This is a genomic window from Alishewanella longhuensis (assembly GCF_014653435.1).
Taxonomy (GTDB): Bacteria; Pseudomonadota; Gammaproteobacteria; order Enterobacterales; family Alteromonadaceae; genus Alishewanella; species Alishewanella longhuensis.
On the sequence record NZ_BNAO01000005.1, the window covers coordinates 146,262 to 261,604 of the forward strand.

Annotated in this window: 104 protein-coding genes and 1 riboswitch (2 of these 105 cut by a window edge); of the genes, 55 read left to right on the plus strand and 49 right to left on the minus strand. The window is 47.3% G+C overall.

From position 1 onward, the window contains the following. On the minus strand, positions 1-1,293 hold the 5' end (the start) of the coding sequence (locus IE163_RS11610) for a putative bifunctional diguanylate cyclase/phosphodiesterase (protein WP_189433138.1). 1,410 nt of this gene lie to the left of the window's left edge; only the first 1,293 of its 2,703 coding nucleotides appear in the window; it begins with the start codon at positions 1,291-1,293; its stop codon lies off the left edge, out of view. Between the two features lie 358 nt (positions 1,294-1,651). Here IE163_RS11610 and IE163_RS11615 point away from each other — a divergent pair, with 358 nt between their 5' ends. The 3 genes from IE163_RS11615 (at position 1,652) to IE163_RS11625 (ending at position 7,390) form a co-directional block, all read left to right on the plus strand. Continuing rightward, a complete protein-coding gene (locus IE163_RS11615; protein ID WP_189433139.1) occupies positions 1,652-3,610 on the plus strand; it encodes an exoribonuclease II in 1,959 nt (652 codons plus the stop codon). A 118-nt stretch (positions 3,611-3,728) separates the two neighbouring features. Next, complete coding sequence (locus tag IE163_RS11620; RefSeq protein WP_189433140.1) at positions 3,729-4,919, plus strand: glycerophosphodiester phosphodiesterase family protein; 1,191 nt, start codon at positions 3,729-3,731, stop codon at positions 4,917-4,919. 134 nt (positions 4,920-5,053) lie between these two features. Further along, the gene (locus tag IE163_RS11625; RefSeq protein WP_189433141.1) at positions 5,054-7,390 is read left to right on the plus strand and encodes a TonB-dependent receptor; all 2,337 of its coding nucleotides are present in this window, start codon (positions 5,054-5,056) and stop codon (positions 7,388-7,390) included. Between the two features lie 92 nt (positions 7,391-7,482). Here IE163_RS11625 and IE163_RS11630 read toward each other — a convergent pair whose 3' ends face one another. Next, positions 7,483-9,039 carry a sensor domain-containing diguanylate cyclase gene (locus tag IE163_RS11630; protein ID WP_189433142.1) on the minus strand — a complete coding sequence of 519 codons (1,557 nt, stop codon included), beginning with the start codon at positions 9,037-9,039 and terminating at the stop codon, positions 7,483-7,485. A 280-nt stretch (positions 9,040-9,319) separates the two neighbouring features. Between IE163_RS11630 and IE163_RS11635 the strand changes: the two genes are divergently transcribed. Beyond that, complete coding sequence (locus tag IE163_RS11635; protein WP_189433143.1) at positions 9,320-9,976, plus strand: choice-of-anchor H family protein; 657 nt, start codon at positions 9,320-9,322, stop codon at positions 9,974-9,976. A gap of 194 nt (positions 9,977-10,170) precedes the next feature. On the opposite strand, the gene IE163_RS11640 is transcribed toward IE163_RS11635, so the two are convergent. From IE163_RS11640 to malQ, 12 genes are all read right to left on the minus strand, one after another. Further along, a complete protein-coding gene (locus IE163_RS11640; RefSeq protein ID WP_229833543.1) occupies positions 10,171-10,581 on the minus strand; it encodes a DCC1-like thiol-disulfide oxidoreductase family protein in 411 nt (136 codons plus the stop codon). Between the two features lie 3 nt (positions 10,582-10,584). Then, on the minus strand, positions 10,585-11,043 hold the full coding sequence (locus tag IE163_RS11645; RefSeq protein ID WP_189433144.1) for a hypothetical protein: 459 nt from the start codon (positions 11,041-11,043) through the stop codon (positions 10,585-10,587). A 548-nt stretch (positions 11,044-11,591) separates the two neighbouring features. Next, positions 11,592-11,891 carry a DUF1801 domain-containing protein gene (locus IE163_RS11650; RefSeq protein WP_229833544.1) on the minus strand — a complete coding sequence of 100 codons (300 nt, stop codon included), beginning with the start codon at positions 11,889-11,891 and terminating at the stop codon, positions 11,592-11,594. A gap of 178 nt (positions 11,892-12,069) precedes the next feature. Further along, the gene (locus IE163_RS11655; protein ID WP_189433145.1) at positions 12,070-12,807 is read right to left on the minus strand and encodes a hypothetical protein; all 738 of its coding nucleotides are present in this window, start codon (positions 12,805-12,807) and stop codon (positions 12,070-12,072) included. A 392-nt stretch (positions 12,808-13,199) separates the two neighbouring features. Continuing rightward, complete coding sequence (locus IE163_RS11660; protein ID WP_189433146.1) at positions 13,200-13,502, minus strand: type II toxin-antitoxin system RelE/ParE family toxin; 303 nt, start codon at positions 13,500-13,502, stop codon at positions 13,200-13,202. Continuing rightward, positions 13,490-13,747 (minus strand): type II toxin-antitoxin system Phd/YefM family antitoxin, encoded by a 258-nt coding sequence (locus tag IE163_RS11665; protein WP_189433147.1) that lies wholly within the window; start codon positions 13,745-13,747, stop codon positions 13,490-13,492. The genes IE163_RS11660 and IE163_RS11665 overlap by 13 nt, the downstream gene beginning before the upstream one ends. A 148-nt stretch (positions 13,748-13,895) precedes the next feature. Beyond that, positions 13,896-14,267 (minus strand): nuclear transport factor 2 family protein, encoded by a 372-nt coding sequence (locus tag IE163_RS11670; RefSeq protein WP_189433148.1) that lies wholly within the window; start codon positions 14,265-14,267, stop codon positions 13,896-13,898. Positions 14,268-14,571: 304 nt separating this feature from the next. Continuing rightward, positions 14,572-15,759 (minus strand): formate-dependent phosphoribosylglycinamide formyltransferase, encoded by a 1,188-nt coding sequence (gene purT / locus IE163_RS11675; protein ID WP_189433149.1) that lies wholly within the window; start codon positions 15,757-15,759, stop codon positions 14,572-14,574. Further along, entirely contained in the window at positions 15,756-17,285 is a 1,530-nt protein-coding gene (gene gnd, locus IE163_RS11680; RefSeq protein ID WP_189433150.1) for an NADP-dependent phosphogluconate dehydrogenase, read from the minus strand. Before gnd ends, purT begins: the two co-directional genes overlap by 4 nt. 219 nt (positions 17,286-17,504) lie before the next feature. Then, positions 17,505-19,553, minus strand: coding sequence for a glycogen debranching protein GlgX (glgX, locus tag IE163_RS11685; RefSeq protein ID WP_189433151.1), 2,049 nt, complete (start codon positions 19,551-19,553; stop codon positions 17,505-17,507). Positions 19,554-19,562: 9 nt separating this feature from the next. Further along, positions 19,563-21,752 carry a 1,4-alpha-glucan branching protein GlgB gene (gene glgB / locus IE163_RS11690; RefSeq protein WP_189433152.1) on the minus strand — a complete coding sequence of 730 codons (2,190 nt, stop codon included), beginning with the start codon at positions 21,750-21,752 and terminating at the stop codon, positions 19,563-19,565. A 35-nt stretch (positions 21,753-21,787) separates the two neighbouring features. Beyond that, entirely contained in the window at positions 21,788-23,998 is a 2,211-nt protein-coding gene (malQ, locus tag IE163_RS11695; RefSeq protein WP_189433153.1) for a 4-alpha-glucanotransferase, read from the minus strand. Between the two features lie 233 nt (positions 23,999-24,231). Between malQ and gap the strand changes: the two genes are divergently transcribed. Together gap and IE163_RS11705 are read left to right on the plus strand one after the other, a co-directional pair. After that, positions 24,232-25,239 carry a type I glyceraldehyde-3-phosphate dehydrogenase gene (gap, locus tag IE163_RS11700; protein WP_189433154.1) on the plus strand — a complete coding sequence of 336 codons (1,008 nt, stop codon included), beginning with the start codon at positions 24,232-24,234 and terminating at the stop codon, positions 25,237-25,239. Between the two features lie 118 nt (positions 25,240-25,357). After that, positions 25,358-26,239, plus strand: a complete 882-nt coding sequence (locus IE163_RS11705) for a D-hexose-6-phosphate mutarotase (RefSeq protein WP_189433155.1) — start codon at positions 25,358-25,360, stop codon at positions 26,237-26,239. 29 nt (positions 26,240-26,268) lie between these two features. On the opposite strand, the gene IE163_RS11710 is transcribed toward IE163_RS11705, so the two are convergent. Further along, a complete protein-coding gene (locus IE163_RS11710) occupies positions 26,269-26,700 on the minus strand; it encodes a hypothetical protein (protein WP_229833545.1) in 432 nt (143 codons plus the stop codon). A 291-nt stretch (positions 26,701-26,991) separates the two neighbouring features. On the opposite strand from IE163_RS11710, the gene ccoN reads away from it, so the two are divergent. From ccoN to ttcA, 11 genes are all read left to right on the plus strand, one after another. Then, positions 26,992-28,419: a cytochrome-c oxidase, cbb3-type subunit I gene (gene ccoN / locus IE163_RS11715; RefSeq protein WP_189433157.1), complete on the plus strand. Its 1,428-nt coding sequence runs from the start codon at positions 26,992-26,994 to the stop codon at positions 28,417-28,419. 11 nt (positions 28,420-28,430) lie between these two features. Next, positions 28,431-29,039 (plus strand): cytochrome-c oxidase, cbb3-type subunit II, encoded by a 609-nt coding sequence (gene ccoO / locus IE163_RS11720; RefSeq protein ID WP_189433158.1) that lies wholly within the window; start codon positions 28,431-28,433, stop codon positions 29,037-29,039. A 5-nt stretch (positions 29,040-29,044) separates the two neighbouring features. Continuing rightward, on the plus strand, positions 29,045-29,227 hold the full coding sequence (locus IE163_RS11725) for a cbb3-type cytochrome oxidase subunit 3 (protein ID WP_189433159.1): 183 nt from the start codon (positions 29,045-29,047) through the stop codon (positions 29,225-29,227). Further along, positions 29,220-30,194 carry a cytochrome-c oxidase, cbb3-type subunit III gene (ccoP, locus tag IE163_RS11730; RefSeq protein WP_189433160.1) on the plus strand — a complete coding sequence of 325 codons (975 nt, stop codon included), beginning with the start codon at positions 29,220-29,222 and terminating at the stop codon, positions 30,192-30,194. The genes IE163_RS11725 and ccoP overlap by 8 nt, the downstream gene beginning before the upstream one ends. Before the next feature lie 80 nt (positions 30,195-30,274). Then, a complete protein-coding gene (locus IE163_RS11735) occupies positions 30,275-30,760 on the plus strand; it encodes a FixH family protein (protein ID WP_189433161.1) in 486 nt (161 codons plus the stop codon). A 13-nt stretch (positions 30,761-30,773) separates the two neighbouring features. After that, positions 30,774-33,155 carry a heavy metal translocating P-type ATPase gene (locus IE163_RS11740; RefSeq protein WP_189433162.1) on the plus strand — a complete coding sequence of 794 codons (2,382 nt, stop codon included), beginning with the start codon at positions 30,774-30,776 and terminating at the stop codon, positions 33,153-33,155. Further along, positions 33,152-33,334: a cbb3-type cytochrome oxidase assembly protein CcoS gene (gene ccoS, locus IE163_RS11745; RefSeq protein ID WP_189433163.1), complete on the plus strand. Its 183-nt coding sequence runs from the start codon at positions 33,152-33,154 to the stop codon at positions 33,332-33,334. The genes IE163_RS11740 and ccoS overlap by 4 nt, the downstream gene beginning before the upstream one ends. Beyond that, a complete protein-coding gene (locus tag IE163_RS11750; protein WP_189433164.1) occupies positions 33,324-33,998 on the plus strand; it encodes a sulfite exporter TauE/SafE family protein in 675 nt (224 codons plus the stop codon). The genes ccoS and IE163_RS11750 overlap by 11 nt, the downstream gene beginning before the upstream one ends. A gap of 36 nt (positions 33,999-34,034) precedes the next feature. Continuing rightward, positions 34,035-34,739 carry a fumarate/nitrate reduction transcriptional regulator Fnr gene (gene fnr / locus IE163_RS11755; RefSeq protein ID WP_189433165.1) on the plus strand — a complete coding sequence of 235 codons (705 nt, stop codon included), beginning with the start codon at positions 34,035-34,037 and terminating at the stop codon, positions 34,737-34,739. A 102-nt stretch (positions 34,740-34,841) separates the two neighbouring features. Continuing rightward, a complete protein-coding gene (uspE, locus tag IE163_RS11760; RefSeq protein WP_189433166.1) occupies positions 34,842-35,774 on the plus strand; it encodes a universal stress protein UspE in 933 nt (310 codons plus the stop codon). Positions 35,775-35,842: 68 nt separating this feature from the next. Next, positions 35,843-36,760, plus strand: a complete 918-nt coding sequence (gene ttcA / locus IE163_RS11765; protein WP_189433167.1) for a tRNA 2-thiocytidine(32) synthetase TtcA — start codon at positions 35,843-35,845, stop codon at positions 36,758-36,760. A gap of 46 nt (positions 36,761-36,806) precedes the next feature. Here the strand turns inward: ttcA and IE163_RS11770 are convergent, their stop codons facing one another. Further along, the gene (locus IE163_RS11770) at positions 36,807-37,676 is read right to left on the minus strand and encodes a glucosaminidase domain-containing protein (RefSeq protein WP_189433168.1); all 870 of its coding nucleotides are present in this window, start codon (positions 37,674-37,676) and stop codon (positions 36,807-36,809) included. A gap of 217 nt (positions 37,677-37,893) precedes the next feature. Between IE163_RS11770 and IE163_RS11775 the strand changes: the two genes are divergently transcribed. Further along, a complete protein-coding gene (locus IE163_RS11775) occupies positions 37,894-39,108 on the plus strand; it encodes a pyridoxal phosphate-dependent aminotransferase (RefSeq protein ID WP_189433169.1) in 1,215 nt (404 codons plus the stop codon). Between the two features lie 84 nt (positions 39,109-39,192). Beyond that, positions 39,193-40,584, plus strand: a complete 1,392-nt coding sequence (locus tag IE163_RS11780; RefSeq protein ID WP_189433170.1) for an alanine/glycine:cation symporter family protein — start codon at positions 39,193-39,195, stop codon at positions 40,582-40,584. Between the two features lie 126 nt (positions 40,585-40,710). Here IE163_RS11780 and IE163_RS11785 read toward each other — a convergent pair whose 3' ends face one another. Then, positions 40,711-41,046: a YebG family protein gene (locus tag IE163_RS11785; protein WP_189433171.1), complete on the minus strand. Its 336-nt coding sequence runs from the start codon at positions 41,044-41,046 to the stop codon at positions 40,711-40,713. 139 nt (positions 41,047-41,185) lie between these two features. Here IE163_RS11785 and IE163_RS11790 point away from each other — a divergent pair, with 139 nt between their 5' ends. Together IE163_RS11790 and IE163_RS11795 are read left to right on the plus strand one after the other, a co-directional pair. Next, positions 41,186-42,466 (plus strand): anti-phage deoxyguanosine triphosphatase, encoded by a 1,281-nt coding sequence (locus IE163_RS11790; RefSeq protein ID WP_189433172.1) that lies wholly within the window; start codon positions 41,186-41,188, stop codon positions 42,464-42,466. A 34-nt stretch (positions 42,467-42,500) separates the two neighbouring features. Then, positions 42,501-43,541, plus strand: a complete 1,041-nt coding sequence (locus IE163_RS11795) for a patatin-like phospholipase family protein (protein WP_189433173.1) — start codon at positions 42,501-42,503, stop codon at positions 43,539-43,541. Positions 43,542-43,610: 69 nt separating this feature from the next. Here the strand turns inward: IE163_RS11795 and IE163_RS11800 are convergent, their stop codons facing one another. From IE163_RS11800 to IE163_RS11820, 5 genes are all read right to left on the minus strand, one after another. Further along, positions 43,611-44,504, minus strand: coding sequence for a cobalamin-binding protein (locus IE163_RS11800; RefSeq protein WP_229833546.1), 894 nt, complete (start codon positions 44,502-44,504; stop codon positions 43,611-43,613). A gap of 39 nt (positions 44,505-44,543) precedes the next feature. Beyond that, complete coding sequence (gene cobO, locus IE163_RS11805; protein ID WP_189433174.1) at positions 44,544-45,149, minus strand: cob(I)yrinic acid a,c-diamide adenosyltransferase; 606 nt, start codon at positions 45,147-45,149, stop codon at positions 44,544-44,546. 9 nt (positions 45,150-45,158) lie between these two features. Beyond that, positions 45,159-46,184 carry a FecCD family ABC transporter permease gene (locus IE163_RS11810; protein ID WP_189433175.1) on the minus strand — a complete coding sequence of 342 codons (1,026 nt, stop codon included), beginning with the start codon at positions 46,182-46,184 and terminating at the stop codon, positions 45,159-45,161. Next, positions 46,181-47,023: an ABC transporter ATP-binding protein gene (locus IE163_RS11815; RefSeq protein WP_189433176.1), complete on the minus strand. Its 843-nt coding sequence runs from the start codon at positions 47,021-47,023 to the stop codon at positions 46,181-46,183. The genes IE163_RS11810 and IE163_RS11815 overlap by 4 nt, the downstream gene beginning before the upstream one ends. 101 nt (positions 47,024-47,124) lie before the next feature. Further along, positions 47,125-47,308: riboswitch (cobalamin riboswitch) on the minus strand. Between the two features lie 45 nt (positions 47,309-47,353). Beyond that, on the minus strand, positions 47,354-49,171 hold the full coding sequence (locus IE163_RS11820) for a DUF4153 domain-containing protein (protein ID WP_189433177.1): 1,818 nt from the start codon (positions 49,169-49,171) through the stop codon (positions 47,354-47,356). A 191-nt stretch (positions 49,172-49,362) separates the two neighbouring features. Here IE163_RS11820 and IE163_RS11825 point away from each other — a divergent pair, with 191 nt between their 5' ends. Further along, positions 49,363-49,908: an NADPH-dependent FMN reductase gene (locus tag IE163_RS11825; protein WP_189433178.1), complete on the plus strand. Its 546-nt coding sequence runs from the start codon at positions 49,363-49,365 to the stop codon at positions 49,906-49,908. Between the two features lie 273 nt (positions 49,909-50,181). Further along, positions 50,182-50,922, plus strand: coding sequence for a transporter substrate-binding domain-containing protein (locus IE163_RS11830; RefSeq protein WP_189433179.1), 741 nt, complete (start codon positions 50,182-50,184; stop codon positions 50,920-50,922). Between the two features lie 84 nt (positions 50,923-51,006). Here the strand turns inward: IE163_RS11830 and IE163_RS11835 are convergent, their stop codons facing one another. Together IE163_RS11835 and IE163_RS11840 are read right to left on the minus strand one after the other, a co-directional pair. Next, on the minus strand, positions 51,007-53,025 hold the full coding sequence (locus IE163_RS11835) for a S9 family peptidase (RefSeq protein WP_189433180.1): 2,019 nt from the start codon (positions 53,023-53,025) through the stop codon (positions 51,007-51,009). 58 nt (positions 53,026-53,083) lie between these two features. After that, a complete protein-coding gene (locus tag IE163_RS11840) occupies positions 53,084-54,616 on the minus strand; it encodes a fumarate hydratase (RefSeq protein ID WP_189433181.1) in 1,533 nt (510 codons plus the stop codon). Between the two features lie 99 nt (positions 54,617-54,715). Here IE163_RS11840 and pabB point away from each other — a divergent pair, with 99 nt between their 5' ends. From pabB to IE163_RS11855, 3 genes are all read left to right on the plus strand, one after another. Then, on the plus strand, positions 54,716-56,110 hold the full coding sequence (gene pabB, locus IE163_RS11845) for an aminodeoxychorismate synthase component I (RefSeq protein WP_189433182.1): 1,395 nt from the start codon (positions 54,716-54,718) through the stop codon (positions 56,108-56,110). Positions 56,111-56,122: 12 nt separating this feature from the next. Continuing rightward, positions 56,123-56,692: a CoA pyrophosphatase gene (locus IE163_RS11850; protein ID WP_189433183.1), complete on the plus strand. Its 570-nt coding sequence runs from the start codon at positions 56,123-56,125 to the stop codon at positions 56,690-56,692. A gap of 379 nt (positions 56,693-57,071) precedes the next feature. Then, positions 57,072-58,451, plus strand: a complete 1,380-nt coding sequence (locus IE163_RS11855) for an L-serine ammonia-lyase (protein ID WP_189433260.1) — start codon at positions 57,072-57,074, stop codon at positions 58,449-58,451. A gap of 47 nt (positions 58,452-58,498) precedes the next feature. Here the strand turns inward: IE163_RS11855 and IE163_RS11860 are convergent, their stop codons facing one another. Genes IE163_RS11860 through IE163_RS11875 form a run of 4 tightly spaced genes read right to left on the minus strand, consistent with a single transcriptional unit; the run spans position 58,499 to position 64,791 of the window. Continuing rightward, positions 58,499-58,759 carry a putative signal transducing protein gene (locus tag IE163_RS11860; protein WP_189433184.1) on the minus strand — a complete coding sequence of 87 codons (261 nt, stop codon included), beginning with the start codon at positions 58,757-58,759 and terminating at the stop codon, positions 58,499-58,501. Between the two features lie 26 nt (positions 58,760-58,785). Further along, complete coding sequence (locus IE163_RS11865; RefSeq protein WP_189433185.1) at positions 58,786-60,408, minus strand: L-lactate permease; 1,623 nt, start codon at positions 60,406-60,408, stop codon at positions 58,786-58,788. A 7-nt stretch (positions 60,409-60,415) separates the two neighbouring features. After that, entirely contained in the window at positions 60,416-63,580 is a 3,165-nt protein-coding gene (locus IE163_RS11870; RefSeq protein WP_189433186.1) for an efflux RND transporter permease subunit, read from the minus strand. Positions 63,581-63,582: 2 nt separating this feature from the next. Continuing rightward, the gene (locus IE163_RS11875) at positions 63,583-64,791 is read right to left on the minus strand and encodes an efflux RND transporter periplasmic adaptor subunit (RefSeq protein WP_189433187.1); all 1,209 of its coding nucleotides are present in this window, start codon (positions 64,789-64,791) and stop codon (positions 63,583-63,585) included. A 397-nt stretch (positions 64,792-65,188) separates the two neighbouring features. Here IE163_RS11875 and IE163_RS11880 point away from each other — a divergent pair, with 397 nt between their 5' ends. Next, complete coding sequence (locus IE163_RS11880; protein WP_189433188.1) at positions 65,189-65,497, plus strand: isoamylase early set domain-containing protein; 309 nt, start codon at positions 65,189-65,191, stop codon at positions 65,495-65,497. A 37-nt stretch (positions 65,498-65,534) separates the two neighbouring features. On the opposite strand, the gene IE163_RS11885 is transcribed toward IE163_RS11880, so the two are convergent. Further along, complete coding sequence (locus IE163_RS11885) at positions 65,535-66,653, minus strand: beta-ketoacyl-ACP synthase III (protein ID WP_189433261.1); 1,119 nt, start codon at positions 66,651-66,653, stop codon at positions 65,535-65,537. Positions 66,654-66,893: 240 nt separating this feature from the next. Here IE163_RS11885 and tamA point away from each other — a divergent pair, with 240 nt between their 5' ends. Together tamA and tamB are read left to right on the plus strand one after the other, a co-directional pair. Further along, entirely contained in the window at positions 66,894-68,597 is a 1,704-nt protein-coding gene (gene tamA / locus IE163_RS11890; RefSeq protein WP_189433189.1) for an autotransporter assembly complex protein TamA, read from the plus strand. Positions 68,598-68,696: 99 nt separating this feature from the next. Further along, positions 68,697-72,533: an autotransporter assembly complex protein TamB gene (tamB, locus tag IE163_RS11895; RefSeq protein WP_189433190.1), complete on the plus strand. Its 3,837-nt coding sequence runs from the start codon at positions 68,697-68,699 to the stop codon at positions 72,531-72,533. A gap of 127 nt (positions 72,534-72,660) precedes the next feature. On the opposite strand, the gene IE163_RS11900 is transcribed toward tamB, so the two are convergent. Genes IE163_RS11900 through IE163_RS11910 form a run of 3 tightly spaced genes read right to left on the minus strand, consistent with a single transcriptional unit; the run spans position 72,661 to position 75,492 of the window. Further along, a complete protein-coding gene (locus IE163_RS11900) occupies positions 72,661-73,443 on the minus strand; it encodes a methyltransferase domain-containing protein (protein WP_189433191.1) in 783 nt (260 codons plus the stop codon). A gap of 35 nt (positions 73,444-73,478) precedes the next feature. Next, positions 73,479-74,237 (minus strand): Nif3-like dinuclear metal center hexameric protein, encoded by a 759-nt coding sequence (locus IE163_RS11905; protein ID WP_189433192.1) that lies wholly within the window; start codon positions 74,235-74,237, stop codon positions 73,479-73,481. Next, positions 74,230-75,492, minus strand: coding sequence for a glycosyltransferase (locus IE163_RS11910; protein ID WP_189433193.1), 1,263 nt, complete (start codon positions 75,490-75,492; stop codon positions 74,230-74,232). Before IE163_RS11910 ends, IE163_RS11905 begins: the two co-directional genes overlap by 8 nt. 294 nt (positions 75,493-75,786) lie before the next feature. On the opposite strand from IE163_RS11910, the gene IE163_RS11915 reads away from it, so the two are divergent. Beyond that, positions 75,787-76,293: a PRC-barrel domain-containing protein gene (locus tag IE163_RS11915; protein WP_229833547.1), complete on the plus strand. Its 507-nt coding sequence runs from the start codon at positions 75,787-75,789 to the stop codon at positions 76,291-76,293. A 278-nt stretch (positions 76,294-76,571) separates the two neighbouring features. Here IE163_RS11915 and IE163_RS11920 read toward each other — a convergent pair whose 3' ends face one another. Beyond that, the gene (locus tag IE163_RS11920; RefSeq protein ID WP_229833548.1) at positions 76,572-77,540 is read right to left on the minus strand and encodes a hypothetical protein; all 969 of its coding nucleotides are present in this window, start codon (positions 77,538-77,540) and stop codon (positions 76,572-76,574) included. A 40-nt stretch (positions 77,541-77,580) separates the two neighbouring features. Beyond that, the gene (locus IE163_RS11925) at positions 77,581-79,707 is read right to left on the minus strand and encodes a catalase (RefSeq protein ID WP_189433194.1); all 2,127 of its coding nucleotides are present in this window, start codon (positions 79,705-79,707) and stop codon (positions 77,581-77,583) included. Positions 79,708-80,013: 306 nt separating this feature from the next. On the opposite strand from IE163_RS11925, the gene IE163_RS11930 reads away from it, so the two are divergent. From IE163_RS11930 to IE163_RS11945, 4 genes are all read left to right on the plus strand, one after another. Next, entirely contained in the window at positions 80,014-80,208 is a 195-nt protein-coding gene (locus tag IE163_RS11930) for a hypothetical protein (protein ID WP_189433195.1), read from the plus strand. After that, positions 80,205-80,594: a PRC-barrel domain-containing protein gene (locus IE163_RS11935; protein ID WP_189433196.1), complete on the plus strand. Its 390-nt coding sequence runs from the start codon at positions 80,205-80,207 to the stop codon at positions 80,592-80,594. Before IE163_RS11930 ends, IE163_RS11935 begins: the two co-directional genes overlap by 4 nt. A gap of 446 nt (positions 80,595-81,040) precedes the next feature. Next, positions 81,041-81,304: a hypothetical protein gene (locus tag IE163_RS11940; RefSeq protein ID WP_189433197.1), complete on the plus strand. Its 264-nt coding sequence runs from the start codon at positions 81,041-81,043 to the stop codon at positions 81,302-81,304. Positions 81,305-81,422: 118 nt separating this feature from the next. Beyond that, complete coding sequence (locus tag IE163_RS11945; RefSeq protein WP_189433198.1) at positions 81,423-82,622, plus strand: hypothetical protein; 1,200 nt, start codon at positions 81,423-81,425, stop codon at positions 82,620-82,622. A 111-nt stretch (positions 82,623-82,733) separates the two neighbouring features. On the opposite strand, the gene trhA is transcribed toward IE163_RS11945, so the two are convergent. Then, positions 82,734-83,372, minus strand: coding sequence for a PAQR family membrane homeostasis protein TrhA (trhA, locus tag IE163_RS11950; RefSeq protein WP_189433199.1), 639 nt, complete (start codon positions 83,370-83,372; stop codon positions 82,734-82,736). A gap of 249 nt (positions 83,373-83,621) precedes the next feature. Between trhA and trxB the strand changes: the two genes are divergently transcribed. The 4 genes from trxB (at position 83,622) to infA (ending at position 86,352) form a co-directional block, all read left to right on the plus strand. Then, the gene (gene trxB / locus IE163_RS11955) at positions 83,622-84,578 is read left to right on the plus strand and encodes a thioredoxin-disulfide reductase (protein ID WP_189433200.1); all 957 of its coding nucleotides are present in this window, start codon (positions 83,622-83,624) and stop codon (positions 84,576-84,578) included. Positions 84,579-84,586: 8 nt separating this feature from the next. Further along, complete coding sequence (aat, locus tag IE163_RS11960) at positions 84,587-85,306, plus strand: leucyl/phenylalanyl-tRNA--protein transferase (RefSeq protein ID WP_189433201.1); 720 nt, start codon at positions 84,587-84,589, stop codon at positions 85,304-85,306. A 10-nt stretch (positions 85,307-85,316) separates the two neighbouring features. Continuing rightward, on the plus strand, positions 85,317-86,039 hold the full coding sequence (locus IE163_RS11965) for an arginyltransferase (protein WP_189433202.1): 723 nt from the start codon (positions 85,317-85,319) through the stop codon (positions 86,037-86,039). Positions 86,040-86,133: 94 nt separating this feature from the next. Further along, entirely contained in the window at positions 86,134-86,352 is a 219-nt protein-coding gene (gene infA, locus IE163_RS11970) for a translation initiation factor IF-1 (protein WP_008610216.1), read from the plus strand. Positions 86,353-86,437: 85 nt separating this feature from the next. On the opposite strand, the gene clpA is transcribed toward infA, so the two are convergent. Both clpA and clpS read right to left on the minus strand, forming a co-directional pair. Next, positions 86,438-88,702 (minus strand): ATP-dependent Clp protease ATP-binding subunit ClpA, encoded by a 2,265-nt coding sequence (clpA, locus tag IE163_RS11975; RefSeq protein WP_189433203.1) that lies wholly within the window; start codon positions 88,700-88,702, stop codon positions 86,438-86,440. A gap of 64 nt (positions 88,703-88,766) precedes the next feature. After that, positions 88,767-89,087, minus strand: a complete 321-nt coding sequence (gene clpS / locus IE163_RS11980) for an ATP-dependent Clp protease adapter ClpS (protein ID WP_189433204.1) — start codon at positions 89,085-89,087, stop codon at positions 88,767-88,769. 200 nt (positions 89,088-89,287) lie between these two features. Here clpS and cspD point away from each other — a divergent pair, with 200 nt between their 5' ends. Next, positions 89,288-89,500, plus strand: coding sequence for a cold shock domain-containing protein CspD (gene cspD, locus IE163_RS11985; RefSeq protein ID WP_019676583.1), 213 nt, complete (start codon positions 89,288-89,290; stop codon positions 89,498-89,500). Between the two features lie 127 nt (positions 89,501-89,627). Here the strand turns inward: cspD and IE163_RS11990 are convergent, their stop codons facing one another. Beyond that, the gene (locus tag IE163_RS11990) at positions 89,628-91,856 is read right to left on the minus strand and encodes an NADP-dependent isocitrate dehydrogenase (RefSeq protein ID WP_189433205.1); all 2,229 of its coding nucleotides are present in this window, start codon (positions 91,854-91,856) and stop codon (positions 89,628-89,630) included. Between the two features lie 224 nt (positions 91,857-92,080). On the opposite strand from IE163_RS11990, the gene IE163_RS11995 reads away from it, so the two are divergent. The 6 genes from IE163_RS11995 to IE163_RS12020 all read left to right on the plus strand — a co-directional run bounded on the left by IE163_RS11995 (position 92,081) and on the right by IE163_RS12020 (position 97,815). Beyond that, positions 92,081-92,716 carry a pseudouridine synthase gene (locus IE163_RS11995; protein WP_229833549.1) on the plus strand — a complete coding sequence of 212 codons (636 nt, stop codon included), beginning with the start codon at positions 92,081-92,083 and terminating at the stop codon, positions 92,714-92,716. Between the two features lie 51 nt (positions 92,717-92,767). Further along, positions 92,768-93,229 (plus strand): NUDIX domain-containing protein, encoded by a 462-nt coding sequence (locus IE163_RS12000; protein WP_189433206.1) that lies wholly within the window; start codon positions 92,768-92,770, stop codon positions 93,227-93,229. Between the two features lie 171 nt (positions 93,230-93,400). Continuing rightward, positions 93,401-94,504, plus strand: a complete 1,104-nt coding sequence (mnmA, locus tag IE163_RS12005; RefSeq protein ID WP_189433264.1) for a tRNA 2-thiouridine(34) synthase MnmA — start codon at positions 93,401-93,403, stop codon at positions 94,502-94,504. Next, complete coding sequence (gene hflD / locus IE163_RS12010) at positions 94,505-95,128, plus strand: high frequency lysogenization protein HflD (RefSeq protein ID WP_189433207.1); 624 nt, start codon at positions 94,505-94,507, stop codon at positions 95,126-95,128. It begins immediately after the preceding gene. 25 nt (positions 95,129-95,153) lie between these two features. Further along, a complete protein-coding gene (purB, locus tag IE163_RS12015; RefSeq protein ID WP_189433208.1) occupies positions 95,154-96,524 on the plus strand; it encodes an adenylosuccinate lyase in 1,371 nt (456 codons plus the stop codon). A gap of 136 nt (positions 96,525-96,660) precedes the next feature. Continuing rightward, complete coding sequence (locus tag IE163_RS12020; RefSeq protein WP_189433209.1) at positions 96,661-97,815, plus strand: ribosomal protein uL16 3-hydroxylase; 1,155 nt, start codon at positions 96,661-96,663, stop codon at positions 97,813-97,815. A gap of 146 nt (positions 97,816-97,961) precedes the next feature. On the opposite strand, the gene IE163_RS12025 is transcribed toward IE163_RS12020, so the two are convergent. After that, positions 97,962-98,387 carry a DUF4826 family protein gene (locus tag IE163_RS12025; RefSeq protein ID WP_189433210.1) on the minus strand — a complete coding sequence of 142 codons (426 nt, stop codon included), beginning with the start codon at positions 98,385-98,387 and terminating at the stop codon, positions 97,962-97,964. 246 nt (positions 98,388-98,633) lie between these two features. On the opposite strand from IE163_RS12025, the gene IE163_RS12030 reads away from it, so the two are divergent. Continuing rightward, complete coding sequence (locus IE163_RS12030; protein WP_189433211.1) at positions 98,634-99,680, plus strand: Leu/Phe/Val dehydrogenase; 1,047 nt, start codon at positions 98,634-98,636, stop codon at positions 99,678-99,680. 54 nt (positions 99,681-99,734) lie between these two features. Here the strand turns inward: IE163_RS12030 and IE163_RS12035 are convergent, their stop codons facing one another. From IE163_RS12035 to psrA, 4 genes are all read right to left on the minus strand, one after another. Further along, positions 99,735-99,977: a hypothetical protein gene (locus IE163_RS12035; RefSeq protein WP_189433212.1), complete on the minus strand. Its 243-nt coding sequence runs from the start codon at positions 99,975-99,977 to the stop codon at positions 99,735-99,737. A 46-nt stretch (positions 99,978-100,023) separates the two neighbouring features. Then, complete coding sequence (locus tag IE163_RS12040; RefSeq protein ID WP_189433213.1) at positions 100,024-100,518, minus strand: GNAT family N-acetyltransferase; 495 nt, start codon at positions 100,516-100,518, stop codon at positions 100,024-100,026. A gap of 208 nt (positions 100,519-100,726) precedes the next feature. Then, the gene (locus IE163_RS12045; RefSeq protein WP_189433214.1) at positions 100,727-103,042 is read right to left on the minus strand and encodes an acyl-CoA dehydrogenase; all 2,316 of its coding nucleotides are present in this window, start codon (positions 103,040-103,042) and stop codon (positions 100,727-100,729) included. Between the two features lie 18 nt (positions 103,043-103,060). Next, entirely contained in the window at positions 103,061-103,732 is a 672-nt protein-coding gene (psrA, locus tag IE163_RS12050) for a TetR family transcriptional repressor PsrA (protein WP_189433215.1), read from the minus strand. A 206-nt stretch (positions 103,733-103,938) separates the two neighbouring features. Here psrA and upp point away from each other — a divergent pair, with 206 nt between their 5' ends. The 5 genes from upp (at position 103,939) to IE163_RS12075 (ending at position 108,316) form a co-directional block, all read left to right on the plus strand. After that, a complete protein-coding gene (gene upp, locus IE163_RS12055; RefSeq protein ID WP_189433216.1) occupies positions 103,939-104,565 on the plus strand; it encodes a uracil phosphoribosyltransferase in 627 nt (208 codons plus the stop codon). Between the two features lie 237 nt (positions 104,566-104,802). Then, complete coding sequence (locus IE163_RS12060) at positions 104,803-105,246, plus strand: hypothetical protein (RefSeq protein WP_189433217.1); 444 nt, start codon at positions 104,803-104,805, stop codon at positions 105,244-105,246. 64 nt (positions 105,247-105,310) lie between these two features. After that, positions 105,311-106,198 carry an alpha/beta fold hydrolase gene (locus IE163_RS12065; protein ID WP_189433218.1) on the plus strand — a complete coding sequence of 296 codons (888 nt, stop codon included), beginning with the start codon at positions 105,311-105,313 and terminating at the stop codon, positions 106,196-106,198. A 55-nt stretch (positions 106,199-106,253) separates the two neighbouring features. Beyond that, complete coding sequence (locus IE163_RS12070) at positions 106,254-107,375, plus strand: META domain-containing protein (RefSeq protein ID WP_189433219.1); 1,122 nt, start codon at positions 106,254-106,256, stop codon at positions 107,373-107,375. Positions 107,376-107,491: 116 nt separating this feature from the next. Beyond that, complete coding sequence (locus IE163_RS12075) at positions 107,492-108,316, plus strand: hypothetical protein (RefSeq protein ID WP_189433220.1); 825 nt, start codon at positions 107,492-107,494, stop codon at positions 108,314-108,316. A 125-nt stretch (positions 108,317-108,441) separates the two neighbouring features. Here the strand turns inward: IE163_RS12075 and rplT are convergent, their stop codons facing one another. From rplT to IE163_RS12100, 5 genes are all read right to left on the minus strand, one after another. Continuing rightward, positions 108,442-108,798: a 50S ribosomal protein L20 gene (gene rplT / locus IE163_RS12080; RefSeq protein ID WP_008949437.1), complete on the minus strand. Its 357-nt coding sequence runs from the start codon at positions 108,796-108,798 to the stop codon at positions 108,442-108,444. Between the two features lie 17 nt (positions 108,799-108,815). Further along, positions 108,816-109,013, minus strand: a complete 198-nt coding sequence (rpmI, locus tag IE163_RS12085; protein ID WP_189433221.1) for a 50S ribosomal protein L35 — start codon at positions 109,011-109,013, stop codon at positions 108,816-108,818. 91 nt (positions 109,014-109,104) lie between these two features. Beyond that, positions 109,105-109,647 (minus strand): translation initiation factor IF-3, encoded by a 543-nt coding sequence (infC, locus tag IE163_RS12090; protein WP_189433265.1) that lies wholly within the window; start codon positions 109,645-109,647, stop codon positions 109,105-109,107. A gap of 37 nt (positions 109,648-109,684) precedes the next feature. Beyond that, positions 109,685-111,595: a threonine--tRNA ligase gene (gene thrS / locus IE163_RS12095; protein ID WP_189433222.1), complete on the minus strand. Its 1,911-nt coding sequence runs from the start codon at positions 111,593-111,595 to the stop codon at positions 109,685-109,687. 167 nt (positions 111,596-111,762) lie between these two features. After that, on the minus strand, positions 111,763-112,308 hold the full coding sequence (locus tag IE163_RS12100) for a DUF6436 domain-containing protein (protein ID WP_189433223.1): 546 nt from the start codon (positions 112,306-112,308) through the stop codon (positions 111,763-111,765). Between the two features lie 119 nt (positions 112,309-112,427). On the opposite strand from IE163_RS12100, the gene IE163_RS12105 reads away from it, so the two are divergent. From IE163_RS12105 to IE163_RS12115, 3 genes are read left to right on the plus strand one after another with little or no spacing between them, the layout of a single operon-like run. Next, a complete protein-coding gene (locus tag IE163_RS12105; RefSeq protein ID WP_189433224.1) occupies positions 112,428-113,288 on the plus strand; it encodes a fructosamine kinase family protein in 861 nt (286 codons plus the stop codon). 10 nt (positions 113,289-113,298) lie between these two features. Beyond that, positions 113,299-114,051: a pteridine reductase gene (locus tag IE163_RS12110; protein ID WP_189433225.1), complete on the plus strand. Its 753-nt coding sequence runs from the start codon at positions 113,299-113,301 to the stop codon at positions 114,049-114,051. A 57-nt stretch (positions 114,052-114,108) separates the two neighbouring features. After that, a complete protein-coding gene (locus IE163_RS12115; RefSeq protein ID WP_189433226.1) occupies positions 114,109-114,309 on the plus strand; it encodes a CPXCG motif-containing cysteine-rich protein in 201 nt (66 codons plus the stop codon). Here IE163_RS12115 and IE163_RS12120 read toward each other — a convergent pair. After that, positions 114,303-114,926 carry a riboflavin synthase subunit alpha gene (locus IE163_RS12120; RefSeq protein ID WP_189433227.1) on the minus strand — a complete coding sequence of 208 codons (624 nt, stop codon included), beginning with the start codon at positions 114,924-114,926 and terminating at the stop codon, positions 114,303-114,305. The genes IE163_RS12115 and IE163_RS12120 overlap by 7 nt on opposite strands. A 63-nt stretch (positions 114,927-114,989) precedes the next feature. On the opposite strand from IE163_RS12120, the gene IE163_RS12125 reads away from it, so the two are divergent. After that, positions 114,990-115,343, plus strand: partial view of an MATE family efflux transporter gene (locus IE163_RS12125; protein WP_189433228.1) — the 5' portion only. Its footprint extends 1,020 nt past the window's final position; 354 of the gene's 1,374 nt are visible here — the first part of the coding sequence; it begins with the start codon at positions 114,990-114,992; its stop codon lies off the right edge, out of view.

The following is a 115,343-nucleotide window of genomic DNA, read 5'->3' on the forward strand; positions in this document are numbered from 1 at the left end:
GACAAATACGTAAAATGATCTGCCATTCCACTGCTGAGCATTAGGCAAAACCTTAAAATGATAACGATAACGCTGAATTAATTCAGCTAAAGTAGCACGGTAATAAGAGTGTGCATCTGCCGATAGCAATACATCCGGTAAGGCTTCCAGGTAAATTTTCAGCTGAGCACCGTTGTGTGCATCTTCGGTAATTAACGCCTGTTGCAAATTAATCAAAATAAGCACAACTTGAGCGCTGGACTCGGGAAGGGGCACATAAAGCTTAAGCATCAAAAACGGCTGACTCGTATTAAGCGAGGCACCGTTAGTGGCTATATTAAACTCAGAGTCAGGTTGTTTTAACCAGTTTAATAACGCCGGGCTATTTAATAACCCCTGCTGGTAAAATAGCTCTGCGTTACCTGTGGTCAAGGCAGGCTTAAACGCCGTGTCATAAACAATGGCACCATGGATAAGATTATAGGCGTTAGTTAAATCAGTTAAATCTGCCGCCATAAACGCCAAACGCTGATGCAGCTCAACTCTTTGCCAGCGGGCATTGGCTCTACTAAATAAACTTTCTGAAAACTGTAACTGGGTCTCTACCTGATTAACCACGCGCTGCGTTTTCTGCTCGGCAATATGTGTTTCATACCGAATATCATACAGTGTCAGCGCAAACCAAACTCCGTAACCTGCCTGAAACATTACTATAGCGATAAAAGTGCTGCGGGTCAGCGCACCGTTGGCCGTAAGGGAAAAATGCTGGCGCAACCCCAGGGCAAGGCCACCCATTAATAACATCACTGGAATGAGCGATGAGCTAAAGGGGGTTTGTGCCGAGGTTGGTAATATCGGCAACCATAAACAGAGTTGCAGAAAAACGCCATAACCAAAGACTATTGCTGCCAAAATTTGCCAAAGATAGCGGCTTGCCTTACTGGATAAGGGTAATAATAACGCAGCGGCCGCCATCGTTAACAGCCCCACTAATACCGACAAGGGGATACCGCTTAACTCATGCTGGTTCGCCACTCCAGTGATACTAAGTTTTACCGCTAAAACAAACAGCAGTAATCCACTAGCCCACCTTAACTTATGCCACTGAAAAACCACAGCGGAGAAACCAATGCTTATCAGGGCACAAATTAGTACCAGTGTTAATGATAAGATTGGCAGCATCAATTTGCTTAAAAAAATCTGCTCGGCAATACCCAGCAGTGCCACAATAATAAAAAAGCCAGCTACTAGCAGATAAAATGCCAACGCTGCCGAACGGCTTATACTATCTTGGATTTTCCAAGTATCAGACACCCTTACACCTTATATTGGTTTGCGTTATCCAAGCGTTTTAGCGCAATACCTCTGCTAAAACCTATTTTTATGCACTGTTCGCTTTAAAAACCAGGTCCCGCTGCCAGCCTAAAACGAAAGTTCTTCGAGCCAGCTAACTATCGTCAGCATTATTAATCTACAGTTAACAAATCATTCTGCAAACTAATTTTTTAATAATCTCGCGATGTTACCTGTAGCAACAGCTGTTTCGCAATCGCAAATGCTGATTATTTGTATTTTATTATTCGCAACTGGTTAACCTGGATACTTTCACTTTGCTTGGCTTAAGCGCCCTAACCCCGTATAGTGACGCCGTGAATTTCTCAGGTACTAAGATATGCTGCAAAACAATCCTCTACTGGCGCAACTTAAACAGCAATTGCGCGAATCGCTACCCACTAAAGAAGGCGTGGTCCGAGCCACTGCCAAGAGCTTTGGCTTTCTCGAAATAAGCGATAAAGAAAGTATTTTTATTGCACCGCCGCAAATGAAAAAAGTGCTGCATGGCGATAAAATCAGCGCAGTAATCAATACCATTGACGATAAAAGTCAGGCCGAACCGCAAACGCTTTTAGAAGCAGCATTAAAGCAATTTGTGGGGCGGGTAAAACGTCATAAGAACAAGCTACAAGTCGTGCCCGATCATCCCCAGATGCGCGATGCGTTAAAAGCCGTTATGGCCGATGAGTTAGTCGATAAAGCCTTGCAGGATGGTGATTGGGTATTAGCCAGTTTAAGCCAGCACGCCTTACGTGATGAGCAATTTTTAGTGACTGTTACCGAGCTTATTGCCAAAGCAGACGATCCAGAAGCACCTTGGTGGGTGGTTTTAGCACGCCATAAACTGGCTAAGGCAGCGCCTGTAGCTGATAGTAGCTGGACGTTGCTTGATACGCAGACGCGTGGTGATCTTACTCAGCTACCGTTTTTTACCATTGACAGTGAAAGCACTCAGGATATGGACGATGCGATTAGCATTAGCAGTACGGCTACAGGCTGGCAGCTACTGGTGGCTGTGGCCGATCCTGATGCCTATATTGCCGCAGGCTCTGAGCTGGACAACCTAGCTAAAGCACGCGCCTTTACCACTTATTTACCAGGTCGCAATGTTCCCATGTTGCCACGCGATCTTGCCGATGAGCTTTGTTCATTGCACCCTGAGCAGCGACGCCCCGCACTTTGTGCCCAACTGACTATTGGTACCGACGGCAGCCTACAAGGCGAGGCTGAGTTCAGTTTGGCATGGATCTGCTCTAAAGCGCGCTTTAGCTACAATCAGGTATCTGACTTTCTGGAACAAAAGAGCGATTGGCAACCACCAAGCGAGCTAATGGCTAAACAGCTAACAGAACTTGCCGCTATGGCCAAAGCACGACAGAACTGGCGCCAGCAGCATGCCATAGTATTTCAGGATAAACCCGACTATCGCTTTGAGTTAGACAACGGCAAAGTGGTGGCCATCCACGCCGAATATCGCCGTATTGCCAATCAAATGGTAGAAGAGGCCATGATTGCTGCCAACCTGGCTTGTGGCCAATATTTAGCAAACCAGCTTGGCTTTGGACTGTTTAACACCCATAGTGGTTTTGACGTCAGCAAATTAAATGCATTGAATGAACTACTGGCCAAATTTACCAGCCCGGTAGTACCGGAGCAACTCAGTACCCTACAGGGCTACTGCCAACTGCGTCGTTGGCTGCAACAGCAACCGACAGCTTATCTGGAAATTCGTCTCAGACGCTTTCAATCTTATGCGGCAATCAGTATTAAGCCAGAAGCTCACTTCGGTATGGGTCTACCGCAGTATGCTACCTGGACCTCGCCCATCCGCAAATATGGGGATTTGGTTAACCAACGTTTAATTAAAGCTGTTTTAGCCCAGCAAACCCCTGAGCCATTGGCCGAGAGTTTAACGCAGCATCTCGCTGAGCAACGCAAAACCCAACGTAAAGCCGAACGAGATATTGCTGATTGGCTGTATGGTCATTATCTTGTCCAGTTCGCTGGCAGCGAGCAAACCTTTAGCGGCGAGATTATGGATATTAATCGCGCAGGCATGCGCGTCAGGCTGTTAGAAAATGGCGCTACCGGTTTTATCCCCATGAGTGTAATTAGCTCAGAGAGCCTGCCGCTTACCGCCAACTGGGAGGAAGGTCGCTGTTATCAGGCCGAAACCAGTGTCTATGAACTGGGTCAGCAGCTACAGGTGCAAATTGACAGCATTGATCCGGAAAATCAAAGTATTAGCTTAAAAATAGCCAGCATACCAAGTCCTTCGGAACATACACCGCTCTAGGCTAAATAACAGCCTATTATGCGAACAGTCACTACCTCTGTGATCGCTGAGGTAGTGACTATCACAAAATTGTCATCTACTCTCATTAAACTAAAATTTTTTGTTAATTGATGATCTCATGCTATTACCTACTTTGCTTTTATTAAGTTTACCCCATGTAGAATTAGGCCCAAGACCGGCTTATTTAACCGATCTGTTACCTGCAGGCGAGCTTAAAACCACATTAAGCCAATGTTTACAGCAACCGGCTAAGCGGCAAACGTTTTCTATTGGCCATCGCGGTGCACCTTTGCAATTTCCCGAGCACAGTCAAGCTTCTTATGTAGCTGCCATTCGTATGGGCGCTGGCATTCTCGAGTGTGATGTTACCTTTACTGCCGACAAGCAGTTGGTTTGCCGCCATGCTCAGTGCGATTTACACCAAACAACCGACATTTTATTACGTCCGGAATTAGCCAAAAAATGCACTACGCCTTTTAGCCCAGCGACAGCAGAGCAACCCGCAACAGCCAGTTGCTGTGCGTCAGACATTGCCCTTGCTGAGTACAAAACCCTTTGTGCCAAAATGGATGGTGTCGATGCCAGCGCCAGCAAGGTCGAAGATTATGTTAATGGCAGCCCCAGCTGGCGTACCACCTTGTATCAACAATGTAGCGCCCCGCTGAGTCATCAGGAAAGTATTGCGCTGTTTAAAGCTCATGGTGTAATGATGACACCTGAGCTAAAGGCCGCTGAGGTAGCCATGCCCTACCAAGGTAACTACAGCCAGGCACAGTATGCCCAGCAGATGATTGATGAATATAAAGCGGCTGGCGTTTCCCCGGCGCAAGTGTGGCCACAATCCTTTCAGCTGGAAGATATTCGCTACTGGCTAAAGCACGAACCTGAGTTTGCTAAACAGGCGGTATATCTGGATGGGCGCGTTGATGATCCCAATTACGATGCCACTAAACCCGAATTGTTAAGCCCCGGCTTTACGGAGTTAAAAGCCGAAGGATTAAATATTATCGCACCGCCACTTTGGGTACTTGTCACGGTTGAGAACGGCAAAGTAGTGCCTTCGGCCTACGCTAAGGCCGCCAAAGCCGCTGGTTTAGACATTATTACCTGGTCTTTAGAACGCTCTGGCGCGCTAGCCAACGGCGGTGGCTGGTACTATCAGTCTATTGCCAGCGTCACCAGCGACGACAGCATGACACTACAACTACTCGATGTCCTAGCACAACAAGTAGGCGTTATCGGCGTTTTCTCTGATTGGCCAGCCACCACCACCTTTTATGCTAACTGCATGTTACAACATAACAATTAAGGTTAAATATTCATTAAATAGCAATCATTTTGTAACTTCACTGCAATATAACAGCGGCACACTAGCGACCCATCATACTGGCCGTACCAGCATGATTAGGATAACTAAAATCACAAACGCTAGTGGAGAACTCTGTGCAAACTTTTAAAACCAACTTACTTACCTTAGCTGTACTTAGTGCTATCAGCATGCAGACCCATGCTGATACGCTTACCGACGCGGCCGCAGAAAAAGACGTCGAAGTCATTTCAGTATTAGGTAAGCGTGTTAGTTATGCCAACAACACCACCGACGAGAGTGCCAAGCTTGCCAAGGCACCTATTGGTAACGTAATGGATTTGATTGATAACCTGCCAGGTATCAACGTGGGTCAGGGCGATGCCTTTGGCGGTGACGATTACACCACCACCATCAGCATGCGGGGCTTTGTGATTGATCGCGCCGATCAGCAATTAGGTATTACTATTGATGGCGTACCAAATGGCGGTTCAGCCTATGCCGGTGGTAGCAAAGCTAACCGCTACCTGGATACCGAAAATACCCGCTTGGTCGAAGTTGGCCAAGGCAGTGCCGACATTGCTTCAGCTTCGCTAGATGCGCTGGGGGGGACCATTAACTTTGTCTCTGCTAACCCAGAAATGGCAGCTGGCGCCCGCTTTGCCTACACCAGCGGCAGCCATAACGCCCGCCGCTACTATGCACGCTATGATACCGGTGAAATTTTAGGGAATACCACCGCGTACTTTAGCATCTCCGATAGCTTTAATAATCGTTGGATGGGCACTGGCAGTAACGGCAACAGCGACCGCCTGCATGTTGAATTTAAAAGTGTTACCGAATTAGAGCAAGGTCGTATTACTGCCAGAGTGTCTTATGACGACGCCCATGAAGACAACTACCAACCGGTATCGCTGGCTCACTTTAAGCGCACGCCACGCTGGGATGGCTTAACTACAAACTGGACCGGTGATCCACAAATTGATCAGAACTTTGCCGAAGCCTGGTCAACGCTGCGGGAAAACACCTTAGTTTATGTTAAAACAGAATGGTATCTTTCAGACAACCTTGAGCTGAATGTTACTCCCTATCTGCATTTACAAAATGGTCGCGGTGATTGGTTGCCACCTTTTCAGGTTTATGCCACCGATGCCAATGGTAACCGTATTAACCGCGGTAATGGTACTAAACGCGTAAATTATACTCATGTTACCGACAACGGCACGCCAATCTTAGATGGTAATAACGACCAGGCAGGTGCTAGTCTAGTGTCTTCATATCGCCACACCCACTACGATAAAACCCGCTTTGGTACTACTGCCAATTTAAGCTGGGAGCTGGGCGATCACCGGTTACGCAGCGGTGTTTGGTTAGAATCACAAGAACGTAACCAAACCCGTGACTGGCATGATGTGATAGATCCACGCGTCTCTTATCAGTTTAACGAGCAGCCGTATTGGGTGCAATTTGATGACGACTATAAGCACGATGTCACTAAGTTTTATCTGCAAGATCAAATCACCTTGGGCGATGTGCAGTTAACGCTGGGTGTGCAAAAATACCTAGTAGAGCTTAGCCGCACCGACAACTTAAATGGCAAAGGCAAAGACACCCTGAAAAGTGACTCTGACTGGTTACCCAGTGCCGGTGTTGTTTACACCCTAAACAGCAAGGTGGAGCTGTTCGCCGGTTACTCGAAAAACTTTAAAGCCATCTCCGACAGTATCTTAGAAAACAAAAAGACCTCAGAGTTAGCTAATCTTAGCCCGGAAACAGCAACCAATATGGATTTAGGGATCCGCTATTTTGGTGAGCAGTTTAGCTTTTCAAGTGCAATCTATAATGTGAAATTTAACGATCGGGTAGTATTACTGCGCTACGCCACCTCTGCCGATGGCACGCCTAACTATCTGGCGGCCGGTGATGGTAACTTTGATAACGTTGGCGGGGTAAAAGCCAGTGGTTTTGAAACCAGTTTTGACTGGCGTTTACAGCAAAACCTCAACCTAACCGGTGCCATTACGCTAAACCGTGCGGAATATTCACAAGATGTGCTTACCAGTAAAACCACACCTGCCGGTCAGCCGGCCCTGGTTAAAGATTACCGCAAGGGTGATAAACTGGCTGGGATCCCAGAGAAAATGCTTTCTCTTGGCTTAAATTACCATAACGGCAATTATCGGGTTGGGTTAAGTGGCAAGTACGTCGCTAGCTACTTCGGCGCTGCCAAGCATACTTTTAACAGCGATGGCACTGAAGCATGGAACCGCGACGAGTTGCCTACTCATACCCTGTTAAATGCTTACCTGGGTTATGAAAAGTCGCTGGATAACAGTAGCTTCTTTAGCGGTTTAGATTTAGCTTTTGTCATCAACAACCTGACCGATAAAAACTACATTACTGGTGGTAGCGAAGGTGCCTACCTGATTGGTGCTGGCCGCACAGCGAGCTTTACCGTAAGCTTAAATTTCTAAGCTTTAACCAACACTGTTGTTTTATTAAAAAAGGCCTGTTATTGGCCTTTTTTACTTTATCCATTGTGTTATGAAAAAAAGCCATGCACTCTTTAGCTGCCATTCCTACGTTTATGCTGATACATGCGCTCGTCCGCCAAAATTCTCAACTCACTCAGTGTAACGACTTCACTTTTACAGGCAGAGCCATAACTGACACCAGCCTTTTCAAAACCGCTTTTTTGTAATGTATCTATCGCCTCAGAGATGAGGGGGCTAAGACTGTCTAACCGACCATCGCCATCGCAAACAATAGCAAATTCATCACCGCCAATCCGATGTAATATTCCCAGGGAACCAAGCTTTGCCGCTAATGTCCTGGCAAACATCTTTAACAACTCGTCACCCTTATGGTGTCCATAAGTATCATTATAAAGTTTCAGATTATCCATATCTAACATGGTCAAGCTGCCGCTTGCTGACAACTTTTGCAATTCAAGTTCCAAGGCATAACGATTAGGTAAACCGGTTAAGGCATCATGATGTGCGATTTGTAAGCTTTGCTTTAACAGCGCCAGGCTAGCCTCTTTTTCGCGATAGACCTCGGCAAATTGATACCCCAAGACCAGGCCGATAAGCAGCACCTCTACCGTTACCGCTAAGAGCCCAATATGCTCAACATAGACGGTGTAAATCCCGTCTAAATCTTTGCTGGAAATAGCAAAGGAACCTATGACAAAAAAAGCAACAATAGCAACCAGATAGAAATACGCTATTTTATAACCTTCAAAGGCGCGCACCAAGGCTGCTATCAGAGCGTAAAGCATCATCAATCCGACGCCATACCTGGCACACTCGATCACTAAATTATGCTGAAAAAGTGCCACTACAAACAGCAACATCAGTATCAGCAAACACAGCTTGGCCAGGTTATTTAACCTGGGGTGTGAACTGGCAGTGATCTGCAATAGATGTTTCGCAAATAACACATAGGCGCAGTTACTGAGTAAAATTGGTCCGCCAACAAAGTAAAACCAATGAATATTAAAAAGATCAGGGGTAACTAGCAGCGCTGTACCATTGTAAAGCAGATTCATCAGAATAAAAAAAGTGTAGGTAATTTCAGTAAGGCGTTTTCTAAGAAAAGCTAAAATACCGTAATACACGGCTAAACTTAACAACACCCCCATACTCACTAAAGTAAGAACATTCCCCCATTTTATCGCTTGGCGGTAATGGCTAAGTGTGTCCCAGTAGGGCTCAGGTTGCGCAATAAAATACGGTGATACTAATTCCGTAGTTAACTGATACTGGCCCGGTGGTAACTGAAACTCACGGCCATGGCGCATAAAAAAGGCATTTTTCGAGGTTGATTCAATCCCTCCTTCTGCTGTTAGCAACAGATTGCCGGCCATATCGGCAAGGTAATGATGGAAGTAACCTAACGCACTGGCATTTTTAAAATCAATAACTATGGTTTCACCAGGGTGCCTGATCTCAAATACGGCGTGATAAACAAAATGCCCGCCGGTTAATGATGGTGCCGGTATTGCATTTGTCGGTGGCTCAGGGAAATGCCAATCGGGATTAACTTTGTACCATTGCCCAACAAATTGCTGCTGAGCCGCACCGCTCAACGGTGTCAGCAAAAGCAGCAATAACAGGCTCACAACGCAATACTGCCAACACTTTGTGCAAAACTGCAACATTAGCACCATGTTCCGCACCTAAAAATAGATAAAGTTCATATCTGATTTGCTTAAGTTACATGCTACAGCAATCAGTACTCGTTGAAACTTATCACAATTCATATGCTAATGTAACAACCAAGCTGGTAAAACCAAAACGGCAGTGCTTAAACAAATACTCGCTGCGCCCTGTGATTCAGCATACATTCACGCCTTGCTCACTATATCTAGTGTTATTCACCTGTTGAAACAAGGTATCATCATGAAATTACTACTTCGCTCCCTGCTGTTATTTTCTATCTTTAGTGTAAGTGCTGAACAAGCTGTTATTACTACGCAAGAACAACGTGGTACCGAAGGCACAAGCCAGATGGAAAGCGCTGCCACGCTGGTTACCGCTCAAAGTTATAGTACCGATGTTTGGTTTCAAAGCCTGCAGTTGGAATTAAGTGGCGATAACAATAACAATGGTTTTTATCATCAGCTTTATTTGAAATTTGATGCTAACACCAATCGTTCCAGCCAGGCGGTTTGGGCCGAGTTTAGCTTGCAGCGCCCAGGCAGGCCAGAGCAACTGTTTTACATTAGCTCCATCTTCAGTTTGTATCGCCATAGCAGCAGCGACTGGCTGGCTATCGACACCACCCTAGAGGACAGCTTCGTTACTGGCTACTATGATCTTATTATTCGTTTGTATGATGCCAACAGTGGCTGGCTACTGGCAGAAATATCCGGCTACGACGAGCTCATACTGGCAGACTTACCGCTGGAAGATTATCAACGCGACAGACCTGCCATTGTTGTGGTAGAAAGCTATGGCGGCAGCCTGGGGATTTTTACTGTTATAGGGCTAGCCATGTTATTTTGGCGGCGCCAAAGCAAGGGAGCAATTCACATTAAAAATAGCCGCAAAGCATAACAGTACGTAGGACTCAGCTAACACTAGCTTTCTTAGCTTGCATAAATCACTGATTAGCCGGTCCCATGTTTCCATAAAAAGCTTGCTTACGAGGCAGTTTTACGCTCCTGGCAGAGCTCAACATAACCTGCATGCTTCCCGCCCATACTAAACTCAAGGATAAACGCCGCTTTGGTTAATGCTATTCTTCAACACTAAAACTTCGTGTTGTCCTTAATATTTAGATTATTAATCTTTGTTTTACGCAACACTTTAAGTAACAAAATACGAATAGCTCTTAAAATAGGATAGAGCAGCACAGAGACGTTCTTTGACTTAAATATCTGGTAATTTAAGCGATTAATTACGCCGGAACGACTGCTGATTAACGCCAACGCATGAACTGCATCAGCACCGTAATAAAGCTGCCGTCCCATTTTCAGTACCATGCCTTGGTCAATATCCAAACCTTTCGACGTAATTTCTTGCATTACTTCACTGCTTTCCCTCGCATCGATTAATTGTAAATCGCCAACAGTCCTCTGAACAGTCAGTATCTGACAGTATGCCCGGCAGGCCGGGCATTCGCCGTCGTATACCAATAGGAGGGGTTCGCGTGTCATCATGCATTATTTCGCGTCAACATAAACCGCTAATGCTTGTACATGCACAATATGACGAATTTCTTTAATACGGCCACCTTGCGTACCATCAAAAGTGTAGTGTTCATTTTCAATTGTTTCATTGTTTAAATTACTAAACACAATGGCATTTGCGCCAAGCTTTGCCGCTTCTATTTGCAATAATTTAACCACTTCGTCCATTCTACGCGGGTCATTCATCACCAAAGAGGGAACGCTAGATGCAGAAATTTTGGCAATCTCTGCGTAAGAAACAGGCGCAACACTATAAATAGAGACTTTATCACGGGTTAAAGGTACTTTAACGTCACCGGTAATAGTAGTATTAAAAACGGGCTGTTTTGATAAAGCACAACCAGTCAAAAGCAACGTTGCTGATACTAATAAGGTTGACGTTAATAGGGATGATATTAACGTTGACGAAAAAAAAGCAGCTCGTTTAGCCATAGTAAAATCTCCTACTGTTTTACCAAGTGTACATTCATTGTGCATTTTAATATAGCCCAGTCAAAACAAAATAACATCAAAAATAAAATAAATGTGAATTTAATGAAACTTGTCTTAACGCAAGGGTTCGCACTTTTGTTATTCAAGAAAGACTACCGCTTATCTTCAGCGATACCCATCTCAATTATGATATTCATAGCTTAGGACAAATCACTCTTAGTTAGAGGTCATAGCCCTCGTTCTTTTAGTGTGGCTATTAGAACAAGTAAGCCGTGTTTAAGCTCTCCATTAGTTGTTTTTCTTTTGCCTGCGTTGCTGAAAATTACCCAATAATAACTGCAATAAATCCACTTATTAGTCCTGACGAAACCGATGACCCCAATATTTACTCTTTAATTTCTAACGCCAAAATTTAGTCCGAAAGGCAGAGTAGCAGCTCGCTCAAGGTAACTATACCTGGATTAAGCGCGTCTTTACCATGCGCATGTGCGCGAACTTGTGAGCGTCGAAGACGTCGTAGACACCGCTTGTTCGGTGTTATCACCAGCTCAAGCGCCGAGTAATGGTAAATGCTTTACACGATGATACGTTAATACCAACAGTAGGCAATGACTAAGCAGTCCGATTTCAAAAGCATCTAAGGGAATAACAATGGCTCTTCTTCCCTCATACGCCAACTCACCCTGATAAATTTCCTTGAAGGTTTCGATCAAGCTATTCTGGCAGTGAAAATACACTTTTATAAATTTTGGATCGTTTGGCTTCCAGTCTATGCGAATGGTGCTTCCGCCCTTCAGCAGATAACTAGGTTCACCCCATCTCAGCGTTTTTTCAACCAAGCCCAACACATGTTCTTCTGCAACAATAGCGATTTGAGACTACCGAACTTCTTGGCAATTCATACGGCGTAGCGGCACGCTACTTAAAACAAACCCGCAGCAATGTCGAAAATAAAAACGATGTCACTTAATTAAGCAGCTCCAGACCTGGTAGCCAGTGCTTTTTGCTGACGATAAAATTTGATTGTCATATTTCAAATCTATTAAGCTCAAACTCGTAATCATCACCAACCTTAATGCGCTTTACCAAATTGGCTCTATCAGGCCGATATTTTCTCCAATCCCACTCTTCATCCAGGAGTACGATATTGGCAAGTCCAAATTTCTGCAAATCAGCCAGCGAGTAGTCATATCCAACGGTTTCTTTACCAAAAAAGTTCAGAAGGTAATCCCAGAAATTAGCTTTCGACTGGCCATAAGTTGTAAGTAGATTATCAACGCGGATATCTGCGTAAAAATCAGTTTCCTTTTTACGTATCAAACTGATGTAAGTGTTGAAAGTTTCACGCTGCTCTTGATCAACATGCCAATTAGATTGCCAGGCGCTACCATGCCATATCAGAATCGAGTCTTTTCTTAAGTATTTTGTATTAGCAGCTGGAAATACGTAATTTGCACAAGATGAGGCACAAACTCCCTCCACTTCAACATCCAACTTGTTATGCTTGACCCAACGCCCTAAATCGATTCCGGCGCCTATCTCACCGCCATTGGTGGAAATAACAAGACGACGCGGTTTGAATTCAGCATCGTTAAATAATGAGAAAATTGCGTTATTTGAAGCCTCAGTTATTCTGCCCTGATAAATGAGATTTCCGTTTTTGATACCAACATAAATTTCAGTATTTGGGCCACTGTCATCAGTATTTTTTAAACTAGTACAACCAACAACCAGAAAAATTAAAATTAAAATTAAATGCTTCATTAATCCTCCTTGAAATATAACCCGCGCCTATAGACAAGCAATTTATTGCGACTCCAGCGACTGACAGCCGCGATGCTTCAGGCGTACTGAACATTCTTAACAATACCTGTACGCCACAGCAAACATGATGACCCTAAACAAAACCCGAAAAACAATGTTTGAAGTTGTAATGACCATGCATCAGAAATAGCGCCAAATGGAGCGAACTTGTATGGCAGCAAACCAAAATAAACATTATCAAAAATATGTATTGCACCACCAACAAATAAACAAACACACCAGATGCCAAGGATGATTTTTACCACAGTCTAACTTCCATATTTCGTAACGCCCCGCGCATGCGCGCGAATTTGTGAGCGACGCAGGGGCCGTAGGCCCTGAATCACGGATTGTTAGCTGTTTTCAAGCATGAACGTTCGAAGCTCTCGCTCCTCTCGCATGACAAAGAGGATGAAAACCCGCTGCTCATCCTCACGATAAAAAATGCGACAGGGTGGAACCACTACCTCCCTGTATACCGAATCTGGGAGTTCGAGTGGGATCCGCCCGGATTTGGGGAAATTCTCCAAACGTTCTGTCTTATCGAAAACAGCTATCACGAGAGCGCTTGTAGCAGCAGGATTGTCCAAAGCGATATACTCCGCAATGGCATCCAGTTCTTGAAGGGCTGGTTCTGTCCAGATTACTTCAGCCATTTACTCATTTTCTCTCTGGCATCAGTTTGGCTATAGGTTCTTCCCTCCAGGACAGCACGCTCTCCACGAGAGAGCCCCTCAAGCAGCTCAAGCCGACGCTGCATGAATTCATAATCTTGCACATCAACAAGGTATGCCGATGGCTGACCATGCTCCGTAATCAATACAGGCTCTTTTGACAAGTGCAGCTCTGCCAGAATCTTTGTAGCTTGGCGTTTTAGATTCGTCACTAGCTCAACTTTCATAGGTTCACCCTGTTCTACATTTAAAGTGACACTATAGTATCACTTTGTAGATAAGGCAATCCAAGCTAACGCCCGCCACAAACGCGAGCAAATTGTTGCGAGTCGAGCCGCGTAGCGGCGTTTTGGTGGCGATTATTAGGGCAAAAACCTAGAACGGAGCGCATATTGTCCCTTGATGATAAACCATTTGCCACTGACCGCTACTATTCCGCTGCCAGATTGAGCACCTATGCGAATAAATTGGTAATGGTTGTTCAGCTTTTAACATCTTAGCTTTGTATAACAACTGTGCGCAGTCCAAGCCAAACATTCTTAGCTCATAATTACTTGCAGTTATTTCAGGCGGAACCTCAGTTGGTAAACGCGCCAATACATTTGCCTTACCAAATCGCGCTCCTGAAGCACCAATTTCAATAAAGTCATCAGAGATTAGCTGAGTGAGCTCACTCGAAGAACTTCGAACATCAGGCTGGAAAAGATGCTCCTCCAACTCGATTAATATTTCCATCAAGTTTTTCATTGATGCTCCATATGCCCTAACGCTTATTCGACGGAACTTTTCGTATTTAAAAACGGACTTTTTCGTAATTGTAAATTCACTTGTTGCTACATTAACTACAAATTTATCTGCAGACAATATCTTATAAAAATTAATCTGTAACAGGGCAAGACAAAAACGTAAACATCCGTTTAACAAGAGGCGAAGGGAGAGAATACAACTTCTGTGTAAATAAACAGCTAAAAGCAAAAACGGGGCTAGGCCCCGTTTTTGGATTCTACGCGCAGAAATCACTGCGCTTTTTTAGCTTATTATTTAGAAGGGGTTAGCTAAGGCTTACCTGTATTTTGCCTACCACCGCTAAGGCTTTTTCGGTAGCATCTTCTACGGTATCGGCCAACGCTAAGGCTACGCCCATGCGGCGTTCGCCTTGTACTTCGGGTTTGCCAAAAATTCTAAACTCGGTGTCAGGGTTAGCTAAAGCAGCGGCTAAACCGGCGTATTGAATATTTTGGCTGTGGCCTGGTACCAGCAATACCGCGGAAGCGGCGGCGCCGTATTGTTTAATTTGCGGAATTGGTAAGCCTAAAATAGCGCGGGCATGCAGCGCAAATTCGCTTAATTGTTGCGAGATTAAGGTTACCATGCCGGTGTCGTGTGGTCTGGGGGAGACTTCACTGAACCATACTTCGTCGCCTTTAATAAACAGCTCTACCCCAAATAGCCCTTTACCGCCAAGCGCAGTCACTACAGCTTTGGCATAGGCTTCGGCTTGCTGCTGTGCCTTGGCAGACATGGCTTGTGGCTGCCAGCTTTCGCGGTAATCGCCTTTTTCCTGGCGATGGCCAATAGGCGCACAATATTGAATACCGGACACCGAATTTACCGTCAGCAGCGTAATTTCGTAATCAAAGTCGATAAAGCCTTCTACGATAACGCGGCCTTTTCCGGCGCGACCACCTTCTTGCGCATAGGCCCAAGCGGCTTCTAAATCAGCATCGGCGCGCAGTACACTTTGCCCTTTACCTGAAGATGACATTATCGGTTTTACCACACAGGGGTAACCTATTGCGGCCACCGCCGCTAAAAAGCCGGCTTTATCGCCGGCAAACTGGTAAGGCGAGGTTTTTAATTGCAGCTCTTCGGCGGCTAAACGGCGAATGCCTTCGCGGTTCATCGTCAGGTTTACCGCTTTGGCGCTGGGTACCACATTAAAACCGGCGTCTTCCAGCTCAATCAGTACCGAGGTAGCGATAGCTTCTAACTCCGGCACAATCAGCGCGGGCTTTTCGGTAATCACTAACTGACGCAGCGCAGCATTATCCAGCATCGACATCACTACCGCTTTGTCGGCCACCTGCATGGCAGGGGCATTCGGGTAACGATCAACCGCAATAACTTCGCAGCCATAACGCTTTAATTCAATACATAATTCTTTGCCAAGCTCGCCTGCACCCAATAATAAAACCTTGGTGCTACTGGCAGTACCTGGAGTACCTATTACTGTACTCATTTAATTTTCACCATTGGCCGCTCTGGGTGGCTCCAATCAACGTGGAAGCTTTTGCCTTTGGCTTTGTCCGTACGCTCAAAGGTATGGGCGCCGAAAAAGTCACGTTGGCCTTGTAATAAGTTGGCCGGCAATACTGCGGTGCGATAGGCATCGTAGTAACTTAAGGCTGAACTTAAGGCCGCCACCGGAATACCTGCTAAGGAAGCGTTAGCCACGGCTTTACGCCAGTTTTGCTGATACACCGAAATTTGCTTGGAGAAGAAGGGATCGAGCAGCAGGTTTTCCAGCTCGTCGTTGCGCTCATACGCTTCGGTAATAGATTGTAAAAATACCGCACGAATAATACAGCCCGCGCGCCAAATCTTGGCAATTTCGGCAAAGTTTAACTGCCAGCCGTGTTCATCAGCAGCCGTTTTCATTAAATGAAAACCCTGCGCATACACGCAGATCTTGGCGCAGTACAACGCATCGTGCAACGATTGAATAATCTCGGCTTGCTCGTCATTGCTATACAGGTTTTGTGCCGGGCCAGCCAGCACTGTCGCGGCTTTTACCCGCTCCGATTTTAAAGCGGAGATAGAACGGGCATATACCGCTTCGGCAATAGTCGGTGCCGGGCTGCCAAGTTGCAGGCTGCTCACCGCAGTCCACAAGCCGGTGCCTTTTTGGCCGGCTTTATCCATAATGACATCAACCAGCGGTAAGCCAGTTTCGCTATCTTTAGTGGCCAGCACTTCGGCGCTAATGCCTATTAAGTAGCTATTTAACGGGCCTTCGTTCCAGCGCTTAAAAATCTCGGCAATAGCCGCAGCCGTCATACCCAGCACGTCACGCATTACCTGATACACTTCGCAAATAAGCTGCATATCGGCATATTCAATGCCGTTGTGTACCATCTTTACATAGTGCCCAGAACCACTTGGCCCAATGTAAGCCGCACAAGGTTCGCCCTCGGTAACCGGGTTACCCGGTTCAAAGCGCTCTATTGGCTTGCCGGTTGCCGGATCCACTTTCGCGGCAATGGCTTGCCACATGGGTTTAATGCGGGTCCAGGCATAAGGATCGCCGCTTGGCATCAGTGATGGGCCAAAGCGCGCCCCTACTTCACCGCCAGATACGGCAGTAGAGAAGAAAATAAACTTACCCTCGTAGCTTTTTTCCCGCGCCACGGTATCTGTCCACAGGCTGTTACCCGTGTCGACAATAATGTCATCGGCCTGAATACCGGCATCAATCAGCTTATGACAGACGTCATCAACGGCTTTACCAGCAGGGATTGAAAGAACGATAAGATGAGGAGCAGAAAGACGGGACAATAATTCGGTATAAGAGCTACAAGCGATAACCCGGGGGGCTTTGCTACCGCGCTCGGCTTCGTCTTGGGCTAACACCGTTTGCAGTTTCTGGTGGTCTAGGTCAAAAGCCGCTACCCGATAACCATTATCCGCCAGGTTCAGAATAAGGTTTTTGCCCATTACTCCGGCCCCGATAAAGCCTATATCACACAAAGGTGTGTTGTCTGTCATCTGACGATCCTTAAAGCGTTAAGAGAGTGCTATGCACGTTTTTGCCTAAATTGGCACAGCAGAGGTCGTAAAATGCTCGGCATTATATACCCAAACAGTTTTAAGATATAGATTTTAGCGGGAGATAAAAACCGTTAGGCCGAGGCAGTTGTGCGCACTTAAGAACGTATAAAACATGCACAACTGCTCAGTATATTAGGTATTTAGCAAGGTAGCCGCTTATTGCCAAACCGATAAACTATGCGCCGCTTGCAACCAATGATGCTGCGTTACGGGTTCAGCCGGGGTTAGGCCATCATTTAAGGCGGTATCAAATACCAACTGGCTAACTTTTGCAGGTAAGGTAATGGCTTGATTTTTCGCCGATCCATTTAATACACAAAACAACGACCGCCCTTGGCTGGTATTTTCAATCTCCAGCATGCAGCAGGCTAAATCGGCCTGATGCCAATGTTGCTCGGTCATCTCCCTGCCGTCGGTAAGGTACCAATGTACCTGATGCTTATCGCCATGCTTTTGATAACTGTCGTCCAGTAAACTTAGCTGCTGTAAACAGGCGAACTTTTGCCGCAGCGCCAGCATTTGCTGCACAAAGTGTAAAAACTTATGCGCCGGGCCATCTAATTGCCAGTTAATCCAGGATATCGGGTTATCCTGACAATAGGCATTGTTATTACCATGCTGGGTTTGGCTTAGTTCGTCGCCGCCGAGCCAATGGATCATGCCCTGGCTTAGCATTAAGGTGGCCACTAAATTACGTTTATGCTGATAACGGGCGGCTAAAATAGCCGGATCGGAGCTGGGGCCTTCTACCCCATGATTGCAACTTAAATTATGTCCATGACCATCGCGGTTTTCTTCGCCATTTAACCAATTGTGTTTTTGGTTATAGCTCACTAAATCATGCAAGGTAAAGCCATCGTGATAACTAAGATAATTTACACTGCAACTGGCGGGCTTGTGGTGTTTTTGAAAAATATCGCGCGAACCTAACAAGCGAGTGGCAAATTCTGGCAATACCCCTTGATCGCCACGCCAGAACGCGCGGAAAGTATCCCGGCTTTTATCGTTTAATTCAGACCAATGTGCTGGGAACTGCCCTAAGTGATAACCAAAAGGCCCAACATCCCAAGGCTCGGCAATAAGCTTGGCTTTAGAGATCACCGGATCTTGGGCAATAATTTGAAAAAACGCTGCATAGGGGTTAAACCTTTTATACTCGCGCCCCAAGGTCACGGCTAAGTCAAAGCGAAAACCATCTACCTGCATTTCCGTTAACCAATACCGCAATGCATCCAATACCATTTTCTGCATCATCGGGTGTGAGACATTTAAGGTATTGCCGCAGCCGGTAAAATTACAATAGTTTTGGTAATCCGTCATTTCACCGTGGCTGTGAAATAAGTAATACTGGCGGTTAGCCAAGCCTCGAAAACTGATCACGGGTCCGTCTTCACCCGCCTCTGCCGTATGATTAAATACCACATCTAAAATAACCTCCAGGCCATGTTGATGCAGGGTGCGAACCATGGTTTTAAATTCGGTTACGGCATCTTCGTACTGGTAGCGTGGCTCAGGCGCAAAAAAGCCAACTGGGTTATAGCCCCAGTAGTTGGTCAGTTTTAACCCACTTAGCCGTGGCTCAGCCATAAAGGCTGTAACCGGCAATAACTGTATTGTGGTAACACCCAGCGTTTTTAAATGGCTGATAATGGCTGGATGGCATAAGCCCAAATAGGTGCCGCGTAAATGCTCGGGTACCTTAGGGTGTTGCATGGTAAGCCCTTTTACATGGGCTTCGTAAATCACCGTTTTTTCACGAGGGGTATGCGGTTTTACGCTGTTTTGCCAGTCAAAGCAGTTTTGCTCTAACACCCCTTTGGCCAAAGCATAATGGCTGCGGTTAATGTATTGCCTTTCTTGCCAAATTTGCGGCCGGTTTAATTTACGGCAATAAGGGTCTAGTAATACCCGTTCTTTATCAAAGCAGAGCCCTGCATCGGGTACATTGGCACCATTGGCTTTAAGCGCATACAGCGAGCCGCTGTCAATACCACTTACTGTCAGATGCCAAATATCACCAGTACGACCAATAAAAGGCATTTCACCCAGCAATTCTTCAGTATCCGGCCGATATAAACAAAGTATCAATTCCGCAGCATCTGGCGCATAGACAGCAAAATTCCAGCTGCTTGGCGCAAGTGCGCTGGCTCCCAGCGGCGCCGGCTGACCAACAGACATTTTTAGTAAACCCATGCCCGGAGTCATAGTTATTCCTTATTGTTTCTTTCTAAGATATAAAGTAGCCAGTGGCGGTAAATCCACGACTAAGCTGAATTTTTGCCCCTGATAGGGATGCGCACTGCTTTGCAATACGCCCTGCTGTACCGGGAAGTTGCTGCCCCAATAGTGCACACTATCGGTATTTAAAATCACCTCATACTCAGTGTGCTCTGCAACGCCTAAATGAAAACGCGTTCTGGGCACGGGTGTAAAATTCGACACCACATAAATTCGCTCGCCATTGCTGTCTTCACGATAAAAGCTCAGCGTGCTATGGGTCGCATCTTCATGATCTAACCAGCCAAAACCCTCAGTGTCGTAGTCTAGCTGGTACAGCGCAGCACAACGCCGGTACGTCAGGTTTAAGTCACGAAACAGTTGCTGCATACCACGATGTTTTTCAAAGCTAAGCAGATGCCAGTCTAAACTCTGGGTGTGATTCCATTCAGCAACTTGTGCAAACTCGATGCCCATGAAATTCATTTTTTTGCCTGGGTGGGCAAACATAAAGGCTAAAAACGCCCGCATATTGGCGGCTTGCTGCCATTCGTCACCTGGCATTTTTTGCAGCAAGCTGCCCTTGCCGTGCACCACTTCATCGTGCGACAGCGGTAACACAAAGTTCTCGTTATAGGCATACACCATCGAAAAGGTGAGATCGCTGTGATGATACTGCCGGTACGCCGGGTCTTTACTGATATAGCGCAAACTATCATTCATCCAGCCCATATTCCATTTAAAGCCAAAGCCTAAACCTCCACTGTCGGTAGGCCGCGACACTTGCGGGAAAGAGGTCGATTCTTCAGCGATGGTCATGGCATGCGGGAACTTGCTATACACTTCGCGATTTAACCATTGGAACAAGCTGATAGCTTCATAATTGTGGTTACCGCCATCGACATTGGGCACCCACTCGCCGTCATTGCGCGAATAATCCCAGTACAACATAGACGCCACGGCATCTACCCGAATACCATCGATATGGAAATGTTCTAGCCAATAAAGCGCACTGGCAACTAGAAATTGCCTGACATAGTCTTTACCAAAATCATAAATGCAGGAGTTCCAGTCCGGATGCCAACCACGGCGTGGATCTTCATATTCATATAAATGACTACCATCAAAACGGGCCAAACCATGACCGTCCTCAGGAAAGTGTGCCGGCACCCAATCTAGGATCACACCAATACCGGCCTGATGGCAGGCATCAACAAAGGCTTTAAACTCATCAGGGTTGCCAAAGCGCGAGGTTGGCGCAAACAGGCCAAGCGGTTGATAGCCCCAAGAGCCATCAAACGGATGCTCCATTACCGGCATTAATTCAATATGGGTATACCCCATATCCAGCACGTAAGGAATAAGCTGAGCGGCCAATTCAGCATAACTTAATGGTTTATTATCTGCGGTACGCCGCCAGGAACCTGGATGCACTTCATAAACACTCATTGGTTGCTGATAGACATTGGTTTGTGGCCGTTGTTGCCAGGCACTGTCTTGCCATTGATAGCGGCTATGATCGTAAACTAAAGAAGCATGCGACGGGTATTGCTCGGCATAAAACGCCAGGGGATCGGCTTTATGAGGCAGTAAATGACCGTGCTGATCTTTAATTTCAAATTTGTAACGGACCCCAGCGGCTATCTCTGGCACCACCAGCACCCAGTGGCCGCACTGAGTACGCTCCATTGGATGACAGCGGCCATCCCAGCTATTCATATCCCCTACCAGACTAACGCTACTGGCATTGGGGGCATACACCGCAAAACGGGTGGCATTGAGTTTTTTACCTGCAAAATCCAGTGTAACCAGTTGCGCCCCTAATTGCCGGTATAAATTCTCTGGATGTGTTTGCACAAAGTGCACAGCGTAAAAAGCTTCTGCGGTAAATTGATAAGGATCGTACAAGGTATACTGATGCCTGCCCTGCGATACCTGGAGATAATAGGCGGATGCTTTACGCTTTTTTGCCAGTACTAACTGAAAGAGCCCCTCGCTATCGGCTACAGCTTGCATTAACCCTAAGCTTTTTTTGGTTTTTGCATCAAAGGCCTCTACGGCATTGGCATGCGGCAAATAGCAGCGCAGTAATAAACCTTGCGGCTTGTCGTCCTGGATATTGGCTTGCCAGCCCAATACATTAAAGGGGTTGGCGCAACGGGCCTCAGCTAAAAACGTAAAATGCATTACCTTGTCCTTCTATTTTTAAAATTCTGGTGGCTTTAGCCAGCGGTTCTTAGCTGGGTTAAGCTTTGTAATAAGGTTGTTATAGCCTCATTACAGGTCCATTGCTCTAATTCTGTACTTAGCTTACGCCGCCAGTTTGGATACTCATTACTGGTGCCTGGCACGTTAACCGGTTGCGTCATTTCTAACCAGTCTTCAATTTGTAGGCAAAGTAACTGTTGCGATCCAGCGGCTAAATGCTGCTGCATCGCATAATTTAAGGTTCGGTCCATTGCTAACTGGTCAACACTACGCGGATAATCTTGGGGCAAACGATTATGGCCATGTAGCGAGTCTAAAATACGCTGTTTATTGGCATGCCGCTGTTGATACAACTGTTGTAACACTGCTTCATCCTGATATAAACCTAATTGTTGGCCAAGTTTTAAATCTTCGCAGTGCCAAAAGCCGATAAGGGTTGGCAAGTCATGGGTACTTAGAGTTGCCATGGCTTGCTCGGGGTAATGGGCTGGCGAAATATAGCCGCCATCTGGCGCGGTTTCAAAAAAGAATACCCGGTAAGAATAAATTGCAAACTGCTGCAGTAATTCGCGGATCCCCTCTGGCACTGTGCCCAGATCTTCGCCAATAATCACCGCTTGCTGGCGCTGGCTCTCTAACGCCAAAATGCCCAGTAAATCCATAATGGGGTAATACACATAGGCACCACCACCTGCATTTGCCGCGCTTTTTGGTACCCACCACAAACGCAATAACGCCATAACATGATCAATACGCAGCGCCCCGGCGTGCTGCATATTGCTGCGAAACAATTCAATTAATGGCTGATAGGCTTGCTGATACAGCTGATAAGGCTTCATCGGTGGCAGGCCCCAGTTTTGGCCAGCTGGCCCAAGTGGATCGGGTGGCGCGCCAACACTGGCATCGCGGCAATACAGTTCAGGATTAGCCCAAATCTCTGTAGAGGCTTCGCTGACGCCCACCGCTAAATCGCGATATAAACCCAGCAACATGCCGCTATCTTTCGCCAGTTGCTGTGCCTCGGCTAATTGTTGCTGTGCTAAAAACTGCAAATAACAATAAAAGTCCAGCTCGCTGCTATTTTCTGCGGCAAACTGCTGCACCGCCTCGCTATCAATATCCCTATATTGCTCTGGCCAATTTGGCCAGCCCCAGTGCTGACTATCTTGCTGATATAAAAAACTGTGTAGCGCATCATAGAGCGCTAATTGCTGTAAACTTTCGCCACCTTGTTGTTTAAAGCTGCCAAAATCTTGTTGCTGTTGAGCACCAGCATTTTGCACAAACCATTGATAAAGCTGTTTAAGCACCGGCAGTTTTAAGCCCATTACTGCCGGATAATCAACCCAGTCAGCCGCACGTTGTGTTTGCAACCGCTGGGTAAAGTTTGCATCATTCACCTGCTGCTGTACTTCTTTGCACTGCAAATAGCCAGGTACTGCCGTCACGTCCAGATAAATAATGTTTAACCAGCGGCGGGATGACGGGCTATAGGGGCTGGCGCTGTCTGGCATAGCCGGATAAAGCGCATGAATAGGATTTAAACCAATAAAGTCGGCACCTTGCTTAGCTAAATAGCTAATCAGCATTTTTAAATCGGTAAAATCGCCAATGCCCCAGTTACGGGCAGAACGCAACGCATAAAGTTGAATAGCACTGCCCCACTGTTTTTGCTGCTTAAATGCCGTCGGTTGAAAACACTGGCCAGGGGTAATAATGAGCTGTTGTGTTACGCTAAGCTCGGTATCGGCCAGGGTAAAGGTTAATTGATGATAACCGGCGGGTAATGCCATTTCGAACTGATGCTGATACTGATGATACTCCTCGCCATCTAAAACAGTGACCTGGGTTAATTCACCCTCTACTGGCACTAGCTGCCAGTGCTGCTCTGTTGCCAGTGCGGTGCTTTGATCCCCACCCTGCTCTGTGTTCAGGCTTAAGGTAAAGCTCATGTTCGCCAGCGCTAATGGTACCTGAATATCTAATTGCCAGCTGTCAGCCTGCTCCTGCACCGAGACCGGCGCAATCAGTTGTTGCCAAAAATCTAATTGCCGCTCCAGTAATTCCTGGCGGGTAGCCGCCTCATCGTGCACCGGATAGCCCATAGCCGATAACAAAGCCAGTTGGTTAGCCTCGGTAACTTCTGTAGCATTACCCCAGGCATCATTAAACTGGGTTTCAATGCCATTAAAGGCGATAAGTTCCGAAAGTAGCGCGGCATCCATTGGAGTTCCTTAACAAAATAAGCTTATTATAGGGTCTATTCTAAGCGGCTGTTCGACCGATGTCATGGCTAATTTATGTCATAAAATTACAAAAATACCAACAAAACCGCTTTGAAGCTTGAAAATTATTCCGAATAATGTAATTTTACTACATACTTAATACCAGATATTCTTAGTGAATAAACTGATGAATACGTTTTCAAACAGTCTAGCACTTTAACAGCGGGGTTCTTATGTCTATTCGTGTTGCTATTAACGGTTTCGGCCGTATCGGTCGTAATGTTCTGCGCGCGCTCTATGAGAGCAGCAAAAACTACGACATTAAAGTGGTTGCCATTAATGATTTAGGTGATGCCTCAATCAACGCGCATTTGTTAAAGTATGATACAGCGCACGGCATTTTCTCGGCGAATGTAAGCAATGATGACAAAGCCATCTATGTAAACAATGACGAAATTCGCACTCTTAGCGTACGCAACCCGGCTGAATTACCCTGGGCGGAGTTAAAGATAGATGTGGTGTTGGAGTGTACTGGCTTATTTACCGATCGCAAAACGGCTGGCGCGCATTTAACTGCCGGCGCCAAAAAAGTGATTATCTCTGCGCCAGGTAAAGATGTTGATGCCACCGTAGTTTATGGTGTTAACCATAGTATTCTTACGCCAGAGATGAATATTATTTCTAACGCCTCTTGCACGACGAACTGTTTAGCGCCTATTGCTAAACCCTTATACGAAGCCTTAGGCATTGAATCAGGTTTAATGACCACTATTCACGCCTATACCAATGATCAACGTTTAAGCGATGTTTATCACACGGATTTACGTCGTGCTCGCGCGGCGGCGATGTCGATGATCCCAACCAAAACCGGTGCTGCAGCTGCCGTTGGTTTAGTGGTACCTGAGCTAAAAGGTAAATTTGATGGTTTAGCCGTACGGGTCCCTACGTTAAACGTATCGCTGGTTGATTTAACTTTTGTCGCTGGCCGTGAGACAACCGCTGAGGAAGTAAACGATATTATTCGTAAAGCCGCAGCGCAAAGCCCGATGAACCAGGTATTAGCTGTGAACGATCTGCCGCTAGTGTCGATAGACTTTAACCATAACCCGATGTCGTCTATTTTTGACGCCACTGAAACCCGCGTCTTGGGCCGTTTGGTAAAAGTGATGAGCTGGTACGATAATGAATGGGGCTTTAGTAACCGTATGCTCGACAACACCGTTGAGCTGATGAAGTTCTAATAGCACCCTAAACTAAGTGTGCTTAGTAGCAAACACCGCTTAGTCAGTATTTTAACAGCCAGCTCTCGCTGGCTGTGTTCGTTTTAGGTCGTTTTGCAAAAAATAACAGGAACTTGCCATGTCAAACGTTACTGCAATAACAGGCTTTGCCCACTTGCATGATTTACCCTGCTACCTGTTGTCATTTGGTGAGGCCAAAGTCGTGGTATCAAGCTACGGCGCTCAGGTGCTTTCCTATCAACCTAAACCTGACCAGGAACTGCTATGGTTATCACCACTAGCGGTGTGGCAGCAGCAACAACCCATTCGCGGTGGTGTACCGGTATGCTGGCCCTGGTTTGGCTCTGCCGATAGCAAGCTAAACCCACAACAACAGAGCTTGCCAAATCACGGCTTAGTGCGCACCCGCCACTGGACATTACAGCAAAGCAGAGTAACCGCAGATTACAGTGAACTGTGTTTAAGCGTTCAAGTAAAAGAGTTTCCCTATCAGGCAAAGAGTACGCCAACCAATAAAGCGGAGCCGACAAAAACCACCGAACTTCTTTTAAGCCTTCGCTTAACAGCAACTAGCCTGAGCATTAACTTAAGCTGTGAGCAATCGCTACTGCAACAAGCCGCCCTACATAGCTATTTTAAAGTCGACAATCTGGCACAAACCCAGGTAAACGGTATTGGCGAGCACTATCGTGATAAGGTATTGCAAAACCGCTTGGTTACCGCTGATCCAGACCTTCGCTTTAACAAAGAAATTGACCGCATTTACAGCCATGCAGCCGCAGAACTTGCCCTAAACAGTGCCTTACACCAAGTTGCCATTACACAGCAGGGGTTTGACAGCACTGTCGTATGGAACCCGGGCGAGGCGCGCAGTGCCACCATTGCCGATTTGGCCAAGGACAGTTATCAGCAGTTTGTTTGTGTTGAAAGCGCCCGCCTAGACTTAAGCAGCGAAGCGCCACTTTGCCTAACACAGTTTATCTCGTTACAGCAAAGCTAGCGCACGCGCCACGGTTTACCTAAACAGGTTTAACGCCAACTTGAGCTAAATTGCACGCTTTGCATTTCGCGGCGGCCATCAGCATAGTCTAACCAAAGATCCAGTTGCCATTGCATATCCGGATCCGAGCAGGCGCCTAAAAAAAACTCAGCAGTCCAAATTGCCGTTTCGCGCTCAGCTGTCACCTCAGCCTGACGCCACTGTAAAGGAATACGCCCCATATACATAGATACACCGCGCAGCTCACCATGCACCTTTACCAGTGCTGAGCGGGTTTCTATTGTCATGGTCAGCGGCGTTTCTACCGGGATCTGTGCCGGGCTTACCAACAAATGTAAGGTGGGTGTTTGCAGCAAAGTGGCTTGGCTGCTATCTTTTAACGGCGGCTGACAGCTAGCTAAGGTTAATAGCAGTAAGGATAAAAAGATTACTCGCACGCCCGGCTTACTATAAAAACACATCTAACAGCCATCATAATAATAGGAACTAAACTGCGAGTTTATCCTGAAACAACCCAAATAGACCAGCGCACTTATCAATTGTCTACAAATTAAGCATCGACTTTGTTCTACATCATAAAATGGGCGGCTTCGCCTATCTTTTATGGGGTAAAACTCGTATCATTCGGGCCAAATATAGTAGGCGCCATCAGGCACTAAGCTAGTTTTGCCGATAACGCGTACTTATAACAAGAAGGGCCACCAAGTTAGGTGGATTTTTAGTAACCAGCAAAAACTGCAGCGGAACTCAACATGAGCCAGACCAAACCGTTAAATGTTGAATACAACTATAGCGTTGTCCGCCTCTTTGCCATCACTACCGTATTATGGGGTATTGTTGGTATGGTGGTGGGTGTGTTAATTGCAGCCCAGTTATACTGGCCAGCGCTTAACTTTGATACTCCTTGGCTGACCTACAGCCGTCTCCGTCCTTTACATACCAACGCCGTTATTTTCGCCTTTGGTACCAGCGCTCTGTTCGCTACCTGTTATTACGTAGTGCAACGTACCTGTCAGGTACGGCTCTTTGCAGAAAAGCTGGCCATGTTTACCTTCTGGGGCTGGCAAGCTGTTATTGTTGCCGCCGCTATTACCTTACCTATGGGTTTAAGCCAGAGCAAAGAATACGCGGAGCTGGAGTGGCCCATTGATATTTTAATCACTGTGGTCTGGGTAAGTTTTGCTATTGTGTTCTTCGGTACCTTGGCTAAGCGTAAGACGAGTCATATCTATGTTGCTAACTGGTTCTATGGTGGTTTTATTATCACGGTAGCCGCGCTGCACATTGTAAACAGCATGGTGATTCCACTGCATTTAGGTAAGTCGTATTCTATTTATGCTGGTGCAGTAGATGCGATGGTGCAATGGTGGTACGGTCACAATGCGGTAGGTTTCCTGTTAACTGCAGGCTTCCTGGGCATGATGTACTACTTCGTTCCTAAACAATCTGGTCGTCCGGTTTACTCATACCGTTTATCTATCGTGCACTTTTGGGCACTGATTGCGTTATACATTTGGGCCGGCCCGCACCACTTACACTACACTGCCCTGCCTGACTGGACTCAGTCTTTAGGTATGGTGATGTCGGTTATTCTGTTCGTACCAAGCTGGGGCGGTATGATTAACGGTATTATGACGCTGTCTGGTGCCTGGCATAAGCTGAAAACCGATCCTATCTTACGCTTCTTAATTGTTTCGCTGTCGTTCTATGGCATGTCGACCTTCGAAGGGCCAATGATGGCTATCAAGTCAGTTAATGCCTTATCACACTACACTGACTGGACCGTAGGCCACGTGCACTCAGGTGCTTTAGGTTGGGTAGCCATGATTTCTATCGGTGCTATGTACCACCTGATCCCGGCGGTTTACAACAAAAACGGCATGTATAGCTTAAAACTGATCAACACCCACTTCTGGTTACACACTATTGGTGTCGTGCTGTATATCGTGGCCATGTGGATCAGCGGTATTATGCAGGGCATGATGTGGCGCGCAGTAAATACTGATGGCACCTTAACTTATAGCTTTGTACAAAGCTTAGAAGCCTCAATGCCATTCTACCTGATGCGCTTTATTGGTGGTGTATTCGTGGTAGCCGGTATGTTGATTATGGCCTACAACGTTTATAAAACTGTTAGTAGTAAGCACCCTGCGGCTGAGCCCGTAGCGGCAGCAGCGTAAGGAGACTGAAGATGCAAAAGAATCATCATGAAAAAGTCGAAAAAAGCGTTGGCTTACTGGGTATTCTGACGATTGTTGCAATCAGTTTTGGTACCTTAGTACAAATTACACCACTGATGTTTATGGATGAGACCACTCAACCTATCGATGGCCTGAAGCCTTATACGGCGCTGCAAATGGAAGGTCGTGACATCTTTATCCGTGAAGGTTGTACTAACTGCCACAGTCAGATGATCCGCCCTTTCCGTGCTGAGGTGGAGCGTTACGGCCACTACTCTGTCGCCGGTGAAAGTGTTTGGGAGCATCCATTCCTGTGGGGTTCTAAACGTACTGGCCCAGATTTAGCTCGTGTAGGTGAGCGTTACAGTGACGATTGGCACCATGCGCATTTAATGGACCCTCGGTCAGTAGTACCACAATCCAATATGCCAGCTTATCCATGGCTAGATAAGAATGTGCTGGACGGTAAATATACCGCCAGAAAGCTGGAAATATTCCGTGGCTTTGGTGTGCCTTATACCGACGAAGATATCGCCGGTGCTGCTGATGCAGTAAAAGGCAAAACTGAAATGGAAGCCCTGATTGCGTACCTGCAATCACTGGGCACAGCATTGAAGTAATGGCTATGGAATTTGCAACAGTTCACAGCATTTTGACGTTGATCCTGTTCGTATCCTTTGTTGCGTTCGTAATTTGGGCTTACAGCAAAAAACGTAAGCCTGATTTCGACGAAGCAGCCAACTTGGTATTTGACGACGAACCGGAATCAAAAAAACAACATTCTAAGCGGGAGTCAGAGCATGAGTAGCTTCTGGAATCTTTGGATTTGGGTACTAACCATACCGGTATTAGTTCTGTGTGTGGTCTTGTTACTGTGGAACCTGAAAAACTACGTGGGTGTACCTGAAGATGAGACCACGGATCACGAAGTTGATGGCTTAAAAGAACTGAATAATCCACTACCCAAATGGTGGACCTACATGTTCTTCGCCACGCTGATTTGGTCGGTATTTTATCTGGCAGCCTACCCAGGGCTGGGTAACTATAAAGGCTTTTTAGGCTGGACCAGCTCTAACCAGGGAATTAAATCACTGGAAGAATCGCGTCAAGCGGTAGAGCTAGCCCGTGCTGAAGGTCGTCATGTCGCACTGGATGTAGAAAATGCCAGAGCTGATGAGATTTACGGCCCGGTATTCCAGCAGTTTGCTAAGCGTGATGTGCTGGATCTAGCGTACGATACAGAAGCTCTGAAAATCGGTCAGCGCTTGTTCTTACAAAACTGCTCCTTGTGTCATGGTTCAGATGCCCGCGGTCAACGTGGCTTCCCGAACCTGACTGACAATGACTGGCTGTACGGTGGCACGCCTGAGAAGATTAAAGAAACCTTACTGTATGGCCGTAAAGCTGCGATGCCAGGTTGGGAAGCCGCTCTGGGCGACCAAGGTATCAAAGAAATGACAGCTTACGTTTTACAATTATCTGGCCGTGCCGTTAATGAGCAAGATGCCGCTGCCGGTCAAGCTAAGTTTGGTATGTGTGCCGCCTGTCACGGTGTAGATGGTCGCGGTAGCGTGGCCCATAATCTGCCCTTTGGTGCGCCTAACCTGACTAACAATATCTGGTTATACGGTGGCTCTTCTGCGGCAATTGAAGAAACATTGCGTCATGGTCGCTATGGTGTGATGCCAGCCTTTAAAGATACCCTGGGTGAAGACAAAGTTCATTTGTTAACTGCCTATGTTTATCGGTTAGCCAATCCGGAAGATCTTCGCTAACACCTGTGCTAACAAGCCTGTTAGCAATCTGGTAGAATCTAAGCCCCGTAAAGGGGCTTAGTTATATAAAGAGGTAACCTATGCAGCTAGATACGAAACCCTGGTATAAGTATGTTTGGCCCTGGGTGCTTATTGCCATCCCGGTAGCCACTGCGTTAAAAGCAGTTCATAGCGTGATCATTATGCAGCAACACAAACCTGAGATGGTCATCGATGATTACTATCAGGCAGGTAAAAGCATTAATTTGCAGTTAGCAAAATACCGCGAAGCCGCTTTACGCAATCTGGACGCCAGTATTTTAGTCGCTGGTAACAGAGCAGTGATCCGTTTTACCGAAAATGCCGTGCTGGGAGAGAGCATTCATTTAGATTTTTATCACCCTACCCTAGGCGAGCACGACTTTGCCGTTGATGCCGAGCGCAGTGGCGAATTACTTTATGTTGCTACCCTTCCCCTCACCCCAAATGGCCGTTGGCGCCTGACAGTGTCAGACGACACTCAGGAGTGGCGCTTGCGCGCTAATTTAACCTTGCCAGCTGAGCAAGAAATTAAACTGGGTTACTAATAAGGATCCGGCCTTGAGTGCAGTAAAGTGCTTCCATTGCCATGAGCCGGTGCTTACCGGTGACCGTTTCACCCTACAACTCGACAATCAGCAACAGCCTTTTTGCTGTGCTGGTTGTCAGGCTGTCGCCGAGACTATTTTTAGTAATGGCTTGCAAGATTATTATAAATTCCGCACCGAATCAGCGGCTAAAGTGGCCGCCATGCCAGAACAATTGTTGGCAGAGCTCGCCAGCTTTGACAACGCCGAGGTGCTGGCAGACATTAGCCGCCAGCACGACAATTTAACTGAAATCGAGCTATCCATTAGCGGGATGAGCTGTGCAGCTTGCGCCTGGCTAATTGAAAAACAGTTAAAGCAGCAACCGGCTATCGCCAGTGCGGCCATTAACGCCTCTACCCAGCGCGCTCTGCTGCGCTTTGATAGTAATCTGTTACCGCTTAGTCAGATTTTAAAAACCATTGCGGCGTTAGGCTATCAGGCCAGCCCCTTTGTCGCCGATCAGGAAGAGCAGGTTTTTAAAAATGAATTAAATCGCTACCTAAAGCGCTTAGCCGTATCGGGCATTCTCACCATGCAGGTGATGATGCTGGCGTTTGCACTCTATTTTGGTGAATACACCGGTATTGAAGCCTCACACGAGGGCTACCTGCGTTGGATCAGCATGTTACTAACGATACCCGTGGTGCTGTATGCCGCTAAACCCTTTGTGCTCAGTGCCTGGCGCAGCACCAAAGCGCGGCAGATGAATATGGATGTACCGGTTACGCTGGCGCTTTATTACACCTTTTTTGCCTCAAGCTATGCCACGATTTTTCATACCGGAGAAGTGTATTTTGAGTCGGTTTGTATGTTTACCTTTTTACTGCAGTTGGGTAAATTTTTTGAGTTCCGGGCCAGAGCACAAGCCAGAGAGGCCACCAGTAACCTGCTGAAAATTATGCCGGTAACGGCAACACAGATAACTGAACACGGACCTGAACCTACCTCTGCCAGACGCCTGCAAGCCGGAGATATTATTTTAGTCAAAGCCGGCGAAACCCTGGCAGCCGATGGCACTGTGCTGGAAGGAAATAGCTCGGTAGACGAATCTATGCTAACCGGCGAATACCGGCCTATCAGTAAAACCACGGGTGATGCGGTGCTGGCGGGCAGTATTAACCATGATGGCTTACTAAAGGTGCAGGTAACCAGCGTATTGGCGCATTCCCGCCTTGGCCAGATTATTCAGTTGCAGCAGCAAACCCTCAGCCAAAAGCCCCGGCTGGTAGAAAAAACCGACCAGCTAGCCAAATACTTTGTGGAGCGCTTATTAGTAATAGCCGTACTGACCTTTTTGTTATGGTATTTCTGGTGGAATCCCGATCGGGCATTTTGGGTTACGCTATCGGTGTTGGTTGCTACCTGCCCTTGCGCGCTCAGTTTGGCTACCCCTACCGCTATTACCTGTGCCCTGGCCCGCTTAAACCGGCAGGGGGTTCTGATAAAAAATGCGCAGGCCCTAGAAACCTTGCCCGACATCAGTCACATAGTGCTGGATAAAACCGGTACCCTGACCGAGGGCAAATTTAGTATCAGCCGGCTCAGCAGCTTTACTACGCAGTTTAGTGAGGCAGAGATACTTAACCTCATCGCAAACCTGGAACGTTATTCAGAGCACCCTATTGCCCGCGCTTTTGCACCACACTTTAGCCAGCAACTTGAGCTAACAGCGGTTGAAGTGACTATCGGTGCTGGCATAATGGGGTACTGGCAAGGGCAGCTATTGCGGGTTGGCAGTGCCGCTTTTTGCCAGGTCGCTACCAAGACTGATGCCATGGTGTATATCAGCTTGAATGGTGAAGCGCTGGCTGCAGTGCATTTAGAAGACAAACTGCGCGCTGAAGTACCGGCCCTGATCAGTCAGTTGCAGCAGCAAGGATACCAGCTGGGGATGCTTACTGGCGATAGCTCAGCCCAAGCCGAGCAACTAAGTAGCGAGCTTAATCTTAACTTTATGGTGAAAGGCTGTAGCCCAGAACAAAAAGTTGCAGAGATCCAACAGTTAATTGCTAAAGGTGCTAAGGTGCTGATGCTGGGAGACGGGATTAACGACAGCCCCAGCTTTAATGCGGCCCATATCTCGGTTGCAGTGCATTCGGGTACTGATTTGTCAAAAAACCAAGCCGATGTGGTGCTGTTACAACCCGATCTGCGCTTGGTGCAAAAATTGCTGGTTGGTGGCGCCACAACCGCCAAAATCATTAAACAAAACCTTGGTTGGTCCGTAGGGTACAATCTGGTTATTATCCCGTTGGCAGTGGCCGGCTTTGTTTCACCTTATATCGCGGTAATAGGTATGTCATTCAGCTCTTTGCTGGTGGTGTCCAACTCGCTAAGGTTACTAAAAAAATGAGTATCATTTATGTACTAATACCTATCGCTATTTTATTTGTGGCCATTGGTATTTGGATCTTTTTCTGGGCGGTTCGTTCTAAGCAATTTGAAGATTTAGAAAAAGAAGGCTTTAGTATTTTGTTTGATGAAGACAACAAAGCTAAAGCAGACGAGCAAAAAAAGCCTGATGATCGCTGATTATCCCGCGGCGCTGCTTATCGGTTTATTGGGCAGCAGCCACTGCTTAGTAATGTGCGGCGGCATTGTTGCCGCGCTGCAGTTTTCTATGCCCACTCAAAGCCGCTGGCAGAAATTACGGCTGCAGCTGTTACTTAGCCTCGGCCGTCTTAGCACCTATGCACTCTTTGGTGGCGTGGTAGGGTATTTTGGTGCTACCGCAATGGGATTGGCCGGCGCCTCTTTAGTTTGGTTAAGATTAGTCGCTGGTTTACTGCTTGTTGCCATGGCGCTCTATATCGCTCGCTTGTGGTTTGGCCTAACGCTGCTTGAGCGGCTGGGGCAAGGGCTCTGGTCTAAGGTTCAGCCCTATACTAAACGGTTACTGCCGCTAGATAGCGGCCTAAAAGCCTACAGTTATGGCTTATTATGGGGCTTTTTGCCCTGTGGTCTGGTTTACTCTACCCTAAGTTGGAGCCTGGCTAGTGGCAGCGCCTCTGCCGGCGCCTTGTTAATGTTAATGTTTGGTCTGGGTACCCTACCTGCTTTACTGGCGTTCGGCGCTGCGGCTAACGCCCTTACCCAACTCAAAAATCAATTGTGGGTTCGTTATACTGCAGCATCACTACTGGCTATTTACGGTATTTATACGATATGGCTTGCTTTGCAGAGGCTAGTTTTTTAAGCTAGTAAGCGATTTTAGGGATAATAGGATCTCCGCATGCAACGTTCCGCGATAAATTGTCAGGACTGTGGTTTTAGCCAGCTATGTCTGCCATTTTCACTTAGTGATCAGGAAATGAGTAAGCTGGATGATATTATTCAGCGTAAGCGCCCCTTGCATAAAGGCGATATTTTATTTGAAAGCGGTACGCCGTTAAAATCCTTGTATGCGATTCGCACCGGCTCTTTTAAAACCTTTACCTTAACCGAACAAGGTGAGCAACAAATTACCGGTTTTCACTTACCCGGCGATGTGATTGGCTTTGACGCCATTAATACCGAGCAGCATGCCAGCTATGCGGAAGCCCTGGAAACCGGCATGATTTGTGAGATCCCTTATAACAACCTGGAAACGCTGCTTGGGCAATTACCCAAACTGCGCCAGCAAATGATGCGTTTGATGAGTCAGGACATCCAGGCCGATCAACAAATGTTATTACTACTGAACCGGAAAACCGCAGAGCAGAAACTTGCTACGTTTTTAAGCCACTTAGCGTCACGTTATGCTAACAGGGGATTCTCGGCTAAAGCGTTTCGACTGAGTATGACACGCAGTGATATCGGTAATTATTTGGGCTTAACGGTAGAAACTATCAGTCGTTTGCTGAGCAAACTGCATAAAGACCAAGTAATTGATGTAGATGGCAAGCTGATTACTATTATAGACGCAGCCGCTTTAAGTAACCTGGCGGGTCAATGTTAAAACACACTTTTTATTGATTTACCACAATCGACAGTTTCCTATATCAGGCTATCTTGACTACACTAAATTTATATAGCCCGGCAACCTGATAAGGGAAACAAAATGTCATTATACAATAATGTATTAGTCGTACTTGATCCCACTTCTGATCATCAAAAAGCCTTAGATCGCGCGCTCGAACTAGCGCGTCGGCAAGGCTGCAAACTTACCGCTTTTCTCTCCGTCTATGAATTTTCTTATGAGATGACCACCATGCTCTCTGGCGACGAGCGCGAGTCAATGAAGCAGGCTGTGATTAAAGACCGGGAATTGTGGATAAACGACTTTCTGCAAGCGCCACGCGAGCAAGGTCTGCAACTTGATATTAAAGTGGTTTGGCATAACCGGCCTTTTGAAGCGGTGGTAAAAGCCGTACTGGAAGAGCATTACGATTTAGTGATTAAGGGCACACATGATCATGATGTATTAAAATCCATGATCTTTACCCCAACCGACTGGCACATCTTGCGCAAATGTCCCTGCCCGGTGTTATTGGTGAAAGAGCATGACTGGCCTGAACAAGGCAATATTATCGCTGCTGTCAATGCAGGCAGTGAGCAAGAGCATCACCTGTCGTTAAATCAGCGGGTAATTCATAAAGCGCAGCAAATGGCAAAACTGCTAAACGCCAAGGTACATTTAGTGAATGCTTACCCGGGTACACCAGTAAATATTGCGATTGAAATCCCAGAATTTAATCCGCAGGAATATAACAGTACCATGCAGCGCCATCATAAAGATGCGGTACTCGGTTTAGCCAAAGCGCACGACATTAACGCCGAACAATGTCATGTGCTGGAAGGTATGCCAGAAGATGTTATTCCAAAACTGGCGAAAAGATTAGATGCCGAAATGGTGATTATTGGCACCATTGGACGTACCGGATTATCTGCGGCCATTATCGGCAATACCGCTGAACATGTCATCGACCGGCTGGATTGTGACGTCCTGGCATTAAAACCAGCCAACTTTGTTTGTCCGCTGGAAAAAAGCTAGCTAACAGCCTTTGGTAAAACGGCTGCCTTGGGTATAATGGCGGCCTTTTTTCCATCAGGTAGTTGATAATGTCACACGCAGCTGAAGCAAAAGCGCAATATAATCTAAACAAACTGCACAAAAGACTGCGCAGAGGTGTTGGGCAGGCGATTGCCGACTTTGGCATGATCGAAGATGGCGATAAAATTATGGTCTGTTTATCTGGCGGGAAGGACTCTTATACCCTGCTGGATATTCTGCTTAATTTACAGCAATCTGCACCTATCAACTTTAGCATTATCGCCGTTAATCTCGATCAGAAGCAGCCTGGCTTCCCGGCCGAGGTGCTGCCTAACTATCTTAGCAGTATTGGGGTGGATTTTAAGATTGTTACTGAAAACACCTACTCTATCGTTAAAGATAAAATCCCTGAAGGCAAAACCACCTGCTCGCTCTGCTCACGCCTACGCCGCGGTATTTTATATCGCACAGCTAAAGAGCTAGGTGCCACTAAAATTGCCCTGGGGCATCACCGCGACGATATGTTAGAAACGCTGTTTTTAAATATGTTTTATGGCGGCAAAATGAAGTCGATGCCACCGAAGCTAATCAGCGACAATGGCGAGCATATCGTGATCCGGCCCTTGGCTTACTGCAAGGAAAAAGATATTGAGAAATACTCCGTCGCTAAAGGCTTTCCGATTATTCCTTGTAACCTGTGTGGCTCGCAAGACGGCTTGCAACGTCAGGTAGTAAAAGAGATGCTACAAGACTGGGATAAACGTTTTCCTGGCCGGATTGAAACCATGTTTCAGGCGATGCAAAATGTGGTGCCGTCGCACCTGGCAGATAAAAACCTGTTTGATTTCGCCGGTATCAGCAAAGAAAATGCCCTTAACCTGGAAGGCGATACCGCCTTTGATAAAGCGGCAGTGCCAAGTGTACCCGTTGGGCTGGAGATAGATGAAGACGACGCACTGGTAACGCAGGCCGTCGAGTTAGCCTGATTTTAGCAGCCTGCTCAGGCCGCAGCCTGAGCAGCAGTCGTTTAGATTAACCGTCTTCTAATAAGCGGCGGTTAAAACGAATCATTGCCGTAATTTCCGCAATATATTCGGTCCCCCGCTCCGAGTAAGCCATTAAACCATTCGCCAGATATTCTGCCTGTAACGGCCGGTTTTCTGCCCGTAGCTCGGCGCGAATTTGCCGCAGTGACTCATAGGTGTGAAAAGTATTTAAATTGTAGAAATAACTGCGAATAGCCAGGGCTGGGCTCTCAAAACGCGCCACTTCATGAAACTGATCTTCAGCCCGATTTAATGGCACCATGCCACAGCCTTCGCGAAAGCACCACTGCCCGAAAAAGTTATAGCCTTCAACTGCAAAACGGCTGGTGCCCCAGGCGGACTCATTCGCCGCCTGCATTAATACCAGGCTTTCGGGAATAACATCGACCCGCAACAGTAGCTCCTGTAACGACGCCAGATCCGTTTCAGCCACATCTAAGCGGAACTCCTCGTACAGGCTATAAAGAAAAGCGTACTCTTCGATGCTAAGACGCATCTTTTTTTGCTTTTTTTCCGCGATGTCTAATAATTGCTCACGCAACAGCTGTAACCGCTGATTTTCCTGACGGACATAAGGCCGTAAATAAGAGAAAAATGCCTGCTTCTTTGCATTTACATCGGCAATGGCGTTAAAGTCTGGTAAAGGCTTTTTCGCGATATCGGCACGTGGGTAGGCCAACCGCTGTAGCAGTTTCTTCTGATCAACATCCGATAACGCCGATAAGCGGCTTGGGATCTGCCAATCTTCCAGTGACTCTGGTTCTTTTAGCGGTTCTAATTGACTAAAAGGCTGTAGCATGGCGAAAAGCACCAGCAACCAACCTGCTACCAGTAATAACTTACGAATAAAGAGCATCAACCACCTTTTTTGTGAAACTTGACATTAAAAAAGTACTAAATCGACTATATTTTAGCCGGCTATTCTACCGGTTTTAGAGCAAAGATTCGACCAAAAGTTTTAAAGCCAGTTTTTTTCAGCTTTTCGCGCTGAAATCATTGCAAATTTTTGCTGGCTGATAAAGACTACAAGCTGCTTTTGGCAGTCTGGATGGATAAGGTTAGCAGGCAACGATATGAAACCAATAGAGCGTTCCACAAAATTAGATGGTGTATGTTATGACATTCGCGGGCCAGTGGCGCGGGAAGCACGCAGAATGGAAGAAGAAGGCCATCGCATTCTTAAACTCAATATTGGTAACCCTGCCCCTTTTGGCTTTGAAGCGCCGGATGAAATTTTAAAGCACGTTATTCATAACCTGCCTACGGCCCAGGGTTATTCTGACTCGCAAGGCATCTATCCAGCCAGAGTAGCAGTGGCGCAATATTATCAACAGCGCGGCATCCTCGGTGCCGATGCCGACGATGTGTATATTGGTAACGGCGTCTCTGAACTGATACTAATGTCATTACAGGCACTGTTAAATAATGGCGATGAAGTATTGGTTCCGATGCCTGATTACCCACTTTGGACGGCGGCAGTGAATTTAGCGGGTGGCAAGGCGGTGCATTATCTGTGTGACGAGCTGCAAGACTGGCTGCCGTCATTAGAGGATATTAAAGCCAAGATCAGTAAGAAAACCCGCGCGATAGTGCTGATAAACCCCAATAATCCAACCGGCGCCGTTTACGATAAGGCTTTTTTATTAGAGCTTTTGAAAATTGCCCGTAACCACAAGCTAGTGGTACTGAGTGACGAAATTTACGACAAGGTACTGTACGATGGCACCGAGCATGTCAGCACAGCTGCCTTGGCAGATGATTTAGTAATGCTGACTTTTGGCGGTTTATCAAAAAATTACCGGATTGCAGGCTTTCGCATTGGTTGGTTATTTATATCCGGCGCTAAGCAGTTAGCAAAACACTATATTGAGGGTTTGAATATTCTGGCCTCAATGCGCCTTTGCGCCAATGTACCCTGCCAACATGCGGTACAAACGGCATTAGGCGGTTATCAAAGCATTAATGAGCTAGTGGTGCCGGGTGGCAGATTGTACGATCAGATGGATTTAGCGCATAAATTGGTCACGCAAATTGACGGCATTAGCTGTATGCGACCGAAAGGTGCCATGTATTTGTTTCCAAAGATTGACTTGAAAAAGTACAAAATTAAAGATGATGAGCTATTTGTACTGGATTTCCTGCGCCAGCATAAGGTGTTATTGGTACATGGCCGCGCTTTTAACTGGCCAGAGCCGGATCATTTCCGCATTGTTACCTTGCCGCATAAAGAACAGTTAACCCAGGCTATTACCAAGCTGGCGCAATTTCTACCCGGCTACAGTCAGTAACTCCCGGCAAAGCCGTTTTCATTAAGCACGAGCAGCCCAAGCTTGGCTGGTCGTGCTAACTACACAACTCCTTGGATAGGTTGAATGACTGCAGAATTTTCTTTTCAAGCCGTATTTGAAGCCTTTACCACCCAGTTAGCTGCGGTGGTGTTTTATGCCTTTAATTTTAATGGCGTTGATATTCCACTCGTGATGATTTGGCTCATTTGCGGTGCGGTTATCTTTACCCTGTATTTGGGGTTTATCAATATTCGCGGCTTTGGCTATGCTATTAAACGGCTGTTTGCTAAACCGGAGGCTGGCAGCAGTGGTGAGATCTCGCCTTATAAAGCCCTAACCACTGCCTTGTCTGGCACTGTTGGTACCGGCAATATTGCCGGCGTAGCGGTAGCCATTAGTTTAGGCGGCCCCGGTGCGACCTTTTGGATGATTATGGCGGGTTTACTTGGCATGTCGACCAAGTTTGTGGAATGTACCCTGGCCGTGAAATACCGCCAGCAACATGCCGATGGCTCCTTCTCTGGTGGGCCTATGTATTATATTAAAGCGGCGTTGGATAAGTATCATCTACCCACACTTGGTACTTTTTTGGCGCTGTTTTTTTCTGTCGCCGTTATTTTTGGATCTGCTGGTTTTGTCCATGTTAACCAAGGCTTTGTGCAGGTGCAAAGCGTTACCGGCTTTGCTAACCCTTGGCTATTTGGCGTGATCTATGCTGCCTTAATTGGTGCCGTCATTATTGGCGGGATTAAAAGTATCGCCAATGTCACCAGTAAGCTGGTGCCGACTATGTGTGCCATTTATTTGCTGGCCGCTTTTATTGTTATTGGCCATCATCTTTCTGACGTGCCGGCCGCACTGCTGCTGATTGTGCACAGCGCCTTTGCCCCCGATGCAGCCTATGGTGGCTTTATTGGCGTGCTTATTCAGGGGTTTCGCCGCGCGGCCTATTCCAATGAAGCCGGTATTGGTTCCTCGCCTATTGCCCATGCTGCCGCTAAAACCAAAGATCCGGTATCACAAGGCTTTGTTGGCTTACTCGAACCCTTTATTGATACGGTGGTCATTTGTACCATCACCGCTTTAGTAATTATTCTAACCGGTGCCTATCAGGTGCAGGGCCTGGATGGTGTGCAAATCACCTCAGGCGCCTTTGCCTCAGTTATTGACTGGTTCCCGGTAGTGTTAATGGTTGCTTTGCTGTTATTTGGCTTTTCTACGGTGCTGAGTTGGTCGTATTACGGTTTAACCGGTTGGCGTTATATTGTCGGAACCCGGCCAGCATTGACCACGCTGTATAAAATACTGTTTTGCGGTATGGTCTCAATGGGGGCAGTGCCAAGCATAATGGCGGTGTTTGATTTTATCGATTCGATGATTTTCTTAATGGCGATACCCAATATTCTGGCGCTGTACTTATTACTGCCGGAAGTAAGAGCCGATTTAAAACGCTATTGGGCAGCTCGTAAAGTCTGATAAGCACAACGGTGCTAATAATGGACTCACAAAACTGGACTTGCAAAAATCGCTTGTAGCTGCGCTTATTAGCTACCAGGTTGCAGCTAGTCACAACCTGGTTTGCTAAGTGTTATATCAATGCGGTTAGGCAGCTTGTTCAGCTTTAGGCGATTTTTTAACTGCCGTTAGCGTTACCTGCTCAGGCTCAGGCTCCGCTGCTACTGACTCTTTAGTCGCGGCTTTGGCAGGGGCTTTTTTAGCGCCTAAGGCGACTAACAACTCGTCTTTTTGCTGCGCTAAATACAGTGCCAGGCTCTCGGCCTGTTGCTCTGTGGCTAACAGCGTGCTGTCTTGCAGTAAAACTTGCAAGGCATCTGCCATATCGAGCATTTTGTCATAGGCATCTGCCTCAGCTTTAGAGGTAAACGTCATTTTTTCTACTCCATTGCGCTCTACAACATATCTGGTGATAACAGCCATTTCTTTACCCTCTGCTAGAAAACTGTTTATTTATACAGTATAAAATCGATTACGTCTAGCGCTCGCGCTGACTATCGCATCTTCTGCCTAATTGGTTTAGTATAAATACTTGAAAATAGACAGTTTCAGCGGAGAAATTATGGATGCTATCTGGGCAGAACGTCGTTCAGCCGCACCGGGAGACCGGCCGTTAGATCATCGCACACCATGGCAACGGGATCGGGCCAGGGTTTTACACTCTGCTGCCTTTCGGCGCTTGCAATCGAAAACGCAAATTCTGGGCATAGGCCAAAATGATTTTTACCGCACTCGTTTAACCCACTCCTTAGAAGCCGCACAAATTGGTACGGGGTTGCTCAGCCAATTACGTTTGAAAACCGCAGAACCATTACGCGCCATTCTGCCAGACGACAGCTTAATGGAGGCGCTGTGTTTAGGCCATGATTTGGGCCACCCGCCCTTCGGCCATGGCGGTGAAACAGCTTTAAATTATAAAATGCTGGCCTATGGCGGCTTTGAAGGTAACGGCCAGACTTTAAGGATTGTCGCCAAACTAGAACCCTATACCGAACAACATGGCATGGATCTGACGCGCCGTACCTTACTAGGCTTATTAAAGTATCCGGTACTACAACCCGCACTGATCGCACCTACTAGTGCAGATAATCCGCTGAGTTTAGCGAACTGGAAACCAGCAAAGGCTATTTTTGCTGCAGATAAGGCTATCTTAGACTGGATCCTGGCACCGCTTAACCCGGCTGAGCGGCAGCTATTTCAACAAACAGACGAACTAACACAATCTCCTTGGTTGAAGTCGCGACATAAATCGTTGGACGCTTCAATTATGGAGCTGGCCGACGATATCGCCTATGGTGTACACGATTTAGAAGATGCCATAGTGCTCGGTAATATTAGCGCAGCCCAATGGCATGCTTTTACCGCTGCACCTTTTCAAACATTACCGATACCTCTACAACAGCGCTTAGCGCAATTAGCAGATAAACTCTTTGCCAAAGCTCATCATTTACGTAAAGACGCCATTGGCTCGCTGGTCAATCAGTTAATCACCTCTGTGACCTTAGTTGAAAGCTTGCCAGAGTGCCAGACAGCATTAATCCGCTATAACGCTACTTTGGCAGAGCACGAACAATTTATCCTGCAAACCCTAAAACAATTAGTCTATCGCTGCGTGATCCAACAGCCCGCGATCCAGCAATCACGTTTTCGTAGCCAGAATATGCTGCTAAAGCTGTTTGACGCCTTTGCCTCTGACCCAGAGCGGCTATTACCCCTTAATACGCAGCAACGCTGGCAACAAGCTCATAGCCTAGACGCACAGCAACGGGTAATTTGTGATTATATCTCCGGCATGACCGATGATTATGCCGAACGGATGTATTTAACTTTGTTTGGGAACTAAACAGCAACCTTAGCAACAGCCAAAAGGAGTTAGCGTGTCTTCACCTTTACGTGTGCTAGCCGGCAATACTGCACTTGCCCATATTAAACAACATGGCTTAAATGCTGATGATATCAGCGTGATGGTAGGTGCCAGCGGCGGGCCGAAATGGTTTTCCTTATATGGTCTGGATCAGTATTTATTAGGCCAGTTTTTCAAAGAACGGACTAAACCACTGCATTTATTGGGTAGCTCTGCCGGCGCCTGGCGCTTTACCTGCTATGCGCAGCAAGATGGCGTTGCCGCTTCAGCACGCTTTGCCAAAGCCTATTCTGAAGTCACCTATCCAAAAGATGCGGACATCCGCTTGATCACGCAAATCTCACAAGCCATTATTGACGATGTATTGCCCGAGCAAACACATTTGCAGCAAGTACTTAACCACCCCGTGATGAAACTTAATCTGATTGTCGATAGGGCGCGAGGCATCAATAAAAGTAGCAATAAATTGATACAAGGCTCGGGCTTGTTGCTAACGGCTAGTGCAAATTTGCTAAACCGGCGTTTACTACGGCATTTTTACCAGCGAGTGCATTTTCATGTTGCCGGCGAAACGGCGCCTTTCAGTCACCAAACAGAACTGCCGACGGAACGGGTGTTATTAACTGCAGAAAATCTAAAGGCTGCCGTGATTGCCAGTGGCGCCATTCCTATGGTGCTGGAGCCCGTAACAGATATTGCTGGTGCTGGCGCTGGCCGTTATTTTGATGGCGGCATTACTGACTATCATTTTAATCAACCGTTTAGCGATGATGGCTTAGTGCTTTATCCGCATTTTTACCCGGAACTGATCCCCGGTTGGTTTGACAAAGGCTTGCGCTGGCGTCGGGCCAATAAAGCTTATCTGCATAATGTCATTTTATTGTGTCCGTCAGATGATTGGGTAAAAAGTTTACCCCATGGCAAGATCCCAGACCGAAAAGATTTTAAACTCAACGATCATGAACGTATTCGTTATTGGCAAAAGGTATTAGATCGCTCACACGAGCTGGCCGAAGCTTTTGCTACTGGCAACTATCGAATAGAGCCTTTGTAATGTCACTGCATACAAGACTAAGGTTAAGCATACCGCCCCTGCTGCTAAGGGGCGGCAACAGTTAATCGATTACATCGGCTCACGATACTGCTGCAACGCTTCACATAACTGCTGCATTGCATCAATCATCCGTGGTGTTGCCCGGTACACCCAGTCCGGCTCTAGCGTAATAAAAGCCTGCTTACGCACTGCCGGTAAACTGGGATAACGCTGCCAAAACTGCTCTTGTTTAGTTGAGCCGTCTTTACTGGCCCGCACTATCACCTCTGGCTGACGCAGTAATAATTGTTCCAATTGCGGCTGAGGATAGTCATTTTTGGCATCCGCAAAAATATTGTCAGCACCGCAGGCTTGCAGCAACTGAGCAGGCCAGGCCTGATTAGCCACAGTACTTAGCGGGTCGGTAGTCATGGCATAAAACACCTTTACCGGTGTTTGTTGCTGATAGCTGGCCCGTAAAAGACTTAAACGCTGCTGTATTTCTGTGGCCAACAGCGCCCCCTGCTCTGCCTGCCCCAGCCATTGACCTATTTGCAAAAGCTCTGTGGCAATATCGTCGATCAGCAGCGGATCCGAATATTCTACTCTGACCCCAAATTGCTGCAAGCGAGCCAAATCCGCAGGCGGATTACCACTGCGCCAGGCCAGCACCAAATCGGGCTTTAACGCCAAAATGGCTTCGATATTTAATGCCGCAAAGCTATTTACCCTGGGTAATAATTGCGCTGCGGCCGGATAATCACTGTAATCACTTACTGCCACCAACTTATCGCCCGCGCCAACAGCATACACCAGCTCGGTTATATGCGGAGCCAGACTAATTACCCGTTGCGGTGTGCCAAGCTCTGCCTGCGCCTTGTTATTTAGCAAGACTATCGTCAACAACAGCATGCTAACCAGCAACTGCACCAGCCGCTTTGCTGGCTCAGGGCTCGAAATCATTTCTTTATAATACAGCAACATTATCGTCTTACTCTGCTCGTGTGCTTTTACGAATACGCATTACCAATCTAAACCGCGTTGTGCTTTCACACCGTTATCAAAAGCATGCTTAACGGCCGCAATTTCACTTACCGTATCGGCCAGTTCCAATAAACGCCGGTGGCAGGCGCGGCCGGTAATCACCACATGTTGTTTTGCTGGCCGGTTTAGCAATGCCTGCTCAATCCGCTCCAGCGGCAAATAATGGTAACTGAGCATATAAGTCAGCTCGTCCAGCAACACCAGATCGAGAGAGTCATCGGCTAAAAAGCGTTCGGCGTCTTGCCAGACTAATTCGGCCGCGGCAATATCGGCAGCCTTATCTTGCGTATCCCAGGTAAACCCCGTAGCCATTACGGAAAACTCTACCCCGTGCTGCTGCAGTAAATTTCGTTCACCGCATTCCCAGCTACCTTTAATAAACTGCACCACTGCCGCCGTTAAACCATGCCCTACTGCCCGCGCTACCGTGCCGAAGCCTGCGGTTGATTTACCTTTGCCATTACCGGTAATAACCAGCAATAACCCTTTCTCAATGCTGGCCCGCGCCACTGCCGCATCCACCTGCGCTTTTAAACGCTGTTGCCGCGCCTGATGCCGCTGTTGTTTTATTTCTTCCGTTAGCATGTTTACACCCTATGAACCTTGTTGCAGCTGTCGCCGCAAAATAAGTAAAAAGAAGACACTCCCTATCACGGAAGTAATCACCCCTAGTGGAATTTCCTGCATAGCCAGCAGACTACGCGCCAAATTATCAACCCAGATCATAAAGATGGCCCCAAACAGCGCTGATCCTAACAACAAAGGCACCGCCGTTACGCCCATAAAGTAGCGCACCATATGCGGTACCATTAAGCCAACAAAGGCAATACCGCCGCACTGTGCCACAATACAAGCGGTCACCAGCGCAGTGAGCAATAACATAGCCAGCCGTAAGCGCATGACATTAACGCCTAAACTGCGGGCACTCTCGTCCGATAGGAGTAATGCATCTAATTGTCGGCGTAATGCCAGTGCCACCAACAATAACAAGGAAACGGCCGGGGCGATAAGCATTACGCTATGCCAATCGGTACGACTTAAGCTACCCATTAGCCAGAAAATAACGCGGTTCGCGGCAAAGGGTTCAGCAAAATAAAGGATAAAACTGCTAATAGCACTGAGCATAAAAGACACGGCCACTCCAGCCAGTAAGGTGACTTCCATTTTTTGTAAGCGCTGACCAACACAGGCCAAAAATACCAGTGCAACGGCCAGTAACGCGCCCAAAAATGCCGCCAGTGCCAGGCTTATCAGTTGCTCAGGTAAAACAATGCTAACCATAGTAGCGCCTAAACCGGCACCGGCCATTAAGCCAAATAAATAGGGATCGGCCAGCGGATTGCGACTAACATTTTGCAGCACGGCCCCGGCCACAGCCAAGCCCGCGCCGACCAGCAGCGCAGTGACTAAGCGTGGCAGGCGAATTTGCCAGATAATAGTATGGGCTAACATTTCTTCAGTAGCGTTACCGCTTAATACCTGCCAAAGCTCGGCAAAACTGACGCTAACGCTGCCAATTTGCAGGCTAAGCGCCAGGCTAAGCACAAGGAGTAACAATAACAGTAGCAGTTTCAAGCGATGGCATTGTTGTAGCGAAGTCGCAGGGCGGTTCTGGCTCATAATACCCCTCCGCATCCTGCGGATTGCTGGGTATCTTGTGCAGAAAAAAAGGTCACCTGTAGCCAGCCAAAGCGGCTATGGGGCAGTACTTCACAGGGTAAGCCGAACACCTGTTCAAGTAAGTCAGGCTTAAGCACCTCTGCCGGTGCGCCGTAAGCAACCAGCTCTCCCTGATTTAGCAGCATTAACTTGTTACAATAGCGTGCCGCTAAATTCAGATCATGGATACAACAGACCACGGTTTTACCCAAACGTTGTAATAGCTGCAATACCTGATGCTGGTATTGTATATCCAGATGATTGGTCGGTTCGTCTAATAACAAAATACCGGCTTGTTGCACTAAGGCCCGGGCGATAAAGAGCCGCTGCAACTCGCCCCCTGACAGGGTTGCCGTGCTGTCTTGCTGTTTATCAGCCAAACCGACCTGGGTTAGGGCTAATTGCACTTGTTGCCGATCTGTATCGGTATCCGCCTCAAACCAGCGTTTATGCGGCAATAAGCCCATAGCAGCGACTTGAAAGCAGCTTAAGCCGATTGGCGGTGCACTCATTTGTGCTACCGTTGCGACACGTTTAGCTAATTGTTTAGCAGTAGCACGGTAAGTTGGTCGGCCAGCTAGTAATAACGAGCCCGTTGTTGGCAGAGCACTACCATTTAATAATTGCAATAATGAGCTTTTGCCGGCACCGTTAGGGCCTATTATTCCCACAAAGTCATTGGCTTGAATGTCTAAACTAAGATGCTTAAGCGCGTTTTTCGCTATAGACTTAGCCCGGTGCTTTGCCACTGAAGGATAAGAGAATGAAAGTTGTTCTAGCGTATAGATTGCGGCCGACAAAGCAGTATCCTGAGTTAAACAAACAGATAGCACCTGGCCGCCCGGTTTTACGCAGACTGCTGGCCACTACCGTGTATTCCCGCACGGGGGCTGAATATACCTAAACACTGGCAGGTCTCCTGACTTAGCACGATAGCCCATGTTTTGCCTTCCCGTTGCCAGTGGCCTTAAAACATAGCGCGCTCTACAGTTGCGGGTACAGTTCAGGCTTTTAACCTGATTCCCTTTTCAAAGCTCACATTTACGCCGTAATACTCACAGCTAACACTCGCTTACCAATGTTCATTTGCGCGCCTAATTCGCGCATGCTTTATTGTAACAGCAAAAACCTTAATCAGATATCGGATTTACCCGCACACTGCGCTCGTTAAATAGAATGTCTGGGTAATTTCTTGCCTTAGTTTGCAGGGGCGCAGCCAACAATTGCTGTTTTAGCCGTTGATGTCCGCCCTGCACAGAGGGTAAGTAAAAACTGGCCTCGTTTTGCCAGGCGTTTTCAAAACGGTAAACCTGACATTCCGCACCGTGATAAAACTCACCCAGCGCACATAAAATCAGTTCGTCTTGCCCATCCTGATTCAAATCTTGTTGCACTAACAGGCAACTCGCATCAGTTTGCAGGCAGTTCAACATACCTAACTGTTGTGTCAGTAAGGCTTGCCACCAGACGTCGTCGGCTATAGTGACCCAGTCGGCCTGAATAATCTGCTGTTTTAAGCTTGCTAACTCCGTTATCGCCAACGCCGCTTTTTGCTCGTCAGTAGGATATTGCCGGTATCGGCTCGGCTTGGCCAACGCCGCCGCAATTTCAATAGCCAAGGCATCGTCTGGTGCCAGTTGTTCCAGGCGCTGTTGTAACGCTTGATAACCGGGTCGGCCGGTCTGAAAACGTAAATGATACAGATCGTGTTCCGCACGATAATTGTGCTCAGCGGCATCTACCGCAGAAGCCTGTAATCGCGCGATTTGGCTCGTCGCTGTTAAGCGCTGGACATCCAATAAAGGGCTATTCACCGCCACTAATAACAAGATAGCGGCAAAAGCCAGACTGATATTCACTTTGCCCAACAACGGCAACCAGCCCTGAGTCGAACGTAACGCCGCCAGACAATAACCTATTGCGTGTGCCGCTAATACTAACGCTAACAATAAGGCATATAAGCGATCTTGAGTCATACCATACTGATTAAGCCGCAAGTAGATGGCATATAAAGCCAGCAGCGCAAAAATCGGCAGTGAGCACAAGGCCGCATTAATGAGATAACGCAGTAACCGGTTATAGGGCGCAGCCTGCGTGCCCGCTTGCGCTACCGCATTCACAAAGAGCAGCAACATTAACTGTAAACTGATTAAAATCGCCGCAGCATGACGGGTTGCCCATAACGGCTCTAAACCGGTAAAGGGCAAACTTAATACAAAACCCAGCGCAATCAACGCCAGTAACGGTAATAGCCCCTTAAACATGGCGAAGACAATATTACGCAGCACATAGATAGCATGGTACTGAGTGCGCCCCAGTAAGATCCCCAAACCAACCATTAGCCCCGTCAGCAGATAAATTACCGCTTTTTCGCGTAATAACTCCTGCAATAACGTTAACTTAATCAGGGCAAAGAGGCTGGCACCTAAATGCAATACCAGCCAACTTAAGCCAACAAAGACCAGCATCAGCAACAGTGTCAGAGTGTTTTGCCAGGCTAGGCTAAATAGCGATGGATAGCTTAGCTGCCAACGCTGATATAACAGATGGCATTGCAAAAAAGGCAGCAAGATAAACAATAATGCGGCTTGGGTAATGGCAAAAGGTATCAGGACCGCATTGGCCTCTAAACCTGGCATTCCGGTAGCAGTGTAAAGCGCCCAACTGGCAGTATGGGTAAAAAGCAGGAAAACCAGCGCCGTATTTAACCAGAAGCGCCAGGCTAACCAGCTTTGTACCGACAACAACATCACCGTGGGTACAGCAAGCACCAAAACATACCAATATACCTGACCATGTAAGTTGGCAAACCAGCCCCACTGCTGCTCTTTCCCTGTTTGCGCCAGGTAAAGCAGTAGCGCCTGTAATACTGCTATGACGACAATAAACACTTTACTGGGCCTGTCAGGCTGCAATAAGGCCACATCCGTTTTACTGACATCAGTCATCTGTTAACACTCCTGTTCGCTAGGCGTATCAGCATAGTTTTATCCCTAAACAACCTCAATATTCAAGCAATTATATTTTATAACAGCAAAGCTCACTTTAGCTGCTACGCTTTATAAGTAGCTAAAAATGTTAATTTATATCCGGCGTAACTAGGGCGCGTTCTAAAAAAATTAAGAAAAGGAGCAAGATAATGACGATCAAAGTTTTGGCAATAAGCGGCAGTTTACGCGCTAAATCAACAAACAGAGGCATGTTGCGATATGCGCAGGCGAATACACCGGAGGGAATGAAAATTCATTTAGCTGATTTACTGGATGTGCCTTTTTACAATGCGGACTTAGCCGAAAAGCCACCTGCCGTGGTTACCTTACTACAAGAGTTTGCCGAAGCAGACGCACTACTCCTCGGCTGCCCTGAATACAATTATTCATTGGCACCGGCTTTAAAAAACGCGCTAGACTGGGCATCACGCGAGCCAGATAATCATCTGTTGCGGGGCAAGGCCGTAGCTATAATGGGTTCAGCGGGGGGTATGGGTAGCTCAAGAGCGCAATACCATTTGCGCCAGGTCTGTGTTTATCTTGATTTACATCCGTTAAATAAACCCGAGGTATTTGCCAACGCTTTCAGTGGTGCGTTTGATCATGACGGCAATTTAAAAGATGTAAAAATACAGGACAATATTAAGCAGCAGCTTAATGCTCTGGCGCAGTGGTATAACAAACTTAGGGCTTAGGATGTGGCTCGGCGCGCCCAAACACCAGACTGATGTAAATTTTCTCGATTTAGATCCACTAAGCCATCGAAAACCTTACCTTGTCTGCTTATGTTGGAGCGCGCCAGCGTCACGTTTTGTAAACGACAGGGTGCTCTGTACCTTCAGCGTTGATTTGCAGATAGATGGCTTTGCTATTAAACTGTTATAGTAGTTTTATAGGCAGCGTTTTTTGGCATCAATGCTATTGCTGCCCTGTCCTCCCACATCATAGCAAAATGGATTTTAACGCTAATGAAATGGTTTTATTTATTTCTACTCGGTTTCCTACCTTTTAGCAACTTTGCAGCTGATACTGTCGTCTCGGAAAAACTACAATTTCGCCAAGCCCTCAACTCTCCCGCAGCACAATATAGCCAAGCGTTAATTACTGAGGCTTATAGCCGGCTTGGCATTCCAGCTGATTTTATCGACGTACCCTTTGGCCGCAGTTTGATAGAGTCAAACAGAGGGGTGTTAGATGGTGAGGTTGCACGGGTATTGAGAGTAACACAGCAGTTTCCAAACTTGCTTACTGTACCCTACGTCTTATTTGATACCGAAGTTTATCTGTACGTTAATCAGCGGCAATGTGCCAAATGTACACTCGAAAATGTGCAAAGCCTGGCTTTTGTAAGAGGCTCAGTTATTGTCGAAGACTTACTTAAACAACTCCCTGCTTCACGCAAAGTCATTAGCTCTGGCACAATAGAAAGCACTAAAAACTTGTTTTTAAATGAAAAGGTAGATGCCGTTGTTTTTGCAGCTTATCAATTACAGGACAAAGCAAGTTTTGAGATAAGCGAGCACCATATTATGAGCTTACCAGATTATCATCTGCTACATCGTAGTCATCAGGCCTTGCTAACGCCGCTAGCGGCCATATTGTTTCAACTGGAACGTGAAGGTTTTACCGAGCGCTTGCGTTTACATTACGGTGTAGCGGCTCCGCGGCGTCAGCTGCGTGTGGGCGAACAACCTTTTGCAACATACTAAGCAGGCCCAAACTTGCCCTAACGGCAAGGCTAAAAAAAGCCCCACAATGCGTATGCGATGCAGGGCTGGTTTTGGTAAATGCGATTATTTAGTGTATTTATCTAACCACTGAAACACTTCGTTGTACCAGCGCACGCGGTTATCCGGCTTTAAGATCCAATGGTTTTCATCTGGAAAAATCACCAGCCGCGAATCAATACCTTTACGCTGTAAGTTAGTAAAGGCCCCTAAGCCCTGCGCATAAGGCACCCGATAGTCTTTTAAACCGTGAATAACCAGCATTGGCGTTTGCCATTTATCGGCATGTGCCGCAGGGTTAAACTTCTGATAATCCGATTGCGGATCCCAGGCAGTGCCACCTAAATCAAACTCCGGGAACCATAGCTCCTCAGTGCTGCCGTAAAAGCTTGGCATATCATATAAACCGGCGTGATTAACCAGACACTTAAAGCCTTGCGGCCAGTTACCGGCAATCCAGTTCATCATATAGCCGCCATAAGAGGCACCCAGCGCACAGGCACGGTTACCATCAATCCAGGGCTGCGCTTCAAGGATATATTCAAAACCTTTTTGCAAATCAACTAAGGGCTTACCGCCCCAATCGCGGCTAATCGAATCGGTAAAGGCCTGGCCATAACCGGTAGAACCATGAAAATCGACCATCACTACCGCATAGCCTTTGGCGGCATACATTTGCGCATTCCAGCGCTCATTAAACATATTGCCAAAGCTGCCTTGCGGCCCGCCATGCACTAAAAAGGCCATGGGGTATTTTTTGTTAGCGTCAAAATTCCAGGGTTTTACCAGATAGCCATACACCGTGGTATCTTCGGCACCTTTAAAGCTAAATTGCTCAAAGTCACCAAATTGCACCGCTGCACGCCACTCAGCATTGGCATCGGTTAGCTGTTGTAATTGCGAACCATCTGGCCCGATTTGAAAAATTTCGGTTGGCATATTCAGCCGGTGATTGGTAAATACCAGTTTATCACTGGCCACCTGCAAGCTGCCGGCATAGCCATCACCGTAAACTTTAATCACATCACCAAAGCTAGTGTTAATCGCATAGATGCTATATTGGCCCAGGTCCTGCGTTGTTACATAGATAGTGCGATTATCTAAACCAAACTGATAATCAGAAATAGACCTGTCCCAGTTTGCTGCCAGCTCTTTTTTCTCGCCGGTGACCAAATCCAACAGCATCAAGCCAAAACGATCCGCTTCAGCACCCGGTTTTTTCATCGCCAGATACGCCATAAAACGGCCATCGTTAGAGAACTTCGGTTTTGCATCCCAGGCCGGGTTATCCGCGGTTAAATTGACTTTCTCACCACCGGTTACCGGTACCTGAAAAATATCAAAATTGGTATGCCAGGCTTGATCTTCAGCCGGTATTTTTGCGCTAAAGACCAGTTGCTGGTTATCCGGGGTAAAGGCCACTTCGTTAATACCGGCGATATTGGTATTCCAATCGGCCATCAGGTTTTTCGCATCAGTCAGCGGTTTATCAGACAATACCGCCACATGCAGATGCTCGCGGTACTGATCCAGCCAGTGATCCCAGTGTCGTACCATTAGCTGATCGTAAGCCAGGGCACTGTCTTTTTTCTCAGCGTCTTTCGCTTTGGCATCCAAGGTACACTGCAAGGTTTGACAACCCGGCTTGACGGTTAATGCCAGGGCCAGGGTTTTACCATCTGCGGCCAATTTAAAGCCATTGACTGCTACTGGTAACTGGGTAACCTGCTGCGCTTCACCGCCATCTAAGCGCAGTTGCCAAATTTGATTACTGCCACTGCGGTTGGCAATAAAGAAAATACTGCGACCATCCGGATGCCACTGCACGGCGCTTTCGCGGCTACTGTGCTGAGTTAAGCGTTTGGTGGTGCGATTATCGCCCAGGGTCATTAAATAGAGATCGTGTGACGTATCGGCTGGGGCAAAGCCACCATTAGTTTGGCTATACACCACAAAACGACCATCGGGCGATAAGGCCACATTGCCAATTTTATTATGCTGGTTTAAATGTTCGACCGTTAGTGGTCCCTTGGCCATAGCACCACAGCTTAATAAGCTGGCAGCCAGTAAGGTGAGTTTTTTCATCAGGTTCCCTCGGTTAGCAAAAGGCCGCAGTCGATGCTGCGGCCTATTCTTATTATCGTTACGCTTTGCTTAATTTGGCATCCAGTTCAGCAATATTGGCTTTCCACAGCACCGGCCCTTGCTGGTGCACATTGTTGCCATTGCTATCAACGGCTACCGTGACCGGCATATCTTCAACATCAAACTCGTAAATGGCTTCCATCCCTAAATCAGCAAAGGCGACCACCCGGGCTTTTTTAATGGCTTTAGACACTAAATAAGCGGCACCGCCTACGGCCATCAAATACACGGCTTTGTGTTGTTTAATGCTGGCTACGGTTTTATCACCGCGCTCTGATTTACCAATCATGCCAATTAGGCCGGTTTGTGACAGCATCATATCGGTAAATTTATCCATCCGGGTGGCAGTAGTTGGGCCTGCCGGGCCTACGACTTCATCACCCACGGCATCTACTGGCCCTACGTAGTAAATAAATTTATTTTTAAAATCGACACCCTCTGGTAAGCCTTCGCCTTTATTTAGCATATCAGCAATACGCTTATGCGCCGCATCCCGGCCGGTCAGCATTTTACCGCTTAACAGCACGGTTTCGCCGGCTTGCCAGCTTTGCACGTCCTCTGGCGTTACGGTATTCAGGTTAACCCGGCGCACATTAGCACCCAGCTCCCAGGTCACCTGTGGCCAGTCTTCCAGTTTAGGCGGCGTGATGTCGGCTGGGCCTGAACCATCTAAATGAAAATGCACATGGCGGGTCGCGGCACAGTTGGGGATCATCACCACCGGCAAGGAGGCTGCATGGGTGGGTACCGATTTAATTTTTACGTCCACTACCGTGGTTAAACCCCCTAAGCCTTGAGCGCCGATGCCCAATTTGTTGACTTTTTCGTACAGCTCTAAGCGCAGTTTCTCTTCAGCGTTTTCAGCGCCTCTATCCAGCAATTCTTGAATATCCACCGGATCCATCAGCGATTCTTTGGCCAATACCGCCGCTTTTTCGGCGGTACCACCAATACCTATGCCAAGCATTCCCGGTGGACACCAGCCCGCGCCCATTTTTGGCAGGGTTTCTAATACCCAATCCACGATAGAATCTGATGGGTTTAACATCGCCATCTTGGTTTTGTTTTCCGAGCCACCGCCCTTAGCGGCAATCATCACTTCGACATGATGGCCTGGCACTAAATCGATATGCACCACAGCGGGGGTATTATCTTTGGTGTTTTTCCGTAAACCTGCAGGATCGGCCACAATAGAGGCACGCAGCGGATTATCTGGGTTCATATAGGCACGGCGGGTCCCTTCGTCAACCATTTGCTGCACGGTTAAATCGGTTTTGTCCCATTTCACGTCCATACCAATTTTCACAAAACAGGTCACGATACCGGTATCCTGACAAATAGGCCGGTGCCCTTCGGCTGACATACGCGAATTAATTAAGATTTGAGCTATGGCATCTTTGGCAGCCTGGTTTTGCTCTTTGTGGTAAGCCACTTCCAGCGCTTTAATAAAATCCAATGGGTGATAGTACGAAATGTACTGCAGTGCATCTTCGATGCTATCAATAAAATCTTGTTGGCGAATAACGGTCATGCTGGCCCTTCCTCTGTCGCCAATGCTGGCGAGACATTTAACTATTAGTGTGGGTGCTGGTATGATAGCGCGCATCGAAAACAGCGGCTAGTCCCAATCATGCAGCAGTATCTGATTTACGACGCAAAAAACCTACCTGAGCAGGCATTTTCTTTGCTTGACCTGTTTGAGCAGTTTGCTGCTCAGCCCTGGTCAATGTTCCTTGATTCAGCCGATGCCAGCCACCCTAACAGTCGCTATCAAATTATGGTGGCGGAGCCGCTGGTAACGCTGGTTAGTCAACAGGGCGAAACGCTACTTACTGATGAGCACGGCAGTCATCATTACACAACGGATCCTTTTACGGTATTAGACTGTGCGCTAAAGCGCTATTTCCCAGCAGCAAGCACCTGTTTGTTGCCGTTTTGTGGTGGTGCTTTAGGTTATTTTGGTTATGACTTGGGCCGTTATTTAGAAAAAATACCCAACATCGCGCAGGCTGAGCTAACGCTACCCGATATGGCGATTGGCCTCTATAGCTGGGCGCTAATCTTTGATCAGCAGCACAAACAACTGTGGTTTAGTGATTATACCGGCAATGCCGAGCAAAACTGGCAGAAGCTGCAACAACGCTTAAAACCTGCACCGTCTGCGACCGCGCCCTTTTGCTTAACCACAGACTGGCAAGCCAATATGAGCCAGCAGGAATACCAGCAAAAATTTGCTCGGGTGCAGGAAGAGTTAAAAAGCGGTAATTGCTATCAAATTAATTTAGCGCAGCGTTTTCACGCTAGCTATCGGGGCAACGAATGGCTGGCTTACCGCTTATTACGCGAGAAAAACGCTGCGCCTTTTTCAGCCTTTATCCGCTTGCCAGAAGCAGCTGTGATCAGTATTTCACCCGAGCGCTTTATCCAGCTACAGGGCAGTGCTATTGAAACCAAACCCATTAAAGGCACCCGCCCCCGTGGTTTTTGTGCACTAACCGATCAGGCCGAAGCAGAAACACTGCAATTGTCTGAAAAAGATCGCGCCGAAAACGTGATGATTGTTGATTTACTGCGCAACGATATCGGTAAGGTCAGCGAACCCGGCTCAGTTAAGGTCCCGGCGCTATTTGCTATTGAAAGCTTTCCGGCGGTGCATCATTTGGTCAGTACCATTACCGGTAAATTAGCTGCGCCCTATAGCGCTTGTGATCTCTTGCGCGGTGCTTTTCCGGGGGGCTCTATTACTGGTGCACCGAAAATTAGCGCTATGCAAATTATTGAACAGCTAGAGCCGCATCGCCGTCATGTTTATTGCGGTGCTATTGGTTATATTAGTAGTAATGGTGATATGGATACCAATATTGCGATTCGCACCCTGGTTTGTGAAAACGGCAAAATATACTGCTGGGCCGGTGGCGGTGTGGTGGCTGATTCTAACGCCGATAGTGAATATCAGGAAACCCTGGATAAGGTGGCACGAATTTTACCAATATTATCCGCCACACAACAGACAATAGCTAAATAACTCTGGAATGATATGCAGGCCAACCAGTTTAAAAGCCGCTTTTTACTGCAGCAAGCCACACCAGCAACGGTAATGCAGCTGCCAAGTGGAATGCAGCCAAGACAAAGCGCGGTGTTGGTGCCTATTGTGGACTATGGTGACCGACTTAGCCTGCTCTTTACCCAGCGTGCCTTACATTTAAACCATCATCCGGGGCAAATCAGTTTCCCCGGCGGTAAATTGGAGGCCAATGAAACCCCGGCCGCGGCGGCACTGCGCGAAACGGAAGAAGAAATAGGCGTAAAGGCCGCAGAGATCGAATTACTCGGGCAACTACAGTCCTACAATACGCTGACCGGTTTTCAAATTAGTCCCTGGGTCGGTGTGTTACCAGCCTCAGCAAAAATTAGCATCGATCCGCAAGAAGTCATTGCCGTGTTTGAAGTGCCCCTGTCATACTTTATCGAGCCCACTAACCGTCATCAGTTATGGCTACCCTGGCAAGACTTGCCCCGGCAGCTGCATTTTATGCCTTATCAAGACAAACTGATCTGGGGCGCAACGGCCGCCATTATTCAACAACTGGTGCAGCAGATAGCATAAACTTACCAACCCGGCGATAGAGTGTACACCTAAGTTAACACTACCGCAGAATGTACCCAAAATCATTGAAGTTGCAGGTAGGCGGCAAGTGAGCGAATCACCATGAACATAGGTATGCTATGTGATTAGGCCGGGCTGGCGCACCAGTTCGGGAGCGCAGCCAACACCGCTGCAGCTTCAAGGATGACGGGTATAGTCTTACAATAGGGTTTTAATAGAGATTAAATGGATTTGTTGCCGGCTTACAGTCTACTGGGGCTTAGGCTACAATAAGCCCCATTTACCCTGCATAAGAGATAGCACAGCTAAGCGGCGCTTAGCTGGCTGCTCAAATACTAAAACAGCAATATAACAACAACATAGAAGTAAAATTATTATGATTATCAGCGCATTTGACATGTTCAGTATCGGCATAGGCCCGTCCAGCTCGCATACCGTAGGCCCAATGCGGGCGGCAAAAAAGTTTACCGAACAGCTGCAGCAAAACGAACAATTACCGCAGGTTGCCAGCGTTAAAGTGGAGCTTTATGGCTCACTGGGCCAGACCGGTGTTGGCCATGGTACCGGTAAGGCGGTGATTTTAGGGCTATCGGGTTACTTACCGGAGACTATCGATCCTGATGCGGTAGAAGGTATTTTAAAACAGGTGCATGAAAGCCAACGCTTGCAATTAGCACAGCAACAGGCCGTTAGCTTTACCCGCGAAGGTGCTATTGTGTTTCATCGGCGTAAAACCTTAAAAGAACACTCCAATGGCATGGAGCTAATTGCTTATGATGCCGACAAAAATATCCTGCTAAGCGAAGTCTATTTCTCTATCGGCGGTGGTTTTATTGTGAAAGCCGAAGATTTTGCTAAAGAAAAAGAAGCCGCCAGCCAGTTTGCCGCAGACAATCCACCTCCCTTTCCGTTTGAATCAGGCGCTGAGTTACTGGCGCTTTGTAAAGAGCATGGCTTGTCCGTATCGGGCTTAATGCTGGAAAACGAAAAAGTATTACGTAGCAGTACCCAAATTGAAAGTGAACTGAATAATATTTGGCTGACCATGCGTGCCTGTATTGAGCGCGGTATCCGCACCGAGGGTATCTTACCCGGTGGCCTAAAAGTACGACGTCGTGCCCCGGCCTTGTATAAAAAGCTAATTGCCGAAAAAAGTTCTGATCCACTACAGGTAATGGACTGGGTTAACTTATTTGCCCTAGCGGTAAATGAAGAAAACGCCGCCGGTGGCCGGGTAGTAACAGCGCCAACTAATGGCGCGGCCGGTATTATTCCGGCGGTACTGATGTACTACGATAAATTTATTCAACCGGTAACACCAGAGATTGCTGCACGTTACCTGCTTACTGGCGCTGCCATTGGTATCTTATATAAGAAAAACGCTTCTATTTCTGGAGCCGAAGTCGGTTGTCAGGGTGAAGTAGGTGTGGCCTGCTCGATGGCAGCCGCTGCCTTAACCGAGATTTTAGGCGGTAGCCCGCAGCATGTCGAAAACGCCGCGGAGATCGGTATGGAGCATAACCTGGGTTTAACCTGCGATCCGGTCGGTGGCTTGGTACAGGTGCCCTGTATTGAACGCAATGCCATGGGTTCAATCAAGGCCATTAATGCCTCGCGCTTAGCACTGCGTGGCAGCGGTGATCATAAGGTGTCACTGGATAAAGTGATTAAAACCATGTGGGATACCGGTAAAGATATGCAAACCAAATATAAAGAAACGTCACGCGGTGGCTTAGCCGTTAATATTATTGAGTGTTAATAAGTGATTAGAGGTCGTTGCAGACAAATGGCTTAGGCTGCGACAATTTATCCTGCCGGCGCCAAGCCTTCCTCATCAGCAAGCGGAAAATCGATAAACTCCGCTTGCTGATAATCCTGTAACAGTTGCTCGGCCAACTCAGCATGCTCATCGTCCACAAAGACATTGGCAAAACCCATCGCCGCTAAATCCCCCACCGCGCCCTGCAGGTAATGTCCACCAACATAGGTATCAACGCCCTGACTGTTAAGCATACCGGAGACAATATGGGCTTCGAGGATGTCATTAGCGCGAAAAATAATTTTCATAGTCAACTCAATGGTTTTTTTAAAGCTTAGCTGAAAAACCAAAAAGCCACCAGCGCCGCCCCACTGCAATAAAACAGCATTGGCCACAAGGTGTAACGAATAATCTCCCCTTCCCGGCCATTAAGGTTAACGACACTGGCCGCGGCCACAACGTTAACCACACAAATCATATTACCGGCATTAGCACCCAGCATTTGTAGCGCCAGCACCAGTGTTTGCGGCAGCTCGGCTTGTTGTGCCATGGCCTGCTGAAAACTACCAAACATTAAATTGGAAAAGGTTGCAGAGCCAGCAATAAACGAACCCAGGGCGCCAACCAAGGGTGCCAGTGCTAACCAATAGTCACTTAGGTATTCCGCCGCCAAGGCCGCCAGGGCCAAAGGCATAGCGGGTAAATCTAAGGCATTAACATCTGAATGCAGGAATATACGCACCATGGGTACAGCTGCAGCGAGCGCAATACAAGAGGGCAACAGCATAGTGCCACTTTGCCTAAAGGCATTCCCAATCTCTGTTTTCGACAGCCGGAAAACTAACGCAGCCGTAAGGGCAACCAGCATAAACACTGAACCGGGCAAATACAGAGGCGCAACACTAACGGTAAGCTCAGTGCCGAGTATGCCTTGCCATTGCCAATTAAGCCCCTGTAGCCAGGCTTTAATCGGCAGTTCCGATATCCGGGTTAGCACTAATAATACAGCTACACCTACATAGGGCAACCAGGCCTGCCAAAGCGGTATAGCGTTTAACACGGCCTTTGGCGCTATTTGGCTATCGCTGTTTTCACTGCATAACGTCGCAGCATTATCACTACTTTGCTTTATCGCGGGCGTTGGCGTTAAAATGTTAAAATGTGCCGCACTGCAGGTTATCGCTAAGCCGAGTAAAGCCCCAAGTACTGATGGGAACTCAGGGCCTAGCCACCAAGTCACGCCATAGGCCGGTAAGGTAAAAGCCAAACCAGACAGCAAAGCAAAAGGCGCGGCGGCTAAGCCGTAACGCCAATTAGCCTGTTCGCTAAAAAAGCGGCTATACATTAGCACTAAAATCAGCGGCAACCAGGAAGCCACAAAGATATCAATGCCTATTGCTGTTAGAGCAATCTGTTGTAACTCAGCGGCAGTAACACCTGGCACCCCTTGCGCTAAACCTACCAATACTGGCGTGCCGACAGCCCCAAACGAGACCGCTGCCGAGTCAGCCACTAAGGCTAACACCACGGCGGCAAGCGGAGTAAACCCCAACGCCACTAATAAAGGTGCAGCAATGGCTGCTGGCGTACCAAAGCCGGCGGCACCTTCTAAAAAGCCGACAAACAGCCAGCCGATAATCACCAGTTGCACCCGTTTGTCGGCAGAGAGCTGGCTAAAGCCGGCCTTAATCACCGCCATAGCGCCACTTAGGGTCAGCACTTTTAATAGCACTATGGCACCAAAGATTATCCACAGAATGGTAGCTGCAATCACCAGCCCTTCCAGCAAGGCAGCACTAAGCTGCAACAGCGGCATCTGCCACACCCAGTAGGCCAGAGCAGTGCTAAGCAGCAGACTTAATGGCATCGCCTGCCGGGCCGGCAGGCGACATAACACCAAGAGGATAAAGACGCTGAACAGCGGCATCGCCGCTGTCAGAAATTGCCATAGGGTCACTAAGTGCCTATTTTAGTATGGTTTCCGTATTTTCTAGCTTAGCGGTACTTTTACCTCTAAACAACGCTTTTATATCTTCCAACATCACATACAGTGCCGGGATCAATACCAGCGTAATGACCGTCGCGAACAAGATACCAAAAGCCAGCGATACCGCCATTGGGATGACAATTTTAGCCTGTAAGCTGCGCTCTAATACAATAGGCGCCAAACCAACAAAGGTGGTTAATGACGTCAGTAAAATGGCACGGAAACGTTGAGTACCCGCCTCTACTACCGCTTGTTTAATCGCCACGCCTTGCGCTCTGGCACGGTTAACAAAGTCGACCATAATTAAGCTGTCGTTAACCACAACCCCCGCCAAGGCGACCAAACCAAATACTGACATAATGCTCATCGATAACCCCAGCAGCATATGGCCTATCACTGCACCGATCAGGCCAAATGGGATCACGCTCATAATAATCAGTGGTTGCGAGTAAGATTTAAGCGGAATCGCCATTAGCGCATAGATACAAAACAATGCAAACACTGCGGCTAATTGAAGATCGCGCTGTGCATCTACCTCATCCTGGCTGGCACCATCTAACTGCCCTGTTACCCCCGGATATTTTTGTTCCAGCTCTTTAATCACCGTTCTACGCACTTCGGCAACAACTTTGCCCGGCTCTATCTTGCCTTTGTCAGCTGCAGCGGTGATAGTCACTGCCCGCTCGCCGTTCACCCGGTTAATGGCACTAAAGCTCGGTTGCATGGTGTAGCTGGCTACTTGGGAAAATGGCACTTCACCACCATTGGCAGTGCGAATGCGCATATTTTCTAAGTCGCCAATCGAGCGACGTTCATCCCGTGGATAACGCACCATTACTTTAATTTCTTCGCCATTACGCTGAATACGCTGGGCTTCAGCACCATAGAAACCGTAGCGTACCTGCCGCGCAAGCTCAGCCAGGGTAATACCTAATAAATCAGCCTCGGGTTTTAATGCCAGCACAATTTCATCATTGCCGCCTAATAAGTTATCTTCAATATCAAAGATGCCTTCATATTGGGCCAATCGCTGTTTTAATTCTTCGGTAGCTTTTTGTAGGTTATCCAGGTTAGTGCCGCGTAATTGCAAGGCAATATCGGCCCCGCCACCAAAGCCAGAACTACTGAGTTTAAAGGCTTTTAAACCGGGAATTTCCGGGATCTGCTCGCGCCAGCGCCGACCAATCTCAAAACTGTCCACTTCACGGCCTTCGCTCTTATCCAGCTCTACCACTAACTGGCCAGCCGTATCGCTATTAAGGAAAACCAGACGGTGTTTTACCACCATATCTTCGCCTTCATCTAGTAATTGCCGGTCAACCCGCATTAACGCCGCTTCAATTTCTTTAATGGCTAGCACGGTGGCTTCATTCGAGGCGCCCTCTTCCATCTGCACGGTCGCTTGCATAAAGTCGTTCGGTACATCCGGGAAAAATACCCAGCGTACAAAGCCAGCCGACAACACACCAAACATCAGGATCAACAATGCAAAGAACACGGCCATAGTGACATAACGAAACTCAATGCATTTCTCGATCAATGGCCGGTATTTCGTTTGAATAAAACTATTTAATGAGCGCGACACCGCACCGCGGATACTTTTGAGAGTATTGCTACCAAAGCGCCCCAAGGCATAGATACCGCCCTTGTTCGGATCCCAGGGTTTGGTATCCATATTGGCAATATGCGCCGGTAAAATCAGCTTAGATTCGATAATAGAGAACACTAAACACAGCACCACGACCCAGGCAATAGAACCCCAGATAGCTGATTGCGCACCGCCTACCAACAACATCGGTACAAAGGCTGCGATGGTAGTTAGTACCCCAAAGGTGGCGGGCATCGCGACTTTTTTGGCACCGGCAATAACTGCATCGGTAGATTTGCCGCGCTTCTCAATTTCGCTGTAGGCGCTTTCACCGATAATAATGGCATCGTCCACCACTATCCCCAGTACCAAAATAAAGCCGAACAAACTGATCATATTGATAGAAACATCAAAGAACGGCAGAGGCAGCATCGCCAAAGCACCTAAGAAACAGACCGGGATCCCCACCATTACCCAGAAGGCAATGCGGAACTCTAAAAACAGGGTTAAGGCCAGTAGTACCAAAAGAACCCCATAAAACAGGTTGCCGGTCATCAAATCTAAGCGGCCCTGCAGGTAGTAACTGGAATCGCCCCAATAATCCAAGGAAATACTGGGCGGCAGCTCAGTACGTTTTTTCTCAACATAGCGTTTTACGGTTTCGGCAATCCGCAGCGTATCGTCATCGCCCACGGCATCAATCTTCACCGAGACGCTATTCTGACCGTTAAAGGTGGCCAATCTGGCACGCTCAATAAAACCATCCGTTACTGTGGCAATATCGCTTAACAACAGTCGGGTACCATCATCAAAATTAAGCAGTACAATATTTTCAAAATCGTTCTGATAATAAGCCTGACCTTTAGTACGCAACAAGATATTGCCACTCTCAGAGCGAATAGCACCACCGGGTAAATCGACTGAGCTGCCGCGAATGGCGCTAACGACTTGCTCAAAGGTTAAACCATATTCGCGCAGTCTGTGCTCGGGGATTTCTACGGCAATTTCATAATTACGCGCCGCAACCACATCAACTTTACTTACGCCAGGTTGCTTTTTAATTTCATCACGAATACTCTTGGCCAGCTCTTTTAAGGTGTGCTCCGAAGCATCACCGTGCAAAGATAACCACAATACATTGCTCTGAAAGCGAATACGGTACACTACCGGCCGCTCAGTTTGCTCGGGTAGTGTAGAAATAGAGTTTACCTGAGTTTTAATTTCCTCCATCACTTCCTGAATATCGTAACCGGCGGCAATTTCAGCGATAACGGTACCCATGCCTTCCACCGCAGTAGAACGAATACGCTTTATACCATTAACCCCACGGATACTTTCTTCAATTTTATCAATAACACCACTTTCAACTTCCTGCGGCGCGGCACCTAAATAGGGTACCCGAATATTGACCTGCTCCAGCTGTATTTCCGGAAAAGCTTGCTTTTTAATGGTAAAAACTGCACCTACACCAGCAAGTAGCAAAATAATCATGAGTAAGTTGGCGGCCACGCTGTTGCGGGCAAACCAGGCTATGATGCCTTTATTAGTATCCATAATTAGTTGGCCTCAACTGCTGCGGCTTTTACCGCAACTGCGGTTTCAGGATCGCTCTCTGGCACTGCATCACCAGAGACTCTTACCACAGTACCGACTAGCGGATTGGTAACCGGTGACACGATTAAACGGTCGCTGGCATTAAAGCCGGCACTGATATAGGCAAAATTGGCATCGGCACGCGCCACCATAACCTCCCGGAACTGCAGGTTATTTCGCTCATCAACAACTAATAGCAGATTACCCGGTCTTAATAAATGCCGTGCTACCCGAACCATTTGTGTTGCTTCAACACCCGTAATTTCGGCTTGCACAAAGCGGCCAAACTGCAAAGGGACACCTGCGTTAGTCTCTCGCTGATAAGGGTCAACTAACTCGGCTACGGCATAAATGACCCGACTGCGCTCATCCAGCACACCTTCAGTGCGAACTATAGTGGCTTGCCATTGTTGTGCTACACCGGCAACTACGGCCTTTAAGGTAACAGGAATTGATAACTCTCTTGCTATGCCTTGAGGTAAAAAGCCAAAATCGGTATCGGTAAGTGGTAAGCGGACTTCCGCCAGTTCAGTGCCGAAGATCATACCCAGTTGACTGCCACGGCTGATAAACTGCCCCAAATTGGCGTTACGGCTGCGAACCATACCGTCATAAGGCGCTCTGATTTCCGTTCGAGCCAGATCACGGCGCGCTCTGTCTACCTCAGCCTCTGCCGATTGCACACTCGCCAGAGCACTGGCTAATTGCGGCTGTCTTAAACCTAACGCCGGCGCTTTGCCTTCTGTAAAAGAGCGCCATTCTGACTCGGCCACCCGGCCACGGGCTTTCTCCTCTTCTAATTGCGCCGTTGCCCCAGCCAATGAGGCTTCGGCCGCTTTTACTGCAGTAAGATAGTCTGCCTGTTCGACTTGAATCAGCAGATCACCTTTTTTGAAAAAGCCACCAGCCACAAATTGCTCAGAGACCGCGACAATACGACCATTTACTTCAGAAATTAAAGTGGTCTCCAGTTTTGGGCTCACCGTGCCTTGCGATGCAATACGGTAGGTCAAATCCTCTGGCTGCAAAACCGCAGCATTAACCAGCAAAGGTAACCGTTGCTCCTCGACCTTAGCCGGTGGTTTGCGTAAACCCGACATACTGCTTGCCACCACTACGGCGCCAACCAGGATAATAATAGGTAAGCCTATTTTGATAAATTTCGATGCCATAACACTGTCCTGCTTTATTAATTTTTTAATTCGCTACTTACTATTCTACTCGGGGTTACTGCTTACTGTAACTTTGCCGCTGTTAATCTTTGTATCAATCAACAGGATGGAACAGCGCTCTGGCGACAGAATGCAGTAGTGCTCTGTTGCCAGGTGCAACTATGCAACATCAACTATGACAAGGCTTTCAGAGACAATTGTCTATTGGTGCTAGCTATACACCTTGCATAACCACTTAGTTTAGCAGTCTTGGCAAAACATACTTTGTTACAAACTTAGTGCGACACCGCATTCGTATGCGCAATTATTAACCATTGGCAAAATATGCCGTTTCGGTTAGGGTAGTATTGTACCCACAGCATGATGGGTACCCCCCATGTCGCAACAGGAGTTAGCAATGAGCATTAGTAAGCAGTATTTGAAAACCAAACCCGCTTGCAAAGTGACCTTTAAGCTGACGGCTGATCGCCTGCCAGCTGCTACACAGGTTGCTTTGTTAGGGGAATTTAACAATTGGGATCCCGAGGCCCTGGTGATGAAGAAGAGTAAAAGTGGTGATTTTAGCGCCAGCATTACTCTACCTAAAGACAGCGAATTTCAATTTCGCTATTTAGTAGACGGTGGTACCTGGCTGAATGATGACGAAGCCGATGGGTATCTACCTTCTCGCGTATCTTACGATGAAAACTCGGTAATAAAGCTTTAACTTACAAGGGGCTAAGCCCCTTGCTTGCCAATGTTCGCTAGCACTTTTCTAACACTAAGCAACCTACCGAATAACCAGCACCAAAAGAACAAAGTATAGCTTTATCACCAGATACCAGGCCTTGCTGATATTTATGAAAAGCAATAATAGAACCGGCTGAGGCGGTATTGGCATAGGTATCTAACACCAGCGGCGCTTCTTCCGGTAAAGGCTCACGCCCTAAAATCTTCCGCGCAGCAAAGATATTCATATTGATATTAGCCTGGTGTAACCAAAGCCGTTTTAACTGCTCTGGCGGCAGTTGCTGTTCGGCCATTTCCGCTAAAATAACATCGGCGACTATGGGTAATAGCTCTTTAAATACCTTACGTCCCTGTTGTTTAAAGAAAGGCACCTTAGGATCATGTTGAGCAAAGCAGTGCTCTGTGTAACCAATTTCACAACGAATATTATTGGAAAACTCGGTTTTTAAACGCATACCTAAAATACGGAAAGCCTGCTCGCTGGTACAGCTTTCTTCCGCTTCAATAATGGTTGCGGTACACACATCACCAAAAATAAAGTGGCTGTCACGATTACGATAATCAACCTGCGGTGAAGCAAATTCCGGATTGACCACCAATACCGTTTTAGCCATGCCCCCCCGGATAGCATTCACCGCATTACTAATCGCAAAGGTAGCTGATGAACAAGCAACATTCATATCAAAAGCATAGCCGCCAGCACCCAGCTGCTGTTGCAGCTCAATAGATAACGCCGGATAAGGTCGCTGCATATTGGACGCCGCGCAGATAATTAAATCAATGTCTGCTGCCGTTTTATTGGCTTGTGCCAGCGCTTGTTTGGCTGCAGCAAGCGCCATTTCGACCATTTCCGGTACTTGCTCCTCGCTGCGTTTAGTAAATACCGGGTGCATGACAGCAGGGTCTAGAATACCGTCTTTGTACAATACAAACCGAGCTTTAATACCTGAAGCTTTTTCAATAAATTCGCTGCTAGAATAGTCCAGCGCAGCCATGTCTCCGGCAGCGATTGCTGAGGCATGTTCTGTGTTATACTTATCAACGTATTGGTTATAACTTAGTACCAACTCGTCGTTACTGATGCTTTGGGCGGGTGTAAATAAACCTGAACCACTAATCACCACATTTTTCATGCTGTCACCTTGTTCTGCTTGCAAAGGCGTGAACCTTTGTCACTTTTATGACTCAGTATAACTGAATTGCTGGTCAGAGGTGATTGCTTTTAACACCTTCATCATAGAGAAACGTATAAATTTTCAGCAGTTAAACCTGGTTTTACTGCCGCTTTTCGGTCATTCAGGTACACTCTGTTACACTAAAGAGGTCGGCTAAAGCGGATAGCGCAGCCTAACCCAAACCACAGCAGGAAGTTGATGTCCCGATTTTTGCTCTTATTAATATTACTTACTAGTCAATCGCTGCTAGCAGCGCAAACGACGATCCGATTATCCGGCTTAAGTGGTGAGCTGCAGGATAACGTGCAACTTTATCTGGATCGCTACTCAGCCGATGAAATATCAACCTCGCTACGTTTTCAGTCGCGCTTGGAACAAGATGTTAATACCGCCCTGCAAGCGCTGGGTTATTATCACAGCGAAATAAATATCGAGTTGCAAAGCCGCAACAACGGCAGTCGCTTACTTATTAATGTGGTAACAGGAGAACCGACCCGCATATTCGATGTTGATTTGCAGATCAAAGGAGACGCCGCCGCAGATGCAGACTTCAGCGCCTTGTTAGCACAAGCGCCAAAAGTTGGCCAAGTTATTCATCATGGTCAGTATGACAGCTTTAAAAGCAGCCTTAACAGTTTAGCATTGCGAAAAGGTTACTTTAATGCCAACTTTACGCTGGCAAGATTAGAGGTGGCACCTTCGTTAAAACAAGCCTTTGTAAAATTGCATTTTGATAGTGGCCGCCGTTATCGCTTTGGCGAAGTCAGTTTTCAGGGCGAGCATATTCGCACTGAGCGCTTGCAGTCGCTGGTACCTTTTAAAGCAGGCGATCCTTACCTGGCCACCCATTTAGGCCAGCTAAACCAGGCCCTAGCCAATACCAACTGGTTCTCGTCTATTTTAGTGACCGGTAATACCGAACAACTGGATGACTTTATTTTACCGGTAGAAGTAGAGCTGGCACCACGCAAGCGCAACAGTATTGAAACCGGTATCGGCTATTCTGATGACGTCGGAGCCCGCTTTAAACTTAACTGGCTAAAACCCTGGCTTAATGATCGCGGCCATAGCCTGGATAGCAAACTGGCGCTATCCAGTGCGGAACAAAGCTTAGAAGCAGCCTATAAAATGCCACTGGAAACGGTAGCAAATGACTTCTGGCAACTACAATACGGCTTGCGCAATCGTGACTATCAGGATACCCGATCCAAAGAATCAAACCTGGCACTAGAACGGCATTGGTTGTTACAAAGCGATTGGTACCGCACTGCCTCTATTCGCTGGCTCTATGAAGACTATACTCAGGCCGATCAAGAAGACACCAGCAGTTTAATTATTCCGGGGCTAAGTTTTTCCCGTGCCAGACAAACCGGCTCCGGCATGCCAACACGGGCCGACCGCTTACTCTTGGGTATTGAGGTGTCAGACCGCAGTTGGGGATCTGCAGAAAGTTTTGTCAGACTACGCGGCCGGGCAGGCTATCTTACGACATTCGCAGACAATCACCGAGTGCTGGGTCGATTCGACGCCGGAGCGGTGTTGATGGAACAAGTTGACAACCTCCCGCCCTCAATTCGTTTTTTCGCTGGCGGTGACAACAATTTGCGCGGCTATGCCTATGAATCTGTTTCGCCACGTAATAGCGACGGTGAGCTCATCGGCGGTCGTTATATGGCAACAGCGTCACTGGAATATCAATATCGGGTAAAGGGCAATTGGTGGCTGGCCACCTTTGCCGATTATGGTAGCGCCTGGAGCAATACCCCGGACTGGAAGCGTGGTGTAGGCTTTGGTGTACGCTGGGGCTCCCCTATTGGCGCGGTGCGGATAGATTTTGCCTGGGGGCTGGATGCTGAAAGCTCGCCGTTTCAATTGCACTTTTCTTTAGGGCCTGAATTATGATGTACCTGGGCTGCATACGCAAACAGCCTAAAGATGCTAGTTTCAGCATCTTTAGGCTGTTTGGGTATACTATCTCTCAACCACCATGCCGGAGGCTCGATGCGCTTGGGTAAGTGGCTAAATCGCACCTTGTTATTACCATTGTTAGCAATTTTACTTTTGCTGACCTTATTGCTGTTTAGCCAACCAGGCTTACGCTTTAGTGTCTGGCTGGCAGAGAAACTGGTTGCTGAACTAACGATTGAACAAAGTGAAGGCGCCTGGTTAACAGGGGTGACTCTAAGTGGTATTCATTACCAAAATGAGACACTTGACGCTAAACTGGATAGCCTGTCTTTACGGCTACAAAAACGCTGCCTAATTCAGTTTCGGCTTTGCATTCCTGAATTAAAGCTAAGCGGCACTGCCATTAGCCTTACTGCTATAGACGATTCTTCGACCGATGTTTCTGCCACTGCCAACATTGAAGAGCCTGCTGTAAACCTCGAGCAGCAAGCAGAAGATGCGACGTTAGATGATACTTTGGCCGCAGTAGATCCAACAGTCCTCGCCAGCAACCTAAATCCTGGCATTTTCTTTCCTATCCCACTAAGAGTAGAGCAATTAATACTCGATGACGTAACCCTCAGCTTACCAGAGCAACAGCTGCACTGGCGGCATTTTAGTATTGGTGTGGTTGCCTGGGGTAACCGGCTGCAATTAAGCAATGGACGCTGGCAGGATATTGAACTGACGCTGGCGCCCGCCGCCGTAACCAGCTCAGAGCCGATAACGGCTTATCAGGCACCAGAACTACCCGACTTTACCCTACCCTTGTCAATTTATCTGGATGATTTCCAGCTAAGTAATTTTCGCTTTACCCAAGGTGAAAACTCCGAACAACTGGAGCGACTGACATTTAGCGCCCAATTAGCCCCGAGGCAAATACGGGTGTTAGATGCCACCGCCCTAAATGCTCTTGGCCAGTTACAGCTTGTTGCGAATGTACAGTTAGGTCGCAATTATCCATTGAATGCGCAACTGGATGCAACGCTACACGCAGGAGAGTTTGCAGGGCAACGCGCACAACTAAAGCTTGCTGGCGATCTATCGCAATTAAAAGTGGACGTGATCACCAGTGGTTTACTCAACGCCACCCTTGCTGCTGAGTTAGCCTTGCTCACCGATGACTTACCACTACAGCTCACTCTGGAAAGTAAGCAACTGCAATGGCCGTTAACTGAATCGCTGTACCAACTGAGCGACACACGTTTAACTGTTAGTGGTACTCTTAGTGCACTAATGCTGGAGTTAAACACCCGGTTTAATGGTCAGGATCTGCCTGATGCCCAGTTAAAACTAAGTGGCAGTTGGCAACACTGGCAGCAACAGGCTGAATTAACAGATCTGCTATTACAAACCCTGGGCGGGGACCTACGCGCCAAGGGCAAGGTACAGCTAGCGCCTGAGCTTAGCTGGCAACTTGGCCTGATACTTAACGATATTCAACCAGGTTTAAGCTGGCAAGACTATCCGGGCCGCCTAAGTGGCAAGCTCGACACCGCTGGCTCACTGGCTGAAAATGGCCAACTACAATTGCAACTGCCGTTATTACAACTGGTTGGCGAGCTACGTGAGCTGCCCTTTAATTTAGCGGGTAGCCTAAGTCTGGCAGGTGATACTTCAGCTGAAACGCCACAGCTGGCTAATTGGCAGATCCAAACACCCGGTTTAACACTCAGCCACGGTGAGAACCGGCTTGACCTTCGCGGCGAGTTGAATAAGCAATGGCAACTAGACGGCACTCTGAGCTTACCGGAGCTGGCAGCAAGCTATCCGGGGTTACGAGGTGCAGTGGCAGGTACAGTACAATTGCGTGGTCCGGCCCTGACGCCGGATATTGGCATAACACTGAGTGCTGAACGGCTGGCCTATCAGGAAGGGCGTTTACGTCAAGTCGAGTTGCAGGCACAAATTTCGTTGGCAGACCCCATCCAAAGCCAGATTACTCTTAGCGCCAGCCAAGGGCGCTGGCAACAACAGCGCTTACAGCAATTGGCACTTAGCCTAAATGGTACTGAGCTGGCACATCAACTGACCCTGCAAGTCACCGCCGATGAGTTTAAAGCAGATGTGGCGTTAAGCGGTGCTTTAACCGATCGCGAGCAATGGCAGGGCCAATTTACCGAATTTGCGTTTCAAACTCCGATTGGTTTATGGCAATTGGCTGCGCCGTTAAGACTTAGTGCCAGCCTACCGCAACAAAGCCTAACCCTAGCACAACATTGCTGGCAACAAGCCCCGGCTACGCTCTGTTTGACAGAAGATAGCACCCTTACTGCCGAAGCGGCCTCACTGCAACTTGCTCTAACCGATTACCAGCTAGCCGAGTTAAACACCTTGTTACCCTATCAATCGACACTGCAGGGCGATTTAGCGGTACAACTTAGCCTGGACTGGCAACATGGCATAGCCCCCAGTGCAGCAGTGACAGTGAAAGGCAGCAAGGGTGCCTTTACCCAACAGCTTGATGTACCTGTAACTTTAAGTTGGGCAGATTTTTTACTTAATAGCACCCTGGAGCAACACCAACTACGCAGCCAACTTGATGTCAATTTAGGGAGCCAGGGCAAATTGCATGCGCAGGCGCTGGTTTCTGATTTGGCCGAAGCGGATAAGCCGCTTCGAGCCGAGATCCAGTTGGAGCAGCTGACATTAGACTTTTTAAAACCACTACTGGATGAATACAGCGAACTGGCTGGTACCCTGTCTAGCCAACTGAGTGTTAACGGCACTCTGGCCAATCCAACACTGCAAGGTGAAATAAGGCTCGATGCGTTAAAAGTAAGAGGTAAACTAGCACCAACCGATATCGAGCAAGCCGACTTAGTAGTAAACTTTATTGGCGAGCAAGCGACCTTAACCGGCCAGGTAAAAACGCCTGAAGGTGCCATAGCGCTAACCGGCGATGCCAATTGGCAAGATCTTGATAACTGGCGCGCCGCCATGCAAATAAAAGGGGACGAGCTAAAATTGCAGATCCCACAGGCAGTGCTCTTTGTTAAACCCGATCTGCAAATTAATGCCCAACCCGGTCGCAGCCGAATCAGCGGTATAGTGCAAATACCCAGAGCCAATATTACTGTTGATAGCCTGCCGCAAAATGCGGTTGGCTTGTCGGCAGATCAGATTCTACTCAACCGCCGGCTTCAGCCAATTAGCGTAGCGCAAGCAAATACCTTTGCCATCGAAACGGATATTAGAGTGCGTTTAGGTCAGCAAGTGCGCTTATCTGCCTTTGGTTTAAAAACCCGCCTCAATGGTGAATTGCGTGTACAGCAACAACAAATAAACCCCACTGTCCGGGGTGAAGTGACCTTACAGGATGGTACCTTTCGGGCTTATGGTCAGGATCTATTAATCCGTCAGGGTAAAATGACCTTTAGTGGCCCGGCCGATCAACCTTTTTTAAATGTCGAAGCCATTCGTAACCCTGCCAATATGGAAGACGATGTGATTGCCGGTATTCGCGTTACAGGGCCAGCAGACGAGCCGTTGATTAGCATTTTTTCCGAACCATCAAAACCGCAAGCCAATGCGTTATCATACTTAATTATGGGCCGGGATTTGGACAGTGAATCAGGCAGTGCCGCCAACAGTGTTACCACCAGCCTGATAGGGATGAGCATCGCTTCCAGTGGCCGCCTGGTCGGAGAAATTGGTGAAGCCTTTGGCGTCAGTGATTTAACACTAGACACTGAAGGCGCGGGTGATAATTCACAGGTTACGGTAAGTGGCTATTTAACCCGCGACTTACAGCTAAAATACGGTATTGGCATTTTCCAACCGATAGGCCAATTTACCCTACGCTATCGACTAATGAGAAGTCTATTTCTGGAAGCCGTTTCTGGGATGGATAATGCGGTAGACTTACTTTATAAATTTGAGTTTGACTAGCAAACCGACGCAACGGCAGTTTGCTGTCAAAGCAGCTTGTAGTATAGTCACCAAGCTTACTACGATAAATGCTTAGCACTATGCACTCTGCAACATTTGCTTTGGCTGCCTCGGCAGCCATTTTTGTTTAAATTGGTTCAGCTCTTAGTAACAAATGTGTGTAACGCCCCAATGAGGCATAAGGCTCTTGCCGGTTATATTGCAGCTCTAACGCCTCCAGCTCAGTGTAGTGGCTTTGTTGCTGTTCTCTATCGCGCAAATAATCATGAAAACAGCGCACCCCGGTTTTACCGAGCAAGCTAAAACCGGCCTGTCGACACCAATCAAGCACCTCGTTACTGACTAAGGGGTGCTGTGGATTTAAGCGCACTGGCTTCTTCACCCGCATATCGGCGTTAACATAATCGAAATTACCGTAGAGTATATTGCTAAAACGGTGGGCCTCTTTATTGTAAAACATTAGCGATAATACCCCGCCAGGCGCCACCCATTGCTTTAATGCGGTAATGGCAGCTTGTGGGTCAGCCAGCCACTCCAGTACGGCATGGCACAGTACCAACGGGTAGTTCTTACCAGCAAGTTGCTCATGCAATTGCTGTAACGGACTCTGAATAAAGCTAAGCTGTGCCAGCAGCCCTTGTGCCAGCGCCTCTGTTTTAGCAATTTGCAGCATTTCGCCAGAGATATCGTTAAGTACCACCTGATGCCCGAGCGCAGCCAGTTGCAATGCCAATTGCCCTTGGCCACCGCCAACATCCAGTAAAGCAGACGGGCGAGCTAACTGTGGCAGTTCCAACAAGTCGCGCATTAACACCGCCTGGCGAATTTTGCCCTTAGTGGTGTTATAGATATTTTGCGAAAAGCGCCCAGCTAAGCTATCAAAATTACGATCGGTTAAACCATCACGCATAAGGTGTCTCTGCTCATCAACATCATGAATGCTTGTTAGGCCGGATTGGCAATATCAACAAAATGCACTTTCAGCCCCAGTTCGCTGGCTAAATACTCTCCCAACGCTTTTATACCATAGCGCTCAGTGGCATGATGCCCCGCTGCGATAAAGTGAATGCCGAGCTCCCGCGCGACATGAATGGTTTGCTCGGACACTTCGCCCGTGACAAACAATTGCACTCCCGCCGCCGCGGCCTGTTCGATATAGCCCTGACCACCACCGGTACACCAGGCAATGTTTTGCACCAGACCGATACTGGCATCTTCCACCAATACCGCGCGTCCTAATGCCTGGCTTAACCGCTCAGCAATAGCCGCTAGAAGCATTGCACTTGGCAAACGGCCTTGCTGTAGCACACCTAACGGCTCTGCACTTAACACGGGTTCAACTTGTTGCACGCCTAAGATCTTGCCCAACTGAGCATTATTACCAAGCTCAGCGTGTACATCCAGTGGCAAATGATAGGCCAGCAAATTAATATCATGTTGCAATAAAAGCGCTAACCGGCGCTTTTTCATACCCACCACCGGCATGGCTTCGTTTTTCCAAAAATAACCATGGTGCACTAAGACGGCATCAGCATGCAGTGCTACCGCCTGCTCCAACAGCGCCTGACTGGCCGTCACACCAGTAACTATAGTACGGATCTGCGCTTTTCCTTCTACCTGCAAGCCATTGGGGCAATAATCTTTAACGCGGCCGCTATTAAGGGTTTCATCAATAAAGTTAACAAGTTGCTGGCGTTCAATCATGACTGTTCCTATTTTTGGCGGCAATCCACTGTCCCATATAGCGGGTACTGCGATACGCATGTGATTGTAACATCTGACCGGTAAAATTGCTGTGGCGTCGAGTATTACGCGCAACCGGACTTTCGGTTAGCAAGAACTGTAACTGCTGCCACACCTGACAGGCCTGATCTTCGCTAAAGCGTTCAGTTAAAATGCGGTAGCCTTGTTGCTGTGCGGCTTGCCAGGCAGACTCATCCCGATAGAGCGCGCAGGCTGCAGCTGCAAACGCCTCCGCGTTATCAGCAATAGCACCGGCCCAATGGCTTGAATTATCGTTAATCGACATACCTTCAGCACCGACAGTCGTGGTAATGCTGGGCGTACCGCATTGCATCGCCTCTAATAGCTTACCTTTTAAGCCCGCACCAAACTGCAAGGGTGCCAGGCAAAGCCTGGCTTGCTGCATAACGACTACCGCATCTTCGGCCCAGCCTTTGACCAAAAAGCCTTCACGGGCATTATTTAGCGCTGTAGCCTTAGGAGGTGGATAAGCACCATAAATATGCAGCTCCGCTTTAGGTAACTGCTTGCGGATCAGCGGCCAGATCTGCTGCTTTAACCATAATACGGCCTGCCAATTCGGTGCATGGCGAAAATTGCCAATGCTAATAAAATGGTCCCGCGCAGCAAAGTCTGGCACCTGCGCATAAGGGCCTCGTTGCCAAAAGGGGCAATAACAAAGCAAGTGAGCTGGGATCTGATAATGCTGCTGTAACAGCTGCATTTCGTAACTAGAGATGACTAAAGTAAGATCACAGCGATAAATGGCCGCCACTTCGCGATAGGCCAAATCGTTATTTAGCCGCTCGACGGCAACGGCTGTGGCGACAAGGTGGCTGTCGGCTTTAACGGCTTCATGCCGGGCATGGCGCAGTGCATGCACATCTTCCATATCCAGAATACGTAATGCCTCTGGGCAGGCCTCGGCGACGCGCCAGCCAAACTGCTCTTCTAACATAAAGCGATCGAACATCACGGCTTGCGGTGCCAGCGTTTGCAGCCATTGCTGAAAACTGTCGCAATTAAGCACAATGCTCTGCTCCGCTACCCCGATACTGGGTAAATCAAAACGATGCGGGCTTTTTTCTGCAGCACTGGCAAAGATCACCTGATAGCCTTGCGCTTGAAACAGCCGAATTAAACTGAGCATGCGGCTACCCGCCGCAGAGGATGCGGGCTCTGGCCAAACATAACCTATTACTACCAATAACGGCATGCGCTCTCCATTTATAAAAAGCGCTTATTTTAGCTGGTTTAACGATAAATAGCATGGTTAACCCAGCAAGTGCCGCACTGGATTTTACAAAATCCAAAAAACACTTGCCAAGGCCGGCTAAGTGCGTCAGCGAACCGACCACAGTCTCAACACCTTATAACGTAAAAATGCATCCTGGATCCTATAAGTTTGGCGATTCAGCTACTCCCTCTTGTAACCATAGGAGCACTATGCTGATGACACGATTAGCCCGGACATCTTGTCCAGCGATCAATTGATTTAAGGGATACCAACATGAAAAAGCTAAATTCGTTTTTATTATACGGTCTGGTTACGCCAGCTCTAGCCCTGGGTGCTGGTGCAGCCTTTGCTCAACAATCACCCCAGCCTAAAACGACACAAAATGAGCAAAATCCTCAGCACGCTAAACCTGCTGAGCAACAAGCAAACTCAGCACTACAAAAAACACGAGAGCAATCTCGCATGCAAAACCAGAGTTATCTGGCCTCGGCACCCGCAAATGGCTCACACGCCACTAAACTGATTGGGACTGACGTAAAAACCAGCACTAATGAAGACATTGGCTCGGTGAGTGATCTGATCATTGATAGCAACGGTCAAATTCTGGCTATTGTCGTTGGTGTTGGTGGATTCTTAGGTATGGGCGAGAAAGACGTGGCGATCAGTTGGAGTAATGTCACAAAAACAGGCTCTGGTGATGATCAACAATTGCAAATTAACGGCACTCGAGATGATTTAGTTCAGCGCCTAAATTTGAAAAACGGGATTAATTTCCGGTAGTCTTTTTTATTGCAACAGCTAATTCAGCGTTATTTCTAATAGCATAGTGGCATAAATGAACGGCGGAGGCTTTGGCCCCGCCGTTTTCTTTAGTACAATCTTAAAAACTGCCTTTTTTGAAAAAGGATTAAAACAGCAATGCAACTAAGATAATAATGGGGATAGGGACCCCAAGAATAAACAGTAATATTGAACGCATAGCAAACTCCTTGCAAAGGTCATTAAGTTACAAACGTCTTCCGATTACACATCTCTAAAGAGTAATAATAAAGGGCGTATTAAGCATCTCGTTGGCGTCCACCGAATACCGCCATTAAACTCGCAGTGAAAGCACCGAGCAGCAAGGTGACAGTCATCCAAAGTGCGGCTAACGCAGAGGCTTTTCGGGCCGTATCCGCAACTTCACGGGCAGAGATTTCCAGCGCCTCTAGCGCAGCTTGAACGTTGTTAAACCCCTCTGTTACCCGCTGTTCAGCGGCTTGCTGGCTCAGTGTAGTGCGCTGCGCAATAAGCTGGCCAAGATAACGTCTATCTTCTTCTGGTAAAGGCCCCGCACTGATTGCCTGCGTAAAGATCCGTATTACCTCCGCAGTCGGAACGTCCGCAACTTCCGGACGACTTGCAGAGGCTTGCATTGCAGTTGCTTGTTGCGTGCCTGCAGGTTCACTACGAAACAACGAATCAACAAAATACTCGATGGTATCGCTGGGTTTTGTTGTGTTACTGCCATTTTCGGCAGCACCGGCAGTAGCATTTGCCACTGTACCGAGGGTACTTGCCGCCCCACTGACCACTGCGCCACCAGCGTGCGCACCGCTACTGACTATAGAACCTACAACCGACACTAATACTAACGCTGTGACTAATGAAGCAACTGCCCAGGTGAGAAAACCATGCGCAGTATCACGAAAGTACACTTCATCAATGTGGGTTGCGATCCACCTAGTACGCAGGCGCCCAGCCAAGTATCCGCCCATTCCGGACGCGGCAACCTGGGTAAAACTTAACCACAAAATGGCTGAGAACCCGATGGTAGCCGCACTAACCCCTTGCATACTCCAGGGAGATACTGCAGAAAATCCCAGTCCGGTACCAAGGATTACCAGTAGCAGTGATAAGGCAGCTGCCCCAGCTGCACCAGCAAGGATCGCCGCCCAGGATACGGCACTGCCCCCCGTTGCATCATGTATGTTTGCCGTAGAATGGCCCATCCCTGTGGTATTTGACACGGTATTTAGTTCTGACATAGCTATCTCCATAATGTTAAGGTACTTTACTAAGCCGCAATTAAGATGCGGATTTGAGCATTTCGTCGCGTTGATTTTTTGCTCGGGTCGGGTGGCGATGCGCGGCGATAGCTTTGATAAAGGCTGAGGCAATTTCGGCAGCGTCGGTACTTTCTGCCAGTAAGATACTTTTATCTTTGTCCGTTGTAGGTTCAATGCCTGCCATATCCAGCAGCTCCTGCCCGGCACTAAAAGCCAGGATGGCTTTACCGTGGCGAAAGGCATCTTTAATAAAAGGCATGGTATCCACGTTATCAGCCAGTGCCTGTATTGCCTCGCTGCCATCAGGTAACACCAATGCATCAAATAGCACTGATGGCGAGTTCTGCATCGACTTATTCGCGGTAATGTCTGCACCGTTAGCGCCCGTGAACAGACCAATCCTTGGTCCGACAAAGTGCACAACCGCACCGGCATCAACTAACGCGGTACTTAGCGTAACGAGGGAAGCGTGGTGTACGCCATGCTCAACTAAGATGGCAACTTGTCGGGTGCGAATGCCGCACTCACCTGGTAGCGCCATTAAAGACAATGGCAGTGAAACCGTTATTTCTGGTGCTACCGGATCTCTGCATACCTTAGGCATCGCCAGTGGCACGGCCATGCCTAAGCCTGCCGCAACGTCGGCCGCCAGCTCAGGTGACACGTTAACGAGCGAAGACACCATGCGCTGCCGAATGTCGGCTACTGCAACCATGCTTAATTCAAAAGCAAAAGCTGCGGCGATATGCTTTTTCTCTACCGCAGTTTGGCTGTTAAAGAACAAGGTTGCCTGTGCATAATGCTCATTAAACTTTTCGGGTTTACCACGTACTTTGTCTTCGGCAGTCGTCTGCGGAAATGAGGCAAAACCTGCAGCTCCGGCTTGAAATGGACAGCCTCCCGCCAGTGAGTTAGGCTCGTAAGCAACCTGCCCTGGATTGATAGCCTGCCGATGCATGCCATCACGTTGATTATTTCGTACCGCAGCCAGCGGGGCATTAACCGGAATTTCGTGAAAATTGGGGCCGCCAAGACGACTGATTTGGGTATCGACGTAGGAGTGGATCCGCCCGGCAAGTAAGGGATCATTAGAAAAATCGATGCCTGGAATAATATGCGCCGCACAAAATGCCACCTGCTCGGTTTCGGCAAAAAAGTTTTCCGGATTGCGGTTTAGCACCATCCGACCAACCGGCGTCAGCGGTACCAGTTCTTCCGGGATTAACTTGGTTGCATCAAGCACATCAAAGCTAAAGCTCTCTGCTTGCTCTTCCGTAAAAATTTGTAACCCTAGCTCCCATTCCGGAAATTCGCCTGCGGCTATGGCTTCCCACAAATCGCGCCGATGAAAATCCGGATCAGCACCGGATATTTTCACGGCCTCATCCCACACCAGTGCATGCGTACCCAGAAATGGTCGCCAATGAAACTTACAGAATACCGATGCGCCCTGCTCGTTCACCAACCGGAAGGTATGTACGCCAAAGCCCTGCATCATCCGATAACTGCGCGGTATGCCGCGATCAGACATAACCCACAGCAACATATGGGTCGACTCCGGCATTAAGGAGACGAAGTCCCAGAAGGTGTCGTGCGCGGCAGCCGCTTGCGGCATACCATGGTGTGGTTCTGGTTTGGCAGCATGAACCAGGTCAGGAAATTTGATGGCATCCTGAATAAAGAAAACCGGTATATTGTTACCTACCAGGTCCCAATTACCTTCTTCAGTATAAAATTTCACCGCAAAACCACGGGCATCGCGCGCCGTGTCTTTCGATCCCCGCTCGCCGAGCACTGTGGAAAAACGCACAAACACCGGCGTCACTTTGCCTTTCTCGGCAAACGGCGCCGCGCGGGTATGCTTAGTAAAGGCATCATAGGCTTCGAAGTAGCCGTGAGCACCTGAACCCCGGGCATGCACAATGCGCTCGGGTATCCGCTCATGGTCAAAATGGGTGATTTTTTCCCGCAGAATAAAATCTTCCAGCAGACTAGGTCCCCGTAAACCGGCTTTTAAACTGTGCTGGTTATCGCTAATCGGCACGCCTTGATTGGTTGTTAATACTTGCGATGTTGCCTCAGGAGCGGTAGCGCATTTTTCATTTAGCGCCCGTTTGGTATTAATGGGTTTCCTGGTGTTTTCCATAATGCAGCTCCGGTGAAATAAGGATTCTGAGTGGTGATGGTGTCACCAACGTCGTAGGCTTTTCTTGATTTTGCTTAGATAGCGACAGACTGTCTGTTCGATAACGCACCTTTCGGCGCACAAGGATGATTTCTGAGGTCTGTGTTGTGACGGCGACGAGATACCTGCAACAGATAATTAGCAGTAAGTTAGCTAGCGTACATACCTGCCTGCGGGCTTTAACTATCTTAGGAGCTACACCCTGCTTCGCCATACACCATGGTACGAGGCAGAACCTTAGTGAAATACGTATCTGGAGTACACATTATGGATAAGAATCAAACCAAAGGTCATTCGAACGACGATAAAAGAAAAGGTAAAGAGGTTGCTGAACATGTCAGTCAGGACAGTGCAAAGCAGGAGAAAGGCAGCAACAAAAAAGGCTACCCTGAGCAACAAAAAGGCAAAGATGGCACTGTAATTGGCGATATTAATGGCGATGCCAGAAAGGGCAAAAAATGAACTACAACACAGCACCGCCCCTAGGTGCCGTTACCACCACAACTAGCGTAGCGTCAGCAGCTTTACTGAGCGCTGCCACTATTACTGGTGACGAAGTGTGTAACAGGCAACAAGAGAAACTTGGCACATTACAGGATTTGATGCTGGATATCGGCGAGGGTAAGATCCGTTATGCGGTTTTGTCTTCCGGCGGTTTTCTGGGCATGGGAGATCGCTTGTTCGCCATTCCCTGGAACGCCCTAACGCTTGATCAGGCAAACCAGCGCTTTGTGCTTGATGTCGATGTTGCTGATCTGAAAAACGCACCGGGCTTTGACAAAGACCAGTGGCCAAATATGGCCGATCCTACCTGGAGTTCCGGTATCGATACTTACTACGCGAAGTAAGCATCAAGAAGTAACGAAATCCGACAATTCACCGGAGGTTGCACGGAGTAACCTACCCAGCATTGATGGTTAGGATAAAACGTACAAGCAAGGCCCCTCCGCAATCGCGAAAAGTGTAACGCTGGTGACAAGCCAGCGTTATCTTTAAGTCTTATTGATACAAACAAGACATCTCTGCGACATCTGCATCACGCTGTCCAGGCAGCCACCTAAAAGCCCTTGTTACAGCGTAAAACGCTTGAAATTACGAACGTTCTTTTTGAAAAAAACCTCGTTTACTTATTACAGCGCAACTAGAAATAAATTGATTAAACACAGTTTATTGACTAATGTTGCTTTTATTCACAATTTAAAAAACGTGCACGTAGTGGAACCTTGTATTTGTTCGCAACGAGACCCTTTTTGCGTCATGTTGCCAGGGATTTTATCTTCTAAAGGACTTCGAAATGGACTTTTATATTAATCACCTTAATTCAAATCAGGTAATGGCTTTTGGTTTGATGTGGAATATCTTGCCGATGCTAGGGGCACTCTTGGTGCATCTTGCGTTTAGTGCGGCAGTATTCAACGATGCAAACAAATTACAGCGGGAGCAAGGTTCTCCTGTATTGGTAAACGCCTGGCTGTGGTCTCTGGCCGTCTTAGTTGGCGGCGTCTTTGTCGCCTTAGCTTATTGGGTTATACACCACTCAACACTGGCCAGGCGTTAACTGTTAGCTTGCTCGTTATTGAGCGCACTACTTTTTTACTACGTCCGCCCCTTGCATTACTGGCGTGAGTGGCATTAACAAAACCGCTGTAATACCTAACGGATAAATTGAGGTTTTAATGAAAGCAGTAATAGGCAGCATAAAAAGATTTTGGGAACGTTATAAAGAAGAAAACCAAAATATTCAGCTAAGCGTGCCTATTATTGGCGGTTTTACTGCAAACATTCCATTAGCAGAAAAAGGAAAGATAAAACCGACGAAAGTAGGCACAGATGCGCTGGATCAGAATTCGACCTTTGTCGAGGCTAACACCGCTAGTCTGTTAAAATTTTATACTAAATATGAATCTGAAAAAGAATATAAATTTTGCCGGGCACCTTATGCCGAAACCATACCGTTGCGAAAAGGCCTAACCGGCTTTCCTTACGGAAAAAATGTTGATGATCTGCAGATTGTTTTTATCGATGCCAAGTTTAGCCTACCCCACTATCTGTTAAAACATGCCGAGCATGCCGTAGAGATCTTTAAAAAACTGAGGAAAATCCGGTTTGATGAAAAGACGGGGGAATGGCAAAACGATGATGCCATTCGTATAACCAAACTCGATTTGGCTGAAAACAAAGTTTATATTCAACCGGCTACCTATTTCGATCAGATTGCTACGAACCTAACGCTCGATTGGGCCTCAGGCTTGCTGGGCGAAGATAGTTTATTAACTATCCGGAATTATGTTGAAAAACATCAGGATGGACAACTGCCGCCATTAAGGTCCTCTATTCTTGCCAATACCTTGGGTGTTGCCGTTGTGCTGATCAATCCCGAGACACAGGATATGCTCATTCCTATTCGCGGTAATGAACAAGCCATAATGCATGGCGCTGCAGGGAAATTCCATTGTTCTGCTTCGGGAGTATTTGCCTGGAACGAAACAGATAATGATAAACACGCCTTAACCTTCGATTTCTTTATTGAAGGCATGGCCAAGGAAATAGAGAGCGAGATTGGTTTAAAACCTGAGCAGTATGAACTTATTCCGCTTGCTTTTACCAGAGAGCTGGTGCGTGGTGGCAAGCCGCAATTATTTTTTGTGGCTAAAACCAACTTAGATATCAAAACAATTCAGTCTGATATGAAGTTTGCAGAGGAGAGCTGGGAATTTATCGACCAGGACAGTCTGACAGAGGATAGCCCTTTGTACCAATATATTCAGTCTCCCTCCAACGCACCGCAAGAACTGTTTACTTATGAAGGCTGGATGGCGATAAAAATTGCAGCAGCATATTTTTACAGTACCGAGCCGCCGTTTAGCACCTGCTAAGCCAGGCTGGCATTGCACAACGCCATTGGCTGGCGTTTTCCTCTTGCGCATGTCCCGCACAGTATCCTGTCTTAGCTTGGATAAACATGACAGCAGATTTAAACACCAGTCTTACACAGGTGCCGGTAATACATACCAATACACTGCCAGGAAATGCAGCACGCTGCCACCGAGCACAAATAAGTGCCAGACAAGATGATGCATATACAGGCTTTTCCAAACATAAAAAATTACACCAAAAGAATAGCTTAATCCGCCTGCCAGCAGCAATAACAAAGCACCAGGGGCAAGGTGTTCTAGCATTGGCTTAATAGCAATCAGCACTATCCAGCCTAAACCTAAATATAAACCAAGCGATAATTTTTTATATTTCATCCCACTCAGGCATTCCAGTAACACGCCCGCTATGGCAATGGCCCATACCAGGCTAAACAACGGTATGCCCCAATGACCGCGCAAACTGACCAGCGTAAAGGGCGTATAAGTGCCGGCAATTAAAATAAAGATAGCGGCATGATCGAGCTGCCTTAGCCGGAATTTTAACTGCGGATCCTGAAAAAAATGGTACAAGCTGGAACTGCTATACAACAGCACCAGCGAACATCCATAGAGCACAGCGGCTACTCGTTGCCAATTATCCGCACCTGCGGTATGGCTTAATAATAAATAACTTCCGAGCAAGGCTAATAAGGCCCCTATACCATGGCTTACGCTATGTAACTGCTCTTCTAAACGGCTGTAATGACTCATAATGCCTTAAGGTGATGACAGAACACTGACTCATCTTACCAGCTTTTAGCCTACTACCTAGCTGCATCGGCGTAATTTACCGGTTGTTCGTCTTTATTTACAGCAAAACGCCCGCATATCCAAGTCACGGGCTTTCGCTTTAGTCGGGCTTTCCGTAGAATCTGCGCAATACCTAAGTTAAGGCGTCGCAGCGAGCGGAACTGTCGAGCCTCTTACTTATCACTTTTGTTTTAACTTTGGAGTACTCTGATGTCAGAGATCAAACACAGCAAACTGCTTATTCTGGGCTCTGGCCCGGCAGGTTACACCGCCGCGGTTTATGCCGCCCGCGCCAACTTAAACCCGGTATTATTAACCGGTATGCAGCAAGGCGGTCAGTTAACTACCACCACCGAAGTAGAAAACTGGCCTGGTGATGCTCATGGTTTAACCGGCCCGGCGTTAATGGAACGGATGCAAGCCCATGCCGAAGCCTTTAATACTGAAATTGTGTTTGATCATATTCATACCGTTAATTTGCAACAACGTCCTTTTATCCTAACCGGTGACAACGGCCAGTACAGCTGTGATGCCTTAATTATTGCAACCGGCGCATCTGCCAAGTACTTAGGCTTATCGTCTGAGCAAGCCTATAGCGGCCGCGGTGTGTCTGCCTGTGCCACCTGTGATGGTTTTTTCTACCGTAACCAAAAAGTGGCGGTAGTCGGTGGTGGTAATACGGCAGTAGAAGAAGCGCTGTACTTATCAAACATCGCTGCCGAAGTACACTTAGTACACCGTCGCGATACCTTTAAAGCAGAGAAAATTTTAATTGACCGCTTAATGGCGAAAGTCGCCAGCGGTAATATTATTTTACACACCCACCGTGAACTTGAAGAAGTGCTGGGCGATGATATGGGCGTTACCGGCGTACGCTTAAAATCTACGCAAGGTGCGCCAGCAGAAGATGTGATGCTGCAAGGCGTCTTTATCGCTATCGGCCATAAACCCAATACCGATATTTTTGCCGGTCAATTAGAAATGAACGGTGGCTACCTTAAGGTACAAAGCGGCACTGAAGGCAACGCTACCCAAACCAGTATTGCTGGCGTGTTTGCCGCTGGCGATGTGGCGGATCATATTTACCGGCAGGCGATTACCTCTGCTGGCTCTGGCTGTATGGCCGCCCTTGACGCCGAGCGTTACCTGGATGCGTTAGCTAAATAACCATTAAAATGCCGATCTATCTGCCAGAGCTGTTACCCGAACAGCTAAGCTTTCCACCGGTCAGTCAGGCTTTGACTGAGCCGGATGGTTTGCTGGCAATGGGTGGCGATTTATCGCCAGCCCGGCTAAAACTGGCGTATCAGTCTGGTATTTTCCCCTGGTTTTCTGCCGGCGATCCACTGCTATGGTGGAGTCCGGCAACCCGGGCGGTATTTCCGCCTGATACCTTAAGTTTAAATCGCACACTACGTAAGCAATGGCAAAAAGGGGCTTATCGGGTAACGCTAAATCATGACTTTGCTGGCGTGATTCGTCAGTGCGCTGCCCCCAGGCCCAGCCAGGCTGAAACCTGGATCTTACCGCCTATGCAACAAGCCTACCTTAGTTTACATCGGCAAGGTTTAGCGCACAGCATCGAGATTTGGCAGCAACAGCAACTAGTTGCCGGGCTTTATGGCGTGCAACTAGGCCAACTGTTTTGTGGTGAATCCATGTTTAACCGCATTGATAATGGTGCTAAATTTGCGCTGATTGCGTTACAGCAACACTTGCAACACTACGCAGAGGGCTGGATTGATTGCCAACTGCCTAATCGTTTTTTACTGCAGTTAGGCGCTATTACCCTACCTAGACCTGATTATTTAGCCCTGCTAAAACAATTATCCAATCAAGCCGCACCAGCGGGGCACTGGCTGCCGCAAGAACTTAACTTGCAACACTCTGCATGAATACTCTTAGATGAAAAACACGCCGCTCCAATTTGGATTAACTCCACCCAGCACTTGCAGTTATTTACCTGAGCAAAAAGAACAACTGGCGGTGTTAATGTCTCCTGAGCCATTAGATCAGCAGCTCTATCAACAACTTATTGCCTACAACTTTCGGCGTAGTGGTAATCAAATTTATCGACCGCATTGCGCTAGCTGTAACGCATGCCAGTCATTACGCATTCCCGTGGCACAATTTGCAGCATCAGCGGCACAGCGCCGTATTCTAAACAAAGCGGCACGCGCGCATTGGCACTATCAACTAACAACTGCCGCTGTCACTGACGATGAGTACCAAAGCCTGTTTGCGCTGTTTAACCGTTATATTGAATTCAAGCATGCCGATGGCAGTATGTATCCGGCAACAACCGAGCAATTAGATTCGCTAATCCACTCTAGTTGGCAACCTATTCGCTTGCTTAAACTGTATCAAGCAGCGCAGTTAGTGGCGGTCAGTATCATTGATGAGCTTACAAACAGCTATTCTGCGGTTTACACCTTTTTTGCACCTGAGGCAGCGCATTTTTCACCGGGAAAATTGGCGGTACTGTATTTATTGGCCGAGGCCAAAGCCTCTGAGCGACAATTTATTTATCTGGGTTATCAGGTCGATGGCTGCCGAAAAATGGCCTACAAATCCGAATTTCGGCCGCATCAACGTTTTTTCGATGGATATTGGCATTCATTTGCTTAAAAAAGCGCTTGCTGCTTTACTTATTGGCGGTATTTCGGCACAATCTGCGCTGTTTTTCCGAAGGCACCCAATTTTATAGAGGCGAGTACGCTGAATGGCGAAAGAAGATGTAATTGAAATGCAAGGTACCATCTTGGATACCCTGCCAAATACGATGTTCAAAGTTGAACTGGAAAATGGTCACGTAGTGATCGCTCATATCTCTGGCAAAATGCGCAAGAACTATATCCGCATTTTAACTGGTGACAAAGTTACTGTTGAACTGACACCATACGATCTGACCAAAGGCCGTATCGTATTCCGCCAGCGTTAAGTTTCTGCCCAGCAGGCCTGCGTTAGCAGGGCTTATCTGGCAAACCCGGCTTACGCCGGGTTTTTGCGTTTAATAAAATCATTTATCAGGCATTGGCCAGCGCTTTGGCTGATTGATAGTCAAAATGTAAGCTATTTTCCTGCAAACTGACTTTCACTTCACCACCTGAGACTAAGGCACCAAATAATATCTCGTTCGCCAGCGGCTTTTTCAGATGCTCCTGAATCACCCGGGCCATTGGCCGTGCGCCCATTGCATGATCATAACCTTTCTCTGCCAGCCATTGCCGGGCCTCACCAGTAAGCTCTAACGACACTTGCTTCTTATCCAGCTGCACCTGTAAATCACAAATAAACTTATCAACAATTTGCAGAATAATGTCCTGATCTAAATGCTTAAACCAGATAATGCCATCTAAGCGATTACGAAACTCCGGGCTAAAGGTTTTGTTAATCTCAGCCAACGCATCATGACTATGATCCTGCTGTTTAAAACCAATAGATTTACGAATGGTTTCCTGTACCCCAGCATTGGTGGTCATCACCAACACCACATTACGGAAATCAATCTTCCGGCCATTGTTATCCGTTAAAGTACCGTGGTCCATAACCTGCAGCAGAATATTGTAGATATCTGAGTGCGCTTTTTCGATTTCATCCAACAGTACAACAGAATACGGGTGTTTTGAAACCGCATCGGTCAGCATACCACCCTGCTCAAACCCCACATAGCCCGGTGGTGCGCCAATTAAGCGGCTTACCGCATGGCGTTCCATATACTCCGACATATCAAAGCGTAGCAGCTCTACGCCCATCACTTTTGCCAGTTGTTTGGTGACTTCCGTTTTACCTACACCCGTTGGCCCCGCAAATAAGAAATTACCAATTGGCTTTTCTTCATTCCCTAAGCCCGAACGTGATAAGCGAATCGCTGCGGTTAACACATCTATCGGCTCATTCTGGCCAAAGACGACCAACTTCAAGTTGCGGTCTAGGTTTGCCAACACATCTTTGTCAGACGCTGATACCGATTTCTCCGGAATACGTGCCATCCGGGCGATCACTTGCTCAATCTCTGGCACATTAATGGTTTTCTTGCGCTTAGAAGCTGGTAACAAACGCTGTGAGGCGCCCGCTTCGTCAATCACATCGATGGCTTTATCCGGCAAATGCCGTTCGTTAATATACTTGGCCGACAGCTCTGCTGCAGCGCGTAGTGCTTTTTGTGTGTATTTCACGTTATGGTGCTGCTCATAACGCTCTTTTAAGCCAAATAGAATACGGGTGGTATCCTCTACGCTGGGCTCTAGTACATCAATTTTTTGGAAACGACGCACCAGAGCAGTATCTTTTTCAAATATCGATTTAAATTCCTGATAGGTGGTTGAACCCATACAACGTAAACGGCCACTGGATAATAAAGGCTTAATCAGGTTAGAGGCATCCATTACCCCACCCGAGGCAGCACCGGCACCAATCACGGTATGGATTTCATCGATAAAGAGGATGGCATTTTTTTCACGCTCTACTTCTTTTAATAACGACTTTAAACGTTTTTCAAAATCGCCACGATACTTAGTTCCCGCCAGCAAAGCGCCCATATCCAGCGAGTAGATGGTGGCGTCGGCAATGACTTCGGGGACTTGCTGCTGCACAATACGCCAGGCTAAGCCTTCAGCAATAGCAGTTTTACCTACGCCAGCTTCACCAACTAGCAAGGGGTTGTTCTTTTTACGACGACATAATACCTGCACCGCCCGCTCAACCTCGGCGTCTCGCCCGATTAAGGGATCAATCTGGCCATTTTTGGCCAGAACGTTTAAGTTTGCGGTAAAAGTTTCCAGATAACGATGTTCTTCCTGGCCGCCTTCGCCCATATCTTCTTGCGGCTGCTCATCATGCTGTTCTAACTTTTCGGTTTTTGTGATGCCGTGCGAAATATAATTGACCACATCCAGCCGGGTGATATCAATTTTTTTCAGTAAATAAACGGCTTGTGATTCTTGCTCTGAGAAAATGGCTACTAACACATTAGCGCCTGTGACTTCAGCCTTACCAGAAGACTGCACATGGAATACCGCGCGTTGTAACACGCGCTGAAAACCGAGCGTAGGCTGGGTATCGCGCTCTATATCGCCTTCTGGCAATACCGGCGTGGTAGAGTCGATAAAACTGCCCAGTTCCTGACGCAGCTTATCAATATTGGCGCCACAGGACTTGAGCGCAGCGCCTGCAGCCGGGTTATCTAATAAGGCTAATAGCAAGTGCTCTACGGTCATAAATTCATGCCGACGGTCACGCGCAAACCTGAATGCAATATTCAGCGTTAACTCAAGATCTTTATTTAACATATACCACTCCTAATCCACCTGAGTTAGTTACTACACCGACCCATGTCGGCCATGCTTTGCTTATTTAAGCGCGCTCCATAGTACATAGCAGCGGATGTTGATGCTCTTTCGCATACTGACTTACCTGCTGTACCTTGGTCTCCGCAATTTCTGCTGTGTACACACCACAGACGGCACTCCCCTCGTAATGTACCTTTAGCATTACTTCTGTTGCCCGTTCATACTGCATATTAAAAAAACGGGCTAATACATCGATGACGAAATCCATCGGGGTGAAATCATCATTGTGCAAAATCACTTTATACATTGGCGGTGGCGCCAATCGCTGCCGCGTTAGTTCTGCAAGATCATCATTATGTACGTTTGGATTGTTAAAACCGCTCATATATCAACTATAGCCATGCATGCGCCATCCAGCAAAGGCGCTTTTATTAAAATTGCGTAAAGAATTCTGCTTAATTTCAGCAAAAACCTTGACTGTCTGTACAAATTATCTACATTAGATGTTGGGGTATCAAAATACTCCACTACTAGTGCATCACTAGCATACAGAATATAGCTAACTTAGAGAAGGAAGTAAGTAGTATGGCTACCGGTAAAGTAAAATGGTTCAATAATGCCAAAGGATTTGGGTTTATCCGGGAAGATGGTCGTGATGAAGATATCTTCGCCCATTATTCAACCATCAGCATGGACGGCTACCGCACGCTAAAAGCGGGTCAGGATGTGGTGTTTGATTTGTCAGAAGGCCCTAAGGGCTTACACGCAGTCAATATTAAACTGCCTGGCGAAGAGTAAGCAGCCAACATTTTCTCGAAAGCTGATAGTGGCTATTAGGGCATGCCCTACCTTAGCCTAAAAAATTAAGGCGCTAAACTTAGGTTTAGCGCCTTAATGCTTTCTAGGTTGTAGCTAAATTAACTTATTATAATGCGGCTAACGCAGCATTTAAGGTAGCGCTTGGCCGCATCGCTGCGGCGGCCTTGGCTTGATCAGGACGGAAGTAACCACCGATATCCACCGCCTTACCTTGCACACCGTTTAATTCAGCTAAAATTTGCTGTTCATTTGCATGCAGTGTCTCGGCAAGTTTAGCAAAACGCGCTGCTAACGCCGTATCAGCCGTTTGTTTTGCCATCGCATCGGCCCAGTACATTGCCAGGTAGAAATGACTACCACGGTTATCCAGCTCACCTGCTTTGCGACGTGGCGATTTATCATTATCAAGGAATAAGGCAGTAGCCTGATCCAGCGTGTCTGCTAAAATCTGCGCTACTTTGTTATCCGCTACTTGCGATAAATGTTCTAACGAGGCAGCTAAGGCTAAAAACTCACCTAACGAATCCCAACGCAGGTGGTTTTCCTCAACGAATTGCTCTACGTGCTTAGGTGCTGAACCGCCGGCACCGGTTTCAAACAAGCCACCGCCATTCATCAATGGCACAATAGACAGCATCTTGGCACTGGTACCCAATTCTAAAATTGGGAATAAATCGGTGAGATAATCACGCAGCACGTTACCGGTAACCGAGATAGTATCTAAACCTTGCTTCATCCGTGCTAAAGTATGGCGGGTTGCCTCTACCGGCGACATAATTTGCAAATCCAGACCTTGGGTATCATGCTCTTTTAAGTAAGCTTCTACTTTTTTGATAAGCTCTGCATCATGCGCGCGGGCGCTGTCTAACCAAAATACCGCTGGGGTATTGCTTAAACGTGAGCGGTTAACGGCTAATTTTACCCAGTCGCGAATTGGCGCGTCTTTCACCTGACACATACGCCAGATATCGCCAGCTTCAACCACATGGCTAAATAGCGTTTCGCCTTTGCTGTTTTTCACTACCACAGTACCTGCGACTGAGATTTCGAAGGTTTTATCGTGTGAGCCGTACTCTTCGGCTTTTTGCGCCATTAAACCCACGTTTGGCACTGAGCCCATGGTACGTGGATCGAAAGCACCGTTTTTACGACAAAAATCGATGGTTTCTTGATACACACCCGCATAGCAACGATCTGGGATCACGGCTTTGGTATCTTGCAGTTGACCGTCCGGGCCCCACATCTGGCCAGAGCTTCTGATCATCGCTGGCATAGAGGCATCAATAATCACATCGCTAGGCACATGCAGGTTGGTAATACCTTTATCAGAATTGACCATCGCCATGGCAGGCTTCGTGGCATAGAGGGCATTGATATCAGCGACTATGGCATCTTGCTCGGCTTGTGGCAGGTTTTTTAGCTTGGCATAGAGATCGCCAAAGCCGTTGTTCACATCTACACCCAACTTAGCAAAGGTATCGGCATACTTGGCAAAAATTTCCTGATAGAACACCTTAACTGCATGACCAAACATAATAGGGTCAGATACTTTCATCATGGTCGCTTTTAAGTGCAGCGAGAACAGCACACCCTGGGCTTTAGCATCAGCAATTTGCTCAGCATAAAAAGCACAAAGGGCTTTGGCGCTCATAAAGGTGGCATCCACCACTTCACCAGCTAAAACCGCAACTTTCTCTTTTAATACCTGAACGCTGCCATCGGCTTTGTGCAAGCTAATGTTCAGTACATCATCGGCCGCCATAGTGGCAGATTGCTCAGAACCATAAAAATCCCCTGCGTTCATGTGTGCAACATGGGATTTCGAACCTGTGCTCCAGGCACCCATGCTATGCGGGTTTTTACGAGCATATTGCTTAACAGATGCAGGCGCACGACGGTCAGAGTTACCTTCACGTAACACCGGGTTTACCGCTGAACCTTTAATTTTGTCGTAACGCGCTTTAATATCACGTTCCTGCTCAGTTTTTGGCTCTTCCGGGTATTCTGGCAGCGCATAACCCTGGGCTTGTAATTCTTTTACCGCCGCTTTTAATTGCGGTACCGAAGCACTGATGTTCGGTAACTTAATGATATTGGCATCAGGCTGTTTCGCCAATTCGCCTAGCTCTGCTAAATCATCATTGATGCGCTGCTCAGCGGTTAAAAACTCTGGAAAGCTAGCGATAATGCGGCCAGATAAGGAAATATCGCGGGTTTCAACGGCTACACCGGCCGCAGCAGAAAAGGCCTCGATAATAGGCAGTAAAGACTGAGTAGCCAGCGCTGGCGCCTCGTCAGTAATGGTGTAAATGATTTTTGCACTTTCTTTCGACATGTTAGTTCCTGTATTGTAATCGCCGGATCGCCATGACAAAGCCATTGCCACCCAAGTGTGGAAATTGTTTAAAACGCAGCCAAACGAAGCAAGCCGATTATATCAGCATCAACGCGATTAAAACAGGCGCATGCTGCGCCAAGGTTTATTGCAGTTAAACACTGTTAGCGCCAACGCGGGCTGGCATAAAGGCGCCGCTACCATAACAAACTTAGAGAATTAGCGTGAATAAAACCAAAGCCGCAGCCTGGCCAAAACATAAGGCTTTTTCGAAAAAAAACAATAGGACTAAGGTAGAAAATCCATTGTTGGTACTTTTTAACAAACCTTATGATGTATTAAGCCAATTTACCGATAACAGTACCCCGCCACGCGCGACCCTGGCGGATTTTATCCAAATCCCCAACGTTTATGCGGCGGGTAGGCTAGACCGGGACAGTGAGGGACTACTGCTATTAACTAACTGCGGCCGCACTCAGCAAAAAATCAGCGATCCAAAATTTAAAGCGCCGAAAACCTATTGGGTGCAAGTAGAAGGTGAGATTACTGACGAGGCACTGGCAGCGCTTGCTAGAGGCATAACATTAAATGACGGCCCCACCTTACCCGCGACGGCCCTACGCATGGCAGAGCCAGCGGTATGGCAACGTCAACCGCCGGTGCGCTACCGCGCGGCTATTCCAACCAGTTGGCTAAGCTTAACCATTAATGAAGGCCGTAACCGCCAGGTAAGGCGTATGACAGCCGCAGCAGGTTTTCCTACGCTACGGCTGATTCGGGCACAAATTGGCCAGTGGCATCTTGGCGATCTGGCGCCAGGCGAAAGCCGTACTATCGAGTTAACCACTAACGATTTTTAATGTGCAGGCTTTTGAAAGCCCTCAAGACATGCATCCTGACAGGACTTATTAATGAGCAGAAACCGCTTACACCTTACCGTTGCCGCCGTTATTGTCTTTGATAACAAATTTTTATTGGTAGAAGAGCGCGACAAGCTAGGAGGCCATAGGGTACTTAATCAGCCTGCAGGCCATATGGAAGAAGATGAAGATGTTGTCACTGCTATTTGCCGTGAAGTGACCGAAGAAACCGGCCTGGTGTTAAAACCCACAGCCTGGCTTGGCTTATCGCAATTAAGAGCCAGTAATCAACATACCTATATCAGAGTTAATTTTTTATTTGAGCCAACAAGCTTACCCGCGGGCTATCAACCACAAGACAGTGATATTCTGGCGCTGCATTGGCTTACCGAAGCAGAGCTGGCAGCACAGAATATACCGGTACGCAGCCAATTAGTGACCGATGCCATAAAAGCATACCGGCAAGATACGCGACTATCGTTAGAGTTAATCCAGCCACTACTTACACTTTAAAAACAGCGCGGCAGGTCTGATAGACTACGCCAGCTAAGCCGGTGTGCAATTAATCGCATTAAAACAGCGGCAACTTCAGTACTACTGGCGTTTTTCCAAAAGGAATTTGGTGTTATAATCCGCGCCTTTCTTTTTGGCTCATTAAAGCGCGGTATTATGTCTGACAACAACATGTCTGATAACAGCAGTAAAAAAGTCATCGTCGGCATGTCCGGCGGCGTAGATTCTTCCGTTTCTGCCTGGTTGCTATTGCAGCAAGGGTATCAGGTTGAAGGCCTGTTTATGAAAAACTGGGAAGAAGACGATAATGATGAATATTGTGCTGCCGCAGAAGATATGGCTGATGCACAGGCGGTATGTGATAAACTGGGTATAAAACTACACAAAGTTAACTTTGCGGCAGAGTACTGGGACAATGTGTTCGAGTACTTTTTAGCGGAGTACAAAGCTGGCCGTACCCCTAATCCCGATATTATGTGCAATAAAGAAATCAAGTTTAAAGCCTTTTTGGAATTTGCTGCTGAAGCCTTAAACGCGGATTATATTGCCACCGGCCATTATGTGCGCCGCCGCTTTCAGGATGGCCATTGGCAGATGTTACGTGGCCTGGATAATAACAAAGATCAGAGCTACTTCCTCTATACCCTGGCAGAGCAGCATATTGCGCAAACCTTATTTCCGGTCGGCGAGCTGGAAAAACCCGCTGTTCGCGCCATTGCCGAGCAGCAAGGTCTGGTTACTCATGACAAAAAAGACTCTACCGGTATTTGTTTTATCGGTGAGCGCAAATTTAAAGATTTCTTACAACAGTATTTACCAGCCCAACCTGGTGATATTGTCAGTATTGACGATGGTAAAGTTATTGGTCGGCACGAAGGCTTGATGTACCACACGCTAGGCCAGCGTAAAGGCTTGGGTATTGGCGGTTTGCGCGATGGTGGTGATGATCCCTGGTATGTGGTGGCAAAAGATCTGGATAAAAACCATTTATTAGTGGCACAAGGCCATGATCATCCGGCGCTGTTATCTAAAGGCTTAATTGCCACGCAATTACATTGGGTTGATCGTACCGGCCCGACTGAACCGACCCGCTTGACCGTAAAAACCCGCTATCGACAAACCGATATTGTCTGTTTAGTGACGCCAGAAGCTGACGGTCGTTTTACTGTGCTATTTGACGAGCCACAAAAAGCCGTAACGCCGGGTCAATCAGCAGTGTTTTATCTTGATGAAGTATGCTTGGGCGGCGGCATTATTGATGAGGCCTTAATTTAAATGGAAACCTCCTTACAAACGCAAATTATTGCCTTGGCCGCAATGTGTCAGGCAGCAAAATTAGTACAAAGCATTGCGCGTAGTAGTGAATCGCAACAAGCACAGCTAGAGATCATCCTCGGTAGCGTGGTGAATTTAACCCCCGCTACACCGTTAGATATATACGGCGGTGAGCTTAGCAATCTGCGCCAGGGCTTGGAACTGATCATTGAGCAGCTTGGTGATAAACCGAAAAAAGATGTTGAGCTAACCCGCTATCTGGTGGGCGTGCTTGGGCTGGAACGCCGGCTTAATAAAAACAAAAATAATATGAATGAACTGGGCCAGCAACTCAGCCAGCTTGAGCGGCAATTACAACATTTTAGCGTTACTGATGAAACCATCGTTGGCAAACTGGCCGACATTTATAGCGAATGTATTAGCAGCCTGGGTGCCCGTATTCAAATTTATGGTCAACCAGAGCTCCTTAGCCAAAGCAGTGTGCAACATAAGGTTCGGGCGTTGTTATTAGCCGCAGTCCGTGCCGCGGTGCTATGGCGTCAGGCCGGCGGTAGCCGCTTAAACTTTATTTTTAAACGACGTAAATTAGTGGCCGCAGCCGAAGCTGCCCTGGCCAGTCTTTAATCACGCACAGAGATCAGGAGTTGTCATGGAACTTAATGCCCTTACCGCAATATCGCCGGTAGATGGCCGTTACGGGAGCAAAGCTGCAACCTTACGCCCAATTTTCAGCGAGTTCGGTTTAATTAAATACCGGGTTACTGTTGAAGTGCGTTGGTTACAACAATTAGCCGCTGAGCCAAAGATCACTGAAGTCCCGGCCCTGTCCGCCGAAGCGAATGCGGTTTTGGATAGCATTGTGACAAACTTCAGCCTGGCTGATGCCCAGCGCGTAAAAGATATTGAGCGCACCACCAATCACGATGTGAAAGCAGTTGAGTATCTGTTAAAAGAAAAAGTCGCCAGCAATGCTGAGCTACTGGCCATTACCGAATTTATTCACTTTGCTTGTACCTCAGAAGACATTAATAACCTATCGCACGCACTGATGCTTGCCGAAGCCCGTGATACGGTATTACTACCAGAGTGTGATGCCCTGCTCGCTGCCATTAAAACCTTAGCGTTGGATTTAAAAGCTGTGCCTATGATGGCCAGAACCCATGGTCAGCCAGCTTCACCCACCACCATGGGTAAAGAAATGGCTAACGTCTATATGCGCTTAAAACGCCAGCGCGAGCAAATTGCTGCCGTGAGCCTGCTGGGTAAAATCAATGGTGCCGTGGGTAACTACAATGCCCACTTATCGGCCTACCCGGATATTGATTGGCATGCCTTTGCAGAGCGTTTTGTGACCTCATTAGGGGTAACCTGGAACCCGTATACCACGCAAATTGAGCCGCATGATTATATTGCTGAGCTGTTTGATGCCATTGCCCGCTTTAACACCATTTTGCTCGACTTTGACCGCGATGTTTGGGGCTATATTGCGCTGGGGCACTTTAAGCAGCGCACTGTAGCCGGTGAAATCGGCTCTTCCACCATGCCGCATAAAGTTAACCCTATCGATTTTGAAAACTCTGAGGGTAACCTGGGCATCGCCAATGCCTTGTTTAATCATTTATCGGCAAAATTACCGGTATCACGCTGGCAGCGCGATTTAACAGATTCAACGGTACTGCGCAATTTAGGTGTCGGCTTTGGTTACACCCTAATTGCTTATCAAGCTACCTTAAAAGGTATTAGCAAACTGGAAGTTAACGAAGCCAACCTGCTGGCCGAATTAGATGCTAACTGGGAATTACTCGCCGAGCCGGTACAAACCGTAATGCGTAAATACGGCATTGAAAAACCCTACGAAAAGCTAAAAGAGCTAACCCGCGGCAAACGGATTAGCGCCGCAGATTTAGCGGTATTTATTGATGGCTTAGATTTACCAGCCAATGTTAAAAACGAGATGAAGCAGCTAACCCCAGCCGGTTATATTGGCGATGCTATTCGTTTAGTAGAGTTACTGGACTAAACACCCGAACGCGTCTTAGTGAGCAGATAACTAGCCGGCATACTGTCGGCTAGTTCACTTAGCGGCCTCACTTAGCGAGCTAACCCAGTTGATAACTGCGCATGCTTTACAACGCCTCTGTAATAAGGACCTTATCATGTACCAATTAAATCTGGGCGAGTTAAGCCTTGACGATTTTATGCAGCAATACTGGCAGAAAAAGCCGCTGCTAATTAAGCAAGGTTTTAAACAGTTTCAGGATCCGCTCTCGGCCGACGAGCTGGCTGGCTTAGCATTAGAGGATGACGTTGAATCCCGTTTAGTACAGTGCACTGATGGCAATTGGCAACTGGAGACCGGCCCTTTTGAAGATTTCGCGCGCTTTGGCGATAAAGACTGGACTATTCTGGTACAAGCCGTTGATCACTGGCATCCACCGGCCGCGGCGTTAATTGAGCCGTTTCGCTTTATTCCTAACTGGCGTATTGATGATTTAATGGTCAGCTTTTCTACGCCAGGTGGGGGTGTTGGCCCGCATCTGGATCAGTATGATGTGTTTATCATTCAGGGGGAAGGTAAACGCCACTGGCGGGTCGGCATGCCTGATCCGAGCTTAAAATCAATTTGCCCTCACCCTCGTTTGCTGCAAGTAACACCTTTTACTGCCTGCATTGATGTCATTATGGAACCGGGAGATATTCTGTATATCCCACCAGGCTGCCCACATGACGGCATCTCGATTGAAAACAGCTTGAACTACTCAGTCGGCTTTCGCGCCCCAGCGCAAAAAGATTTATTAACGGGCCTGACGGATTACCTTATTGATAACGACTTCGTTGGTAAGCGCTTTAGCGATGTAAACCGCACGCTAACCCCTGCAATTGGCGCCATCAGTGAGCAAGATCTGGATCAGGTGCAGCAATTATTGATGCAATTAGTCAGTGATCGTGCGCAATTACCACTGTGGTTTGGCCAATATATCACCCAGGCCAAGCACGAGTTAGATCAGCAAGAACCTGATCCACATTATGAAGCCGCAGAAATTGCCGAGTATCTGGAAGAAGGGTCAGTATTGGGACGCATCGGCGGTCTACGCTGCAGTTATTATCAAGCTACATCAGACAGTGATATTCAGCTGTTTATTAATGGCAATCGTATTGTGTTGCCAGCAGAGGAATACGACACAGCTTGCCTGCTTTGTGATAGCAATCGTATCGACCAACAGCAGTGCTTGCATTTTATTGCTCGTGAAGAGCGGCTACTGCTAATCACCGATCTGATTAATCAGGGTCTGTGGTATTTTGAGGAATAAGGCTGTCAGGCAGCTGCTCAGCGCCTGACGGCTGTTTTCACCTTACCAAATAACAAAGCACTAAATAACAAAGCCCTAAATAACAAAGCCGCATAATGCGGCTTTGTTATTTGTAAAGAATAAATGACAGTTACAACTAAGGCCGCTTAGGCTTGCCAAAGTTGCTCATTGTCAAATAAGTCATAAAGGCCGTGGGCGCGCGATACCAACAGATTAGCAAAATCTTGCTGGGTTTTATCGGCAAAACCTGCCTGAGCAATTTGCTCAGCTTTTAACTGCCAGTGCAGCGCAAAAGCCCTAATAGCTTCGCGCGCATCAGGTGCCGCCGAAACAGGCATATGGTCGGTAGGTAAATCACCACTAATGACCCAAAATGACTTTTTATCACGGGTATTTAGCTTCCATACTGCCACAAAAGGCGGCAGGTAACGGCTTTCACTTACTGCTACATTATCTGGAATAATTCCCTTGGTGGCTAAATATTCATTGGCTTTTTGAAATTGAGACCGTACCCACTCGGTACGCTGCTCATCAGTAATTTCAGTATTATTCTGAGTTAACTGCTCACTCATAAGACGACTTCCTGTGTTGTAGATGCCGCTACTTTAGGTGAGTCGCTGCCGACAATCAAGCTTTCAGCAGCGTCATTTTCACACTACTGGCCTGACCAGGCACTTTTTGCCGCTAACACTGGCATAAAGTAGCACTAAATGGTACATTCCGCGCCATAAAAACAAGAACTACAGTTTACGTAAACGTAAAGCTGAGATTAAACAGATACCCAACGTCATAACAGTTAGCCTCCAAGGGAGTCCACCGTGGCAGTATTTAATCATCCTGAATTTGATCAACATGAACAAGTCGTCTTTTGCAGTGATCAGGAAACTGGCCTAAAAGCCATTATCGCAGTGCATAGTACCCGTCTGGGTCCAGCCGTAGGCGGCTGCAGATTGTGGGATTACGCTAGCGATGAAGACGCTTTAGTCGATGTGTTACGTTTGGCTCGTGGTATGACTTACAAAAATGCCATGGCAGGTTTACCGCTGGGAGGTGGTAAATCGGTGATTATTGGTAATGCCAAGACCATTAAGTCAGAAGCCTTATTCCGGGCTTTTGGTCGCATGGTACACCGCTTAAACGGCAGCTATTACAGCGCAGAAGACGTGAACATTACTACGCACGATATCATGCAGGTGAATCAGGAAACCCCTTTTGTTGCCGGCTTAGAAGGCAAAAGCGGCAACCCGGGTCCCTTTACAGCACTCGGAACCTATCAGGGCATTAAAGCCGCTGCCCAACATCAATTTGGTTCAGCCGATTTATCGGGTAAAACAGTCGCGGTGCAAGGCCTTGGCAGCGTAGGTTTTTACTTATGTGAACATCTGCATAAAGAAGGCGCTAAGCTTATCGTTACGGATATTAACCAGGATGCAGTAAACCGCGCAGTGGCGCAGTTCGGTGCCACTGCTGTTGGCTTAAATGAAATCTATGGCGTAGATGCTGATATCTATGCGCCTTGTGCCCTGGGCGCCACCCTAAATGATGAAACCATCCCGCAGCTAAAAGCGAAAGTAGTCGCAGGCTGCGCGAACAATCAGCTAAAACGGCCAGAGCATGGCGAAAAGTTGCGTGAATTGGGTATTCTCTATGCCCCAGATTACGTTATTAACGCCGGTGGTATTATTAACGTGGCCTTTGAAATGCGCCCACAAGGTTATAACGCGGCCGAATCAACTGCTAAGGTTATGCAGATCTTTGATACCTTATTGACCATTTTCCGCCGTGCTGACGCTGAAAATGCACCAACCAGCACTGTGGCCGATATTATGGCTCAAGAAATTATCGCCCGCGGTAAAGTTATCTAAACAACACGAGTACTTTAACCAATATAAAAAGGAGAGGCATTGAGCCTCCCCTTTTTATGCCATTTTCAAAAGTGCTTCCCAGCCAAGGAACAATAAACAGAGGCTTATAAATAACACGACACTAATATTAATCCAAAAATCTTCGCCCTTACGTTTTTTTACGACGGTACGGCTAGCCACTTTAACCTTCGTTTTTTGCGTAGCCGTTGCTTGAGAGGCCGTCGTTTTGCTAGCCATTGCTGTAATTTCTTTAAGCGTTTTTTCTCTATCTAATCTTTCTGTCTTTTCTGCTTTCATAATACTTATAACTACCTTATATAAGCAGGAGGAATACTAGCGAATATTACTGCTGATACTGTGCCGCTAACGCCTGCAGCTCTGCCCCGGTAAGCCGGGTAATGCGCCAATCATGCATAAGTTTAGCGCCTTGTGACTGATAGAAATCAATAGCAGGTTGATTCCAATCCAGTACCGACCATTCAAAACGACCACAGCCACGTTCTACGGCTAAATTGGCTAAATAGCTTAGTAGTAATTTGCCAAGACCTTTGCCACGGAAAGCAGGGAGTACAAAAAGATCTTCAAGATATAGGCCTGGTTGAGCCAAAAAGGTGGAATAATTATGAAAAAACAGCGCAAAGCCTGCTGGCTGCCCCTGATATTCAACAATCACAACTTCTGCCGCGGCCTTATCGCCGAATAGAGTTTGTGTTAGCTTTTGCTCAGTTGCCACAACCTGATCTGCCATTTTTTCATATTCAGCCAAGCCTTTAATAAATGACAGTATTAAGGCGCTATCTTCTGCTGTTGCTAAACGGATCTTACTTTGTTGTGTCATGCTTTACCTATTGTTATTTATGCTTTTTTACTTATGGCATTCTACGCTGTTTTACTAAAAACATCATAACCTGAAACACCTTATTATTGAATACTCGCAAACGGACAAAACCAGAGCTTAATTGAGTCAGATATGTACATAATTTAACGCAAAAAAACCGGAGACAAGCTCCGGTTCAGTTTAGTCAATCTTCTATAGCTGCTTGTAGTTAAGCGGCAGCTTTATTCGCCACACTCATTGCTTCTAACACGCCAGGTTTAAAGCTATCCACACTGATCGCTTTAAAGCGCAGCTTATTCATCTGCTCTAAGGTTGCTGCTTCTTCGTTGTTAATAATACCGGCAGCAAGTGCTTGCTTAATCGTATCCACCAGCTGTTGCTTGCGTGGCAGCTGCCCTGCTTTTTGTGCTTGTGCTAACTTTTTCAGCAATGGCTGAGCATTATGCATGGCAACAAAGGCGGACTCCATTAAACCGGTCGCATCATTCTCATCAGCACCTACATAGCATAAATGCGTTAGGCGATCGCGCACTACAGATGGCTTAGACAAGGCTTCACAAATTTGTTGTGCCACGTCATCTGCAGGCATCTTGTAACCGATACCAAACGGGAATACCAGAGTGCGAATGGTGCGGGCGACAATACGATTTGGGAAGTTAGCAAAGAAGCCATCAAAGGCCTTACCAATTTCATATAAAGCACGTTGCACACTGTAGTGTACGAATGGCAGGTCTGCTTGCTGACGGCCATTATCTTCATAGAACTTCAGCACTGCAGAGGCAATATACAACTGACTTAATACATCACCTAAACGGGCAGAGAGCATTTCTTTGCGTTTTAAATCACCGCCTAGCATCAGCATAGAAATATCAGCACTTAACGCTAAAGCACGGCTCATGCGGCTTAACTGCTTATAGTAACGGGCAGTATCGCCAGATACCGGTGCGCCATTAAAGGCACCGGCCGTTAAGCCTTGCCATAAAGCAGAGAAAGTATTACCGATAGCAAAACCTACGTGTGCCATTAACAGCTTATCGAACTGGGCCAAGCCTTCTTCGGCATTGGGGTTAGCAGCCGCTTCTAATTCCGCTAATACATAAGGGTGGCAACGTGTGGCGCCCTGACCAAAGATCATCAGATTACGGGTTAGGATATTGGCGCCTTCTACCGTAATAGAGATTGGCACACCCATATAGCCATGCGCTAAGTAGTTCATTGGGCCACACTGAATGGCTTTACCGGCATGAATATCAAACGCATCGTTTAGTAAGGTGCGTGACATTTCTGTCATATGGTATTTAGCAATCGCCGTTACCACAGACGGGCTAAGTTTTAAATCAATAGCACCGGCGGTCATAACGCGCATGGCTTCAAGCGTATAGGTTAAACCACCAATACGGGCTAAACCTTCCTGTACGCCTTCAAACTTACCGATAGACATACCGAATTGCTGACGCACATAACCATAGGCGCCGGTCATGCGGGTAGCTAAATGGCCAGTGGCCGTTGCCAATGCAGGTAAGGAAATGCCACGGCCTGCAGATAAACATTCTACCAGCATACGCCAGCCGCGACCGGCATACGACGGCCCACCGATAATCCAATCCAGCGGAATAAACACATCTTTGCCATAGGTGGTACCGTTCATAAAAGCCATATTCATCGGGAAATGACGATCACCAATTTGCACACCCGGGTGGCTGGTTGGAATAAGTGCACAGGTAATACCCAGCTCTTCTTTATCGCCGAGCAGCTTATCTGGATCGTACATTTTAAAAGCCAAACCCAGTACCGTGGCAACCGGTGCTAAGGTGATATAGCGCTTATCCCAGTTAAGACGAATACCCAGCACTTCCTTGCCTTGAAACTGGCCTTTACAAACCACGCCGCTATCAGGGATACCACCAGCGTCAGAGCCTGCTTCTGGGCCAGTTAGGGCAAAACAAGGCACGTCTGTGCCATTGGCTAAGGTGGGTAACCAGCGGTTTTTCTGCTCGTCGGTGCCATAGTGCATCAAAAGCTCGCCCGGGCCTAACGAGTTAGGTACCATAATGGTCACCGCTGCCGTTAAACTACGGGTAGCAATGCGAGACACTATAGTTGAGTTGGCGATAGCGGAAAATTCCCGACCGCCGTAGCTTTTCGGGATAATCATCGCGAAGAAGCCTTCACGTTTAATGTAGTTCCATACTTCTACCGGTAAATCACGCTGCTCTTGCACGATTTTATAATCATCAAGCATCTTGAGCAGAGTTTCTACCTGATTATCCATAAAGGCTTGCTCGTCTGTCGATAACTCGGCTTTAGGAATAGCATGCAGCTTTTTCCAGTCTGGCTTACCTTTAAATAATTCACCGTCCCACCAAACATCGCCTGCTTCCATTGCCTCACGCTCGGTATCAGACAGTGGCGGTAAGATCTTTTTAAAGATGGCGAAAACCGGCTTGGTAATCAGACTCCGGCGCACTGAGGTTACCCCCAAAAGCACCACTAATATTGCGATAATAATTAATAAATATACCATTTCAGCTTCCTTCCAGCGTCAGGCTACAGTTCTAGTGGGTGTTACTGTTGTTTGATTAAAAACAGGGGCAGCAATACCTGCCGATAAATAAGGGATCAAACGATGAATTACGCCTTCAATATCGACAGCTTCGTCAAAATCAGCCAAGGCAATCTCGGCCAGCGCATCATTCGATGCCATAGTAAAAACGATAGAGCCCAGCGCAAAATGCAGGCGCCAAAATAATTCGCTTTGTGGCAAATGTGGGCAGCTTTGTTGCACTAACAACACAAACTTGTCTAAGGTACGACCATAATGGTGATTAATAAACCAGCGTAGATGTCCTTGCACATCAGTGTAACCACGGCCTAGGAGTTGTAAGAATGTACGGGTGCCTTTGCGTTGAATGTTGTTCAGTTCTAACAGCGGTTTTACAAATACGGCAAGCACATCAGGTAAATGATTAGGCTTGGTTTTGGCGAGCAGTACATCAAACTCCTGGTCCAATCTTGGCATTAAAATCTGTAAATAGCGCTGCAACACGGCCTGGATTAGCTCTTTTTTTGAGCCAAAATGATAATTAACCGAAGCCAGATTCACCTCTGCTTTAGTAGTGATTTGCCGCAATGAGGTGTCATTAAATCCGGCTTCTGCAAACAAGTTTTGGGCAGCATCCAAAATTTTTTGTTGAGTATTAATTTTGCTATTCATTAAATTCAAACACACCATTTAAACACTTGTTTGAAATGTACGTTTGAATCACTGGTCTGTCAAGTGGCAAATGCATTGCTGGTCTGAATAGCATTAATTTGTGATAATAAACGCTGGGCTTGATGCTATACACATAAACAACCACAAAATTGCTGATTCTCATATTCTAGAATTGCATCGGTATAAACTCGCTTATGGAGATTGCTATGAAAGTTGTTGAGGTTAAACACCCGCTGGTTCAGCACAAAATCGGCTTATTGCGTGCAGCAGATATTAGTACCCGCCAATTTCGGCAACTGGCGACGGAGCTTGGCAGCTTGTTAACTTATGAAGCGACTAAAGACTTGCCAACAGAGCGCATCAGTATTAACGCTTGGAGTGGCAGTTGCGAAATTGAGCAAATTCAGGGGAAGAAAGTGACAGTAGTGCCCATCTTACGCGCCGGTTTAGGGATGCTGGATGGCGTCTTGGATCTTATCCCCAGTGCCCGTATTAGTGTAGTAGGTATTTATCGCGATGAAGAAACCTTAGAGCCTGTACCCTATTTTCAAAAATTAGCGCCAGAAATCGCGCAACGCCTGGCTATTATTATCGATCCCATGCTTGCCACTGGTGGCTCTATGATAGCCACTGTCGATTTGCTAAAACAACAAGGCTGTCAGCATATTAAAGCCTTGGTGCTGGTCGCCGCACCTGAGGGTATAACAGCGTTGGCAGCAGCACACCCAGATATCGAGCTGTATACCGCGGCCATCGATCAAGGACTTAATGCCCAGGGTTATATCTTGCCAGGTTTAGGTGATGCCGGTGACAAACTGTTTGGCACCAAATAACGGCTACGGCAGTTTTTTGCCGCAACAACATTAACCCCAGAGTAAATTTGCCGCATTACCCAGTAGCAGCCGCAGCGATGCCAATCACTGCAGCTACTACCTTTTAAAATCAGAATTTTGGACGATTTTGCTACGCTTTAAGTGGCCAAATAAAGCCCGCTTGAACACTTTACTCACTTTGGTACAAAGCTTGCTCTGGTAAGCGCACACGATAGTGATGCATAGGATCAGCAGCAGATGATGTTAAGCCTAGGTAGTATTCAAACCCAGTATACCGACTTACAGACGGCAAATAACAAAACCATAAATAAGGTAAAAGCCAACACACTCTTAGCCGATGACAAAGTCACCTTGGGCTGGCAGCAACCCGCCGCCGGCTACCAACACCTGGCACCAACCCAAACAACAGAACCCCCTGCTACCAACTCTGGCAACGGCCTTATCACCAGTGATTATTTAAAACAATTGCTGCAGGCCATGCTGGATCAACGTACCGGCTTCGATCGTGAAAAATGGGAAGAACTGCAGGAAAAAATTGCTGCGCTACAAAGTATGCATGAGCTGACTGACGGCCAGCAGCAAGAGCTGGAACAGTTATTGAGAGCGCAAGAAGCACTGATGCAAGAGGCCGCAGATCGCATGCGACAGCAAGCTGAGCAGCAAGAACCAGGTAAGCTTTAGGCTTGCAGCTTTAGCTTGAACATGGCAACGTAGCGCCATAATTTTTAGTCACAGGATCCGTCTAATGCAATTGCTGCCCTGGTCTTATAGCAGTCGTTATGGTGTTACAGTACGAGGCTTTCATAGCGCACCAAGCGGTAAACCGGTACTGCATTTTTTACATGGTAACGGTTTTTGCGGTTTAACTTATCAGCCGATGTTGCAGCAACTTAGTACTGACTACGATTTGTTCTTATCTGATACGCAAGGACACGGTGACAGTGATGTAGGCACTGAATTTCTTGGATGGAACAAAGCGGCGGAAATTGCCACTCTGGCATGGCAAGCACATCAACCGCTGTTTGGGGCAGTGGCAACCTATGGCCTGGGGCACAGTTTTGGTGGTGTGCTTACCTCATTGATGCACGCCGAACATCCAACGCTCTTTCAAGGCTTAGTGTTATTGGACCCGGTGTTATTTCCTCCATCGATGTTACTATTGGCACGTACTTTGGAAGGTGTACGGTTGTTCAAAAAGAACCCATTAGCAAAAGCCGCGTTAAAACGTCGGCAACATTGGCCAGATAGGGCTACTGCGCTGAGCTATTTTCAAAGCCGCAGCTTATTCAAGAACTGGCACCCTAGTGCCTTGAACGCCTATGTCGAGCATGCGTTAGCAAACCAAGCAAATGGCGTGAGCTTAAAATGCCCACCACAACGTGAGGCCGATGTGTTTAGTTCCTACCCAAAAGGACTATGGCCGGCATTACGTAATGCAAAAGCGCCGATTAAAGTCATCTATGGTGAACAGACTTTTCCCTTCGTGGTCAGAGCGGTAACCAAATGGCAACAGCTCAACAGTGGCGTACTCAGCCAGCTGGTGCCGGGTGGTCATTGTTTTATGCAGGAACAACCTGAACAAAGTGCCGCGTGGGTAAAGCAAACCCTAAATGATTTTAACGCGTTAAAATAGCTATGGCTCTGCCGCTTGCGCTATAATGCGCAAAATTTTTGCAGGAAATTTGGTAATGAAAAAACTCGTAATACTAAGTGCATTATTTTTGTCTGCTTGTAGCCAGTTACCGCACCTTGGTGCAGACAAATCTACACCGTTAAAAACCGATGCCATGCCAACACCTGCGGTGCCAGTACCGGCTCCGGTTGAAGATGCCAACGAAGTGGCCAACAATGACACCACTGTCGCGATGGCTACCGATTTTGAACATATTTTTATCGACAGCGATATGACTTTTGAGGGCGTTTTACCCTGTGCTGATTGCCCGGGAATAAACTACCATATTAACTTGTACCGCGATGGTCGCTTTGAGGCTCGCCAGGAGTATTTAGAGCGTGGCCAAGTACAGCTAATCACTGGCAGTTGGTTACTGGACAAGCGCACGCTTCATTTGGTCAATCAGCAAAGCACCTTGCCGGTATTTCATTTTCGGAGTAACCGCCAGTTAGTAATGACCGATTTATCGGGTAAGCCTATTCTATCGTCGGATGCTTATCAACTAAACCGGCAGGACAGTGTTAGGAAAATTGATCAACGTCAGCCGATGCTCGGTATGTACCAGTTAAGAAATAATCAGGCAACTTTTATACAGTGTCAAAGCGGTGAAAGCTTACCCGTTGCTAACACACAAAACCATCTGCCAATGATGCGTTTGTATCAGCAAGATCCGCGTTTTAATAATAAAGCCGTTATTACCACTTTAGTGGGTAGAAAGGCCGCAGATCAGAATGGCATCGATACACTCTATGTCGATAAATTCGAGCAATTTTGGCCTAACGCGACCTGCCCGGATCAATTTGCCCAGAAAAAACTGCAAGGTATCGTTTGGCGTGCCGAGAAAGTGGCAGACCGCTATGTCCCGCATCAGTTAAATGTGCGACTAATTTTTGATAAAGACAAGTTATACGGCTTTAGTGGCTGCAATAACTTTAATGCCAGCTATCAGCAACGCGCCAATACCATTAGCGTACAGCAATTGGCCAGTACCCGTAAGTTTTGTGCCGAAGCCAGTGGCATAGAGCAGCAGTTTACTGAAAAACTGCAACAAGCTGATCGCGCTGAAGTGAATGCCGATAAATTACAGTTGTTTTATAACAATCAGGTAATTTTAGAGTTAGTGCCGGCATTAAACTAAGCACCTAAAAAGACCACCGCAAGGTGGTTTTTTTTAGGTGTCGTCTCTCAGGGGTTGACCTTTGTGTTCCCTTTAGCGAGTATCCTAGGGTTTATACCAAAGGATCTCGGCAAGCTATGATGCAATTAATAATGCTATCTTTGTTAATCTTATGCGCTTTTTCTGCCACAGCGCATTCCTGCCCAACTAGCTATTCACATTATATAAAAAATTTAAATACCTACTTACAGGATGACATAACAGGTTTAGACAACATAACTAAAGAATTCAATACGTGTTACCTGTTAAGAGAAGCCCTTGATGATGGAACGCTCTTACACCTGGAGTACCTGCGTAATGTTGCATATATGACAGGTGAGCATAGCGTTATAGCAGATGCTAAGCATATTTTTTTAACATTATCGGCATCGGAAGGATCTCAGGAAAAATACAAAAAGCTGCTTGATATTGCACTCTTATACCGAGATTTCGACTTTGCCAGAGCAATAAAGGATAAATATACTACTGACCGAGAAATACCGCCTAATCTGACTTACCTCCACCCTAGGAATCTCCTTGTAAATACAGACAACGGCTGGCAATGGATCGGGTTTACTTTCCCAGAAGGTGGCCACATTGTCGTAGTTGGTAATGAATTTTGCGCCTTTTCTCACGCTTTCCATCAATTCTTACAAACTGCAGAAAATACAAATCCTTTATTGGCTAAAAAAGTCACTTGGATTTCTCCAATAGATTTGGAATTTGAAACAGGCACATTAATTAACGACATATACCGAACTGCAGAATGGCCTGAGATTGATGTTTGGGAAACGCCGAGCATCTATTTTTATTATAACGGCAAATTAGTCTCAAAGATGCTTGGGTGGCCTAATACCGGTAAACGTGATGAGTTCCTAGCGCATTTATCAGAAATTGGCCTAACTATGTTACCCGAGCAGTAGCATATAGCTAGCGCACTCTCTAAAGGTTGTGCAAGAGTAGGTTATAAACATAACGTAGCACAGCCCTCTTCCTGGCTGCAGGCATAAAAAAACCACCTTGCGGTGGTTTTTTATGCTTAGCGCTATTAAACTAAAGCTTGTTTTGCTTTTGCTACGATAGCAGTAAAAGCAGCTTTGTCATATACAGCGATGTCAGCCAGGATCTTACGGTCGATTTCAATTGAAGCCTTTTTCAGACCTGCAATTAAACGGCTGTAAGATAAACCGTTCATCCGTGACGCTGCGTTGATACGCGCGATCCACAGTTGACGGAACTGACGCTTACGCTGACGACGGTCACGGTAAGCATATTGGCCGGCTTTAATAACGGCCTGGAAAGCAACCCGGTAAACACGACTGCGGGCACCGTAGTAACCTTTAGCCTGTTTTAAGACCTTCTTGTGGCGCGCGTGCGCCGTGACACCACGTTTAACTCTTGGCATTTCTGTCTCCTAATGACTTATGCGTACGGCATGCAACGGACTAAGCCGGCAATATCCACTTTAGCGACTAAGGTTTTTGGACCTAACTGACGCTTACGCTTAGAAGACTTCTTCGTCAGGATATGGCGAAGGTGTGATTGCTTACGTTTAAAGTTACCAGAAGCAGTCTTTTTAAAACGCTTCGCGGCACCTTTATTGGTTTTCATCTTAGGCATAGTATTTAAACTCGCATTGTTAAGTTACAACGAATAATAAGGCGTTAAAAAACTGCGGCTTGCCGCAGTTTTTTACACTTGTAGGCGCTTATTACTTCTTATTTGGGGCCAGCATCATAATCATCTGACGACCTTCCACCCGGTTAGGGAAAGATTCGCAGATGGCGATATCAGACAGATCCTCTTTGATTCGAGTCAACATCTCAATACCGATTTCCTGATGCGCCATTTCACGACCACGATAGCGCAGCGTTACTTTAGCTTTGTCACCCTCTTCAATGAAGCGACGCAGGTTGCGTAGTTTTACCTGGTAATCGCCTTCATCAGTTCCAGGCCGGAATTTTATTTCCTTAATCTGGATCTGTTTTTGCTTCTTTTTCTGCTCTTTAAGAGCCTTGCTCTTTTCGAACAGGAACTTACCGTAGTCCATCAACTTACAAACTGGTGGTTCAGCTGTAGGGCTAATTTCTACTAAATCAGCACCCGCCTCTTCCGCTAACCGAATTGCTTCTGTCGTCGTAACGACACCCAGCTGTTCACCTTCCATACCAATTAATCGTACCTCAGGTAGATTAATTTCTTCATTTATCCTATTAGGACGGTTGGCCGGTAATGTTTTCTTTCCTACTTTAATAGTATGTTCCTCCGAAAAATTTTCTGTTCACTAACGCCTATACCCGGTTTTTGATTTCAAGCAGCAGTTTTTCAACAAAGCTGGCAACTGGCATCTTGCCTAAATCTTCAGCTTTGCGTGTTCTTACTGCAATATCACCTGCTTCGACTTCTTTATCACCGACGACAACGAGGTACGGAATACGCTTTAATGTGTGCTCGCGGATTTTAAAGCCTATCTTCTCATTTCTCAAGTCACTTATTGCTCTAATTCCGTGAGATTTGAAAGTTTTTACCAATTCTTGTACATATTCGGCCTGATTATCGGTAATATTCATCACCACCACCTGCGTTGGTGCTAACCAGGCAGGGAAAAAACCGGCGTACTCTTCAATCAGAATACCGATAAAACGCTCCAGCGATCCTAAGATAGCACGGTGAATCATCACCGGTACTTGCTTATCGCCACTTTCGGCGACATAACTGGCACCTAAACGACCGGGTAGCGCAAAATCGAGCTGTACAGTACCACATTGCCAGGCGCGGTTTAAGCAATCGTGTAAAGTAAATTCAATCTTCGGACCATAAAAGGCACCTTCGCCGGGCTGCAGCTCGTAAGCGATGTCGTTCGCATGTAACGCATCCATTAGCCCTTGCTCAGCACGGTCCCAAATTTCATCTGAACCGATGCGCTGTGCCGGCCGGGTTGAGAGCTTCACTTTAATATCTTTAAAACCGAAGGTGCTGTAGGTATCAAACACCATCTTGATACATTTGGTCACTTCAGCCGGCACTTGCTCTTCAGTACAGAAGATATGGGCATCATCCTGCGTAAAACCCCGTACCCGCATTAAACCGTGTAAACCACCTGAGGGTTCATTACGGTGACAGCAACCAAATTCGGCCATCCGCAGGGGTAAGTCGCGGTAAGACTTTAAACCCTGGTTAAAAATTTGCACATGGCCTGGGCAGTTCATTGGCTTAATGGCGTATTCGCGATGCTCAGACTGGGTAGTGAACATATTATCGGCATACTTTTCCCAGTGCCCCGACTTTTCCCAGAGCACGCGATCCATCATTAATGGGCCTTTCACTTCGTCGTAGTCGTACTCGCCCAGTTTTTCACGGACAAAACTTTCTAACTCGCGGAAAATGGTCCAGCCATCGTTGTGCCAGAACACCATACCCGGTGCTTCTTCCTGCCAGTGGAATAAGCCCAGCGCCTTACCGATTTTACGGTGATCGCGCTTCTCGGCCTCTTCTAGCTGCAGTAAATAACCCGCTAACTGCTTTTTATCCGCCCAAGCGGTGCCGTAAATACGTTGCAGCATTTTGTTTTTTGAGTCGCCACGCCAATAGGCACCGGCCACTTTCATAATTTTAAAGTGCTGGCAGAAACGCATATTAGGTACATGCGGGCCACGACACATATCGGTATATTCTTCGTGGTGATACAGTGCAGGCATACTATCACGTGGGATATTTTGCTCTAAAATTTCCTGCTTGTAGCTTTCGCCACGGCTATTAAAGGTATCCCAGGCTTCTTGCCAGCTTACCTTTTTCTTAATAACGTCGTATTCGGTTTTTGCCAGTTCCAGCATGCGGGCTTCTAATACGGCTAAATCGTCCGTACTGATCGGGCGGTCTAAATCGACATCATAGTAAAACCCATTGTCGATCACCGGGCCTATCGCCATTTTCACATTAGGCCATAATTGCTTAATGGCATGACCTAACAAGTGGGCGCATGAGTGACGTAAAATCTCTAAGCCTTCAGCATCTTTGCTGGTAACAATACTTAAGGTCGCGTCTTGTTCAATCAACTCGCAGGCATCAACCAGCTCGCCATTCACCTTACCGGCAATGGTGGCTTTGGCTAAACCGGGGCCGATATCTTTGGCCACATCTAAAATAGAAACTGCATGATCAAAAGCGCGCTGGCTGCCGTCTGGCAGAGTAATAACTGGCATGATAAATCCTTATACAGTGGTGGCCCAAACCAAGGGTCACTTGTTTCATTAAAGTAGGGTAATTCAGAACCTTGCTGTGCAGTTAATGGCTTACACGAAAAGCCATCTGCAGAACGTTGGCGACTGAAGCGAATTCTTGAAATGAAAAACGCGGCGCTATACTAACACTAAGCGCCCGGGCTTACCAGACAACGACAGGCTTTGCTTTCGCCATTTAACCACAAACCTTCCAATTGGGTTTGCCGGGAAATCAACCCGGTAAGAAAGCTATTATTGGTGCTACATAAAGGCCCGCTGGCATAAGGGCCGGCATAAATAAGTTTACCATGATCAAACAGCAGCACCGCCGGTACCGCAGGTAACGTAAAACCCGCAGCGATTAACTCTGCCGCCGAACGATAAATTTGTTGCTCAGCAGGTAATTGGTAAAGCTCGCGGAACAGGCTGGCATGCGATTTTGCCAAACGCGAGCAGCCACAGTTTTTATCCAGCACATGCACCACTTGCCAACCCGCTACTTCAGGGATTGCCAACTGCGACAGCCTTATGCCTGCAGAATCAAAGCGCCATAGCTGCTTATCATCGAAGGTACCATAGTGGGCGAAACCAAAGCGGTACAGCAGTATGCTGCTAAAAATTAGCCAGGCAAAAAAGAGTAGCAACGCAGCCACTAAACGTTGGCGTGGATTAACTGAAAAAATGGTGTGCTCCATTTAAGGACGTGGCAATGCAGCTAGTATACAAAAATATACTGCGCACAGTTTGCCCGAAATCAAGGAAATTTTACGATTATCCACCATACTAAAGGGGCTAAACAAAAAGGATAGCACTTATGTGGCAAATTATCGCAGAGCATATCAGCCGTGAATTAGACATTGAATTTCAAGTAGAACAAAAAACCACGCTCAGTGGCAGCACTGTTAATATCGCCCACCTGATTTCAGGAAATGGCTACCAGTTTTTTGTGAAATTGAATCAACGAGAGCGGTTAGATCAATTTGAAAATGAACAATGGTCACTACAGAAGCTGGCACAATATTCCAGCTTGCGAATACCCAAGGTGATTTGCTGCGGTCAGACACTCGATAAGGCCTTCCTGGTGTTGGAATACTTACCGATACAACCAGAGAGCTCCGAAGGTTGGGTAAGTTTAGGCCAACAATTAGCAGAAATGCATCAACGCCATGATCAAGCCATGTTTGGTTTTGACTGGGACAATCAACTGGGGCTAAATACCCAACCAAACCAATGGCAAGGTAACTGGAGTACTTTTTTTGCTGAACAGCGCCTAGGTTGGCAACTGCAATTACTTGAAGAACAGGGCTTTGGTTTTGGCAATATCGACGTGCTCGTCGAACAATGCCGGCAACGGCTGGCCTCACACAAACCTAAACCTAGTTTAGTACATGGCGACTTTTGGCGCGGTAATGTAGGTTTTCTGGCTGAGACCCCGGTAATATTTGATCCAGCCTGCTATTTTGGTGATCGGGAAACAGATATTGCTTGTAGTAGCCTATATGGTCGCTTTCCAGAGAGCTTTTACCAAAGTTATCAACGTTGTTATCCATTAGACGACGGTTTCAGCGAACGTAAGGCACTGTATAATCTATATCATGTTCTTAATCACGCTCATCAGTTTCGCGGTAGCTACTTAATACAGGCTCAGGAACTGATTAAACAGCTTTTTCATTAAAAGGAACCGCATGACACTTTCTGATGCCCCGGTGGCGCTGGTAACAGGCAGCGCGCTGCGCCTGGGCCGGCAAATGATTATTAGCCTGCATCAACAAGGCTACAGAGTTATTGTACATTATCATCGCTCCGCTTCGGCAGCCGCAGATTTAGCTGACGAACTTAATCTACTGCGTCCTGGCAGTGCCGCTACCTTAGCTGCCAACCTGAATGATGATTTAGCCATAGTGCCTATGGCAACTCAGGCGCTGGGTTATTTTGGCCGGATAGATTTACTGATAAATAATGCCTCAAGTTTTTACCCAACACCAATAGCTTATGCGAGTTTAGCGCACTGGGAAGACTTGTTCGGCTCTAATGTCAAAGCCCCCTATTTTCTGAGCAAAGCCTTAGCGCCGGAACTGGCAAAACGTCGGGGCTGCATTATCAATATGGTAGATATCCACGCCGACAAGCCCTTAGCTGAACATAGCATCTACTGCATGGCCAAAGCGGCGCTAAACATGATGACGAAAGCCTTAGCCAGAGAGTTAGCGCCTGATGTACGGGTAAATGGCATAGCGCCAGGGGCGATACTGTGGCCAAGCCAGGACTTACCGGAGAGCGATAAAGCGGCCGTGTTAGCGCAGGTGCCTATGCAGCGGCTTGGCGATCCAACCGATATTGCCAATACTATGCTATTTTTAGCAAAGGCTCCCTACGTTACCGGCCAAATTGTTGCAGTGGATGGTGGCCGCAGTTTAGGTGGGGCCAATAAAGCGTAAAGCGCGCTGCGCGAAGATATCGCTGATATCTTTGGCTTAAGGGCGCAGGAGGTAACAATGAAACCGATTTTCCAAAGCGTCAATTGTCCATTTTGTGGCTATCCAACCGATATTTGCATTGAAGCCAGTGAAGAAGATCAAGACTATGTAGAGGATTGCAGCAATTGCTGCAATCCCATGCATATCAGGGTACACAAAGATGATCTACAGCACCGGGTACAGATTTTTGTTGATGCCGATGATGAACAATATTACTGAGCAGCAAAGCGATCGGCTAATAGCCGCTCCACAGTTCGAATGATCGTTACGGTCTGCTGATCTAATTCGATATTGAGTTTATCCCCCACTACCTTAGTACCTAAGGTAGTGATGGCCAGCGTTTCAGGGATTAAATACAAACTAAAGCCGTCGGCTGTGACGTCACCAACAGTTAAACTACAACCTTCAACCGCAATAAACCCTTTGGGCTGGATATACGCTAACAGAGCTGCATCAACCTTTAGCTGTAAGGTGCAGTTTTGGGCGTCTTTTGCCACGGCTACCAATTCTGCAGTCCCCTGAATATGCCCAGATACTATATGACCACCGACTTCATCGCCAAAACGGAGCGAACGCTCCAGATTTACCTGACTGCCCTGTTGCAGCAACCCTAAATTGGTTTTCGCTAAAGTTTCAGCTATTACATCAAAACACACCCAACCCGCCGCACTATCAAAATCGGTAGCCGTTAAGCAAACCCCGTTAATCGCCACACTGGCGCCGCGCTGTAATTGCTGTAAATAGTCAGGTGCTAGCTGCACAGTTAAACGCCGTAAACCGGCTAAATCGTTAATTTGACTAATAGTCGCGGTGCTTTGCACTATTCCAGTAAACATAAAACCTCAAATGTGTTAAATTGCGCGTCTGTTGTTAGCGTTTTAAACTCAAGAACGGCGACCATGTTACCTTTTTCCCGCTTTGAAGCCAGAACCATTCTAAAACTGTCGGGCCCTATTGTCTTGGCCCAGTTAACGCAAACCCTGATGTACTTTGTCGACACCGTGATGGCCGGACGCTACAGCGCCATGGATATGGCTGCTATCGCGGTAGCCTCAGGTTTGTGGCTGCCGGTCGTATTGACCATGCAAGGCTTATTACTGGCCCTCACCCCTATTATTGCCCAGTTTTATGGCAGCAAACAAACCAAACCGATCAGCCACTTTACGTTGCAAGGGCTGTATTTGGGTTTTATGTTAGCAGCAATTTTATTTGTGGTGATGCTGTTTGCCGACATACCGCTGGCAAAACTTAAT

What these genes read in the sequence shown, in the direction of transcription:
- IE163_RS11615 (WP_189433139.1), top strand. Translation starts at nt 1,652, where the DNA reads ATGCTGCAAAACAATCCTCTACTGGCGCAACTTAAACAGCAATTGCGC.
- IE163_RS11620 (WP_189433140.1), top strand. Translation starts at nt 3,729, where the DNA reads ATGCTATTACCTACTTTGCTTTTATTAAGTTTACCCCATGTAGAATTA.
- IE163_RS11635 (WP_189433143.1), top strand. Translation starts at nt 9,320, where the DNA reads ATGAAATTACTACTTCGCTCCCTGCTGTTATTTTCTATCTTTAGTGTA.
- IE163_RS11640 (WP_229833543.1), bottom strand. Translation starts at nt 10,581, where the DNA reads ATGATGACACGCGAACCCCTCCTATTGGTATACGACGGCGAATGCCCG.
- IE163_RS11645 (WP_189433144.1), bottom strand. Translation starts at nt 11,043, where the DNA reads ATGGCTAAACGAGCTGCTTTTTTTTCGTCAACGTTAATATCATCCCTA.
- IE163_RS11655 (WP_189433145.1), bottom strand. Translation starts at nt 12,807, where the DNA reads ATGAAGCATTTAATTTTAATTTTAATTTTTCTGGTTGTTGGTTGTACT.
- IE163_RS11660 (WP_189433146.1), bottom strand. Translation starts at nt 13,502, where the DNA reads ATGGCTGAAGTAATCTGGACAGAACCAGCCCTTCAAGAACTGGATGCC.
- IE163_RS11665 (WP_189433147.1), bottom strand. Translation starts at nt 13,747, where the DNA reads ATGAAAGTTGAGCTAGTGACGAATCTAAAACGCCAAGCTACAAAGATT.
- IE163_RS11670 (WP_189433148.1), bottom strand. Translation starts at nt 14,267, where the DNA reads ATGAAAAACTTGATGGAAATATTAATCGAGTTGGAGGAGCATCTTTTC.
- purT (WP_189433149.1), bottom strand. Translation starts at nt 15,759, where the DNA reads ATGAGTACAGTAATAGGTACTCCAGGTACTGCCAGTAGCACCAAGGTT.
- gnd (WP_189433150.1), bottom strand. Translation starts at nt 17,285, where the DNA reads ATGACAGACAACACACCTTTGTGTGATATAGGCTTTATCGGGGCCGGA.
- glgX (WP_189433151.1), bottom strand. Translation starts at nt 19,553, where the DNA reads ATGACTCCGGGCATGGGTTTACTAAAAATGTCTGTTGGTCAGCCGGCG.
- glgB (WP_189433152.1), bottom strand. Translation starts at nt 21,752, where the DNA reads ATGCATTTTACGTTTTTAGCTGAGGCCCGTTGCGCCAACCCCTTTAAT.
- malQ (WP_189433153.1), bottom strand. Translation starts at nt 23,998, where the DNA reads ATGGATGCCGCGCTACTTTCGGAACTTATCGCCTTTAATGGCATTGAA.
- gap (WP_189433154.1), top strand. Translation starts at nt 24,232, where the DNA reads ATGTCTATTCGTGTTGCTATTAACGGTTTCGGCCGTATCGGTCGTAAT.
- IE163_RS11705 (WP_189433155.1), top strand. Translation starts at nt 25,358, where the DNA reads ATGTCAAACGTTACTGCAATAACAGGCTTTGCCCACTTGCATGATTTA.
- IE163_RS11710 (WP_229833545.1), bottom strand. Translation starts at nt 26,700, where the DNA reads ATGTGTTTTTATAGTAAGCCGGGCGTGCGAGTAATCTTTTTATCCTTA.
- ccoN (WP_189433157.1), top strand. Translation starts at nt 26,992, where the DNA reads ATGAGCCAGACCAAACCGTTAAATGTTGAATACAACTATAGCGTTGTC.
- ccoO (WP_189433158.1), top strand. Translation starts at nt 28,431, where the DNA reads ATGCAAAAGAATCATCATGAAAAAGTCGAAAAAAGCGTTGGCTTACTG.
- IE163_RS11725 (WP_189433159.1), top strand. Translation starts at nt 29,045, where the DNA reads ATGGAATTTGCAACAGTTCACAGCATTTTGACGTTGATCCTGTTCGTA.
- ccoP (WP_189433160.1), top strand. Translation starts at nt 29,220, where the DNA reads ATGAGTAGCTTCTGGAATCTTTGGATTTGGGTACTAACCATACCGGTA.
- IE163_RS11735 (WP_189433161.1), top strand. Translation starts at nt 30,275, where the DNA reads ATGCAGCTAGATACGAAACCCTGGTATAAGTATGTTTGGCCCTGGGTG.
- ccoS (WP_189433163.1), top strand. Translation starts at nt 33,152, where the DNA reads ATGAGTATCATTTATGTACTAATACCTATCGCTATTTTATTTGTGGCC.
- IE163_RS11750 (WP_189433164.1), top strand. Translation starts at nt 33,324, where the DNA reads ATGATCGCTGATTATCCCGCGGCGCTGCTTATCGGTTTATTGGGCAGC.
- fnr (WP_189433165.1), top strand. Translation starts at nt 34,035, where the DNA reads ATGCAACGTTCCGCGATAAATTGTCAGGACTGTGGTTTTAGCCAGCTA.
- uspE (WP_189433166.1), top strand. Translation starts at nt 34,842, where the DNA reads ATGTCATTATACAATAATGTATTAGTCGTACTTGATCCCACTTCTGAT.
- ttcA (WP_189433167.1), top strand. Translation starts at nt 35,843, where the DNA reads ATGTCACACGCAGCTGAAGCAAAAGCGCAATATAATCTAAACAAACTG.
- IE163_RS11770 (WP_189433168.1), bottom strand. Translation starts at nt 37,676, where the DNA reads ATGCTCTTTATTCGTAAGTTATTACTGGTAGCAGGTTGGTTGCTGGTG.
- IE163_RS11775 (WP_189433169.1), top strand. Translation starts at nt 37,894, where the DNA reads ATGAAACCAATAGAGCGTTCCACAAAATTAGATGGTGTATGTTATGAC.
- IE163_RS11780 (WP_189433170.1), top strand. Translation starts at nt 39,193, where the DNA reads ATGACTGCAGAATTTTCTTTTCAAGCCGTATTTGAAGCCTTTACCACC.
- IE163_RS11785 (WP_189433171.1), bottom strand. Translation starts at nt 41,046, where the DNA reads ATGGCTGTTATCACCAGATATGTTGTAGAGCGCAATGGAGTAGAAAAA.
- IE163_RS11790 (WP_189433172.1), top strand. Translation starts at nt 41,186, where the DNA reads ATGGATGCTATCTGGGCAGAACGTCGTTCAGCCGCACCGGGAGACCGG.
- IE163_RS11800 (WP_229833546.1), bottom strand. Translation starts at nt 44,504, where the DNA reads ATGTTGCTGTATTATAAAGAAATGATTTCGAGCCCTGAGCCAGCAAAG.
- cobO (WP_189433174.1), bottom strand. Translation starts at nt 45,149, where the DNA reads ATGCTAACGGAAGAAATAAAACAACAGCGGCATCAGGCGCGGCAACAG.
- IE163_RS11810 (WP_189433175.1), bottom strand. Translation starts at nt 46,184, where the DNA reads ATGAGCCAGAACCGCCCTGCGACTTCGCTACAACAATGCCATCGCTTG.
- IE163_RS11820 (WP_189433177.1), bottom strand. Translation starts at nt 49,171, where the DNA reads ATGACTGATGTCAGTAAAACGGATGTGGCCTTATTGCAGCCTGACAGG.
- IE163_RS11825 (WP_189433178.1), top strand. Translation starts at nt 49,363, where the DNA reads ATGACGATCAAAGTTTTGGCAATAAGCGGCAGTTTACGCGCTAAATCA.
- IE163_RS11830 (WP_189433179.1), top strand. Translation starts at nt 50,182, where the DNA reads ATGAAATGGTTTTATTTATTTCTACTCGGTTTCCTACCTTTTAGCAAC.
- IE163_RS11835 (WP_189433180.1), bottom strand. Translation starts at nt 53,025, where the DNA reads ATGAAAAAACTCACCTTACTGGCTGCCAGCTTATTAAGCTGTGGTGCT.
- IE163_RS11840 (WP_189433181.1), bottom strand. Translation starts at nt 54,616, where the DNA reads ATGACCGTTATTCGCCAACAAGATTTTATTGATAGCATCGAAGATGCA.
- pabB (WP_189433182.1), top strand. Translation starts at nt 54,716, where the DNA reads ATGCAGCAGTATCTGATTTACGACGCAAAAAACCTACCTGAGCAGGCA.
- IE163_RS11850 (WP_189433183.1), top strand. Translation starts at nt 56,123, where the DNA reads ATGCAGGCCAACCAGTTTAAAAGCCGCTTTTTACTGCAGCAAGCCACA.
- IE163_RS11860 (WP_189433184.1), bottom strand. Translation starts at nt 58,759, where the DNA reads ATGAAAATTATTTTTCGCGCTAATGACATCCTCGAAGCCCATATTGTC.
- IE163_RS11870 (WP_189433186.1), bottom strand. Translation starts at nt 63,580, where the DNA reads ATGGATACTAATAAAGGCATCATAGCCTGGTTTGCCCGCAACAGCGTG.
- IE163_RS11875 (WP_189433187.1), bottom strand. Translation starts at nt 64,791, where the DNA reads ATGGCATCGAAATTTATCAAAATAGGCTTACCTATTATTATCCTGGTT.
- IE163_RS11880 (WP_189433188.1), top strand. Translation starts at nt 65,189, where the DNA reads ATGAGCATTAGTAAGCAGTATTTGAAAACCAAACCCGCTTGCAAAGTG.
- IE163_RS11885 (WP_189433261.1), bottom strand. Translation starts at nt 66,653, where the DNA reads ATGAAAAATGTGGTGATTAGTGGTTCAGGTTTATTTACACCCGCCCAA.
- tamA (WP_189433189.1), top strand. Translation starts at nt 66,894, where the DNA reads ATGTCCCGATTTTTGCTCTTATTAATATTACTTACTAGTCAATCGCTG.
- tamB (WP_189433190.1), top strand. Translation starts at nt 68,697, where the DNA reads ATGCGCTTGGGTAAGTGGCTAAATCGCACCTTGTTATTACCATTGTTA.
- IE163_RS11900 (WP_189433191.1), bottom strand. Translation starts at nt 73,443, where the DNA reads ATGCGTGATGGTTTAACCGATCGTAATTTTGATAGCTTAGCTGGGCGC.
- IE163_RS11905 (WP_189433192.1), bottom strand. Translation starts at nt 74,237, where the DNA reads ATGATTGAACGCCAGCAACTTGTTAACTTTATTGATGAAACCCTTAAT.
- IE163_RS11910 (WP_189433193.1), bottom strand. Translation starts at nt 75,492, where the DNA reads ATGCCGTTATTGGTAGTAATAGGTTATGTTTGGCCAGAGCCCGCATCC.
- IE163_RS11915 (WP_229833547.1), top strand. Translation starts at nt 75,787, where the DNA reads ATGAAAAAGCTAAATTCGTTTTTATTATACGGTCTGGTTACGCCAGCT.
- IE163_RS11920 (WP_229833548.1), bottom strand. Translation starts at nt 77,540, where the DNA reads ATGTCAGAACTAAATACCGTGTCAAATACCACAGGGATGGGCCATTCT.
- IE163_RS11925 (WP_189433194.1), bottom strand. Translation starts at nt 79,707, where the DNA reads ATGGAAAACACCAGGAAACCCATTAATACCAAACGGGCGCTAAATGAA.
- IE163_RS11930 (WP_189433195.1), top strand. Translation starts at nt 80,014, where the DNA reads ATGGATAAGAATCAAACCAAAGGTCATTCGAACGACGATAAAAGAAAA.
- IE163_RS11935 (WP_189433196.1), top strand. Translation starts at nt 80,205, where the DNA reads ATGAACTACAACACAGCACCGCCCCTAGGTGCCGTTACCACCACAACT.
- IE163_RS11940 (WP_189433197.1), top strand. Translation starts at nt 81,041, where the DNA reads ATGGACTTTTATATTAATCACCTTAATTCAAATCAGGTAATGGCTTTT.
- IE163_RS11945 (WP_189433198.1), top strand. Translation starts at nt 81,423, where the DNA reads ATGAAAGCAGTAATAGGCAGCATAAAAAGATTTTGGGAACGTTATAAA.
- trhA (WP_189433199.1), bottom strand. Translation starts at nt 83,372, where the DNA reads ATGAGTCATTACAGCCGTTTAGAAGAGCAGTTACATAGCGTAAGCCAT.
- trxB (WP_189433200.1), top strand. Translation starts at nt 83,622, where the DNA reads ATGTCAGAGATCAAACACAGCAAACTGCTTATTCTGGGCTCTGGCCCG.
- aat (WP_189433201.1), top strand. Translation starts at nt 84,587, where the DNA reads ATGCCGATCTATCTGCCAGAGCTGTTACCCGAACAGCTAAGCTTTCCA.
- IE163_RS11965 (WP_189433202.1), top strand. Translation starts at nt 85,317, where the DNA reads ATGAAAAACACGCCGCTCCAATTTGGATTAACTCCACCCAGCACTTGC.
- infA (WP_008610216.1), top strand. Translation starts at nt 86,134, where the DNA reads ATGGCGAAAGAAGATGTAATTGAAATGCAAGGTACCATCTTGGATACC.
- clpA (WP_189433203.1), bottom strand. Translation starts at nt 88,702, where the DNA reads ATGTTAAATAAAGATCTTGAGTTAACGCTGAATATTGCATTCAGGTTT.
- clpS (WP_189433204.1), bottom strand. Translation starts at nt 89,087, where the DNA reads ATGAGCGGTTTTAACAATCCAAACGTACATAATGATGATCTTGCAGAA.
- cspD (WP_019676583.1), top strand. Translation starts at nt 89,288, where the DNA reads ATGGCTACCGGTAAAGTAAAATGGTTCAATAATGCCAAAGGATTTGGG.
- IE163_RS11990 (WP_189433205.1), bottom strand. Translation starts at nt 91,856, where the DNA reads ATGTCGAAAGAAAGTGCAAAAATCATTTACACCATTACTGACGAGGCG.
- IE163_RS12000 (WP_189433206.1), top strand. Translation starts at nt 92,768, where the DNA reads ATGAGCAGAAACCGCTTACACCTTACCGTTGCCGCCGTTATTGTCTTT.
- mnmA (WP_189433264.1), top strand. Translation starts at nt 93,401, where the DNA reads ATGTCTGATAACAGCAGTAAAAAAGTCATCGTCGGCATGTCCGGCGGC.
- hflD (WP_189433207.1), top strand. Translation starts at nt 94,505, where the DNA reads ATGGAAACCTCCTTACAAACGCAAATTATTGCCTTGGCCGCAATGTGT.
- purB (WP_189433208.1), top strand. Translation starts at nt 95,154, where the DNA reads ATGGAACTTAATGCCCTTACCGCAATATCGCCGGTAGATGGCCGTTAC.
- IE163_RS12020 (WP_189433209.1), top strand. Translation starts at nt 96,661, where the DNA reads ATGTACCAATTAAATCTGGGCGAGTTAAGCCTTGACGATTTTATGCAG.
- IE163_RS12025 (WP_189433210.1), bottom strand. Translation starts at nt 98,387, where the DNA reads ATGAGTGAGCAGTTAACTCAGAATAATACTGAAATTACTGATGAGCAG.
- IE163_RS12035 (WP_189433212.1), bottom strand. Translation starts at nt 99,977, where the DNA reads ATGAAAGCAGAAAAGACAGAAAGATTAGATAGAGAAAAAACGCTTAAA.
- IE163_RS12040 (WP_189433213.1), bottom strand. Translation starts at nt 100,518, where the DNA reads ATGACACAACAAAGTAAGATCCGTTTAGCAACAGCAGAAGATAGCGCC.
- IE163_RS12045 (WP_189433214.1), bottom strand. Translation starts at nt 103,042, where the DNA reads ATGGTATATTTATTAATTATTATCGCAATATTAGTGGTGCTTTTGGGG.
- psrA (WP_189433215.1), bottom strand. Translation starts at nt 103,732, where the DNA reads ATGAATAGCAAAATTAATACTCAACAAAAAATTTTGGATGCTGCCCAA.
- upp (WP_189433216.1), top strand. Translation starts at nt 103,939, where the DNA reads ATGAAAGTTGTTGAGGTTAAACACCCGCTGGTTCAGCACAAAATCGGC.
- IE163_RS12060 (WP_189433217.1), top strand. Translation starts at nt 104,803, where the DNA reads ATGATGTTAAGCCTAGGTAGTATTCAAACCCAGTATACCGACTTACAG.
- IE163_RS12065 (WP_189433218.1), top strand. Translation starts at nt 105,311, where the DNA reads ATGCAATTGCTGCCCTGGTCTTATAGCAGTCGTTATGGTGTTACAGTA.
- IE163_RS12070 (WP_189433219.1), top strand. Translation starts at nt 106,254, where the DNA reads ATGAAAAAACTCGTAATACTAAGTGCATTATTTTTGTCTGCTTGTAGC.
- IE163_RS12075 (WP_189433220.1), top strand. Translation starts at nt 107,492, where the DNA reads ATGATGCAATTAATAATGCTATCTTTGTTAATCTTATGCGCTTTTTCT.
- rplT (WP_008949437.1), bottom strand. Translation starts at nt 108,798, where the DNA reads ATGCCAAGAGTTAAACGTGGTGTCACGGCGCACGCGCGCCACAAGAAG.
- rpmI (WP_189433221.1), bottom strand. Translation starts at nt 109,013, where the DNA reads ATGCCTAAGATGAAAACCAATAAAGGTGCCGCGAAGCGTTTTAAAAAG.
- thrS (WP_189433222.1), bottom strand. Translation starts at nt 111,595, where the DNA reads ATGCCAGTTATTACTCTGCCAGACGGCAGCCAGCGCGCTTTTGATCAT.
- IE163_RS12100 (WP_189433223.1), bottom strand. Translation starts at nt 112,308, where the DNA reads ATGGAGCACACCATTTTTTCAGTTAATCCACGCCAACGTTTAGTGGCT.
- IE163_RS12105 (WP_189433224.1), top strand. Translation starts at nt 112,428, where the DNA reads ATGTGGCAAATTATCGCAGAGCATATCAGCCGTGAATTAGACATTGAA.
- IE163_RS12110 (WP_189433225.1), top strand. Translation starts at nt 113,299, where the DNA reads ATGACACTTTCTGATGCCCCGGTGGCGCTGGTAACAGGCAGCGCGCTG.
- IE163_RS12115 (WP_189433226.1), top strand. Translation starts at nt 114,109, where the DNA reads ATGAAACCGATTTTCCAAAGCGTCAATTGTCCATTTTGTGGCTATCCA.
- IE163_RS12120 (WP_189433227.1), bottom strand. Translation starts at nt 114,926, where the DNA reads ATGTTTACTGGAATAGTGCAAAGCACCGCGACTATTAGTCAAATTAAC.